Annotated in this window: 99 protein-coding genes, 3 tRNA genes, 1 other RNA gene and 1 pseudogene (2 of these 104 cut by a window edge); 55 read left to right on the top strand and 49 right to left on the bottom strand. The window is 47.7% G+C overall.

Annotation, left to right across the window (positions count from 1 at the left end; all coding sequences use genetic code 11):
* The 4 genes in view from BM293_RS08720 to coaD are tightly spaced (at most 23 nt apart) and all read left to right on the top strand, a layout consistent with a single transcriptional unit that may run on beyond the window.
* Positions 1-290 carry the final stretch of a M16 family metallopeptidase gene (locus tag BM293_RS08720; protein ID WP_093448525.1) on the top strand. 1,090 nt of this gene lie to the left of the window's left edge, so the window shows 290 of its 1,380 coding nt (coding positions 1,091-1,380); the start codon falls outside the window, past its left edge; its stop codon occupies positions 288-290.
* A complete protein-coding gene (locus tag BM293_RS08715) occupies positions 290-1,630 on the top strand; it encodes a M16 family metallopeptidase (RefSeq protein WP_093448524.1) in 1,341 nt (446 codons plus the stop codon). Before BM293_RS08720 ends, BM293_RS08715 begins: the two co-directional genes overlap by 1 nt.
* On the top strand, positions 1,617-2,237 hold the full coding sequence (rsmD, locus tag BM293_RS08710) for a 16S rRNA (guanine(966)-N(2))-methyltransferase RsmD (RefSeq protein WP_093448522.1): 621 nt from the start codon (positions 1,617-1,619) through the stop codon (positions 2,235-2,237). Before BM293_RS08715 ends, rsmD begins: the two co-directional genes overlap by 14 nt.
* Positions 2,238-2,260: 23 nt before the next feature.
* The gene (gene coaD / locus BM293_RS08705; protein WP_093448520.1) at positions 2,261-2,740 is read left to right on the top strand and encodes a pantetheine-phosphate adenylyltransferase; all 480 of its coding nucleotides are present in this window, start codon (positions 2,261-2,263) and stop codon (positions 2,738-2,740) included.
* Here the strand turns inward: coaD and BM293_RS08700 are convergent.
* The gene (locus tag BM293_RS08700) at positions 2,733-3,539 is read right to left on the bottom strand and encodes a DUF4395 domain-containing protein (RefSeq protein ID WP_093448518.1); all 807 of its coding nucleotides are present in this window, start codon (positions 3,537-3,539) and stop codon (positions 2,733-2,735) included. The genes coaD and BM293_RS08700 overlap by 8 nt on opposite strands.
* Before the next feature lie 182 nt (positions 3,540-3,721).
* Between BM293_RS08700 and BM293_RS08695 the strand changes: the two genes are divergently transcribed.
* The 3 genes from BM293_RS08695 (at position 3,722) to BM293_RS08685 (ending at position 6,084) form a co-directional block, all read left to right on the top strand.
* Complete coding sequence (locus BM293_RS08695) at positions 3,722-4,207, top strand: YajQ family cyclic di-GMP-binding protein (protein ID WP_093448516.1); 486 nt, start codon at positions 3,722-3,724, stop codon at positions 4,205-4,207.
* Between the two features lie 14 nt (positions 4,208-4,221).
* Complete coding sequence (gene argB / locus BM293_RS08690; RefSeq protein ID WP_093448514.1) at positions 4,222-5,136, top strand: acetylglutamate kinase; 915 nt, start codon at positions 4,222-4,224, stop codon at positions 5,134-5,136.
* A gap of 180 nt (positions 5,137-5,316) precedes the next feature.
* On the top strand, positions 5,317-6,084 hold the full coding sequence (locus BM293_RS08685; protein WP_093448560.1) for a sulfite exporter TauE/SafE family protein: 768 nt from the start codon (positions 5,317-5,319) through the stop codon (positions 6,082-6,084).
* A 7-nt stretch (positions 6,085-6,091) separates the two neighbouring features.
* On the opposite strand, the gene pyrE is transcribed toward BM293_RS08685, so the two are convergent.
* Positions 6,092-6,739 (bottom strand): orotate phosphoribosyltransferase, encoded by a 648-nt coding sequence (pyrE, locus tag BM293_RS08680; protein WP_093448512.1) that lies wholly within the window; start codon positions 6,737-6,739, stop codon positions 6,092-6,094.
* 171 nt (positions 6,740-6,910) lie between these two features.
* On the opposite strand from pyrE, the gene BM293_RS08675 reads away from it, so the two are divergent.
* Positions 6,911-7,438 (top strand): hypothetical protein, encoded by a 528-nt coding sequence (locus BM293_RS08675; RefSeq protein WP_093448510.1) that lies wholly within the window; start codon positions 6,911-6,913, stop codon positions 7,436-7,438.
* Between the two features lie 15 nt (positions 7,439-7,453).
* Positions 7,454-8,536, top strand: a complete 1,083-nt coding sequence (locus BM293_RS08670) for a flavodoxin domain-containing protein (protein WP_093448508.1) — start codon at positions 7,454-7,456, stop codon at positions 8,534-8,536.
* A 3-nt stretch (positions 8,537-8,539) separates the two neighbouring features.
* Here the strand turns inward: BM293_RS08670 and ppx are convergent, their stop codons facing one another.
* Positions 8,540-10,069: an exopolyphosphatase gene (gene ppx / locus BM293_RS08665; RefSeq protein ID WP_234968956.1), complete on the bottom strand. Its 1,530-nt coding sequence runs from the start codon at positions 10,067-10,069 to the stop codon at positions 8,540-8,542.
* Positions 10,070-10,153: 84 nt separating this feature from the next.
* Positions 10,154-12,304 (bottom strand): polyphosphate kinase 1, encoded by a 2,151-nt coding sequence (gene ppk1 / locus BM293_RS08660; RefSeq protein ID WP_093448506.1) that lies wholly within the window; start codon positions 12,302-12,304, stop codon positions 10,154-10,156.
* A 144-nt stretch (positions 12,305-12,448) separates the two neighbouring features.
* On the opposite strand from ppk1, the gene BM293_RS08655 reads away from it, so the two are divergent.
* Entirely contained in the window at positions 12,449-13,528 is a 1,080-nt protein-coding gene (locus tag BM293_RS08655; RefSeq protein WP_093448504.1) for an AI-2E family transporter, read from the top strand.
* Positions 13,528-14,004 (top strand): dUTP diphosphatase, encoded by a 477-nt coding sequence (gene dut, locus BM293_RS08650; protein ID WP_093448502.1) that lies wholly within the window; start codon positions 13,528-13,530, stop codon positions 14,002-14,004. The genes BM293_RS08655 and dut overlap by 1 nt, the downstream gene beginning before the upstream one ends.
* Here the strand turns inward: dut and BM293_RS08645 are convergent.
* From BM293_RS08645 to BM293_RS08635, 3 genes are read right to left on the bottom strand one after another with little or no spacing between them, the layout of a single operon-like run.
* Positions 14,001-14,495 carry a hypothetical protein gene (locus BM293_RS08645; RefSeq protein WP_093448500.1) on the bottom strand — a complete coding sequence of 165 codons (495 nt, stop codon included), beginning with the start codon at positions 14,493-14,495 and terminating at the stop codon, positions 14,001-14,003. The genes dut and BM293_RS08645 overlap by 4 nt on opposite strands.
* A gap of 12 nt (positions 14,496-14,507) precedes the next feature.
* Positions 14,508-15,338, bottom strand: a complete 831-nt coding sequence (gene mutM, locus BM293_RS08640) for a bifunctional DNA-formamidopyrimidine glycosylase/DNA-(apurinic or apyrimidinic site) lyase (protein WP_093448498.1) — start codon at positions 15,336-15,338, stop codon at positions 14,508-14,510.
* Complete coding sequence (locus BM293_RS08635; protein WP_093448496.1) at positions 15,331-16,191, bottom strand: TIGR01777 family oxidoreductase; 861 nt, start codon at positions 16,189-16,191, stop codon at positions 15,331-15,333. The genes mutM and BM293_RS08635 overlap by 8 nt, the downstream gene beginning before the upstream one ends.
* Before the next feature lie 98 nt (positions 16,192-16,289).
* On the opposite strand from BM293_RS08635, the gene folM reads away from it, so the two are divergent.
* Positions 16,290-17,015 (top strand): dihydromonapterin reductase, encoded by a 726-nt coding sequence (folM, locus tag BM293_RS08630; RefSeq protein WP_093448494.1) that lies wholly within the window; start codon positions 16,290-16,292, stop codon positions 17,013-17,015.
* Positions 17,016-17,029: 14 nt separating this feature from the next.
* Here the strand turns inward: folM and ggt are convergent, their stop codons facing one another.
* A complete protein-coding gene (gene ggt, locus BM293_RS08625; RefSeq protein WP_093448492.1) occupies positions 17,030-18,703 on the bottom strand; it encodes a gamma-glutamyltransferase in 1,674 nt (557 codons plus the stop codon).
* Between the two features lie 130 nt (positions 18,704-18,833).
* Here ggt and gcvH point away from each other — a divergent pair, with 130 nt between their 5' ends.
* Positions 18,834-19,220: a glycine cleavage system protein GcvH gene (gcvH, locus tag BM293_RS08620; RefSeq protein ID WP_093448490.1), complete on the top strand. Its 387-nt coding sequence runs from the start codon at positions 18,834-18,836 to the stop codon at positions 19,218-19,220.
* Positions 19,213-20,412, top strand: a complete 1,200-nt coding sequence (locus tag BM293_RS08615) for a class I SAM-dependent rRNA methyltransferase (protein WP_093448488.1) — start codon at positions 19,213-19,215, stop codon at positions 20,410-20,412. The genes gcvH and BM293_RS08615 overlap by 8 nt, the downstream gene beginning before the upstream one ends.
* A gap of 6 nt (positions 20,413-20,418) precedes the next feature.
* On the opposite strand, the gene BM293_RS08610 is transcribed toward BM293_RS08615, so the two are convergent.
* The 5 genes from BM293_RS08610 to BM293_RS08590 form a co-directional block, all read right to left on the bottom strand.
* Positions 20,419-21,789, bottom strand: coding sequence for an NAD-dependent succinate-semialdehyde dehydrogenase (locus BM293_RS08610; RefSeq protein ID WP_093448486.1), 1,371 nt, complete (start codon positions 21,787-21,789; stop codon positions 20,419-20,421).
* 10 nt (positions 21,790-21,799) lie between these two features.
* On the bottom strand, positions 21,800-23,131 hold the full coding sequence (locus tag BM293_RS08605; RefSeq protein ID WP_093448485.1) for a dihydroorotase: 1,332 nt from the start codon (positions 23,129-23,131) through the stop codon (positions 21,800-21,802).
* Between the two features lie 91 nt (positions 23,132-23,222).
* The gene (locus tag BM293_RS08600; protein ID WP_093448483.1) at positions 23,223-23,432 is read right to left on the bottom strand and encodes a hypothetical protein; all 210 of its coding nucleotides are present in this window, start codon (positions 23,430-23,432) and stop codon (positions 23,223-23,225) included.
* 2 nt (positions 23,433-23,434) lie between these two features.
* Positions 23,435-24,478: a Fic family protein gene (locus BM293_RS08595; protein ID WP_093448481.1), complete on the bottom strand. Its 1,044-nt coding sequence runs from the start codon at positions 24,476-24,478 to the stop codon at positions 23,435-23,437.
* 162 nt (positions 24,479-24,640) lie between these two features.
* The gene (locus tag BM293_RS08590; RefSeq protein WP_093448479.1) at positions 24,641-25,330 is read right to left on the bottom strand and encodes a YggS family pyridoxal phosphate-dependent enzyme; all 690 of its coding nucleotides are present in this window, start codon (positions 25,328-25,330) and stop codon (positions 24,641-24,643) included.
* Positions 25,331-25,458: 128 nt separating this feature from the next.
* On the opposite strand from BM293_RS08590, the gene ppk2 reads away from it, so the two are divergent.
* A complete protein-coding gene (gene ppk2 / locus BM293_RS08585; RefSeq protein WP_093448477.1) occupies positions 25,459-26,253 on the top strand; it encodes a polyphosphate kinase 2 in 795 nt (264 codons plus the stop codon).
* Positions 26,254-26,281: 28 nt separating this feature from the next.
* Complete coding sequence (locus tag BM293_RS08580) at positions 26,282-26,506, top strand: hypothetical protein (protein WP_093448475.1); 225 nt, start codon at positions 26,282-26,284, stop codon at positions 26,504-26,506.
* A 90-nt stretch (positions 26,507-26,596) separates the two neighbouring features.
* On the opposite strand, the gene BM293_RS08575 is transcribed toward BM293_RS08580, so the two are convergent.
* Positions 26,597-26,672, bottom strand: a tRNA-Asn gene (locus BM293_RS08575).
* Positions 26,673-26,970: 298 nt separating this feature from the next.
* Here BM293_RS08575 and BM293_RS08570 point away from each other — a divergent pair.
* A complete protein-coding gene (locus BM293_RS08570; RefSeq protein ID WP_093448473.1) occupies positions 26,971-28,125 on the top strand; it encodes an MBL fold metallo-hydrolase in 1,155 nt (384 codons plus the stop codon).
* Positions 28,126-28,148: 23 nt separating this feature from the next.
* Here the strand turns inward: BM293_RS08570 and BM293_RS08565 are convergent, their stop codons facing one another.
* Genes BM293_RS08565 through BM293_RS08555 form a run of 3 tightly spaced genes read right to left on the bottom strand, consistent with a single transcriptional unit; the run spans position 28,149 to position 30,241 of the window.
* Positions 28,149-28,661, bottom strand: coding sequence for a DsrE/DsrF/DrsH-like family protein (locus BM293_RS08565; RefSeq protein ID WP_093448471.1), 513 nt, complete (start codon positions 28,659-28,661; stop codon positions 28,149-28,151).
* Between the two features lie 12 nt (positions 28,662-28,673).
* Positions 28,674-29,906: a YeeE/YedE thiosulfate transporter family protein gene (locus BM293_RS08560; protein WP_093448469.1), complete on the bottom strand. Its 1,233-nt coding sequence runs from the start codon at positions 29,904-29,906 to the stop codon at positions 28,674-28,676.
* A complete protein-coding gene (locus BM293_RS08555; protein WP_093448467.1) occupies positions 29,900-30,241 on the bottom strand; it encodes an ArsR/SmtB family transcription factor in 342 nt (113 codons plus the stop codon). The genes BM293_RS08560 and BM293_RS08555 overlap by 7 nt, the downstream gene beginning before the upstream one ends.
* 180 nt (positions 30,242-30,421) lie before the next feature.
* Between BM293_RS08555 and BM293_RS08550 the strand changes: the two genes are divergently transcribed.
* Together BM293_RS08550 and arsJ are read left to right on the top strand one after the other, a co-directional pair.
* On the top strand, positions 30,422-31,444 hold the full coding sequence (locus BM293_RS08550; protein WP_093448466.1) for an ArsJ-associated glyceraldehyde-3-phosphate dehydrogenase: 1,023 nt from the start codon (positions 30,422-30,424) through the stop codon (positions 31,442-31,444).
* The gene (gene arsJ, locus BM293_RS08545) at positions 31,444-32,646 is read left to right on the top strand and encodes an organoarsenical effux MFS transporter ArsJ (RefSeq protein WP_093448464.1); all 1,203 of its coding nucleotides are present in this window, start codon (positions 31,444-31,446) and stop codon (positions 32,644-32,646) included. Before BM293_RS08550 ends, arsJ begins: the two co-directional genes overlap by 1 nt.
* On the opposite strand, the gene BM293_RS08540 is transcribed toward arsJ, so the two are convergent.
* From BM293_RS08540 to BM293_RS08525, 4 genes are read right to left on the bottom strand one after another with little or no spacing between them, the layout of a single operon-like run.
* Positions 32,647-33,786 (bottom strand): HprK-related kinase B, encoded by a 1,140-nt coding sequence (locus BM293_RS08540; RefSeq protein ID WP_093448463.1) that lies wholly within the window; start codon positions 33,784-33,786, stop codon positions 32,647-32,649.
* Between the two features lie 24 nt (positions 33,787-33,810).
* Complete coding sequence (locus BM293_RS08535) at positions 33,811-34,728, bottom strand: GAK system ATP-grasp enzyme (protein ID WP_093448461.1); 918 nt, start codon at positions 34,726-34,728, stop codon at positions 33,811-33,813.
* Positions 34,715-36,328, bottom strand: coding sequence for an aminoglycoside phosphotransferase family protein (locus BM293_RS08530; RefSeq protein ID WP_093448459.1), 1,614 nt, complete (start codon positions 36,326-36,328; stop codon positions 34,715-34,717). The genes BM293_RS08535 and BM293_RS08530 overlap by 14 nt, the downstream gene beginning before the upstream one ends.
* Positions 36,325-36,693, bottom strand: coding sequence for an amphi-Trp domain-containing protein (locus BM293_RS08525; RefSeq protein WP_093448458.1), 369 nt, complete (start codon positions 36,691-36,693; stop codon positions 36,325-36,327). Before BM293_RS08525 ends, BM293_RS08530 begins: the two co-directional genes overlap by 4 nt.
* 163 nt (positions 36,694-36,856) lie before the next feature.
* On the opposite strand from BM293_RS08525, the gene lgt reads away from it, so the two are divergent.
* From lgt to BM293_RS08510, 3 genes are read left to right on the top strand one after another with little or no spacing between them, the layout of a single operon-like run.
* Complete coding sequence (gene lgt, locus BM293_RS08520) at positions 36,857-37,672, top strand: prolipoprotein diacylglyceryl transferase (protein WP_093448456.1); 816 nt, start codon at positions 36,857-36,859, stop codon at positions 37,670-37,672.
* A complete protein-coding gene (locus tag BM293_RS08515) occupies positions 37,669-38,502 on the top strand; it encodes a thymidylate synthase (RefSeq protein WP_093448454.1) in 834 nt (277 codons plus the stop codon). The genes lgt and BM293_RS08515 overlap by 4 nt, the downstream gene beginning before the upstream one ends.
* Complete coding sequence (locus BM293_RS08510) at positions 38,499-39,005, top strand: dihydrofolate reductase (RefSeq protein WP_093448452.1); 507 nt, start codon at positions 38,499-38,501, stop codon at positions 39,003-39,005. Before BM293_RS08515 ends, BM293_RS08510 begins: the two co-directional genes overlap by 4 nt.
* A 15-nt stretch (positions 39,006-39,020) precedes the next feature.
* On the opposite strand, the gene BM293_RS08505 is transcribed toward BM293_RS08510, so the two are convergent.
* Both BM293_RS08505 and BM293_RS08500 read right to left on the bottom strand, forming a co-directional pair.
* Positions 39,021-39,335, bottom strand: a complete 315-nt coding sequence (locus BM293_RS08505) for an H-NS histone family protein (protein WP_093448450.1) — start codon at positions 39,333-39,335, stop codon at positions 39,021-39,023.
* Between the two features lie 192 nt (positions 39,336-39,527).
* Complete coding sequence (locus BM293_RS08500; protein ID WP_093448448.1) at positions 39,528-40,808, bottom strand: GGDEF domain-containing protein; 1,281 nt, start codon at positions 40,806-40,808, stop codon at positions 39,528-39,530.
* 103 nt (positions 40,809-40,911) lie between these two features.
* On the opposite strand from BM293_RS08500, the gene BM293_RS08495 reads away from it, so the two are divergent.
* Both BM293_RS08495 and BM293_RS08490 read left to right on the top strand, forming a co-directional pair.
* Complete coding sequence (locus BM293_RS08495; RefSeq protein ID WP_093448446.1) at positions 40,912-41,943, top strand: FecCD family ABC transporter permease; 1,032 nt, start codon at positions 40,912-40,914, stop codon at positions 41,941-41,943.
* Between the two features lie 22 nt (positions 41,944-41,965).
* On the top strand, positions 41,966-42,751 hold the full coding sequence (locus tag BM293_RS08490) for a heme ABC transporter ATP-binding protein (protein WP_093448444.1): 786 nt from the start codon (positions 41,966-41,968) through the stop codon (positions 42,749-42,751).
* Positions 42,752-42,933: 182 nt separating this feature from the next.
* Here the strand turns inward: BM293_RS08490 and purD are convergent, their stop codons facing one another.
* The 9 genes from purD to dsbD all read right to left on the bottom strand — a co-directional run bounded on the left by purD (position 42,934) and on the right by dsbD (position 52,779).
* Positions 42,934-44,229 carry a phosphoribosylamine--glycine ligase gene (purD, locus tag BM293_RS08485; protein ID WP_093448442.1) on the bottom strand — a complete coding sequence of 432 codons (1,296 nt, stop codon included), beginning with the start codon at positions 44,227-44,229 and terminating at the stop codon, positions 42,934-42,936.
* Positions 44,230-44,241: 12 nt separating this feature from the next.
* Positions 44,242-45,804, bottom strand: coding sequence for a bifunctional phosphoribosylaminoimidazolecarboxamide formyltransferase/IMP cyclohydrolase (gene purH / locus BM293_RS08480; protein ID WP_093448440.1), 1,563 nt, complete (start codon positions 45,802-45,804; stop codon positions 44,242-44,244).
* A gap of 36 nt (positions 45,805-45,840) precedes the next feature.
* Complete coding sequence (locus BM293_RS08475) at positions 45,841-46,089, bottom strand: helix-turn-helix domain-containing protein (protein ID WP_093448438.1); 249 nt, start codon at positions 46,087-46,089, stop codon at positions 45,841-45,843.
* Entirely contained in the window at positions 46,083-47,078 is a 996-nt protein-coding gene (gene dusB, locus BM293_RS08470) for a tRNA dihydrouridine synthase DusB (protein WP_093448436.1), read from the bottom strand. Before dusB ends, BM293_RS08475 begins: the two co-directional genes overlap by 7 nt.
* Positions 47,079-47,083: 5 nt before the next feature.
* Positions 47,084-47,971 carry a 50S ribosomal protein L11 methyltransferase gene (prmA, locus tag BM293_RS08465; protein WP_093448434.1) on the bottom strand — a complete coding sequence of 296 codons (888 nt, stop codon included), beginning with the start codon at positions 47,969-47,971 and terminating at the stop codon, positions 47,084-47,086.
* Positions 47,971-49,317, bottom strand: coding sequence for an acetyl-CoA carboxylase biotin carboxylase subunit (accC, locus tag BM293_RS08460; protein WP_093448432.1), 1,347 nt, complete (start codon positions 49,315-49,317; stop codon positions 47,971-47,973). Before accC ends, prmA begins: the two co-directional genes overlap by 1 nt.
* Positions 49,318-49,326: 9 nt before the next feature.
* A complete protein-coding gene (gene accB, locus BM293_RS08455) occupies positions 49,327-49,788 on the bottom strand; it encodes an acetyl-CoA carboxylase biotin carboxyl carrier protein (protein ID WP_093448430.1) in 462 nt (153 codons plus the stop codon).
* A gap of 40 nt (positions 49,789-49,828) precedes the next feature.
* A complete protein-coding gene (gene aroQ, locus BM293_RS08450; protein ID WP_093448428.1) occupies positions 49,829-50,266 on the bottom strand; it encodes a type II 3-dehydroquinate dehydratase in 438 nt (145 codons plus the stop codon).
* Between the two features lie 233 nt (positions 50,267-50,499).
* Entirely contained in the window at positions 50,500-52,779 is a 2,280-nt protein-coding gene (gene dsbD, locus BM293_RS08445) for a protein-disulfide reductase DsbD (RefSeq protein WP_093448426.1), read from the bottom strand.
* 189 nt (positions 52,780-52,968) lie between these two features.
* Here dsbD and BM293_RS08440 point away from each other — a divergent pair, with 189 nt between their 5' ends.
* Both BM293_RS08440 and BM293_RS10375 read left to right on the top strand, forming a co-directional pair.
* Complete coding sequence (locus BM293_RS08440; RefSeq protein ID WP_093448424.1) at positions 52,969-53,520, top strand: FxsA family protein; 552 nt, start codon at positions 52,969-52,971, stop codon at positions 53,518-53,520.
* A gap of 22 nt (positions 53,521-53,542) precedes the next feature.
* Positions 53,543-53,872, top strand: a complete 330-nt coding sequence (locus tag BM293_RS10375; protein ID WP_234968954.1) for a hypothetical protein — start codon at positions 53,543-53,545, stop codon at positions 53,870-53,872.
* A gap of 30 nt (positions 53,873-53,902) precedes the next feature.
* Here the strand turns inward: BM293_RS10375 and BM293_RS08430 are convergent, their stop codons facing one another.
* Positions 53,903-55,438 (bottom strand): class I SAM-dependent methyltransferase, encoded by a 1,536-nt coding sequence (locus tag BM293_RS08430; RefSeq protein WP_093448422.1) that lies wholly within the window; start codon positions 55,436-55,438, stop codon positions 53,903-53,905.
* A 231-nt stretch (positions 55,439-55,669) separates the two neighbouring features.
* Here BM293_RS08430 and BM293_RS08425 point away from each other — a divergent pair, with 231 nt between their 5' ends.
* Together BM293_RS08425 and BM293_RS08420 are read left to right on the top strand one after the other, a co-directional pair.
* Positions 55,670-56,575, top strand: coding sequence for an alpha/beta hydrolase (locus tag BM293_RS08425; RefSeq protein WP_093448420.1), 906 nt, complete (start codon positions 55,670-55,672; stop codon positions 56,573-56,575).
* Positions 56,576-56,624: 49 nt separating this feature from the next.
* The gene (locus tag BM293_RS08420; protein WP_234968953.1) at positions 56,625-58,802 is read left to right on the top strand and encodes a bifunctional diguanylate cyclase/phosphodiesterase; all 2,178 of its coding nucleotides are present in this window, start codon (positions 56,625-56,627) and stop codon (positions 58,800-58,802) included.
* 16 nt (positions 58,803-58,818) lie between these two features.
* On the opposite strand, the gene mgtE (BM293_RS08415) is transcribed toward BM293_RS08420, so the two are convergent.
* From mgtE (BM293_RS08415) to folB, 7 genes are all read right to left on the bottom strand, one after another.
* Positions 58,819-60,219: a magnesium transporter gene (mgtE, locus tag BM293_RS08415; RefSeq protein WP_093448416.1), complete on the bottom strand. Its 1,401-nt coding sequence runs from the start codon at positions 60,217-60,219 to the stop codon at positions 58,819-58,821.
* An 88-nt stretch (positions 60,220-60,307) separates the two neighbouring features.
* Positions 60,308-60,967, bottom strand: coding sequence for an MgtC/SapB family protein (locus BM293_RS08410; protein ID WP_200770624.1), 660 nt, complete (start codon positions 60,965-60,967; stop codon positions 60,308-60,310).
* A gap of 138 nt (positions 60,968-61,105) precedes the next feature.
* Positions 61,106-62,464, bottom strand: coding sequence for a magnesium transporter (gene mgtE / locus BM293_RS08405; RefSeq protein WP_093448414.1), 1,359 nt, complete (start codon positions 62,462-62,464; stop codon positions 61,106-61,108).
* Positions 62,465-62,580: 116 nt separating this feature from the next.
* A complete protein-coding gene (locus BM293_RS08400; protein WP_093448412.1) occupies positions 62,581-63,291 on the bottom strand; it encodes a hypothetical protein in 711 nt (236 codons plus the stop codon).
* A 460-nt stretch (positions 63,292-63,751) separates the two neighbouring features.
* Positions 63,752-64,519 (bottom strand): undecaprenyl-diphosphate phosphatase, encoded by a 768-nt coding sequence (locus tag BM293_RS08395; protein ID WP_093448410.1) that lies wholly within the window; start codon positions 64,517-64,519, stop codon positions 63,752-63,754.
* 54 nt (positions 64,520-64,573) lie between these two features.
* Positions 64,574-65,749: a class I SAM-dependent methyltransferase gene (locus BM293_RS08390; RefSeq protein WP_093448408.1), complete on the bottom strand. Its 1,176-nt coding sequence runs from the start codon at positions 65,747-65,749 to the stop codon at positions 64,574-64,576.
* An 18-nt stretch (positions 65,750-65,767) separates the two neighbouring features.
* A complete protein-coding gene (gene folB, locus BM293_RS08385; RefSeq protein ID WP_093448554.1) occupies positions 65,768-66,145 on the bottom strand; it encodes a dihydroneopterin aldolase in 378 nt (125 codons plus the stop codon).
* A 63-nt stretch (positions 66,146-66,208) separates the two neighbouring features.
* Between folB and plsY the strand changes: the two genes are divergently transcribed.
* Positions 66,209-66,811 carry a glycerol-3-phosphate 1-O-acyltransferase PlsY gene (gene plsY / locus BM293_RS08380; protein ID WP_093448406.1) on the top strand — a complete coding sequence of 201 codons (603 nt, stop codon included), beginning with the start codon at positions 66,209-66,211 and terminating at the stop codon, positions 66,809-66,811.
* Here plsY and tsaD read toward each other — a convergent pair.
* Complete coding sequence (gene tsaD, locus BM293_RS08375; RefSeq protein WP_093448365.1) at positions 66,795-67,865, bottom strand: tRNA (adenosine(37)-N6)-threonylcarbamoyltransferase complex transferase subunit TsaD; 1,071 nt, start codon at positions 67,863-67,865, stop codon at positions 66,795-66,797. The genes plsY and tsaD overlap by 17 nt on opposite strands.
* Positions 67,866-68,046: 181 nt before the next feature.
* On the opposite strand from tsaD, the gene rpsU reads away from it, so the two are divergent.
* From rpsU to BM293_RS08350, 5 genes are all read left to right on the top strand, one after another.
* On the top strand, positions 68,047-68,265 hold the full coding sequence (gene rpsU / locus BM293_RS08370) for a 30S ribosomal protein S21 (protein ID WP_006460960.1): 219 nt from the start codon (positions 68,047-68,049) through the stop codon (positions 68,263-68,265).
* Positions 68,266-68,267: 2 nt separating this feature from the next.
* Positions 68,268-68,711, top strand: a complete 444-nt coding sequence (locus BM293_RS08365; RefSeq protein ID WP_093448363.1) for a GatB/YqeY domain-containing protein — start codon at positions 68,268-68,270, stop codon at positions 68,709-68,711.
* A 77-nt stretch (positions 68,712-68,788) separates the two neighbouring features.
* Positions 68,789-70,591 carry a DNA primase gene (dnaG, locus tag BM293_RS08360; RefSeq protein WP_093448361.1) on the top strand — a complete coding sequence of 601 codons (1,803 nt, stop codon included), beginning with the start codon at positions 68,789-68,791 and terminating at the stop codon, positions 70,589-70,591.
* 162 nt (positions 70,592-70,753) lie between these two features.
* Positions 70,754-72,541 (top strand): RNA polymerase sigma factor RpoD, encoded by a 1,788-nt coding sequence (gene rpoD / locus BM293_RS08355; RefSeq protein ID WP_093448359.1) that lies wholly within the window; start codon positions 70,754-70,756, stop codon positions 72,539-72,541.
* A 114-nt stretch (positions 72,542-72,655) separates the two neighbouring features.
* A tRNA-Ile gene (locus BM293_RS08350) sits at positions 72,656-72,732 on the top strand.
* A gap of 88 nt (positions 72,733-72,820) precedes the next feature.
* Here the strand turns inward: BM293_RS08350 and BM293_RS08345 are convergent.
* A complete protein-coding gene (locus BM293_RS08345) occupies positions 72,821-73,975 on the bottom strand; it encodes a cation diffusion facilitator family transporter (RefSeq protein ID WP_093448358.1) in 1,155 nt (384 codons plus the stop codon).
* Positions 73,976-74,274: 299 nt separating this feature from the next.
* Here BM293_RS08345 and BM293_RS08340 point away from each other — a divergent pair, with 299 nt between their 5' ends.
* Both BM293_RS08340 and BM293_RS08335 read left to right on the top strand, forming a co-directional pair.
* Positions 74,275-74,652, top strand: coding sequence for a CidA/LrgA family protein (locus BM293_RS08340; protein ID WP_093448356.1), 378 nt, complete (start codon positions 74,275-74,277; stop codon positions 74,650-74,652).
* A 1-nt stretch (position 74,653) separates the two neighbouring features.
* Positions 74,654-75,367 (top strand): LrgB family protein, encoded by a 714-nt coding sequence (locus BM293_RS08335; RefSeq protein ID WP_093448354.1) that lies wholly within the window; start codon positions 74,654-74,656, stop codon positions 75,365-75,367.
* On the opposite strand, the gene BM293_RS08330 is transcribed toward BM293_RS08335, so the two are convergent.
* Genes BM293_RS08330 through BM293_RS08320 form a run of 3 tightly spaced genes read right to left on the bottom strand, consistent with a single transcriptional unit; the run spans position 75,368 to position 77,850 of the window.
* Complete coding sequence (locus tag BM293_RS08330; protein ID WP_006460967.1) at positions 75,368-75,838, bottom strand: Dps family protein; 471 nt, start codon at positions 75,836-75,838, stop codon at positions 75,368-75,370.
* Between the two features lie 52 nt (positions 75,839-75,890).
* Positions 75,891-76,271: a YraN family protein gene (locus BM293_RS08325; RefSeq protein WP_093448352.1), complete on the bottom strand. Its 381-nt coding sequence runs from the start codon at positions 76,269-76,271 to the stop codon at positions 75,891-75,893.
* Positions 76,261-77,850, bottom strand: coding sequence for a penicillin-binding protein activator (locus BM293_RS08320; protein WP_234968965.1), 1,590 nt, complete (start codon positions 77,848-77,850; stop codon positions 76,261-76,263). Before BM293_RS08320 ends, BM293_RS08325 begins: the two co-directional genes overlap by 11 nt.
* Before the next feature lie 64 nt (positions 77,851-77,914).
* Here BM293_RS08320 and rsmI point away from each other — a divergent pair, with 64 nt between their 5' ends.
* The 13 genes from rsmI to murG all read left to right on the top strand — a co-directional run bounded on the left by rsmI (position 77,915) and on the right by murG (position 91,910).
* Positions 77,915-78,769, top strand: a complete 855-nt coding sequence (gene rsmI / locus BM293_RS08315) for a 16S rRNA (cytidine(1402)-2'-O)-methyltransferase (protein WP_093448348.1) — start codon at positions 77,915-77,917, stop codon at positions 78,767-78,769.
* 32 nt (positions 78,770-78,801) lie between these two features.
* An RNA gene (rnpB, locus tag BM293_RS08310) (RNase P RNA component class A) lies at positions 78,802-79,196 on the top strand.
* Positions 79,197-79,545: 349 nt separating this feature from the next.
* The gene (gene mraZ / locus BM293_RS08305) at positions 79,546-80,004 is read left to right on the top strand and encodes a division/cell wall cluster transcriptional repressor MraZ (protein WP_093448346.1); all 459 of its coding nucleotides are present in this window, start codon (positions 79,546-79,548) and stop codon (positions 80,002-80,004) included.
* On the top strand, positions 80,001-80,930 hold the full coding sequence (rsmH, locus tag BM293_RS08300; RefSeq protein WP_093448344.1) for a 16S rRNA (cytosine(1402)-N(4))-methyltransferase RsmH: 930 nt from the start codon (positions 80,001-80,003) through the stop codon (positions 80,928-80,930). The genes mraZ and rsmH overlap by 4 nt, the downstream gene beginning before the upstream one ends.
* 47 nt (positions 80,931-80,977) lie before the next feature.
* Entirely contained in the window at positions 80,978-82,240 is a 1,263-nt protein-coding gene (gene ftsZ / locus BM293_RS08295) for a cell division protein FtsZ (protein WP_093448342.1), read from the top strand.
* Between the two features lie 64 nt (positions 82,241-82,304).
* The gene (locus BM293_RS08290) at positions 82,305-82,580 is read left to right on the top strand and encodes a cell division protein FtsL (RefSeq protein ID WP_234968952.1); all 276 of its coding nucleotides are present in this window, start codon (positions 82,305-82,307) and stop codon (positions 82,578-82,580) included.
* Positions 82,577-84,244, top strand: coding sequence for a peptidoglycan D,D-transpeptidase FtsI family protein (locus tag BM293_RS08285; RefSeq protein ID WP_093448338.1), 1,668 nt, complete (start codon positions 82,577-82,579; stop codon positions 84,242-84,244). Before BM293_RS08290 ends, BM293_RS08285 begins: the two co-directional genes overlap by 4 nt.
* Positions 84,241-85,797, top strand: a complete 1,557-nt coding sequence (locus BM293_RS08280) for a UDP-N-acetylmuramoyl-L-alanyl-D-glutamate--2,6-diaminopimelate ligase (protein ID WP_093448336.1) — start codon at positions 84,241-84,243, stop codon at positions 85,795-85,797. Before BM293_RS08285 ends, BM293_RS08280 begins: the two co-directional genes overlap by 4 nt.
* Positions 85,794-87,251, top strand: a complete 1,458-nt coding sequence (gene murF, locus BM293_RS08275; RefSeq protein ID WP_093448334.1) for a UDP-N-acetylmuramoyl-tripeptide--D-alanyl-D-alanine ligase — start codon at positions 85,794-85,796, stop codon at positions 87,249-87,251. The genes BM293_RS08280 and murF overlap by 4 nt, the downstream gene beginning before the upstream one ends.
* Complete coding sequence (gene mraY / locus BM293_RS08270) at positions 87,235-88,317, top strand: phospho-N-acetylmuramoyl-pentapeptide-transferase (protein WP_093448332.1); 1,083 nt, start codon at positions 87,235-87,237, stop codon at positions 88,315-88,317. The genes murF and mraY overlap by 17 nt, the downstream gene beginning before the upstream one ends.
* A 3-nt stretch (positions 88,318-88,320) precedes the next feature.
* A complete protein-coding gene (murD, locus tag BM293_RS08265) occupies positions 88,321-89,652 on the top strand; it encodes a UDP-N-acetylmuramoyl-L-alanine--D-glutamate ligase (RefSeq protein WP_093448330.1) in 1,332 nt (443 codons plus the stop codon).
* A 6-nt stretch (positions 89,653-89,658) separates the two neighbouring features.
* Entirely contained in the window at positions 89,659-90,831 is a 1,173-nt protein-coding gene (gene ftsW, locus BM293_RS08260) for a putative lipid II flippase FtsW (protein ID WP_234968951.1), read from the top strand.
* Positions 90,828-91,910 carry an undecaprenyldiphospho-muramoylpentapeptide beta-N-acetylglucosaminyltransferase gene (murG, locus tag BM293_RS08255; protein ID WP_093448326.1) on the top strand — a complete coding sequence of 361 codons (1,083 nt, stop codon included), beginning with the start codon at positions 90,828-90,830 and terminating at the stop codon, positions 91,908-91,910. Before ftsW ends, murG begins: the two co-directional genes overlap by 4 nt.
* 7 nt (positions 91,911-91,917) lie before the next feature.
* Here the strand turns inward: murG and BM293_RS08250 are convergent.
* Together BM293_RS08250 and BM293_RS08245 are read right to left on the bottom strand one after the other, a co-directional pair.
* A tRNA-Arg gene (locus BM293_RS08250) sits at positions 91,918-91,990 on the bottom strand.
* Between the two features lie 17 nt (positions 91,991-92,007).
* Positions 92,008-92,319, bottom strand: a complete 312-nt coding sequence (locus tag BM293_RS08245) for an ArsR/SmtB family transcription factor (RefSeq protein WP_093448324.1) — start codon at positions 92,317-92,319, stop codon at positions 92,008-92,010.
* Between the two features lie 118 nt (positions 92,320-92,437).
* On the opposite strand from BM293_RS08245, the gene BM293_RS08240 reads away from it, so the two are divergent.
* Together BM293_RS08240 and BM293_RS08235 are read left to right on the top strand one after the other, a co-directional pair.
* The gene (locus BM293_RS08240) at positions 92,438-93,742 is read left to right on the top strand and encodes a S41 family peptidase (protein ID WP_093448322.1); all 1,305 of its coding nucleotides are present in this window, start codon (positions 92,438-92,440) and stop codon (positions 93,740-93,742) included.
* Between the two features lie 8 nt (positions 93,743-93,750).
* The gene (locus BM293_RS08235; protein ID WP_234968950.1) at positions 93,751-94,590 is read left to right on the top strand and encodes a YihY family inner membrane protein; all 840 of its coding nucleotides are present in this window, start codon (positions 93,751-93,753) and stop codon (positions 94,588-94,590) included.
* A 12-nt stretch (positions 94,591-94,602) separates the two neighbouring features.
* Here BM293_RS08235 and gshA read toward each other — a convergent pair whose 3' ends face one another.
* Both gshA and BM293_RS08225 read right to left on the bottom strand, forming a co-directional pair.
* Entirely contained in the window at positions 94,603-95,901 is a 1,299-nt protein-coding gene (gene gshA / locus BM293_RS08230) for a glutamate--cysteine ligase (RefSeq protein ID WP_093448318.1), read from the bottom strand.
* A 41-nt stretch (positions 95,902-95,942) separates the two neighbouring features.
* Positions 95,943-97,835, bottom strand: coding sequence for a sensor histidine kinase (locus BM293_RS08225; RefSeq protein WP_093448316.1), 1,893 nt, complete (start codon positions 97,833-97,835; stop codon positions 95,943-95,945).
* 36 nt (positions 97,836-97,871) lie between these two features.
* On the opposite strand from BM293_RS08225, the gene BM293_RS08220 reads away from it, so the two are divergent.
* From BM293_RS08220 to BM293_RS08210, 4 genes and pseudogenes are all read left to right on the top strand, one after another.
* Entirely contained in the window at positions 97,872-98,573 is a 702-nt protein-coding gene (locus tag BM293_RS08220; protein WP_234968949.1) for a response regulator transcription factor, read from the top strand.
* A gap of 508 nt (positions 98,574-99,081) precedes the next feature.
* Positions 99,082-99,201 (top strand): annotated as a pseudogene (locus BM293_RS10465) (ESPR domain-containing protein); the annotation flags it as partial.
* 36 nt (positions 99,202-99,237) lie between these two features.
* A complete protein-coding gene (locus BM293_RS08215; protein WP_234968948.1) occupies positions 99,238-114,987 on the top strand; it encodes a YDG domain-containing protein in 15,750 nt (5,249 codons plus the stop codon).
* Positions 114,988-115,024: 37 nt separating this feature from the next.
* On the top strand, positions 115,025-115,343 hold the beginning of the coding sequence (locus BM293_RS08210) for a SapC family protein (protein WP_093448312.1). Its footprint extends 392 nt past the window's final position; 319 of the gene's 711 nt are visible here — the first part of the coding sequence; the start codon lies at positions 115,025-115,027; its stop codon lies beyond the right edge, outside the window.

Below are 115,343 nucleotides of genomic sequence, written 5' to 3'. Positions count from 1 at the left end.
AGGCAGAACTAAATCGTGTGCTGGCGCAAGCCGAAGCGGCGCATGTGTTTAGCCAAGATTCCATTCAATCTCAAGCCAATATGCTAGGTATGCTGGTCAGCGTTGGATTGCCATCCAGTACGTTTGATGATTATGTGGATAACTTGCGCCAAGTCACACCGGAACAGATTCAGCAGGTTGCGAATAGATACTTGCAACTGGATCAATCTACCGTCGCGATTTTAGAACCTAGTGGTCAAACGAATCGCCGTCCAGCGGCCAGACCTGACTTTGGGGGGAGATCACACTAATGAAAAACTTAACACTTAATCGCTTAGCCATTCTAGTTAAATCCGCGGCAGCTGGGTTAATTCTCAGCATGAGTTGGCCGGTTTTCGCCCAATTGGATATTCAAACTTGGCAAACCCAGCAAGACGTCAAAGTCATGTTTGTCGCCACCCCGGAATTGCCCATGATGGATATCGAGCTGGTATTTGATGCCGGCAGTGCCCGCGATGGTGCGCAACCGGGTCTAGCCAACTTTACGGGCAATATGATTGGGCTGGCGACCAGTCAGCGTAATGAGCAAGCGATCGCAGATGGCTTTAACGATTTAGGCGCGGTATTTGATTCAAATGTGAATCGTGACATGACTAGTTTTTCATTGCGTGCATTGACACGCGAGCCGCTGCTAACCGCTGCGCTTGATTTGTTTGCTGAAGTCATTACTGATGCAGAATTTCCAGCTGATATTATGCAGCGCGATCGAGTGCGTTTATTGCAAGCCATGCAGCAAGCCGATGAAGTGGCTGGACAATATGCGCGTAAAGTCTTTTGGGAACGTCTGTATCAAAACCATCCCTATGCGCATGATGTGGCAGGTCAGCAAGAGGTCATTGAACAGCTCACACCGTTGGATTTAGAGGCTTTTTATCGCCAGTTTTATGTCGCGCAAAATGCGCAAATTGCCATAGTCGGTGATTTAACACGCGCGCAAGCAGAAGCCATTGCGCAAAAGTTGAGTGAGCGTTTGGGAACGGGGGTTAAAGCGCCTGCCCTTGCTAAACCCGAACCGGTGACACCTGGTTTAGAAGTGGTGGAGTTTACCGCGAATCAAACGCAGTATTTTGCGGGTCAGTTAGGGGTTGAGCGTGGACACCCAGACCACTACGCTTTATTTTTAGGCAATCACCTGCTTGGTGGCAGTGGCTTTGCATCCTTACTCGTCGAAGAAGTGCGCGAAAAACGCGGTTTGGTATACAGTGTGTTTAGTTTTTTTGCGCCGCTGCGCGAAGCCGGGCCTTGGATGATTGGCTTGTCTACCGCGAATAACCAAGCGCAAGAAGCCGATCAGGTGGTTAAAGAAACCCTGCTCGGCTTTTTAGAGGACTTTGATGATCAAAAGTTTGCCGACATCAAACAAAACCTATTGGGTGGTTGGCCCATGCGTTTTGATACAAATAGTAAAATTTTAGGATATATTTCGATGATTGGCTTTTATGACTTGCCTCTTGACTACTTGGAGGCCTTTCCTGCTGCTATTGCCGAACTAGAAAAAGAAGATGTCTTGGCCGCTTGGCGTCGACATATTCATCCAGATAAATTGTTCACTCTGATGGTAGGCCAACCGGTGCTAGATGAAACGCCATAAACGAACAACTGGTGAAGCGACTGGACAAGTTCGAATTATTGGCGGGGATGCGCGCGGACGTAAACTCAACGTGCTCGAGCAGCCTGGGTTGCGGCCAACCAGTGATCGGGTTCGAGAAACGCTGTTTAACTGGTTGCAATTTGATATTGCTGGTAAACAGTGTTTAGATGCCTTTGCCGGCTCGGGTGCTTTGGGTTTTGAGGCGATGTCACGCGGGGCGGCGTCGGGCACTTTTTTAGAACAAAGTCCGAGCGTTGCCGCCTGTTTACAAGCCAACCTCGTCCAATGGCAGCAAGCAGGCCTGGCAACGGCAAATTCCCGGGTCATTTGCACCGATACGCTGCAATGGTTGCAGCAACCTACCATCAAAGACCAAGCTTTCGATATCATTTTTGTTGACCCGCCATTTATGCAGGGCTTGCTAGCGCAAACACTGGAACGCCTACATTCCTTTGGTTGGATGCACGCGCAGACATGGCTTTACTTAGAGCAAGAAAAAGGGCAAACTTGGCCAAGCATGCCGTCACATTGGTATTGCCATCGAGAAAAAACCACTTCACAAGTTAGCTATAGTTTGTGGCGACAAGATACTAAAGTCACGGATTAGACACACAAGGAAGACCATTCGATATGAGCGTAACGGCTGTTTACCCCGGAACCTTTGATCCGATTACCTGCGGACACACTGATTTAATTAAGCGTGCCAGCCCTTTTTACGACAAGCTGATTATTGCGGTGGCCGAAAATCAAAACAAACAACCCTTGTTTAGTTTAGACGAGCGTATTGCTCTGGCACAGCAGGCCTGCTTGGGCATTGATAATGTTGAAGTGCGTGGTTTTAATTGCCTTTTGGTCGAGTTTGTACAACAGGTGCAAGGGCGGGTTATTTTGCGTGGTTTAAGAGCAGTTTCGGATTTTGAATATGAGTTTCAACTGGCATCAATGAATCGTAAGTTGGCCAGTCAGGTGGAAACCATGTTTATGACCCCTGCTGAGCAATATAGCTTTATATCATCCAGTTTAGTGCGAGAGATCGCGCGTTTGCACGGCGATGTAACCGACTTTGTGCCTGATTGTGTTAACCAGGCACTGCAGCAGAGGTTTAATTAGTCGTCTTATCCGGTGCATTTTTGTCAGACGGGGTAGCGGTTATTCCAGAAGACTCCTTGGCAAGTGCAGCCTGTTTTGCTTGATGACGACGTGCAATTTCATCCCAATCAATATTATTACAGGTTTCGCATTCCTCTTTAAGGACGCGCATTTTGACCAGCAACGAATGAATCTTACAGCCGACGCAAAAGCCTAGGATGGCCTCCATCCACATAAACGCAATACAAATCCAAACGAGCGTGGTGGGAATCCAGAAAGGCATATAGTTGTAGTGTGTTGGTAGCAGGGTTTGGCCGGTTAAGCTATTGACCCAGCGTGCAAATACCTCAGGATTAAAAAAGATTAAGCAGACAATAATAAAGCTACTACCTAATGTCCAAGCAAAGCGTTTAGGGACAAGTGGCTTCCAAACGGCAGGTTTATTGGCCGCTAATAAGCTGGCGATTAAAATGGTCGGTGAAAGACGCGATAGATATTTTGACATTCCCGCAACCATTTCAAATAAGGCATACCATAATACCCAGGTTGGAATAGTCCAATCATAAGTGCGACGTACCGCCTCAACTTGATAAATAATCCGTCCTTCCCAATCAAGCTCGTAGGTATCTACCGAGGTATTGCCATCTACAATCCAGGTGGGAAAATAAATGGCATCATACAGGGTTAAGCCCATATAGAGAGGAATCGCTAATAAAATCCCTGCACGAATTCGTACAGCTAGGTCATTAATATATAACGATTGTTCACGAGGATCTCGAAACCACAAATTTTGTAGCGCATTTAGATAGGCTTGCAACATACTAGGCTCCAATCGTAGGTGAAGATATTATTTTTTATTAATATTACGCTTGCTTAGGGGGATAACACTAATAGAAAAGCTTAATAGGGCTATCTGAAGTACTTGACTCAGCTTCAAACGCGGAAGGAACTAAGGATTATGATAAAATACAACCATGATTTATTGCTAATTAAGGAATAACGATGCCTTCTTTTGATATTGTATCTGAAGTGGATAAACACGAATTAACCAACGCTGTTGACCAAGCTAATAAAGAAGTCACGACACGTTTTGACTTTAAAGGTACAGACACTCACTTCGCTCTGAATGATCTCGAAATTAAAATGCATACTGAGTCAGAGTTTCAGTTGGATCAAATGTATAGTGTGCTCACATCAAAATTAAGTAAACGTGGCATTGACCTTCGCGCGATTGAACTCAAAGACCCAGGCGTTCAATTGAAAACGGCTAAGCAAAGTGTACTTGTACACCAAGGGCTTGATACACCCATTGCCAAAAAAATTATTAAAATGATTAAAGACGCCAAACTGAAAGTGCAGGCACAAATCCAGGGTGACTCGGTACGTGTAACGGGTAAAAAACGTGATGACCTGCAACAAGCGATTGCCTTATTAAAAGGGCAAGAGGACTTAGAGCGTCCGCTTCAGTTTAACAATTTTCGCGATTAACCAGGCCTGCTACCATGAGAGTACAAAAAACCATGAACCTAAATAAAGACCAAGCTCAAAATATTGCCTCGGTATTAGCGGAGGCGTTGCCTTACATCCAGCGTTTTGCAGGAAAAACGATTGTCGTTAAATATGGTGGCAATGCGATGACTGAAGATCACCTAATGGCTAGTTTTGCGCGTGATATCGTGTTAATGAAATTGGTGGGCATGAATCCAGTAGTGGTACATGGCGGCGGCCCGCAAATTGGTGACCTGTTAAAACGGGTCGGTAAAGAGTCAGAGTTTGTGCAGGGTATGCGGGTCACCGATACCGAAACCATGGATATAGTCGAAATGGTTTTAGGTGGCTTGGTTAATAAAGAAATTGTCAACCTAATTCACCAACACGGCGGGAATTCAGTCGGCTTAACGGGTAAAGATGGTAACCTAATTATGGCCAAAAAACTTAAGGTGACCAAGCACACGCCGGAGATGAATGAGCCTGAAATTATTGATATTGGACACGTTGGCGAAGTGTCTCGGATTAACACCGGTGTTATTGACATGTTAATTCAAGGCGACTTTATTCCAGTTATTGCACCTGTGGGCGTTGATGAAGAGGGTCACTCTTATAATATTAATGCCGACTTGGTAGCGGGTAAGGTTGCCGAAGCCCTGCAAGCTGAAAAACTGATGTTACTCACCAATACACCAGGCCTGCTTAATAAGCAGGGTGAGCTGCTGACCGGCTTAAATGCTAAGATGGTCGATGAGCTGATTGCAGATGGCACCATTTATGGCGGCATGCTGCCCAAAATTCAATGTGCTCTTGATGCGGTACAAGGTGGTGTAAAGGCCTCTCATATTGTAGATGGCCGTGTAGATCATGCGGTGATGCTTGAAGTCTTTACCGATGAAGGTGTTGGCACTCTAATTACCGCACGTTAAACCGCTCTAACGGTCAGGGCTCTCACCCTCTAGCGCGGCCTCCTTCGGCTTTTTGCTGCGCAAAAAGAGGCGTCGGCAGACTAGAGGGTTACGCCCTTTATTTCTAGCTTTGAGTCTGCAACATCAACTAAAAGCGAAGTCTCTTCATTTGAGGTTTCGCTTTTTTATTTGGAAGCGTTTGTGTTAGAACAAGTTTTATTATTTTTTATTTCGCTGGTAGCGAACTTATTATCTGCGCTAGCCGGCGGCGGAGCAGGCCTGCTGCAGCTGCCGGCCTTGTTGTTTCTGGGTTTGCCGTTTGGCGTGGCCTTGGCAACGCATAAGGTCGCGAGTGTGTTTTTGGGTTTAGGCGCAACCGCACGCCATTGGCGTAGTTCAACACTCGACTGGCGATTTGCGGCATTTATCCTAGCCTGTGGTTTACCCGGTGTCGTGCTGGGCGCAAGTTTTATTTTACAGGTCGATGAGCGCTGGGCAACCTTGGCATTGGGGCTGCTAACCCTAAGTTTAGGCATTTACTCCTGGCTAAAGCCTGAACTAGGGCAAACTTCACAACCACAAAACCGCCAAGTAGCAGGCCTACTAATCGGTGGTATTGTGATTTTAATGATTGGCGTGCTCAATGGATCACTCACATCGGGTACGGGACTCTTTGTTACCCTTTGGTTAGTGCGTTGGTTTGGTCTTGATTATAAAACGGCAGTCGCCTATACCTTGGTGTTGGTAGGCATTTTTTGGAATGGTATGGGCGCGCTAACCCTCGGTATTTTAGGTGACATTATGTGGAGTTGGTTGCCTGCCTTGATTTTAGGGTCGCTGATTGGCGGTTACCTAGGCGCACATTTGTCAATAGTCAAAGGTAACAAGCTTGTTAAACATGCATTTGAAGTGATTACGATCCTGGTGGGGATTGCACTGATGTATCAAGCTTGGTCATTAAGTGCTTAATGGGTTATTATTTAACACCAAACTGGTCGCGGTAAGTTTGCATAGCGGTTAAGGTGCCAGCATCGCCCGTTTGTTTAGCGCCACCGCCCAAATAGGTAATTAAGTCATTCAAGTTCAAAATACTCATCACGGGTAAACCATATTGCTGTTCTACTTCTTGAATCGCCGATAACTCACCTTGGCCGCGTTCCATACGATCTAACGCCACCACCACGCCAGCAGGGGTCGCACCATGTTGATGAATTAAGTCAATCGACTCCCTGATCGCGGTACCTGCAGTAATCACATCGTCAATGATTAAAATTCGCCCAGTCAGCGCGTGGCCAACAATTTGGCCGCCTTCCCCATGATCTTTAATTTCCTTACGGTTAAAGGCATAGGGCTTGTTGATGCCATGGTCACGCGCTAAAGCAACACTGGTGGTGGCGGCAAGGGGAATCCCTTTGTAAGCTGGACCAAACAACACATCAAATTCTACGCCTGATGCAGCAATGGCAGCGGCATAGGCCTGCGAGAGTTGATCTAGGTGCGCACCGGTATTAAACAAACCGGCATTAAAAAAGTAGGGGCTAATTCGGCCTGATTTTAGGGTAAATTCGCCCCATTTCAATACACCGACGTCGGCAATAAAATTAATAAAGTCCGCTTTGTTCATGGTGACAACCTTTGTTAATATAGTAAAAATAATGCTTCAAATCATAGAGGGCGACGTTGCATCTGGCAAGCCTTTTTCATCATAGATTGTACCTAGCTCTGTTAAGCTGGCCTAGGACTTGCTAAACTAGCAGAATCTAACATAACTATTTAACCTGCAGCGAGGCAACAAATGGCAATCGACTTACGCAAGGTCGAACCTTTGGGTTCAAAAAGTGTATTGCTCGAACAGGCAATTAAAAAAAATCGCGGCAAACAAAAAGCCAATGGGGCCAGTTATTTAGAAGACATCGACTTGTCGGATATGCTTAATCCAGACTACGAATGGCTTAACCAAGATAAAACGGCCCTGCAAAACTTAGTTCAGCAAATGGACAAGGCGATTGGGCAGCTTTCAGAGCAAATGCGCGATATGGGGATGCAAACGCGTCATATCGAACAGTTTAGCCGTCGCTCTAAAGCGCAGCTTGAAGAAGAACAAGCGTTATTATTTAAACAAATACAAACGCTAAACAGCCTACTTAAGCGCCAAATTGCAGTATTAAATGGGGTAGAGCGCCAACTTGAACAAGTTGAAATACGCCAAATGAGTATTTTACCCCAGCTGGTATTAGGGTTAGTTGCGGGCCTTGGATCTGCAGTAACCATTTTGATCGCAGCGCCTTGGATGATGACTTTTGCCGGTTGGCTTGGCGCATAGGTCATTGATTATAGGATGCAAGCAAGGTTAATTGAAAAAACTCCGCTTACTCATGCTTCGGTATCACAGCCAGCATGGTTGGTAACCTTAGAGACCGATGAGCTGCTCGATTATCAGCCGGGTGATTGGGTCACCGTGCTGGGTACCAATCGTATTGAATGGGCAAACGCGATTCTAGCACAACTCAATCTAGCGCCCGATTCGATGGTAAGTTTGCGTCGGGTGGGCGATGTGTGTGCCCTTGACGCATTAGTTTACCATTTAGAGATTACATTCTTAGATCCTGCTTTATTGGGTAAGCTCGGGCGCCAGTTTGGCTTTAATTTATGGCCTGATCGTCATCTAATGCGCGCTTATGCAGACAGTCGTGATCTATTAGATTTATTGATTGAATACCCAAAAATAGCACAATTAGGTGAGCAGTTACTACCACTGCTTACCCCGTTATTACCCCGATACTATTCAATCGCGAGCGCGCCCAATTCAATGGCGCCTAATCGGCTGCAAATTCTATTTAAGCAGCTTGAGATTCAGCAACACGGTCGCACACGTTATGGTGTAACCTCAACCAGTTTGGCGACAAGTCAATTAGGCGAGACGTTCAGTATAGCCATAAAAGCCAATCCACAGTTTAAATTACCTGCTAATCCGCAAACACCCGTGACGATGATTGCGGCAGGTACGGGATTAGCACCGTTTCTGGGTTTTATGCAAGCGCGAGCGGCACAGGGTGCCAGTCAAAATCATCTCTATTTTGGAGAAACACATGCCGAGCAGCGCTTTTTAGCACAAAAACAATTGAGTGCATGGCAGCAGGCAGGCCTGCTGAATTTGGTGACGGCTTTTTCGCGTGACCCGCAACCGGTTGGTTATCCAACACCTTATTATGTGCAGGATGCCTTACTTAAGCAGCAGGCCTGGTTAGCCGACTGGCAAGCGGAGGGTCATATTTATGTCTGTGGTAGTAAGCAAGGGGTAGCAAAAGGTGTTGAAGCGGCGATTAAGCAGGCCTGGTCAACTCATGGCTTGTTTTCAGACGTAGACCAAGCTTGGTTGGATGCGCGCAAACTAGGGCGGATTCAACTTGATGTCTATTGAGCTTCATTCAATACTTAAGTAAAAGCCAGCAGCCTCGAGACGTTTTGCCTCTATGTTTAAATCCATTGCAGTAAGCGGATGTCGTTCTAACCAACCTTCTTCAAAGACTAGGCTAAGCCGGTGTTCTAACGCGCTGGTGTCAATGTGTAGTAATATCTCAGGCAAATCTAAATCACGGCCACGGTGAATGCGTACAGCCAAGCGCAGCAATACGGTTAGAAATACGAGTTTGTTATTATGTGGTTCAAAAAGCGTATCAAACGCCTCGTTAATAAACTTACCTCGGTGGTTGAGCATCATAGCGGCAAGCATTTGCTTTTCTTGGTTGGTAAAGCCGGCGAGATCCGTATTTTCGAGCAGATAGGCGGAATGGTGACGGTAGCGTTTGTAGCTGATGGCCATCCCGCATTCATGTAACTGCGCAGACCACTCCAACAACTTAGGATAGTTGTATTCGGTATCGTGCAGCTGCCAAGTATTGTGTGCTTGATGATACAAACGGCGAGCTGTCTGAGCAACTTGTTTTGCCTGCGCGGTATCGACCCGCATCCAGTTTTGCATCGCCTGCACACTCTGCTCGCGGCTGTCTTCGTTATGTAAACGTCCCAAGGTGTCAAATACTAAGCCTTCACGCAGGGCATTTGAGCTAACAAGCATCGTGGCTATACTGAGTTCTTCAAAGGTTGCAATTAAAATGGCTAAACCTCCGGCAATAACGGGGCGTCGGTCGTCTTTTAAGCCAGGGATAGACGCATCCATGGCGCTTCCTGCTTTAATCAATTCCCCACGAAGTTGTTGTAAGCCACTCAGTTGAATGCTGCCATCACTGCTCCATTGGTTTTCAACCAAGATTTGACTGATCGACTTGATTGTCCCCGAGGCACCATAAGCGCCATCCCAACCTTGTTTGGTTAAGCTTTTACGGTGTGGGCGTAAAATTTGGCGCGCACTGGTAATGGCTCGAGTCATGCGCTCTGGGGTAATAATGTCTTCAGCAAAAAAAGCTTGCGTGAGACTAACACAGCCCATTTCGGTACTGGTTAGGTGTTGGTTAGTAAACCCCTGACCAATAATATATTCTGTGCTGCCACCGCCAATATCCATGACTAGCCGTTGCTCATTGCTTTTAGGTAGACCATGAACCACACCGAGAAAGATTAATCGAGCTTCTTCTTGACCCGAAATAATCTCTATATGGTGACCAAGGGCATCACCCGCGGCTTGTAAAAAATGGCGCGAGTTTTGGGCGTTGCGCAAGGTGTTTGTGCCAACGGCACGAATGTTTTGAGCGGGCAAGTGTTTGATGAGTTGACCAAAACGCGTTAAACATTTCAGTGCACTTTCAATAGCTTCCTCTGATAGCCAACCTTGTGAGTCGAGACCTGAACGCAATCGCACCATTTCTTTATGCTTGTCGATTACCTGAAGCTGGTGGTCGCGTTCGCGAGCAAGAATCATGTGAAAACTGTTTGAACCCAAGTCAATGGCGGCGTACAAATCAGACTCTGGATTGTCGTTCATAGTTTTTTTCATAGTTTGAAAGCAAGTTTGCGATAAGTGTAATCGATTTTTTATCGGTAAACCATGTAATTTGTTTACCGATATGTGTGGTTGGCCTTAGCTAGTTGGGTTGTCGCCTTGGTATTGGTTGATGAGAAGCTGTTGTGAGTTAATCAACTCCTCGGTGTTTGCTGGATCGGGACTGATTAGCTGATAGTGACCATTAGGTTGTAATATCCACGCTGAGGTATTGTCCTCTAAGTACAAAGCCAACCCTTCGGTAAAGACCTGCTGAAAACATTGGGGATCAAGAATTGGAAAGCAGGTTTCAACACGAGATAACAGATTTCTGCTCATCCAGTCGGCACTGGAGCAATATAGTTCCGGCTCGCCGCCGTGATTTTCAAAATAATAAACCCGATGGTGTTCCAAAAAGCGGCCAATAATCGAGCGCACTTGAATGTTTTCAGACAAGCCGGGCACACCCGGGACTAACGAACAAATGCCACGTATAATCAAATCGACTTTTACACCCGCTTGTGAGGCCTCATAAAGCGCATCAATAATTTGCTTTTCCTGTAAACCGTTCATTTTGGCAATCACGCGCGCGGGTTTACCATTACGCGCGTTTTCAGCCTCACGCTGAATGCGTTCAATCATGCCAGAGTGCAGGGTGAAGGGTGACTGTAATAATACTTTAAGATCTTTGGTATTGCCTAAACTGGTGAGTTGCTGGAAGATTTTGGTCACATCATGACCAATATCCTTATGGCAGGTAAACAGCCCAAAATCGGTATAAAAACGCGTGGTAATGTGATGGTAGTTGCCTGTGCCAAGGTGCACATAGTGGCGTAACTTGGACTCTTCACGGCGCACCACTAAAATCATCTTAGCATGGGTTTTGTAGCCCACCACACCATATACCACATGTACACCGGCGTCCTGTAACCTAGTGGCTTGCTGAATGTTATTGTCCTCATCGAAACGAGCGCGTAGCTCGATAACCGCTGTCACCTCTTTGCCATTTTTAGCGGCACGCACCAAGGCATCAATAATGGCCGATTTTTCGCCAGTTCGGTACAGAGTCATCCGTATTGCTAATACATTGGGGTCTTTTGATGCTTGGTTTAAAAAGTCAATTACCGGGGTAAAGGCATCATAGGGGTGATGCAGCAAAATATCCTGGCGTGCGATATGTTGAAATAAATTTTCACCATCCTTTTTACGCGAGAACAACCGGAAGGGGTTTTTATTCGTGGGCTTAGGTTTAAAAGGTTTGGGCACGTGTGGTGGAAAGATCAAATCTGGGCGATTGACTAGATTAGGCACCGCATCTAAGCGATGCAAGTTGACTGGGCCATGCACCTGATATAAAGCCGTCTCGTCCAGTTTGAAACGGTCAAGCAAATAATCCATCATCGCTGGCGGGCAATTGTCGGCCACTTCTAAACGAATGGCATCGCCATATTGACGACCATATAACTCACCCTGTAACGCACTCATAATGTCATCGACTTCTTCTTCATCAATAAACAAGTTGGTGTTGCGGGTGACTCTAAACTGATAACAACCGGTCACGGTCATGCCCGGAAATAAGTTAGCCACGTTAGAGTGTAAGATAGATGATAAAAATACTAGGTCATTATCACCGTCAGTCGCTTCCGGCGGTAGCTTGACCAAGCGCGGTAATGACCGTGGTACCTGCACAATTGCTAAACCATTCGAGCGCCCAAACGCATCCTTGCCCTCTAAGGACACAATAAAATTCAAGCTTTTGTTGAGAATTTTAGGGAAAGGATGCGACGGGTCTAGGCCCATCGGGCTGAGTACCGGTTTTAATGAGTCTAAAAAGTAATTGCGAATCCATTCTTTTTGTTTGTCGTTCCAGTGATTGCGCCTTACAAAACGAATGCCTTCTTTTTCCAGCGCAGGGATCAAGATATGGTTTAGCGTATGGTATTGGTCTTTGACAATGTCATGCGCAGCCTTACTCAATTGAGCTACAGCGTCTTTGGGCACAAGGTTATCAGGGTGAGTGCGTGCTGCAGGTTCTTTGGCCAGTTCAATTAAACTGGCTAAACGTACCTCAAAAAACTCATCCATGTTTGAGCTGGAAATACATAAAAACTTTAAGCGCTCCAATAATGGCACTTGCGCATTTTTAGCTTGCGCAAGTACGCGGCGATTAAACTCCAGCAGGCTGCATTCACGGTTTATATAAATGGGTTGTACACTAGGTGTCGGTGTTGGTTGAGGCGATGTTGTCATTGGATTCCTCGTGGCAAAACGTTGTTATAGGATTTATTTTTTTATTTTAACTGAAATCGCTTTGGGCAACATGACGCTTTGATGACGTTTGCTACTTCAAAGTGCTAAACTGAGCGCAATCACTGATATTTGAGATATAAGACTATGACAGATGCAAAAGGGTTGAGTTGGCTGGTTGGCCTTGCCGCGATTATTATTATTTTGGCCGGCCTCAAAGCGGCAGAGTCCATTACTATTCCGATTATGTTGGCGTTGTTTATTGCGATTATCAGTAGCCCATTTTTAAGAATGCTTACCAAACGCGGCATTCCAGGGTATGCGGCGGTGCTGATTGTACTGTCGGTATTGATTATAGTCGGGGGCGGGTTAGCGTCGATTGTGAGTCAATCGATCAATGCCTTTATGCTTCAGCTACCTCATTATCAAATGCGCTTGCAAACCATGCTCACTGGCTTGGTACCGCTAGCTGAACAGTTTAATATCCCGTTAACTCGCGACATGATTATGCAGCACATTAATCCAGCAACGGTAATGGGCTCAATTGGTACGGCGCTATCTGCAGTCGGCTCTGTACTGACCAGCACGTTTTTGGTGATATTTATTGTTATTTTTCTAATGATGGAAGAAGCGAAGTTGCCCGCTAAATTAAAAGCGGCCAGTAAAAATGCTAACTTCACAATCGAGTTAACCAGTGGTTTTATGGATCGCGTTAATAAATATTTATTTATTAAAACGATTATTAGCTTCATCACAGGTCTGTTAGTGACATTATGGCTGATGTTTTTAGGCGTTGACTTTCCGATACTCTGGGGGTTAATTGCCATGCTAATGAACTTTATTCCCAACATTGGCTCTCTGATTGCAGCGGTGCCTGCGGTACTCTTAGCGATGGTACAACTAGGTTTTGGTGAAGCCGCCTTAGTCGCACTGGGTTTCCTTGTTATTAACGTGGTGATGGGCAGTTTAATTGAGCCGCGTTACATGGGCAAAGGCCTAGGGCTATCGCCGCTGGTGGTGTTTTTATCTTTAATCCTCTGGGGCTGGCTATTTGGCCCGGTTGGGATGTTTTTATCTATCCCGTTGACGATGATTGTCAAAATTGCCCTTGAACAAAATGAAGAGACCCGTTGGATTGGGATAATGCTATCAAATGAGGCACTGCCTACTCACGAGTCCGACAACACTACTTCATCATCAACCCAAGAATCAAAAGGAACCCCTTAATGTTAAACGCGCAAGATAGCCTAACCCTTGAATATAAAATCCTAGACCCCCGCATCGGTGACACAATCCCATTTCCAGCCTATGCAACCGAAGGTTCTGCAGGCCTTGATTTACGTGCCGCGATTGCCGAGCCCCTTACCATTGTGCCAGGGCAAACCCTGCTAATCCCGACAGGCTTAGCGGTACATTTAGCCCATCCCGGCCTAGCGGCGATGATTTTACCGCGCTCTGGCTTGGGGCATAAGCACGGTTTGGTGTTAGGGAATTTGGTCGGGTTAATTGACTCGGATTATCAAGGTGAACTAAAAGTATCTTGTTGGAATCGCGGCGATCAGCCTTATGAAATTGCGGTGGGTGAGCGGATTGCACAAATGGTAATTGTGCCGGTACTGCAACCGCAATTTCAACAGGTATCTGAATTTAGTGATGCCAGTGAACGCGGCCAGGGTGGCTTTGGTCATTCAGGGCGGCGTTAGCGATTGCGAGTTTCTAGCAGGTAAGGCACTTGACTGACTTGGCCATCGCTATGGTGAATCAGTACGGTGACCTGCCACTGCATCACTTCGTTGGTACAAAAAGCTAACATGGTTTGACCGGCAAACATAGTGTCTGGCTGCGCATGTAGATTGACGCGGTTATAGCCCATGTACATATTAATGCCAGCGATATCTAGTTCTACCTTAGTGACATCCTCAAATCCGCTAAGTTGCACGCTCGCTTCAATAGGGCGCGCAATCGGGATTGGTTGCGGCGACAGCGCCAACTCGACCTGCTGGGTTTGATCAGGGCTGGTCGCCAAGCAGGCCTGCTGATGTAAATCGCAGTCGGTTAATAACGGCCAGCTTGGTCCTTTGGTGCTGTCGCTACATCCTCCAAGCAGTATCAGGGTGGTAATTAGGCCAGTGATTGCGGCTGTCATTAAGCCAAGGGATTTGAATGAGGTGTTGTTGAGTGAGTAAGCGGGCATTTGGCTTTCCTTTTACGACGAGCTGGGTAAGGCCTGGCATCTTGGGCAGAATACACTGGCGCGTTGTTGAATAATCATTTTTTCGAGTCGTGTGCCACACACCTGGCAGGCTTCACCGGCACGGCCATAGACATAAAGATGTTGTTTAAAATAGCCCGCTTGACCATCAGCATGATAGAAGTCGCGCAGGGTGGTGCCGCCTTGGTCAATAGCCTTAGCCAATACCTGCTTAACAATCGTTACCCAGTTCTCAGCTTGTTGTTGCGACAAGTCTTTAGCGGGCATCGCGGGATGGAGGCCTGCTAAAAACAGCGATTCATTAGCATAAATATTGCCCACACCCACGACAACCTTATTATCCATAATCAGCGTTTTTAGTGGAATCTTGCGATGTTTAGCCTGTTGCAACAGCCAGTGCGCATTGAACTCAGCATCTAAGGGTTCGGGTCCTAGGTGGGCGAGCAATGGATGGGACGCGGCGGTGTCATCGGTCCAGAGCCAAGCACCAAAGCGGCGTGGGTCATGATAACGTAGGGTCTGACCTTGGGTGGTCAACAAATCAATATGGTCGTGCTTTTTGCGCGGTGTATTGGCATCTAAAATGCGTAACGAGCCAGACATGCCGAGATGAATAATTAGCGTACCGGTCGGAAACTCAAGCAAGAGGTATTTGGCGCGACGACTTAGGCGGGTGATGGTTTGTTGGGTAATCTTAGTGGCAAGATCACTTGGCACTGGCCAGCGTAGCCGTCCTTGATGTACGGTCAAACCCGCCACGGTTTGCCCATCTAAGTGCGGGGCAATGCCACGCAGTGTCGTTTCAACTTCAGGTAATTCAGGCACGGCTCACCAAGTGTTTTAAGGCCGAGGTAGCATCAGGGTAGGTGAATTTAAAACCTAATTCAGTTAAGCGGGTTGGCACTACACAACTGCTATGAGTCAGTACTTGAGCGCCTTCCCCAAACAGAATTTTTAGCGCAAACTCTGGCATGGGTAGCCAAAATGGACGGCCTAACGCATGAGCAAGGGTGCGACCAAATGCCGCTTGGGTCAGCGGCTCGGGTGCGCAGAAATTAATCGCACCACTCAGCGTCGGTTGGGTTAGCGCCCAACTGATCGCTGCGACCAAGTCATCAATATGAATCCAGCTAAAACATTGTTGCCCCCCGGCCACTGGACCGCCTCCGCCCAAACGAAACGCCGGTAACATTTTCGCTAACGCGCCACCATCCAATCCGAGTACTACGCCAAAACGCATAATCAGTGGCGCAGGCGTCAGTTGGGCATTAGCGGCTTCCCAGGTTTGTCCTAAGTGACCTAAAAAACCTGGATCGACATCGGTACACTGTTCGTCAAGGGGTTGACCACAAGGGCGTTGCGGATAAATACCAATCGCGGAGGCCGCTAAAATGCGTTGGGGTGGGGTGGTGGCTTTAGCGAGGGCTTTTTGTAGCAGCTCGCTGGTAGCAATCCGGCTGTCATAAAGTTCGCGCTTATAGGCTTCATTCCAGCGTTCGCCAATATTGGCGCCCGCTAATTGAATCACCACATCTTGGTCATCAATGAGTTGGGTGAGGTGATCTAAGTCCTTAAATGCTGAGCGCCCTTGCGCACTGATCTGATGGCCCTGCTCGGTAAGATGACGTGATAGGTGACGCCCCACAAATCCGGTACCGCCTAGAATAACAATCTTCATGATCTGTTCCTTTTTTTCGCTTTTATGCGAGAGGTCAACGCAGTAGAATTCTGTTTCACTTATTATAGTTTAAATTGTGAAGGGAATCAGGAGGCAGTGTGAAACTCGAACAGGCAATCGTGATTACCGGGGCAGGTCAGCGAATCGGGTTGGCTTTAGCGCAGCATTTAATGCAGAGGCGTTCGCATCCGATTGTATTTACCTATCGAAGCCTCAAGCCGGGCGTAGAGCAGTTGTTAGACGCCGGCGCAGTGGGCTTGCAGGTGGATTTTAATCAACCCGATGCGGTTAAGCACTTGCTGCCAAAATTGACCGAGCGGATCGGTAGTATCCGCGCCTTGATTCACAATGCCTCGCTCTGGTGGCCGGATTCGGCACCAGATGCCTTGCAAAAACAATTTGATGTGCATGTGCGTGCGCCTTATGAGCTTAACCAGGCCTGCTTACCCTTGTTACAAGCCTGCCAGTCCGAGCAAAAGGATATTATCAGTATTTCCGATGCGCGCGTTAGCCAAGGTCATCCGTCGAAAATTGCCTATTTAGCAACCAAAGCCGCACTAGAAAATATGACCTTGTCTTTTGCGCAAGCTTTTGCCCCTGATGTAAAAGTTAATGCCATTGCCCCCGCCTTATTAACTTTTCATCCGCAAGACAGTGCGGCCTATCGTCAAGCACGTTTAGACCGGTTATTGTTGCCGATGGAGCCGGGTGCGCAGGTGTTGTGCCATGCTGTCGATTATTTGCTGGATAATCCCTACACCACGGGCACGATTTTGCCCTTAGATGGCGGTAGCCGTTTGGTCGGCCAACGCCTGGATAAATAATCGAATAACTAAAGTTACTGAGGTTGTGGCCAAACGCGGCTTTCACCGCGCCCACGTTGGTCTGAAGCTGCGTCAAACGTACCATCGGCTTGTCGCTTAATCACTTGCATATCGCCAAAAAAGCGTCGTGCTTCCACTTGATAGCCCAACTCACGCAATTGTTGTTGTGTGCTGCTATCGAGTTCCGGGTGAAAACCTATCTGTTGTGATGGCCAAAGTTGATGATGTACTCGCGTAATATCTATGGCTTGTTGTAACGGCATCTTAAACCAGTAACTGTTAAGTAGGGTTTGAAACACGCTGGTAATAATCGTTGAACCACCGGGCGTGCCTAGTACTGCATCGACTTTTTGATTGGCAATCACGATGGTTGGACTCATTGATGACAGCATGCGTTTATTCGGTGCAATGGCATTCGCTTCATTGCCTATCACACCATATAAATTGGGCACGCCGGGTTTGGCTGAAAAATCATCCATTTCATTGTTCATTAAAAACCCAGCTCCAGGTACGACCCAGCCATTACCGAACGGCATATTCAGGGTGAAGGTGCTAGCCACGGCATTGCCCCAGCGATCTACAATAGAAAAATGCGAGGTTTGTTCAGACTCATTAAACGGTGCCAGGCCTGGTGCCACTGCTTCAGTAGCACTGGGTGCAGTTAAATTAATCTTCGCGGCACGCTTAGCAATATAAGCTGGATCAATCAATTTTGCGATGGGTACATCCACAAAATCACTATCGCCTAAATATTCCGCACGATCGGCATAGGCGCGTTTTTTCAGCTCCGCTAGAATATGGATATAGTGCGCCGAATTATGGGATTCAGCCTTGAGTGCCTGTTGATGTTGTTCGGCCATCAATAGCAATTGAATCAGCGCAATACCGCCTGAGCTGGGCGGTGGAGCGGACACGACGGTCATACCTTGCCAGTCAGCTTGCACAGGTTCGCGCCAAATGGCGTGATAGTTGGCCAGATCTTGATGGGTAATCAAACCGCCAATACGTTGTTGATGCGCGACAATTAAATCGGCCGTTTCACCATGATAAAACTCCCTTACACCATCGCGTGACAGGCGCTTTAACGTAGCGGCTAGTTCAGGCTGAACCAGCCGCTCACCCACCCCCAAATTACCAAAATACGTATTAAAGTTGTTACTATAGCCTTTATCGCTAGACCAACCACTGTACCAGTCAGCGACATCAGCCAATGCTTGGGACACCACAAAACCCTGTTCAGCTAATTCAATCGCGGGTGCTAAGACTTCCTGCCAACGTAAATGACCAAAGCGTTGATGCGCTTGCCACAAGCCCATCACTTGACCCGGTACGCCGCTAGATTGCGGACCTAATAGCGATGCAAAGGGTATCACTTCACCTTGTTCATCTAAAAATAAGTCACGATGGGCACGAGCGGGTGCGGTTTCACGATAGTCTAAAAACCAATTGTGATGATGCATGCGCATCAGCATAAAGCCACCCCCGCCCAAATTGCCGGCTTCAGGATAGGTCACCGCGAGACCAAATGAGGCGGCCACGGCGGCATCGACAGCATTGCCTCCACGATCAAGAATATGCTGGGCAATCGCGGCTGAATAATGGTCAGGCATCGCCACCGCATGCTGGTAAGCCTGGCTGCTAGGGACATAAAGCAAACAAGATAATAGGGCGGTTTTTAACCAACGCATAGTTGAACCTTTTGAAAAGACATTGTGTGGTTAGGTGCATTAATATACGGCGCGGCTGTATTAATAATATGCCTTGGTTATAATAGCTAAAATATTATTTCAATAACAACTTTTATATAGGATTGCCAAGATGGGCCAACTACCTGAACACTTAAAATATTGCACCACCCATGAATGGGTTTATTTAGACGAGCAGGGTTTGGCTGTGGTGGGCATCACCGATTTTGCTCAAGAATCTTTGGGTGATTTGGTCAATGCCGATTTACCTGAAGTAGGCGAGACGGTCAGTGCCGGTGATGACATTATGGTGCTGGAATCGGTGAAAACGGCTTCTGATATTCACGCGCCAATCAGTGGTGAAATTGTGGCGGTGAACAATGCGCTAGAAGATGAACCAGAATTGGTGAATGATGAACCCTATGACGCCGGTTGGTTATTTAAGATTAAGCCAGATGATATCGGCGAGCTAGAAGATTTATTTACCGCAGAAGACTATCAGGCGGAAATCGATGGCTAATTTTCCGAATTTGCGCTTAAAAAAGCACGAAGAACGCCGTATTAAGCAAGGCCATATGTGGGTGTTTAGTAATGAAGTGGACACACAGGTTACGCCGTTAAAAGCATTTGAGCCGGGTCAACAGGTCGTGGTTGAAGCGAGTAATGGCAAGGCGTTGGGCTTGGCCTATGTTAATCCAAATAACTTGATTTGTGCGCGGGTGTTTAGCCGTGACACCAAACATCAGCTTGGCATGACGTTTTTCAAAAAACGCTTACAACAAGCGCAAGCATTACGCGAGCTCAATTATGATCAGCCTTATTATCGTTTAGCTTTTGGCGAAAGCGATGGGGTACCAGGCCTGGTGATTGATCGTTTTAACGACGTGTTTGTCGCTCAAATTACCACGGCGGGAATGGAAGCCTGTAAAGATGATATTTTACAAGTGTTGATCAATCTCCATCACCCGCGTGCGGTGGTGTGGCGTAATGATACGGCTAGCCGAGATATCGAAGGCTTAGAACGCTATCAAGCGCTGGCCTATGGCGAGTTACCCGAGCAAGTAGAGCTGGTCGAAAATGGGGTGCGTTTTATTGTTCCCGGTCTAGGGGGACAAAAAACCGGCTGGTTTTATGATCATCGTTCAGGGCGGGCGCGTTGTGCCGAGTTGGTCAAGGATAAACGCGTCTTAGATGTGTTCAGCTACCTAGGGGGTTGGGGCGTGTTAGCCGCCGTGGCTGGTGCGCGCGAAGTCGCTTGTGTTGATGCCTCTGAAGCGGCGTTAGACGGCGTGCATCTTAATGCGGAGCTGAATGGTGTAGCAGATAAAGTCACCAGTTATCAGGGCAATGCGTTTGAAGTACTGACGGCGCTTGCACAACAGGCTGAAAAATTTGATGTGGTTATTGTCGATCCGCCGGCGTTTATTAAACGTAAAAAAGATTTTAAGGCGGGTTCAGAAGGTTACCGACGGGTTAATGAGTTGGCGATGCGTTTAGTCGAGCCGAATGGTGTATTGGTGTCAGCATCCTGTTCACACCACATGCCTCGCGCGACCTTAATATCGCAGGTGCAAGCTGCCGCCAGTCATTTAGACCGTACGGTTACATTGTTTGATCAAGCAGGTCAAGCCCCGGATCATCCGATTCATCCGGCGATACCTGAAACAGAGTACCTAAAGACGCTGTTTTTTAGAGTATCGCCAAAATGGTAATCGCTGTTATTTAATCCAAATCGATTTGACGTTGGTAAACTCGCGAATGCCGTGATATGACAGTTCGCGGCCATAGCCGGAGTTTTTCACGCCACCAAAGGGTAAGCGTGGATCGGATTTGGTGAAGTCATTGACAAAACATGCCCCTGATTCCATACGCAGTGCCATGGTTTCTGCGGTGGCGTGGTCGCCAGACCAGACTGAACCGCCCAAGCCAAAATCAGTTGCATTTGCCAAGCCCACGGCATGCGCCGGTTCAGTCGCTTTAAATATCAGTGCTACCGGGCCAAAAAACTCTTCACGATAGGCGGGCATCGCGCTCGAAATATCGGCCAAAATAGTCGGCGCATAATAGCTGCCGGGGCGATCCAGTTGATAACCGCCTGTGACTAAACGCGCACCATAATCGACGCAGGTTTGTACCTGTTGATGCAGTTCATCCAACAGGTCTTGGCGCGCCATTGGGCATAGGGTGGTAGCCGGGTCGAGCGGGTCGCCTGCAACAAACTTAGCCTCCACAGCTGCTCTCAGACGACTAATAAAGTCTTCATAAACAAACTGATCAATGATAAAGCGCTTGGCGGCAATGCAGCTTTGGCCCATATTTAGATAGCGACTGGTGACAGCTGCTTCAATGGCGGCTGGTATATCGGCATCGTTCATCACGATAAACGCATCCGAGCCACCCAGCTCAAGCACGGTCTTTTTCAATTCCGCTCCGGCAATGGCCGCGACTTTACGTCCGGCAGGTTCACTGCCGGTTAGGGTCACGGCACGCACATAACGATTGCGGATCACATTTTCAACCTTGTCTGAACCTATCATCAGATTGGTGAAAATATGCGGCGGGAAGCCCGCTTCTAAAAATACCTGCTCAATAGCTTGGGCGCATTGCGGTACATTCGAGGCGTGTTTTAACAAGCCAATATTTCCAGCAATCAGTGCCGGCGCGGCAAAGCGAAAGACCTGCCAAAACGGATAGTTCCAAGGCATCACTGCCAGCACCACGCCAAGCGGTTGGTAGCAAATATAGCTTTTGCTGGCATCGGTTTCAATCAGCTCGTCGGCCAAGAAGGCCGGGCCGTTTTCGGCATAAAACTCACACACCCAGGCGGACTTTTCGATTTCGGATTTGGCTTCATTAATCGACTTACCCATTTCAAGGGTAATGAGTTTAGCCAGTTCATCTTGCTTTTCACGCAAGACCTCCGCGGCGTTTTTCATCAGCTGACAGCGTATGTCCATCGGGGTGCGTTGTGACCACTCCAAGAATTCGGCTGCCGCGCGGCGAACCGCTAAATCTAAGCGTTCTTGATCCCAGGCTTCAAATTCAGCCAGCTTTTCACCGGTTGCAGGATTGATTGATTGCAATGCCATCTAGTCCTCCTTAGCGGTTAAATAATAAACGTTGGCCAGGCACAAACTCGGCAAACTGCCCTTGATCATACATGACACGGCCATTGACCAGGGTTTTAATCACGCTGGATTTAAAGGTATGGCCTTCCCAAGGTGACCATTGGCATTTGTATAAATTTGTTTCCTTGGTGTCAGTATGCGGCTTGTTTAAATCCACCAACACTAAATCTGCCCAATAGCCTTCGCGGATAAAGCCACGGTCTTGAATGTCAAACAGCCGTGCCACATTGTGTGAGGTACGATCGACAATTTGCTCTAGGGTAAAGACGCCTTGGTGATAGAGGTCAAGCAGGGCGCTTAACGACTGTTGCACCTGAGGCAGGCCAGCCGGGGCTTTAAAGTAGCTGTTTTGTTTTTCGTCCCAAGTATGCGGCGCATGGTCGGTGGCAATCACTTCAATACGGCCATCAATCACCGCCTGGCGAATCGCATCGCGGTCGGCTTGGGTTTTGACCGCCGGGTTACATTTCACCAACGATCCTTTAGTCTCATAGTCGGCATCGGTAAACCACAAATGGTGGACACAGGCCTCGGCGGTGATTTTTTTGTTGGCCAACGGGCCGGGGGTGAACAGATCCAATTCTTCTTTAGTGGTGATATGCAAAATATGCAAGCGTGCGCCGGTTTCCTGTGCCAGCTTCACCGCCATCGCTGAGGATTTATAGCAGGCTTCGCGGCTACGAATAATCGGATGCGCACTCATGGGCACATCGTCGCCATATTTTTCGCGGAAGGCCTCTTCATTGGCCTTAATCATCGGCGTATCTTCGCAGTGGGTGGTGATTATGATGGGGCTATTGCTAAAAATCGCGCGTAACGCGGTTTCTTGATCGACCAACATATTGCCGGTTGACGAGCCCATAAACACTTTGACGCCACAGACGGTTTTCGGGTTTACTTTTGCGACTTCATCCGCATTATCATTGGTACCACCCAAATAAAACGAGTAGTTCGCCCAGGATTTTTCAGCACCGATGGCATACTTGGCTTCCAAGGCCTCTAAAGTGACAGAAGGCGGATTGACATTGGGCATTTCCATATAACTGGTGGTGCCACCGGCGATTGCGGCACGTGATTCCGTGCCGATATCGCCTTTATGGGTAATGCCCGGTTCACGAAAATGCACCTGATCATCAATCATGCCGGGCAACAAATGCAAGCCTTCGGCGTTGATTTCAAGGTCGGCTTTAACATCAATCTGCGGTGCAATTTGGGCAATGCGACCGTTTTCGATCAAAACATCAGCAACCTGCTGCTGGTTTTCGTTGACAATCGTGGCGTGTTTAATCAGGGTTCGTGACATGATGAAGTCCTTTATTAAAAAGTGTGTTCTATTCTAGCAAGATTGGGTCAGGGGCGGAAATAATCGCGTTTGCTAAGCTATGTTTGCGGATTTATTGAGTTTTGCCATTTTCGGCAACTGCTTCCAAAATGGAAATAGTTGCCTCTCGCTGCAATTCATCCGATTCGTAGATGTTTTCAAGGTGCTTAGAAATCGTAAGCACACAGACACCAAACAACTCCGCCATGCGTTTTTGCGTTAGCCAAAAGGTTCCATTATTCAATACCACTTCAACATTAATCCGGCTGTTCGGCTGGTTCATGATTACTCTCCAGTGATTATTTGCCAATAGCCGCCTTTGTCGGGACCGACTCGCCGAATAATACCGGCATCACGCAGTTTGTTAATCACACCACGCACTTGGTTTTCGGTCATATCCATCGATACCGAAAGCTCTTTGCGGCTGGCGGAGGGGTTGTGTGCGAGGGCGTGAAGAATTTTCTGGTGGTTTTCTGGTGGTTTTCTGGTGACTGCTGGAGGGTTTTCTGGTGATAGGACGATCATCAGGTCACGGTTTTTAAGCGGATGTTGTTCACCAAACAACAGATTGCCAAAAAATCGATCCAGGTAAGCGGTGGTTTTCTCAATGCCGTATTCTAGGTTTTGGTAGTTCGCTCGTACCAAGGCATTGCGAAAATAGAGGGCGTTTTCTTCAAACAGGCTGTTGTCGGCCTTAAATCCGAGCTGACGCAGATACTTGATTAAAAACACGGCGGTGGTGCGGGTATTGCCTTCAGCAAAGGGATGAATTTGCCAGAGGTCAGAGATGAATTCTGCGATATGCGCGACCGCTTGTTTTTTGGTGAGATTGCGATAGGAAAATTTTTTTTCTTGGGTAAAGTCATAATCCAGCGTTTCGCGCAAATTTAATGCGCTGCCATACTGCACACTCTCGCCGTGCAAAATCGGTTCTGACTTGGTGATGTCGAAAGCGCGGAGTTGTCCGGCAACCTTGGCATCTAAAATCCCCGTAAACAGATACTTATGAATAGCGATGTATTCAGCTGGACTGAAGGTAAAAGCGTTGGTACTAAGTAGTTTATTGATGCGCGATGACACTTCATCCGCCTCGCGTTTTCTCTGTTCGCTTGCGGTGCCAGGTGGATGGTGGCGGTAATAGGTGGCAATCTCTTGCTCTGCTTCTTCGACAGAAAGTTTGCCTTCGATATTGTCTATGGCGATTTGGATTAGATATGGCGATGGCGTGAGACCGTCCACCTCTTGCAGACCAATGGCAATGCGCCAGTTTTCGGCCTTTTGTCGTTTGTCGGGGTCGCTGATTTTTTTGTATTGCCCGAATTCATTCATGCCTTACGCCCTTTCGATTTCGGCAACGATGGCATCAATAGAATCACGCACATCATTGGCTATTGCCCAGATTTGTTTATGAAAAGCGGCGCGTTGTTGTCGGTTTGTCATTGAGATGGTCATATTGGTGATTTTAAGTAATTTAATTTGTGTATTTTAGCATTAGACGCGTGCGCCAAACAAATCCGTGCCAATGCGTATTTGGGTGGCGCCTTCTAGGATTGCGGCCTCTAAATCGTTCGACATGCCCATTGAAAGCGTATCAATGGGGTGTTGCGGCAGGGTCGTTTGTAGTTGTTCAAATAGCGCGCGCACCTGTGCAAAGGCTTGGCGTTGCGCGGCAATGTCATCGGTCGCAGCGGGAATCGCCATTAAACCGCGAATCACCAGGCCTGGTAATAACGCAATCGCTTGTGCTGCGCTGATCAGCTCTGCCGGTAAAAACCCAGACTTGCTTTCCTCTTGACTAATATTAACCTGAAGCAAAATATTAAGCGGCGCGCGGTGAGTTGGTCGTTGCGCGCTAAGGCGTTGAGCAATTTTTAGACGATCGACACTTTCTACCCAGTCAAAATGCTCGGCAATCGGTTTGGTTTTATTGGATTGAATCGGTCCAATAAAATGCCAGGTTGCATCGGGATGGGCGGCTATTTTGGGCAAAGCATCTTGCAGATAGTTTTCGCCAAAGGCGCGCTGGCCGAGGGCGATAAATGCGGCTACCGCAGTGGCCGGTTGCGTTTTGCTAACCGCCAAGAGGCTCACGTCATTGGGGGCGCGGTTGGCTTGTAAGCAGGCTTGCTTAATTCGTTGTTTTACTTGTGCGAAGTTGTGAGTGTAATCCTGTGGCGTCATGGGGTATCCTCTTCATTGATTGGGTTGATTCTAGCCTATTAATTATTTTATTTGGCTATTTTAGAGCCCCCTTGCTATGCTGAGATTATGCAATAAATATGTTTTAAGCAAAATGGCAAGGAGTGTATGTGAAGCAAGTTAAATCTAGTGAGAGTAACTATCCTTACGATGATAAGTTGGGGCGCAGTGAATATGAGTCCATGAAGCGTGATTTGCAAATTGAATTACTCAAAATGCAAAAGTGGGTTAAAGATACCGATCAGCGTATTGTGATGTTGTTTGAAGGGCGTGATGCGGCGGGCAAGGGCGGCACCATTAAACGGGTGATGGAACATTTAAACCCGCGTGGCGCGAGGGTCGTCGCCTTAGATAAACCTAATGAGCGTGAAAAAGGTCAGTGGTATTTTCAGCGGTATTTAGAGCATATGCCGACCCAAGGTGAGATGGTGCTGTTTGACCGGTCTTGGTATAACCGTGCCGGTGTTGAGCGTGTCATGGGCTTTTGTACACCGCAGCAATACACCCAGTTTATGCATCAAGTGCCAGAGGTTGAACGGATGTTGGTCGCTGATGGCGTAATCTTGATGAAGTTTTGGTTCTCGGTTGGGCGTAAGGAGCAGTTGCGCCGCTTTACGAGTCGAAAAAATGATCCATTGAAGCAGTGGAAGCTCTCGCCCATGGACTTGGCCTCCTTAGACCGCTGGGATGATTACACCAAAGCCAAAGAAGATATGTTCTTTTATACCAATACCAATGAATGTCCTTGGACAGTAGTTAAGTCAAATGATAAAAAACGTGCGCGTTTAGCCTGTATGCGATTTATCTTGAATAGCCTGCCTTATGAAGGAAAAGATGAGTCGATTGTCGGCGGACCAGATCCGCTGATTCTTTCCAGTGGTGATGATATTTTTCAAGACGATTAACTGATTTTTAATTGATAGGATATGCATTATGACGATGAGAATTAACGGTCATGCCAAAGAAGTAGTAGCGCGTTTTAAGGTTATGTTGGATGAGCAGCAATTAGAAATGATGGGTGAGGAGCATTTTGAAGAGCTCGAACTTTTAATTGATGCGGCGATGGAAGTCGTGCATTCAGATGCATACCATGAATTTGCTAAAGAGCTCGAAGCCATAGCCAAGAAAATGCGTAAGAGCTCCGCTCACACGAGTTAATAGCGCAGTATGGTTAGCTGTCACCCAAAATAGGGCGATTTAAAACAAAAAACCCCTCGCAAGTTAAACAACAAGCGAGGGGTTTAAATTTGGCTCCCCAACCTGGACTCGAACCAGGGACATACGGATTAACAGTCCGGTGTTCTACCAACTGAACTATTGGGGAATAGTCGTTCAAACTTGCGTTTGATGTGGCGTATTATAGAGCCTAAAAATCACTTTGCAATAGTTTTTGTAAAAAAAGTTTCAGCAAACAATGCCCGTATTTATTGGCTTTAGTCACTGGTATATTGCTAAACATTATCTAAATGAATCGAAGACAGGTGTATGACATGGAAAAATACCAGGGCGTTTATTTTGGTAAGAATTGTGCTCAAATTGAAGAGGTTTGAGTTTTAGCTAATGACCTGTGCATAATGACTGAATAGTGTTTAATAGCTTAGATAATGACGAAGAGGATAATCATGAAATCATTAACTAAAACATCTACTGTAATGGCATTGGCAGCAGGCCTGCTGACGACGTCATTCGCTTATGGTCAGGCATCGAACAATGCCTATGAGGATGAGTGGTCGCGAGCCTTTAAGCAGTATGCTGCGCAACTTAATGATCCGGTGTTGGCGCAGTCGATCTTAAACTATACCGCTCAACATGAACGCTTGTTGCAACAACATGGCTATATAGGCCGTGTCTTGCCCATCCCGGCGATTGAGGAAGTCGCGCCGGGGGTGTTTTTTGTGAAGGGTGCCCTAATGTGGGGCACGCTGGAAAATTTCGGTTTGAATAATAACATTACGGCGGTCGAGCTTGAGTCGGGTATTTTTGTGTATAACACCGGTTCTAATCCCGCCGTTGCCTATAGTTTTCATCAAAAATTGCAGCGTCATACCGCGATGCCTATTAAATGGTTGGCGATAGAGAATTATCAATCTCATGCTAATTTAGGGGCCAGTTATTGGATGGATGTTGGGGTGCGTAATCTATATAGCGAGCAGGCGGCGGCGGATTTTTGGCAGGTTCGCGGCTTTGATCGTGCCGTGCAGCGGGTCAGCGAGTATGGGCCGTTATTAATTCAGCCGGTTCGTAATGTCGCTGATCGCTATACGCGCTTTGAAGATCGCTTGGTGATTAATGAAGGTACCGGGGATGAGGTGCATTTGGTCAACTTTGGCGGTGGGCATACCCCAACTATGACCGGTGCGTTTATTCCAAGCAAGAACATCTTGTTTACCGGTGATTTGGGGTTTGTAGAGCGTTTACCAGGCCTGCTTCATGGCTCGTCTTACAGTGAATGGTTGCAATCTTTTGAACGCATGGTGGACTATGTGACCACCCATTCGCCGGATCTAGACAATCTGTTGGTTATTCCTGGCCACGGTGGGGCCACCAATTTAACCGAGTTAACCCGTCAAACCTATGATTACTTTAAAGACTTAGAGAAGGTGGTCAAGCAAGCGATTGAGCAGGGTGTGGCGCGCCAGGATTTAGCACGGCACGTTGAGATGCCGGCCTATCGAGATCGTCCAATGTATAGTCAACTGTTTTTACGCAATGCGTTAAGCGTGTTTGATGAATTAACCACTGGTCAGGTCAGTGATCCGATGCTAGCTGACGAATAGCGCTAGCCGTGAAATAGCGTTGGTTAAATAAATAAACTTTGGTCGCGTGCCGAATCGGCGAGATAGCTGGCGGCACCGGCATATTCAATGCCCTCAATCAGATCCGCTGGGTTAAACCCTAATAGTTCCATGCTCATTTGGCAGGCGGTCATTTTAACGCCCAGTTCTAAGCACAGTTCTCGCATCTCTGCAAACGGCAGCTGGCCGTGGCTGGCTAATTGGCGTTTAAAAGCCCAGGTTGCCAAGCGCGTCATTCCCGGTAAACTCCATAGCAGGTCAGGGGTGTAACCTCGCCAATCAATCGCTTTTAAGCTGGCCGGGCCAATGGGTGAGCGAATCGGCATCGCCGGATTGCCAACGGGTGATACACGCAAGCTACGGGTGTCTTTTAGTAAACAGCGAATGCCATAATAGCTAAAAAAGATATGTGCGTCTTGGTCGAGCGTCCGCGCAGTGCTGGCAAGAATTAAGCTTGGATAAGCCCAGTCCAGTGACCCTTTCGTTTGAATAATAGTCAGTCGATCCGCTTGTTCCATAAGTCTTTCCTGTTATTTTGAGCGATTAAGCCAGGCTAGCGCCACCATATTGCCGATAACGGCGGCGATGAGCCATAGCCAGCCATGTAAGCTACCCGAGGCGATACCGCTAAAGAGCGCGCCGATATTACAGCCGTAAGATAGCATAGCACCTAAGCCCATTAACAAACCGCCAAGCGCATAATAGCCTATAGCGTGCTGGCCGACCGGTAAGGGGTTGATCGCCTTGGGTTGTAGAAGGGTAACGGCTAGCGCACCAAATATAACCCCTAAGGTGGTCATGCTGACATGGTCTAACCAAAGCGGTCGAGCGACACGGTCTTGATAGTGACCGGCAATATCCCAAAACGACCAGTCTAACAGCATCCAGCCGGTGTGTAATTCAATCCACTCGGCTAGTTTAAACGGCCAGAGGGCAAACACCGATGCCACCGACCAGGGTTGCCCCGCTAATAACAAAATAAAGGCACTAAGCAGCGCGAGTAGCAGGCCTGCTAACAGTAGCTGTTGTGCGCGACTGAGTGCTAAATCGTTGCTTGATGATGGCGCATAGGGCGTCGCGCCCCATTTTGACTCTAGGTTAAGTAACTGGGTAAGTTGCTGGGTGCGCCGTTGCTCATAGCGGGTTAATGCCCAATAGATCAGCGCCAGCAGGCCCAGACTCATCAGCAGGCCTGCTAGGCCCCAATCCAGTGTAAAAGACCAGGGGTGCAACGCTGGCCAGGCATCCCAGTAGGTAAAGCTATAAGCCGCCAGCACGCCGCCGACAAACATCATCAGCAGTGACACCATCGGCAGCGCTTGGAGTTGGCCGACGCGATTAAGCGTACCTGACGAGCAATTACTCGCCAACTGCATCCCAATCCCAAACAAAAATGCGCCCAGAATCACCGACCACCCAGCTGGGCGCACTAACCCCTGAAAAGACCAATCATCAGATTGCCCTAACCACAACAGTGGACTAAATAACAGGAGTGCTGCGGCGAGCATAATCACCTGCGCGCGTGCCCCAAGCGTGTTGCCCTCTAAAATGGATTTACGCCAGCTACTACTAAAGCCAAACACAAAATAATTCAGGGTGGCACCTAAGCCCATGCCGACCAGCAGCAGGCCTGCTGATACCCATGCCCCCTGCAGGACTAACCAGCTTAATATCAGTATTAACAAGCCGGCACTGGTTGCAAGTATGATTTGACGAACCAAAGTGTAATGGCTACGCCAGTGTGCGAGGCGAGCGGTTAGCATGTCGGCGCGCTCAAACGAGCAAAATCAGCGGCAAAATCGGGGTGAGTTTGCCAGGCCTGCAACCAAGGCTCAATGGGTAAGGGGAGAGGAGTGATGAGTTGATAGTGCATCCATGCCCCTTGGCGTTGGGCATTCACCCAGCCATGGCGTTTTAAATAGGCCAAATGCCGGGAAATAAGACTTTGTCCTAGAGCGGTCGCACTAACCAGCTCACAGACACATAGGCTCGGCTGACTAGCTAACAGGGTTAATAGTCGTAAGCGCACCGGATCACTGATGACTTTGCCATGGGCCGCAAGTTGGTCTAGCGGAAGACTGTGCCAAAGGTTTGTCATAAAAATGCAACCATCCTCGGTGCTAAATCGGTTAATATCTGCCTAGGCATATATGTATTAAAGTTAACGCGCTGGCTAACAAGCCGGTTTTAAATTTAGTATCAACAACAGTTTTAATTATAGCGAAGCCCGTTAACTTGACCAACTAATCAACCATTAAAAAGCATGAAAGGATACACGATGACAATTCGAGTGGCTATTAACGGATTTGGACGGATGGGACGTTTGGCGCTAAGAGACTTGATGGAGCTAAACAACATTGAGGTGGTGCATATTAATGAAACCGCCTGTGATGCGGCGAGTTCAGCCCATTTAATGAATTTTGATTCAGCGCATGGGCGTTGGTGGCATGAAGCTAAGGCCAGTGATGCGGGTGATGCAATTGAAGTGGGTGGTCAGCGCATAGGTTATTCGATGAATAAGGCTATTGACGACACCGCTTGGGGCGAGATGAAGCTGGATGTGGTGTTAGAAGCTACCGGTAAATTTAGAACTCAAGCCGCTTTGCAACCCTATCTTGTGCAAGACGTGCCGCAGGTGGTGGTGGCCGCGCCGATGAAAGAAGGCATTAAAAATATCGTTATGGGCATTAATGACGACATTTTTGTGCCAGGACAAGACCCGATTATTACCGGCGCCTCTTGTACCACCAACTGTATTGCACCGGTGATTAAAGTGCTCCACGAACAAATTGGTATTAAGCATGGCACGATTACCACCATGCATAACTTGACCAATACCCAGAAAGTGGTCGATCACGGTCATGCTGATTTACGTCGGGCGCGGGCGAGTTTTCAATCATTGATTCCAACCACTACGGGTTCGGCGACGGCAATTGGCACCATTTTTCCAGCACTCAATGGCAAGCTGAACGGCTTGGCGGTGCGCGTGCCGTTTATGAATGCCTCGTTAACTGATTTGGTGATGGAAATGGATCGCGAAACCAGTGTGGCGGAAGTCAACGGCTTGTTTGAAAAAGCGGCACAAACCTATTTACAAGGTATTTTAGGTTTTGAAAGTCGACCATTGGTGTCGGCGGATTATGAGGGCGAGCGTTGTTCATCGGTCATTGATGGCTTATCAACGCTGGTGGTAAATGGCACGCAGGTTAAAGTCCTCGCTTGGTACGACAACGAAGTCGGTTATGTTGCGCGTTGGGTCGAATTGGCCATTAAAGTCGCTAAGCTCAACCAGGCCTGCTAATGAGTCCGTTGCAGCAATATGGCCTGGTAACCGGTAATTATTGGGCCTTTACCATTACCGATGGCGCGTTGCGGATGCTGGTGGTGCTGTATTTTTGGCAACTGGGATACAGTCCGCTTGAAATCGCGTTGTTATTTTTGTTTTATGAGTTTTTTGGCATTGTCACCAATCTGGTGGGCGGCTGGTTAGGCGCGCGCTGGGGGTTGAATGTGACCATGAATATTGGCTTGGCCTTGCAGGTAGGGGCCTTGTTAATGCTGACTGTGCCAGCCGAATGGCTGGGCGTGGTCTATGTGATGATTGCGCAAGCCTTATCGGGTATCGCTAAAGACTTGAATAAAATGAGCGCGAAAAGTGCCATCAAAAACCTGGCGTCTGATCAATCCGGCCAGCTCTATCGTTGGGTGACCTTGTTAACGGGATCAAAAAATGCCTTGAAAGGGGTTGGGTTTTTTGTTGGCGCGTTGCTGTTAGCTTGGGTCGGGTTTGCTGCGGCTATGTGGATTATGGCTGGGGTGTTAACGGTATTTTTATTGGTGTCCATGCTGCTATTAGATGGTCGCTTAGGCAAGGCCAAACATAAACCTAAGTTTAATGAGATGTTTTCGAAGAACCCGCAGCTTAATTGGCTGTCAGGGGCGCGCTTTTTTCTATTTGGTGCCCGTGATGTCTGGTTTGTGGTCGCCTTGCCGGTGTTTTTGGTGTCCGTGTTGGAGTGGGATCATACTTATGTGGGCGCGTATTTGGCGCTCTGGGTGATTGGCTACGGTATTGTTCAGGCCTTATCGCCGAAACTAACCGGGTGGAAGTCTGGCAAAAACCCAAGCGCGGGTACCGCACGTTTTTTAGCGCTGAGTTTAGCTGGCGCTCCCTTAGTGATGGCGTTGCTGCTGGACTGGGCGCCGCAAACAGTCCTTGTGGTGGGTCTGTTGATATTTGGGGTCTTGTTTGCGCTAAATTCCGCGGTGCATTCCTATCTGATCGTGTCGATTGCCAGTCATGATGGTACGTCGAAAGATGTCGGCTTTTATTATATGGCGAATGCTGCTGGGCGCTTAGTCGGCACCCTGTTATCAGGCTATGTTTATCAAGTAGCGGGTATGGAGGCCTGTTTGGCCATTTCAGCCGTATTTGTCTTAATAGCAGGCCTGGTGGTTATTAAGATGGACGTGAATAAGCCAGGTGTTAACAAGCCAGCTTGATTAGTTATGCTGGGTTATATAGGCATCGATTGCCGTTTTGGCGGCATGAAAATCAATCTTACCTGTTAAGCGCATTATGGTGCTGCCTTGAAGTAACCGCAAATAGTCCTGCGGATTGGGGCTTTGCGGTTGCGTGGGGGTAACACCCTGCGCATTTTGATAAAACGGGCCGGCCGATTTCATAATGGCTGATAAATACTTGGGTTCGGCTTGGATATTGAGCGGCACCAACAGGGTCGGCTCGGTGGCGTTGGCCTGCCAATCCAAAATGATCAGCAAATCAAGTGGCGTGCTGGCCTGATAGGGTTGGTTGGGAAAGTGTCCAGCGACCATGACATCGTATTTTTCCTCAAGCGCACGCAATGCGGACTCGCTTAACGCGGCATAGCGTGCCGGGTCTGGCAAAATGCCGCTTAAAGCCGGGTTATTGAGCAAGGTGCCCGGGTTGACTCGGGGTTGTTTGGGAATGCCATAGCAGATAAGTTTGGGCTGATCAGCTTGATCTTGATTCACCATGCGCTGCAATACAATTCGGTCGTTGCTGATAAAGGCATCGCCTTCGCGTAACAAATGCAACATCAGTGTTGATTTCCCCCCGCCTGAAAATCCAGCGATGGCAATGCCATAATCGCGATAACGCAGCGCAGCGCAATGACCGAGTTGGTTTGTAGGTTGATTGGGCGCACTTTGATTGAGCCGCCAACTTAAGTATTGACTGAGGATAAAATTAATCACTTGGTTGGGATGGGCGAGCAGATCACCCATGGCACGCAACTGGGTCGGATGTTGCCATAGAATTAAGCCAGTGCGCACCTTGTGGACGAGCCGATCACTCGGGCTTAAGTCATATATGGCTTCTTTGCGTCCTTGTTTACCTGGCTCACGTTGCCAATCTTGAAAAGGCAGCGCATAGAGTTGCGTTAACTGCTCGGAAGCACTGAGATGTAGGGTTAAGCAAGGCGCATTATCCTGTTGCAGGTGCGCAACAATCGCTTGTTGATCATCGGTAATATGTGGGCCAAAGTAGTCGGCGAGTTGTTGGCGAAGGCGCGCATCTTGCGCACGAATTAACAGTTGCCAGCCGGCAAGGCGAATGAGTTGCGTGGCTGAGGTCTGGTCTGCGGGTTGGTCTGCAGTCATAAGCGGTACTTTTCTATTTAATAATTATTTGGCAGACTGAATCTGTTGCATAACATAGTCGGCATATTTTTCGGCCATATTCATACCAAGTGCATCGTATGCCCCTTTAAAACCGCCAAATGCAGACACTTCAAAGCACATGGGGCCATCGGCTGTTTCGGCCATATCTACCGTGGTGAAATCAAGGTTAAATACTGCTTGAGCCCGTTCAGCCATCGCTAGGGTATCGGGATGGGGCTCGGCCGGGGCATATTTGCCGCCTTCACTGGTGCTAGTCGTCCAACTGTGTTTTTGATTAACCCGCGCATAGGTGCCTTGATACTGCCCGCCTAAAAACATCAGCCCTAAATCTTGATTGGGCAGGTTAATTTTTTGTTGAATATAAAAAAAGCCTTGTTCGTGCTGAAATTCGGTCAATTGATCACGCAGTTTTTTTAACGGCGTTTTGGCTGACAACCAAATCATCCCCTTGGCTTTGGTTGAAAAGAGCGGCTTGATAATCGCTTCACCAAAATGTTGCACTGCCTCAAGGGCTTCATCCAGACTTTCGGTTGCCAGGGTGGGCGGCATAGCAATCCCGGCTTGACGTAGCGCTACAGTACAGCTTAGACGATCGACTAGACGAATAATTTTTTCCGGTGATGAAAACACCTTCACGCCACGGTATTCGGCAATGCGCAGCATTTCTAAACGGTCAATCATGCCGGGATGATAACGGGTGGCGGCTTTTTTAATCACCAAGCCATCTAGCTCAGCCAAGTCCTGACCACGATAGAGCAAACGGTTGTTAGCTAAGTCGGCTGCGACTTCACCCAAATCGATGATCAGTTTAAAGCCGGTGCGGGCAGCGAGCGCGTCGGCAAGCAACTCACTAGACCATTTGCCTGGAATGCCGATGACAGCAATTTTGAGCGAGTGATGCGTGGTCTTAGTAAGGACCATAAAAAATCTCCGTATCTATCCGAAAGTCAGCAGGGTCATGGGTTTTGGCGTAGTCTAACAATAAAGTAAGCAGTAAGCGACCACGATCAAACATTGCGCGAGCATGAGTTTCATCTAATACAAAGCGAGTTGAGGTAATAAACGAGCGTGCGAGGCCAAGTGCCAAACGCGGGTGAATCGCGGCATCTTGTTGCGATGCGGCAAAGGTTTCAGCAAACTGATAGAGCTGGGTCATGCTTTGGCCAATCAGCTGGCGATGTTCGGCATCATATACCTGTAATCGAAAGTGTGACACCATCAGCACCGCAATATCTTGCAGATAATCTTGGTAACCGGAGCGATGAAGGTCAACCAAGAAGATTTGTTGGTTGTCTGGGCGCAATAAAATATTGTCGAGATTCAGGTCGCCATGACAAAAATAATGCTGAGGCGGTTGCAGTTGCGCTTCGAGTTTATGCGCTTGTTTAATTAACTGGCGCAGCTTGATGCCTTTAAGTGAGCCGAGTTGATGCAGTTCTTTTTTGAAGTTGCCGTGCACGTGCCAAACATCATTGAGTCGATCTTGTAACTGCTGCATAAACAGTTTGGGCGGGTTGTCTTTGCTGGCTAGGGTGATGGCCTGATTGCGCCACACCTCTTCGAGCCGTTCGCATACCAAGGCAAGGCTGGCTAAATAGCCTTTCGGTTTGGCCTGAGTCAGCCAGTGATCTAAGCGAATGCCGTCTAAAAATTCAACAAATAACGCCGCTTGCTCGCCTTCACGATGATAGCCATAGACATCGGGCACCAGGCCTGGTGCATAATCTTGCCAGCGAGCAAATTGGCTCTTTTCTTGTTTAATTTTGACGCGTTGGCCTTGTTTAACCACGCCAAGGGGCGCATGGGGGTCATGTTCGGCAGCAACCTTGCTAATTACACAGCCCGATTTAGTATGGGCAAGGGTTTCAAGTTGCAGATTGCCTGCATCGCGGGCGAGATTGTCCGCTTCGGTTTGAGCCAGTGTAGCCTGTAGCGCACGCCATTGTTCGGGTTCAGCGTGAACGCCCTCAGCCAGTTGGCTAATGCGTTCGGTGAGTTGGCTAAGTTGGGCACTAAACTGCGCTAAACACAGGGTCAGCTTATAGTCGTTCAGGCTATCGGGCAGTTTCAGCGAAAAGATTTCAAGTTGTTGAAGTTGGGTTTTCGCTGAGGTGTTTTCAGTGACACCTTTGATACTGTTTGGCGAGCTAGGCTTGAGTTGTTCAATTAATTGCTGCAACACATTGTCTGCCAGTTTTAATGGCTTACTGAGAGATTTGTGTAGTTTCGCGGACTCGGTCTTCGTAGATGGTTTTTCGACCAGTTTAGCGAGGCTGGTAAGTTGTTGACTGGCTTGCTGACCATGAAAACCTAGCTGCGCCCAAGCTAGTGGTTGAGGCAATCCGGTTAATTGTGAGCCCAGTTGATTAACAAAATTATTGATATAGGCAGTACGTGTTTGACTTTTGGTGATGCTTTCTGATGCATGGTTTTGTAGGCCTTTAAGCAGCCATTGAACTTGTTTTTGCAGCTCTAATAATAAAAAAATCAGTGCATCAGGCGTGGCATCATTGGGTTTCATGCATCGTCCTGATTAGCGCGTTTTTTCTTGGTCTTTTTTGACTTCTTCGTTTTGCTGCCTGCTTTACTGCTTAATAATAAAGCATCGGCTTGATCATGCTCACCCGCTGTTTCATCAGGAATCCATGCCAGGGTAATGCGAATTTCTTGATGCTGTTTGGCTTGTTTCGCCTTGATTTTGACCCGGGTTAAGCCTTTTGGCGTTAAGGTGACTTCATCGTCCTCTTGGCTGAGCTTAAGATGACCTTGTTTAAAGCCGTCGCGGATGGTGTCAAGATAGTCCAACACAGCCTCTAAACTTTGCAGTGATTGGTGCTCAAACACATTTGAGCCAGATTTGATGGTTTTTTTAGTTGCTTTACTCATGATGGCTTACCTAATCAGTTGAGATGTATCCTAAAAGCTGAATATGACAGTAGGGTTAAAATCCAGTCATTTCACATGGTTTTATGCTTTGTTATCTAATTGTAGCTAGTGGCGCATTGGTTTACACTAGTTCTATTTTTTATTCTTGGGGGTTGAGGCCGCTATGTGGAGTTATCCTGTCATTGATCCTGTGGCCTTGGCACTTGGGCCGATTGCTATTCACTGGTATGGGCTGATGTATGTTTTAGGGTTTGGTGCCGCCTGGCTGTTGGGTTTGTATCGCGCCAAATCGTCGTCGATTTGGGATAAGGATAAGGTCGGCGACCTGCTGTTCTATTCAGCGTTGGGCGTAGTGCTGGGTGGTCGCATAGGGTATGCGTTGTTTTACGACTTTGCAGGCCTGGTGGCCAATCCGCTGTCGTTGGTGATGGTGTGGCAAGGCGGCATGTCGTTTCATGGCGGACTGTTAGGTGTCACGCTGGCGATGTGGTTGTTTGCGCGTAAACAAGGCCTGTCGATTTTTTCGGTGGCAGACTTTGTGGCGCCATTGGTCACCATTGGTTTAGGTTTGGGACGGATTGGCAATTATATCAATGGCGAACTGTGGGGTAAGCTCACCGATTCGCCGTTGGGGATGTGGGTGTATGATCCGGTGTTGAATGAGGTGGTGCAAAAGTATCCCAGCCAGCTGTTGCAGGCATTTTTGGAAGGCTTAGTGCTGTTTGTATTGCTGTGGTGTTATTCATCCAAGCCGCGTCCGGCCGGGTCGGTTGCGGGTCTGTTTTTGGCGGCCTATGGCGTGTTCCGCATCGTCGCCGAGTTCTTCCGCGCGCCGGATGCTCACATAGGTTATCTTGCGGGCGACTGGCTCACAATGGGCATGTTGCTGTCGCTGCCCATGATTGTGATCGGCGTCGGCTTAATGGTTTGGGCTTATCGTCAACAACCAGGCCTAGTTAATGGAGCGAAAAACAAATGAAACAATATTTAGATTTATTGCAACACATTATCGATCATGGGGTGCAGAAGGGTGATCGTACCGGCACGGGTACCTTGTCGGTGTTTGGTTATCAGATGCGCTTTGATTTGCAGCAGGGTTTTCCGTTGGTGACCACCAAAAAATTGCATATCCGCTCGATTATTCATGAGCTGTTATGGTTTTTATCCGGTGATACCAATATTCAATATTTAAAAGACAATCAAGTGCGGATTTGGGATGAGTGGGCGACGCCAAGCGGCGATTTAGGCCCGCTTTATGGTAAGCAATGGGTGGCATGGCAAAGTCCGAATGGTGAGGTGATTAACCAAATTCAACAAGTGGTGGACACCCTGAAAACCAATCCGAACAGTCGGCGCATGATTGTCACGGCTTGGAACCCAGCGGATTTGCCGGATGAGTCGATCAGTCCGCAAGCCAATGTCGAACAGGGCAAAATGGCGCTGGCGACCTGCCATGCTTTTTTCCAGTTTTATGTCGCGAATGGCCGTTTATCCTGCCAACTCTATCAGCGCAGTGCCGACACCTTTTTGGGGGTGCCGTTTAATATTGCCAGCTATGCTTTATTGGTACACATGATTGCACAACAAACCGGTTATGAGGTTGGCGAATTTATCTGGACAGGCGGTGATGTGCATTTGTATATCAACACCCTTGAACAGGCTAAATTGCAATTAACGCGTGAGCCTTTACCCTTACCAGGCCTGGTGATTAAGCGTAAACCCGATTCGATTTTTGATTACCAATTTGATGACTTTGAAATAGTCAACTATCAATCGCACCCACATATTAAAGCGCAGGTGTCGGTATGAGTTTTAAGCGGCCAAAATTAATGATGATCGTTGCGATGGCGAAAAACCGCATGATAGGCAAAGATAACCAAATGCCATGGCATTTGCCGGACGATTTAAAATATTTTAAAGCGCAAACTTTAAATAAACCGGTCATTATGGGGCGTAAAACGTTTCAATCAATTGGCGCGCGGCCTTTACCTAATCGGCCTAATTTAGTGATTAGCCGTAATGCAGATTTTAAGGCAGAAGGTATTCAGGTATTTAATTCTGTTGAACAGGCCATTGAGTCGGTGGCTGAGGCCGAAGAAGTGGTGATTATGGGTGGCGCACAACTTTATGCACAATGGCTGGATGAGGTTGATCGTTTATTGATTACTGAAGTGGATGCCGCGCCTGAGGGCGATGCATTTTTCCCGGTCATTGATCTGCAGGCCTGGCGTGAAGTATCACGCCAGCATCATCCCGCGGATGCGCGCCATCTTTTTGCGTTTGATTTTGTCGAATATCAAAAACGCACTTAAATATAAACGTGTAGCTTAAATTTCGAGTGATGCCAAACTACGGCCAGCGCTAACTTGTTCCTCAACCCATTTTGGTGTGCGGCCACGTCCAGTCCAAGTCAGGCTTGGATTTGATGGGTGTTGGTATTTTGGGGCGACTTTAGCGCCGGTTTTCTTAGCGGGTTTGTCATCATTAATGACTAAATCAATTGATAAACCTAAACTCGCAGCGCGCGCTTTAAACTCATCAATTAACTGCTTTTTTTCTGCGTGTTGTTTTTGCTGAATTGTTTTTTTAATATCCTGCTCTAATTGAATTAACGCCTCTAAACTCATTTGTTCTAAATCCATTTGCTTGCCTTTACCATAATTTAAATTTGGTTAATTATATTTTGTCACAAGAATAATACTCGATTCTCTTGGTGTTAATCAAATCTTAAGTCAATATATGTTTAAAAGTTAGATAAACCATGTTATAGCTTAATAAATACCTGTGGTTTTTAATTTATATATTTAGAAGTTTCAAGCAGCATGGAAAGCGAATTAGGCCTGATAAATCTTATAGGTATTGCGTCCGGCGGCTTTAGCCTGATACATGGCGGTGTCCGCTAAACGCATTAAGGTTCCTATTTCAGTGCCATCCTTTGGGTAAAACGCAATCCCAATGCTGGCGCCAATATTGATATCATGTTGATCAATCTGATAATTGGGTGTTAAGGTGTTGATAATATGCTGAGCGACTTTGGACGCTGACGCCTCGGTTTGATGGCCGTTTAGGATAACGGTAAACTCATCGCCGCCCATCCGAGCCAGAAGGTCCGCTTGACGTAACGCGTGGTTGAGGCGGGCGGCAACCAAGACTAATAGTTTGTCACCAATATCATGCCCCAGCGTGTCGTTGACTTGTTTAAAGCGGTCGAGGTCAATAAAAAGCAAGGCGAGGGTAAATTGGTTACGTTTAGCTTTTTGCAGTTCGAGGTTGAGCTGTTGATAAAACAGCGTTCGATTGGGTAGTTGAGTTAAGCTATCACGAAAGGCTAGATTTTCGAATTTATCGGCTTGATCTTTAGCCGTTTCTGCTTGTTTATAAAACCACTGGAAAAAATAGGCGAGTAAAATAGTTAGGGCGATTAGGCGCAAAAAATGCCATAGCCACCAGGTTGCATCCCAAAGCGCGGAGTATTCAAAAAGAATAGCTGATGCCGAAAATAACAGCGTTAATACCGCCAAGGCCCAGTGAGAGAGCTCTGCTTTTTTGTAAAATAGAAGGTGTAAGGTCGCAACAAGAAAGCCGACAGCGCCAAGCGTATTTAAAATAATCGCGGTTTCGCTAAAAACACCTTCTTCAACCAACATGGTTGGGAACTGTTGATCCATCATGATCATCGCTAGACTGATACCAAAACCGATCACTAGCCCTAACCAAGGTAGATGTTTTAGCAGGTTTGGTTTGTGCAGACGCGAGGGCAGTGCGATCATCGCCATAAGCAGCCCACCGATTAACACGCTAACACTATGAAGGCCAACAAAGGTGTTGCCTGGTTCACTGCTGCCATGAAAAACGGTGATTACCCCCATCGAAAGGAAGCTGGCAACCGGCCAGTAAAACCGAATGGGAAGAGATCCTGTTTTAACTAAAGTTGTGATGTAAACCCCTAAGCTAAAGTATAAAACGATACTTGCGCCTTCAATTAATGCATGAAGGATAGGATTCGGCCATAAGGTGCCAGCATAAAATGTCCCCGTAAATGCGGCTAGCAATAGTGGTAAAAATACACTTATGACAACAATCCAGAAGCTGCGTTTGTTAATTAATGTATTCAAGGAAAACTCTGAAAAATATTAAAATTAATGTATTTGTAACCAAAAATCATGCCATTTTATGGCTTAATGGTGGCTTGTAGCTATGATTAGCGAGAATCAATAAGTGAGATTAATTAAATGTGCGCCTTGCGGCTTATCGGTATTGGCGGTTGTGGTTTTGCTGATGGCCGTGGTGTCCATGACGATCGGTGCGATTCAGATTGGCTGGTTAGATGTGGTGCTGGCGTTGTTTGGGTTATCGGATAATGCGCAGTGGAATTGGGTGGTGCAGGAGATCCGTTTGCCGCGTGTGATTCTGGGGATCCTGGTCGGTGCCGGTTTAGCTGTGGCCGGTGCGGCCATGCAGGGATTATTTCGCAACCCTCTAGCCGATCCAGGCCTGGTTGGTGTGTCCACCGGTGCGGCGTTGGCGGCGGTGTCGGTGATTGTATTGGGATCAACTTATCTTGCCGGTTGGACAGCGATGACCGGCTATTATGCGGTGCCGATTGCCGCGTTTTTGGGCGGCTTAACGATTACTTGGCTGATTTATCAAATCGCCACCAAAGATGGCCGAACCGATGTCGCGCTGATGCTGTTGGCGGGGATTGCGATTAATGCCATTGCCGGTGCGGCCACAGGGGTCTTGACCTATTATTCAACCGATGAAGCCTTGCGCAGCTTGACCTTCTGGACGATGGGTTCCTTGGCAAGTGCAACCTGGACAGATGTATTGGTATCGGGTATTCCGATTTTGTTGGCTATAGGTTTATTACCCTATTTTGCTTTAACCCTGAATGCGTTTTTAATGGGAGAAAGAGTCAGCGAACATATCGGTTTTAATGTCAAGCTTGCCAAGCGCGCGATCATTGTGTTGACCGCATTGAGTGTGGGTGCAGCGGTCGCAGTCAGTGGGGTGATTGGGTTTGTCGGCTTGGTCGCGCCACATCTGGTGCGTTTGTTGTTGGGACCAGACCATCGTTGGGTATTGCCTGGTAGTGCATTAATGGGCGCGATTTTAGTAATTTTATCTGACTCGATTGCCAGAATAATTGTTGCCCCGGCGGAGTTACCTATCGGGCTGGTGATGGCTGCGATTGGTGGGCCGTTCTTCCTTGCCTTGTTACTCCAGCGTCGTAACCGAGTTGGTTTTTAAGTCGGTTTTTTTGGGGATGAGTATGATTTCAGTAGCAGACTTTAATTTAACGCTGAATGGCAAAGCGATTTTGCAACAGGTTTCAGTAGCGATTGAAGCGGGTGAAGTGTTTGTGATTTTGGGGCCCAATGGGGCGGGTAAATCCAGCTTGCTCAAGGTGTTGGCGGGTGAGTTCGAGGCTTATAAGCCCGCCGTACAATTTCATCAACGTCCGTTATCCAGTTATGCGCCGCGTGAGTTGGCGCAGTTGCGTGCGGTCATGCCGCAAGCAGTGCATTTGGATTTCCCGTTTTTGGCGGAAGAAGTGGTCAGTATGGCGATTCCTTATGTCGGCAAAGCGGAAGTAAACCGCCGAGTAGACGAGGCGTTGGCGTTGTTTGATGTTCGTCATCTTGCTCAGCGCAACTATCTCACCTTGTCCGGTGGTGAGCAACAACGGGTGCAGTTGGCACGGGTGTTGGCGCAAATATTAACGGCGGCTAAACAAGCTGAACAGACGGGCGGCTTGCCACCGTTATTGTTGCTCGATGAATGCACCTCCAGCTTGGACTTAGCCCACCAGCAGCAGGTGTTTAAGGTACTGCGCCGTTTGGCGCGCGCTGTCAAGATGGCGGTCGTGGCGGTGTTGCATGACCTAAACTTGGCATCACACTATGCCGACCGCGCGTTGTTATTGTCGGAAGGCAAAATCGTTCAACAAGGGCCGATTCATCAGGTTCTAACTCAATCGACGATTGAAGCCGTGTATCAAACACCGGTTGAGATTATCGAGCGCCCTGACCGTTATCCGGTGATCGTGCCTTTGTAAATAGTAGATAGATAGGACATGACTATGAAGCGCTTAGATGCTGATGAAATGACTTGCTTTGTAAAAATTTGGGTGGTGTTATGTTTGGTAGGCTCGGCTGCCTTAATGATTGTATCTGCAATTGGGTAGGGAAGATGTCCTGCAATATTTATTGCAGGACAGGGCTGGTTTTCTTGGGAGGTTTACTCAGATTGCTGTTCTCGCGCGACCGCACGATAGCCAATATCGGTGCGATAAAAATGATCTTGCCAGGATAGTTTGTCCACGACCGCATAAGCATGGGCTTGGGCGTCAGCGACGTTTTCACCCAGACTGGTTGCGCAAAGTACCCGCCCACCGTTGGTGGTCACTTCATTATTGGCATTGAGTTGGGTGCCAGCATGAAACACTTTCGCATTCGGGATTTGTGCGGCCGCTTCAAGGCCACTGATCACATGACCGGTTGCATAATCGTTTGGATAGCCACCGGCAGCAATGACGACGCCAAGCGCTGGACGAGAGTCCCATTCGACTTTGACGCTATCTAGCTTTTGGTCTAGCGCGGCTAAGCATAGGTCGGCAAGATTCGATTGTAGGCGCATCATAATAGGTTGGGTTTCTGGATCACCAAAGCGGCAGTTAAACTCTAATACTTTGGGATTTCCTGCCGCATCAATCATCAGGCCTGCATATAAAAAGCCAGTGTAGGGTAGACCATCCGCCGCCATGCCACGGATGGTGGGATAAATGACCTCGGCCATGACGCGGTCATGAATGGCACGGGTGACAACCGGCGCAGGGCTGTAGGCCCCCATGCCACCAGTGTTAGGGCCAAGATCGCCATTATCACGTGCTTTGTGATCTTGTGAGGTCGCCATGGCTAGGGCATTGACTCCGTCGGCCATGACAATAAAGCTGGCTTCTTCACCTGTTAGAAACTCTTCCACCACCACACGCGAGCCGGCGGCACCAAATTTATTGCCTGCCAGCATGTCTTTTATGGCAGCTTCGGCCTCTGCACTGTTTTGCGCAATAATCACGCCTTTACCCGCTGCAAGGCCATCGGCTTTAATTACAATCGGCGTGCCTTTTTGAGCAATATAGGCTAAGGCTGGGTCAACTTCGGTAAATACTTGATATTCAGCGGTTGGAATAGCGTGTTTAGCTAAAAAGTCTTTACTGAATGCTTTAGAGCCTTCAAGTTGCGCCGCACCTTTTGTTGGGCCAAAACATTTTAAGCCGGCCGCCGTGAAGGCATCGACCACGCCTAAGACTAGCGGTGCTTCTGGGCCAACGATGGCTAGATCAATCGCATTGTCCTGCGCAAACTTCACCAGGCCTGGTATGTCCGTTGCGCTAATATTGACATTAGTCAAGTTTGGCTCAAGCGCTGTGCCGGCATTACCTGGCGCAACAAAAACCTGGGTGTTTTGGGCTTGTGCCGTTTTCCATGCTAAAGCATGTTCGCGACCGCCATTACCAATAATTAATACTTTCATAAAAGAGTCCTTTTAGTGTTTGAAGTGGCGCATACCGGTAAACACCATCGCAATACCGTGTTCGTTGGCGGCGGCAATGACTTCTTCGTCACGCATTGAACCACCCGGGTGAATCACCGCTTTAATACCGGCCGCTGCCGCCGCATCAATGCCATCACGGAAGGGGAAGAAGGCGTCTGATGCCATGACTGAACCGGCGACTTCCAAACCTTCATCGGCGGCTTTAATGCCAGCGATTTTGGCACTGTACACGCGGCTCATTTGGCCTGCACCGACGCCAATGGTCATGCCATCTTTAACATAGACAATGGCATTGGATTTCACGTATTTCGCCACCTTCCAAGCAAACATCAGGTCTTGCATTTGTTCTGGGGTCGGTGCGATTTTGCTGACGACTTTTAAGTCGGGTTCGGTGATCATGCCTAAATCACGATCTTGCACTAATAAACCGCCGGTCACGCGTTTGTAGTCATAAGCGGCTTGTTGGCCGTTTAATTCACCACAGGCCAGTAGGCGCACGTTCTTCTTTGCTTCAACGATTTCTTGTGCATCGCTACTGACGCTTGGCGCAATAATGACTTCCACAAATTGACGATCCACAATCGCTTGTGCGGTTTGGGCGTCTAACTCGCGGTTAAACGCAATAATGCCGCCGAAGGCCGAAGTCGGGTCGGTCTTATAAGCGCGGTCATAAGCTTCAAACAGATTGCTGCCGATGGCAACCCCGCAAGGGTTGGCGTGTTTCACAATCACACAGGCGATGTCATCAAACGTTTTAACCAATTCTAATGCGGCATCGGTATCGGCAATGTTGTTAAAGGATAGCTCTTTGCCTTGCAATTGGGTAGCGGTTGATACCGACGCTTCTGAGGCATTGCGCTCCACATAAAATGCGGCGTTTTGATGCGGGTTTTCGCCATAACGCATCGACTGCTTTTTAACAAATTGCGTATTAAAAGTGCGCGGGAAGGTGTCGGTTTTGTCTTCAGTGAACATCGTGCCGAAATAGTTGGCAATCGCGCCGTCATAACGCGCAGTCTGTTCAAAGGTTTTGATCGCTAAATCAAAGCGGGTAGCGTGCGATAGCTGGCCAGCATTGGCTTGCATTTCTTCTAAAATACGAGCGTAGTCCTTAGGATCGGTGACAACAGCGACATCTTTATGATTTTTGGCGGCAGAGCGCAGCATGGTAGGGCCGCCAATGTCGATGTTTTCAATCGCGTCTTCTAATGAACAATCGGCTTTAGCGACCGTCGCTTCGAATGGATAGAGATTAACCACCACCATATCAATTGGCTTAATGCCATGTTCGGCCATAATGGCATCATCGATACCACGACGCCCTAATAAGCCGCCATGAACTTTAGGGTGTAGCGTTTTAACGCGGCCATCCATCATTTCTGGAAAGCCAGTGTATTCCGATACTTCTGTCACGGCCAGGCCTGCTTCACGCATAGCTTTGTAGGTACCACCGGTGGATAAAATTTCGACACCGAGTTGGCTCAAGGCTTGGGCAAACTCAATTATGCCAGTTTTGTCAGATACGCTAATAAGGGCGCGACGAACGGGTTTCATACATATCTCCAGAAGTAAAAATAGAGGGAATAACGATTATTCATTTGATGGCATCAAGTTGTAGTGCTGCATCTTTTTTCGAAGGGTGTTGCGATTGATGCCTAAGATTGCAGCCGTTTGTGTTTGGTTGCCCGAGGTCTGTGTCAGAACATATTCAATGAGGGGCTTTTCAACTTGTTGCATGACCATAGCATGTAGATTGCAAACTTGTTCACCTTCAAGGGTGCTGAAGTAATAATCTAGGTTGTCTATTAGATGATGTTCGAGTGGCAAGGGTTTTAGCATGGCTGTGGTTCTAATCTTGTGTCTAAAGCATCAAAGTAGTCATAGATGCAGGCTTGCTGCGCACACGACTCATTCAGTTGGTTAAATTTTTGGCGTAATAGGGCACCTTGAGGAAGAAACTGTGCATACCATCCTAGGTGCTTGCGCGCGATACGGACACCTTGTTTTTCACCATATAATTGATAAATACCCGCCAAATGCGCATTGATAATATTCAATTGGTCGTGCCAGTTTGGGGCTGGGCAAGGTGTTTTGTGGTTTAACCAGGTATTAATTTGGTTAAACAGCCAAGGCCGACCCAGTACTGCTCTTCCTAACATCAGTGCATCTACATGAGTATAGTTTAATACAAATTGCGCTTGTTCGGCAGAACAAATATCACCATTCGCAATGACGGGAATGGATAAGCTTTGTTTTATTTGTGCGATAGTGTCATATTCTGCGTGACCATTAAACTTATCAGCTCGCGTTCGGCCATGTATAGCAATAGCACTGAGTCCACAGTCTTCAGCGATTCGTGCAATCTCAAGCGCATTTTTATGCTGTGAATCAATCCCTGTTCGAATTTTGACGGTTACCGGTACCTTCACTGCCGCTGTCACGGCCTTAAAAATATGGGCTACCTGTTCAGGGTAAGCGAGTAATGCAGACCCTGCTGCTTGTTGACAGACTTTTTTAGCTGGACAGCCCATATTGAGATCAATAACCTGCGCACCTTGTTCGACTTGGCGCTGCGCGGCGTCAGCAAGGCTTAACGGATCTATGCCGAGTAGTTGGACTGCTCTGGGTTCAGGGTCATTTGGATTGACTTGTCGGGTGGCCGATTTTTTAGTGGCCCATAAGTGCGTTTGCGCGCTGAGCATTTCGCCAATAGCATAGCCCGCACCTTGTTGATAGCAGATGTTACGTAATGCGGTATCGGTGACTCCAGCCATGGGTGCAAGAATCAATTTATTAGGAAGCTGATAGGGGCCGAGTTGCCAGGTCATTTGTGCTAGGGTGTTTGAGTGGTTTTTACGCCTACCAATAATGCCCATTCTTCATGCTGATTAGCCAGCTGAAGATCAATGCCAACCTCGCGATAACAGGTGATAAGTTGTTCGGCCTGGCTAACAAGCAGGCCTGATAAAACCAGCTGTCCATTAGTGATGAGGTATTGGCTTAAAATGGGGGCAAGTTCGGCTAATGGCCCGGCTAAAATATTCGCAAGAATCAGCTCTGATTGAGGTAGGTTGATACCATTTACCAGGCCTGCTTGTAGGTTCACTTGATTGCGCTGGGCATTGTCGAGCGTGGCCGTAATAGCTTGTGGATCAATATCCGTTCCATAAACGCAACGAGCGCCTAGCTTAGCAGCAGCAATTGCTAAAATGCCTGAACCACAACCATAGTCAATAACGGATTTTTCAATGGGCGGATTGGCGTCTAACCAGCTTAAGCACATTGCTGTAGTGGGATGGGTTCCGGTACCAAAGGCTAAACCCGGATCAAGGAGTAAGTTAGTGGCATCCGGGTTGGGTGCGTCTAACCAACTGGGCACAATCCATAGGTTTTGGCCAAATTGCATGGGTTGAAATTGATCCATCCACTCGCGAACCCAATCTTTATCTTCGATAAGTTCAACTTTGAACTGACTCGGAGACAGCTCGGGCATAAGTTGAGTGAGTCCAAGCAGGCATTCAGTACTATTAATCTGTGCATCAAATAGTCCCATCACCCGGGTTTGTTGCCAGATGGGCGTCGTACCTATTTCAGGTTCAAATATCTCTTGTTCACCGGTTTCAGCAAAAGTGACTGATAATGCACCGAGCTCCATCAGTGCATCAGATAAAGGTTCAGCTTGGGTTTCAGCAACGGTGGTAGTAATTTGAATCCAAGCCATTAAACTAAGTGCTCAAGTCGGTGCTCTAAGTAATGAATATTCCGTCCACCCTCTTCAAAGCCTTGATCACTCATGATTTCACGTTGTAAGTCGATATTTGAATCGATGCCTTTAATAAGCATCTCTTGCAGGGCCGTACGCATCCGTGCAATAGCGGTAGCACGATCGGTTCCAGAGCAAATGACTTTAGCAATCATCGAATCATAGTGCGGTGGCACCGTGTAGCTGGTGTAAATGTGGGTGTCAATACGCACTCCAGGGCCGCCAGGTAAATGCAGACGTTCTATTTTGCCGGGTGAAGGCATAAAGTTTTTCGCTGGATTTTCTGCGTTAATCCGGCATTCAATCGCATGCCCGGTTAGCTTGATATCCGATTGTTTAATGGTTAATGGACGACCCATGGCAATTTCAATTTGTGCCTTCACCAAATCAATACCAGTGACCTGTTCAGTAACCGGGTGCTCAACCTGTAAACGTGTGTTCATTTCAATGAAATAGAACTCACCGTTTTCATATAAAAATTCGAAGGTGCCAGCGCCGCGGTAGTTAATATCAATGCAGGCTTTGGCACAAATTGCACCAATGCGGTTACGTTGTTCTTCAGTCACGCCGGGTGCCGGTGCTTCTTCGACAACCTTTTGATGGCGACGCTGCATCGAACAATCACGCTCACCGAGATGAATTGCATGGCCTTGGCCATCGGCGAGTACCTGAATTTCAATATGGCGAGGGTTTTCTAAAAACTTTTCCATGTAGACTTCATGGTTGTTGAAAGCGGCACCGGCTTCTTGTTTGGTCAGTTGAATTGATTTTAACAAGCTGCCTTCAGTATGCACCACGCGCATGCCGCGTCCACCGCCACCACCAGAGGCTTTAATGATGACCGGATAACCAATATCCTTGGCAATACGTAAGTTGGTTTCAGCATCGTCACCTAGGGGGCCGCCAGAGCCTGGAACGGTGGGGACGCCAGCCGCTTTCATAGCACGAATGGCTTGGACTTTATCACCCATCATGCGGATGGTATCGCCCTTAGGGCCGACAAAAATAAAGCCACTTTCTTCAACACGGTCTGCAAAATCAGCGTTTTCCGATAAAAAGCCATAGCCTGGGTGAATAGCTTCAGCATCGGTGACTTCTGCTGCTGAAATAATCGCGGGCACATGCAAATAACTTTGCGCAGATGCTGCAGGACCAATACAGACTGTTTCATCGGCCATTAGTACATGTTTTAGATTCGCGTCGGCAGTTGAGTGAACGGCAACCGTTTTGATGCCAAGTTGTTTACAAGTGCGCAAGATGCGTAGTGCGATTTCGCCTCGGTTGGCAATAAGAAGTTTTTCCATGCTCAGCCCTTATTCGACAATAAATAAGGTTTGACCGAACTCAACCGGTTCACCATTTTGGATCAAGATTTGCTTAACGGTTCCGGCAACTTCAGCTTCAATTGGATTCATGATTTTCATGGCCTCTATAATACAAAGTGTATCGCCAATGGCAACGCTGTCGCCCACGCTTACAAAAGGTGCAGAAGTGGGTGAGGCCGCTGCATAGAAGGTACCGACCATTGGAGAGGTTACTTTAGTTCCAGTAGATTCAGTGGCTGCAGCAGGTTCTGATGGCGCAGAGGGTGGTGCGGCTGGTGTGGGGCTTGGCGCTGGAGCTGCCTGATATTGCATCGCAGAAGGCGTTGGCATATAGACAGGTTCCTTATTGCGAGTGATGCGTACCGAATGTTCGCCCTCTTGAATCTCTATTTCGGCAATATTTGATTCTTCAACAATTTCGATGAGTTTACGGATTGAGCGAATATCCATGTTGTAGTTCCTTGTTAGTTTTGATCTTGTTTAAATGTTGTTATTCTAAGTGTTTAATGGCGGCTTCTAGGGCAAAGCGATAGCCGTCCGTACCCAGGCCTGCAATAACGCCAATAGCCTTGTCAGAAAAATAAGAGTGATGGCGGAAGGGCTCGCGCTGGTGAACATTAGAAAGATGAACTTCAATAAACGGAATGTTTACCGCGCTAAGTGCGTCTCTAATCGCTACACTGGTATGGGTAAAAGCGGCTGGATTTATGATAATGAATTCGGTGCCATCATCCATGGCTTGATGAATGCGTTCTATTAGGGCGTGTTCGGCATTGCTTTGAAAGTGCCAAAGCCTGACAGCAACTTCATCAGCGATAGTTTCTAATTCTCCAATAATGTCTGCAAGTGTTTGACGACCGTAGATATGGGGTTCGCGTCGTCCGAGCATATTCAGGTTAGGGCCATTAAGGACCAAAATGCTTGCCATAGGGGGTTTGACTCCAAAACTGTTAGGATATGCAGTGTTAATCTTGCAAAGACTAAGCATGATTATAAGTTAAATTTAACGTTAATGCTATGGATAAGGCTTACCAAGTAAGCAGTTGGAGGTTTGATTTGTTGCAAAAAGAGGCGAAATAACCGCAATTAGGTTTTTTTGGCCAATAAGAAAGCCTGCGTGTATCAAGCAATACAAGCAGGCCTGTTGAGGTGATACTAGGGCTAATTTCTTAGTGCTGCTTGAATGTTGGCTTTAAAGTCGGCGGCATTTTTAAAACCAACAACACGTTGACCGCGTTGTTCAACCCCAGCTGCATCGTAGAATAAAATAGCTGGCGGGCCAACAATGCCGAGTTCACGCATTAGCGCACGATGATCTGTCGTATTGGCGGTTACATCCGCTTTTAAAAGCACTACCCCGTCAAGCGCAGCTTGCACTTGTGGATCAGTAAAAGTAAAGCGTTCCATCTCAATACAGCTAACACACCAGTCGGCATAAAAGTCAAGCATTACAGGTTGGCCTTGACCCACGCGGGCTTGTAGTTCTTCTAGGCTGTCAATATATTCAAACTGCAGTTCGGCTTGTTGTTGTGTTGCGCTGCCTCCTCCTTGGAAAACCTTTAGCGGTTGGAGCAGGTCACGCGAGCCACCGGCTAGACCAATAATGATGACAAAACCTGTTACCAATAATGATAGGCCTAGTCCCTTCCAGAGCTTATGCCAGTTGGATTTGTCGCCAATCGGTTCGAGTGCACCCATATAGATGGCGGCAACAATAAATAGTAGCGCCCAACCAATCATACTGATCCAGCCTGGTAGTACGCGGTCTGCTAGCCATAGTGCGACTGCCAGTAATAGCACGCCAAATACGGCCTTGACGGTGTTCATCCATGCGCCTGCACGTGGGAGTAGTTTGCCTGCTGATGCACCCAATAATAGTAAAGGCACCCCCATACCAATACTCATTGCAAATAGAGCTAAACCACCAAGCATCGCATCGCCTGTTTGACCAATGTATATTAAGGCACCTGCTAGCGGTGGTGCTACGCATGGGCCAACAATTAAGGCCGATAAAAAGCCCATAATGGCGACACCGGTTAGCGAGCCCCCTTTCTGTTTATTAGATAATTGGGTGATTTTGTTTTGCAGGCTGGCGGGCAGTTGGATTTCATAGAATCCGAACATAGACAGTGCAAGTAGCACAAAAATGACTGCAAAACTGCCTAGCACCCAGGGGTTTTGTAGAGCTGCTTGAAGGTTAGCGCCAAATATCCCCGCTAGCACACCTGCAATGGTGTAAGCCGTAGCCATTGATAACACAAATACCAATGAAATAATAAAGCCTTTACGGGCGGTAATGTTTTGATTGCCCTGGCCAACAATAATGCTGGACAGAATAGGAATCATTGGGAAAACACAAGGCGTAAAGGATAGCAGTAACCCAAATATAAAGAAGGTCAGCACGACGATCCATAGGTTAGCATTCATTAAGGTGTTAGTGATACGATCCGCTTCAGACATCTGAGCAGGGTCGGACGAGGGTGCACTTGTTAAACTCAATGCACTTGATTGAGTTGGTGTCGCTGCAGCTGCAGCTGCTACTGTTTCAGCGGTTGCGGTACCAAACGTTGCGGGGTCTAAGGTCACCTGTCTGGTTTCAGGTGGGTAACAGACGCCCACGTCAGCACAACCTTGATAGCCTATTTCTACAACAACTGGCCCTTGCAAGTCTGTGATGGTAATGTCTGCAGCGCCTTGGCCATAATAAACTTCAACCTGACCGAAAATTGGATCATCTTTCATTTCACCTTGAGGTGTAATAATGCCTTCAATAGTTGCTTGGCCTGAAACAATGTTGGCAGTGATCTTGTCGCGGTATAAATAATAGCCGTCGGCCATCGTCCAATTTGCAAATAGTTGACCCTCGCCACTTTGGCTATAAGAAAATGCAAAGGCATCATCAACATCAAGTAAGCCAGTGTCAGTTAGGCCAGTTTGACTGGCTAAAAAGTCGTTTAGTGCGCTTAATGATTTCACCTCATTTGGCAAGCTTGGCATGGTATTGGCAGGCAGGTTTATCGAAACTTGTTCAGTTTGTGGTGGATAGCAGACGCCAAATTCCTCGGCACAGCCTTGATAACTGATAACGAGATTGGCTTGTTGTGCTTGGCCTTGATAGGGGATAGTTAAAGTAAAGTCTTGATCATAAATTTTAACTTGACCAAAAAAAGGATCGTTTTTGTCTTTTGCAGGTGGAAAATTAATAGCCTGCAATTGAATGTCAGCGGACTTAACACCCAACCGATCTTGGTATAAATAGTAGCCGGGCTCTATTTCCCAACTGATACTAATTTTGCCATCAACAATTTGTACGGGTTGTAATCGAAAGGCATCCTCAGGGTCAAGCAAATCACTGGCTTTCAAGGGAAGCGCGGTGACAAGAAGTGTCAACAAAAGCGTGATTATTGGCAGAGGTGTACGAAAAAATTGCCAAACCTTCATAGTGTATCCTTGCTATTTTATTATGTTTAAAATTTTGCATTTGATTTTATCAGACCAAACAAAAAAAAGTTATCGCTATGAAGAAAGGTTTGTGAAATAAAGTTTTTTGTTAGTGAAACTTTTTTTAATCCTAAAAAAGTGGGACACTGATCATTATTGGGTTTAAAAATTTTTATAAAAGTAGGTGATATGTTTCTGTATTTATTTTTAGTGTTTATTGTTACTCCGTTAATGGAGTTGTATATTCTGCTTGAAGTTGGCAGTGCAATTGGTGCGTTACCAACAATTTTGTTGATTATTGCGACGGCGGCATTGGGTGGTATTTTAATGAAGTATCAAGGCGTGCAGCTAGTACAGCAAGCGCAGCGACAAATGGCGCAAGGTCAAATGCCTCAGCAAGCGGCTCTAGAGGGTGCGTTAATTTTTATTGGTGGTATTATTTTATTTTTACCAGGCCTGGTCACCGATGTGATGGGTTTGTTATTGCTTATTCCGCCAATTAGAGCAAAAGTCGCCGAGTTTTGGTTGCTGCGCGGCGCCAAGCGCTATGCTTCCCAGCAATATCACTATACCGTCGATGCCGAGTGGCAGTCTCGCGACCCGGCTACTGGGCATATTAAGTATCATCGCGTTCATCAGGAGGGCCCTGTATCAGATCAACACAATACCTCTTCATCAGAAGTGATTGAAGGTGAATGGCAAGATGATGACTCGAAGAAGCATCAATCAAATAAATCATAAAGATACTTTGGAGGAGCATGTTATGGATAGCAAACCTGTAAATTGGGCGGGTTCTGTTACAGTGGCGGTGATTGCAGTGTCATTGTCACTATCGAGTATGGCGGGTTTTGCAAAGCAATTGGATGTTGAAATGAGCCAGCCTTTGGTGATTCAAATTGAATCTGTTGTTATGGGTACTGACGGTCAAATGCGTGTAAGAGTTAACGGGCAGTACCTTACCCGCCATAGTGAACGAGACGGTATTCGGGTTTTAGATATGGATTATGACCAAGTACAGGTTCAAGCTAAAGGGCAAACGTTTTGGTTAAAACCGCATCATACGCTTACCCTTGAGAATCACGAACCTGAATAGTAGTAGTCAAAAAGCTTGTATTTGTTTAAGTTAAGCTATGCCTAATGCTTGGTAGAGTTTTAAGGGTTCGTCCAAGAAAAATACGATTTGGTTAGTAAGTTCAGCCAAATTTTCAGCATCTGTCTCAAGCCATTGGCCATCACGATGCAGCCTTATACCGCGCTGTTTGAGCAAACCCCAAGCGAACGGAGCAATGGCCTCAGGGCTGTGGTGTCCAAAGCGCATGGCAAGTAAAAATAGCATTTCGTAGCCTTGGATATCAATGCCCCCTCCAGTTACTGGACTAGCCAGCAGGGTAATATCGTCACGTCCGCGCGCTTTTTTTAATAAGAATAAATTGAGTCTGTCCGTTTTAGGCTTTGCCTGAGCAACCTCTTCGGGCGATTGGGCCAGCTGTAGCGTTTGTTTGCCGGTTAAAATCATCATGGCTTGCATCACTTTATCCATGCCAATGCCTAGTGGTTGCATTGCTTGCAGCAGCTCACCGAGTTTTTTAGGCTGATAATCAGCAAAGAAATCTAAAATCGGGCCATAGGTTTCAGTTTTGAGTTTTACTGGCCCAAGCATACCATTGACACTCAGCTCAACTTCGTCACGCAATTCTGTCAGTACCAGCTGCAGGCCAAATAGGGCTTCCATCTGCTCAAATTTATCTAAGCGTTTCGGGCCTTTAATCCACAGGTCCTTGCGAAATTGTTGGTTCATGCAAATATCGCGCACGGTTTCACGAAATAACGGATTAGTTTGGTCCGCAATCATTGCTTCTTCAGCTTCGGTAATATTAATCGCATTGACCTGATCGAGGGTATTAGCCGAGCAGACATAGTCCAACTTAATCGGACTTAACCAACTATGCATGTCTGAAAAATGCATTGGTGTCCAATCATCACTGAAATACTCATGAGCCAAATACTGTGCATTTTGAGATTTGACCAAATCAAAGGTTTTACGCAATTGTGGGTTGGCTTGTAAGTAAGCGGGATTAGTAGCAAGGAGTTGGTCAACAAATTCGAAGGCCTGGCCAATTTTATTAACTGAGTTGTCACCGCTAACCGTCATAGTGTGGGCATATTGGTTAAGTAGATGGCGAATAGGCATCATGGTCGCCCAACCATTAGGGGTGTTATAACTGATATAGAGCACACCGCCTAGTTTGAGTTTGCGGCCAATAAAATCGACCAATATTTTGCGGTTTTCATCGGACACCCAGGCCCAAATACCATGCAAAGCTATAAAATCAAACTCGGGTAAATCATCACGTTGAGCAAACTCGGCAAAAGATTGGTCGTATAAGCAGGCCTGGTTGTCGCAGGCTAGGCTCATATCTTGTGCAAAGCCGGCTTGAGTTGGGCTAAAGTCAGTACCAAACCAACGCGTTTTGCTAGCGGCGGCGTGAATATTGATACTGACACCTTGCCCAAAGCCTAGTTCGCAGGCATTGAGCTGCTCGGGCGGCGCAACGCCAGCATCCAAAAGCGCTAAGCGAATTTGTAATGGATTGAGTTCTTTAAAATAACCGAATGTGTAGTCAACATCTGCGGCGTAGCCTGCGCTCCAATCTGCCATTGAGTATCGTCCTTTAATCGTATGTGTTTTTATTGAACTGTATTTTGAACTGAAAAGCATCATTTAACAATTAAATAGGGTGATTTTTTATGCAGCTGATTATCAGGACTGTTAATATTAATGGGTATTTTTAATTGAATTTTTTGAACATTGCGTTCTTTATGGTTGTATAAATTATTTTTGTCCATCCCTGCGGGATTTAATCTTCTGCAAGGGTGGTAGGTGGAAAAGATGTTTATTAGATCACTGCAGTTTTTTGTGCTGGTTATTGCGTTACTTATGGGTTCTAAGGTGGTAGCTAAAACAGTTACGCTAGAGTCTGAGCTAGGTTTTTTATTGCAAGCGCACTATGTGGCCGCAGAACCCGATGACAAAACCTTAGCGGTGTTAGTGCTGCACGGTTTTTTAACCAACAATGACTTTCATACCGTGCAGAGTCTGCTGAGCGGCTTAAACGATTTAGGCGTTGCAGGCCTAGCACCCAATCTTAGTTACGGTATCAATGCAAGACAAAGTTCCCGTAATTGCGATAGTTTACATACCCATACCCTTGAAGATCATCGCAATGAAATTAATTTGTGGATTGACTGGTTGACGCAGCAGGGCTATCAGAACATTATCTTACTCGGCCACTCAAGTGGCAGTCAGTATCTTACCTACAGCCATGCCACTGAACCGCATTCCGCCGTGGGCAAATTAATCTTAACCAGTATGTTTTACTTTGCAGGTGAAGATATAGGTACCCGATCAGCTGATCTTCGCGTGGCTCGGCATAGTTTAGTCAGCGGTAATCCTATTCCGTCAAAATTTAGCCTGATGTACTGTGATCAAGACTATTTTGCTACACCTGAAAGCTACCTGTCATATAAGCAGCTGACCAGAGAACAAACCTTGTCTTATTTGAAAATTGCGAGTGTGCCGGTAAGCATTGTTATGGGATCTGGTGATGAGATTTTGCACAAAATTGACCCAGGTTGGCTAGAGGCGCTCGACAATACTGGTGCCAAGGTGATAACAATAGAGGGCGCTAATCATTTTTTTTCGAGTTTACACGAGTTCGATTTGCAAGAAAACATTGCCATTATTATTCAATCTTTTCAGGATGATCTATCCCGTGGAGTAAAAGCAGATGATTAATGTCAGGCTGCCGAAAAATATAAAAGCAAAATGGCATATGTTGGTTTTTTTGTCCGTCTCATTGGGTGTCTATTTGTTGATGTTTGGCTATCTGTATTCAAGTGCCCAAAGCATTAAAACACAAACCACTGAGCAAATCGAGTTGTTGTCAGAACATGAAGTCAGGCAATATTTATCACAGTTTGTAGAGCAAGCACGAACCAACGCAGCGGCGATGGCCGAATGGGATGAAGTTCATCAGCAATTGAATCAATCTCGTTATTATTTTTTCTGGCGCAATCAGCGCGTAACGAACTCACCTTATTGGCGCAACTATTTCAATGATTTTGAGTTGTATTCAGCGAAAGGTTCATTGCTGTTTATGAAAGGCCCTAATGATCCTGTTTCGCCTTATCTTGCCGAGCAAATTGCCGACCCAATGTCTGTGTTTCAGTTTGATCGTGATGATATTCACTTGCGTATTTTTTTACCTGTTATGCAAAGAAACGGTTCTGAGGTCAGTGGTTATATTGGATTAAGTTTCAACTTTATGAAATGGCTGCAGCAGCGTCAGCAATTCCAATACATTGACAAGGCTTCATTGCATCCGGCATCAGTTGTCGAAGGTGATTTAGTCGCTTCTAATTACGTCCTAGCCAGTCCAGGCGAGTATTTAACCTATCAAACGATAACAAGTCCTGTCGATAATTTACTTTGGGCGTTAATACAAGATTTTATTTTTTATGTCTTGGTATATGCCGTTGTAGTAGCCATTCTATTTGTAGCATTTTTTAGATTTAGCCTCATTAACCCCCTTTTTCATTTAACGCAATATTTGGCGGAGTTAAAAAAACGCCCCAATGCCATGATTCGCCCCAACAGGCATTATTTGGTGGCAGAGTTTGAACAATTGCAAGAATCGTTATTTAAATATAACCAAGCTCTGCATATTACTAAGCAAGAGCTAAGAGATCAGCACAATTATTACTCGAAACAGACCCGTATTGATGCCTTATCAGGCTTGTTGAATAGGTTTGCGTTTGACGAGTTAATGCAAGAGCTGGCCGAATCGAGCCATTCAAATAACCGCACGGTGGGTTTTATACTTGTTGATTGTGATTACTTTAAAGCAATTAATGATACCTATGGTTTAGAAGTGGGCGATCGAGTGATCCAAATGGCCGCGCAAACCATGACAGATACCTTGCCTGATCATGCTACTATTTTTAGAATGGGCGGGGATGAATTTGCGGCCATTTTAAATATTGATACGGCAGAAAGTTTGAAGTCAATGGCGGCTACATTACTTGAAACCTTAAATAGGCAGCCTTTTAAAGAGCTTGGTATTCAAGAACGAGTCAGTTTTAGTGTGGGTTTGAGTATTAGCGCCCAAGTTCAAACCCTGCAGCACTTGTTAAAAAATGCTGATATTGCCCTGTACCAAGCAAAACACTCGTTACACGACAAAGTACAGCTTTTTGTGGCTGATGAGTTATCAGCTGCACATACCTTAATGTCTAATAAACAGATTGGAGTGATTGTTCATGCGTTGCAAACAGGTGAGGGTATTGAAATGCATGTGCAGCCTGTTGTTGACCTTGATGAACGCATCCACTATTTTGAGGCGTTAATTAGAATCCGCAAGGACGGTGTGCTCATATTTCCGGGTGATATTTTTAATGTTGTTAATCACCGTCATTTGGATGTTGACCTAGATAAACAGGTTATTAAAGCTGTGACTCAACTTTTTGTTGATGGTCTAGTTAACAAAGGTCTTGGGCTATCTTTCAATCTATCACCCCACTCATTGCTGCAGTTGAACTTGGAAAGAGAATTAGCTGAGTTAGCAAGCTTTACCCAAGATTACAAAATTATTGTTGAGATCACTGAAACTAGTTTGGTGCAAAACATGGAGTTGGTGACTTTAAAGCTTAATGCATTGCGTGAGATTGGCTTTTTGGTCGCGCTGGATGACTTCGGAAGTGGTTATTCTTCAATTCGGTATCTTGCTAACATGCCTGTTGACATTGTTAAGTTTGATATGACGCTCACTAGAGCGCTGGAGTTGGATGAAAAAACTAGAGGGATTGTTCAAGCAACTGCTAAGATGATTCGAGAAGCAGGTTACCAGTTAGTGATGGAGGGGATTGAAACCCCCTCCCAGTTTACGGCTGCACAACAAGCTGGCGCGACTGCTTTTCAGGGCTACTTGTTTGGTAAGCCGCTGCCGTTGCCCCGGGGTGATTAATCCGCTACTTGCCTAATTAAACAGGCGGGCTAGTGGGTAATATGGCCACCGCGATACTGAAGTAAATAAGAATTCCAACAATATCGGCCATCGACGTAATTAATGGTGCGCTGGCTGTAGCTGGGTCAATTTTGAGCTTGGAAAGTAAAAATGGCAAACTCATACCCATCAAACTGCCGACAATAACTACGGCAACCATCGATAGCGCAACGACTGCGGCTAAATCCCAGCCGCCACGCCAATAGCCAATTGAAGCTATGGCAATACCCATTGTGATACCCAGTGCCGCTGCAACACTGACTTCTTTTATAATTAAGCGTCCCCAGTCTCGCAAAGCAACATCCCCTGTGGCCAATGACCGTACCATCAAGGTGGAGGCTTGTGAGCCAGCGTTACCGGAGCTGCCGATAATCAGCGGTAAAAAGAACACGAGCGCCACGACGGCGGCAATGGTGTCTTCAAATGTGGCAATAGCCAGACCGGCAAAAACATTGACAAACACTAATAGTAATAACCAGCCAATACGTTTGCGATAGAGCAATACGGGGCTAGCTTCGCTAATATTAAAGTTTATTACGCCGACCGAGCCCATTTTATGGAAGTCTTCGGTAGTTTCGGCTTCGGCGATGTCGAGAATGTCATCAATGGTGACCACACCGACTAAAACTTGATCACCATCAACTACGGGTAAGGAGTTCAAGTCATAGTGCTGCATTGTTTCAACGGCTTTCTCTTGATCTTCTCGCGCGTGTATGTATATGACACGATTATCCATTAATTCTGCAACAGGGGTGTTCTGGTCAACTGCTAATGCCAATTCACGAATATGAATGGAGTCCGCCAGCCTGTTGTCATCATCCAACACAAATAATGTACTTAAGCGCCCATTATCCTTGCGGATGGTTCTAAGGTAGCTGAGTGCCTGCTGAACGGTCCAGTTTTGTTTAATTGCCACATAGTCAGGTCGCATTAGACGCCCGACACTTTCAGTAGGATAACCTAACAGTAGTTTAACTTCGAGCAGCTTGTCGCGAGGCAAGCGAGCAGTTAATTCTTGTACTATCTCCGCTGGTAGCTCGTCAAGGAAGGCGGCACGGTCATCCGGCTCCATGTTTTTAACAAGGTGAAGCGCGTCCTCATCACTTAAATTATTAATTAAGTCTTCTTTAAGGTCTTGGTTAAGGTAGGCAAAAACTTCAGTAGCGGTTTTACGTGGCAGGGTGCGAAAAAATAACGCTTTGGTTTGTTTAGGCATGCCCTCAAGCAGTTCTGCCGTGTCTTGAACTTCGATTTCGGTAATGCACTGGCGAACCGCATCGAATTTGCGTTCCGCCAAAAGTGTATTGAGATCGTTAAGTCGATCTATGAAAAGGGACTGTTTGTTGTAGTCCGGATCATAATCCCAAGGGTAGGTCATAGGTGCCCTTTATTAAATTAAAATTTTTGATTTATACGCAAAGTATAACAGACAAAAATTTAGGACCTTATCAAACCCAACAGATTAATTACTCAGACGTACTTGCAGACCAGAATACTTGGGTGGTAAAAGGTGAGCGCTTTAGACGATCAATGACCTTATCAAAGTCGTCGCCATCAATCGACTGAGACACCAGCTTGGCTTCAATTTCAACTTCATGTTCACCAAAGGCATTAATTTCGACATCCTGGAAGGGGTAGTTAGCTTTTTCAAGTACAATTTCCATTAGATCATAGGCTTCATTTTGGCGTTCTTTGGGCGCGATTACCACTAATGTGCTGGTTACTTCTGTGTCAAGTGTATCCAAAGGTTGGCGGTTAATGTGGTTCACTATCGGGCGCATCACCGTATTGGCTGAAAGCACAAACAGTGCACCTAAGCAGGCTTCTAAAATTAACCCGGCCCCCGCTGCTGCACCGACCGCACCCAAAAAGCCAATGCCGGACACAACATAAGCAATGACATGAACGGCTCCATGGTTACCACCATAAATGCCGTGCAACCGTGCGGCCATATCGACAAAAAGAGCTGCACCAACCGCGACGAGAATGTTGGTACGTAAGCCGGCAGTACGTTGGCGAACTTGGCGTTCATAGCCAATAATGCTGCCCAATACGAAAGCCGTGCTTAGGCTAACTAAGGTGCTAGCAAACAGCATGAGATCAAGGTATTCGTAAGCTTTAATCATGTTGGCACTCCTTATTTATTATTATCGAGCGTTTATATGACAGGTATTTGACAAAAGGGACGGCGCTGTCAAAACGCCATCCCCTTTGTTAAATACTGACCACCAGGCCTGGTGGTCAATTTGTCTTAAGGTTATAAATTAAACATCAGTTGGCATATCGAGCATCATCACTGCGATTGAGAAGAAGATGATCACACCCACGCCATCGGCAATGGTAGTAATTAAGGGTGCTGATGCCGCCGCCGGGTCGAGCTTAAAACGTGACAAAATAAACGGCAAACTCATGCCAATCACACTACCTACAATAACAATCGCTACCATTGACATGGATACCACCAAGGCAATTTCATAACCACCACGGAAAATACCTAATGTGGCTACCGCAAGTCCCATTGATAATCCCAGTAGCAGTGCAACACTAAACTCACGTCCTAGCATCGAGAACCAGTCTTTAAGTATGACATCACCGGTTGCTAGTGCGCGAACCATCAAGGTTGAAGACTGGGCGCCGGCGTTACCGCCACTGTCAATAAGTAGCGGCAAGAAGAATACCAAGGCCACATAAGCTAAAATGGCGTCTTCAAAATGAGCAATACCCGCCCCGGAAAAAATATTGCCAAATACTAATAGCACCAGCCAAAATACGCGCTTTTTGTAAAGCAAGCCGACGGTCGCTTCCTTCATGGAAATGTTTTTTAACGCCATCGTACCGCCACCTTTGTGGAAGTCCTCAGTCGCTTCTTCTTCGCTGACATCCATCGCATCGTCAACGGTCACAATGCCAATTAATTTATTGCCGCCGTTAGTCACCGGAATCGCGAGTAGGTCATAGCGGCTAATTAAATTAGCCGTTTGTTCGCATGGCCATTCTGCTTTGGCGTAGACGACCTCTGTCTTCATAATATTTTCAATCGCGGCACTCTCGTCTGCCATTATGAGATCACGCAATGAAAGGGCGCCTTCCAATTGGCGATTGGGGTTAACCACATAAATAGTGTAAATAGTCTCTTTATTAGGTGCTTGGGCACGAACGCGTTGCAACGCATCGCGGACACTAATACCAGCAGGGACTGAAACATAGTCGCTGGTGGTGATGGAGCCGGTTGTTCCTTCGGCGTAGGAGGCCATTTTTAAGATGTCCTCTCTTTCCTTTTTAGCCATGCCTTGCATCACTTGAACGCGGCGGCCGTCAGGCATCCGGTTGTAAATATCAACCCGGTCATCAGATGGCATATGGGTAAATAGTTCGGCTATTTCTTCAAGCTCCATATAGTGAAGCAATAGGTCTTGCAGACTCGGCGAAAAGTGACTAAATAATACGGCGCGAGGTGCGCTAGGTAGTTTACGTAACAAGCCAAGGTTAAACTCGGCTTTCGCATTGTCCATCATTTCAGCGAGATCAGTGCTCGGGGTATTGCGCACTAGACGGGCAAGCGCTTTATCGTCGCCAGCTTGAATAAGGTCATTAATTTGATAAAAAAGTTCTTCGCGGACCATAGTGTTCTCCAGTATCTTGTTTATTTTTGCCAAGGCACTGGATAACATTATGTTGTTGCGTGATCAGTGCCTTGGCTTGGTTTCAGGAGGAGGGGTGGACAATTCTTGTCTCCTATTTATTTCAACCAGCTTGCGGTTTCATAGACAAAACCTAAGCGGACATAATTGGTTTCATTATTAGCGTCTTTTAAGCTGTCGCCATAGCTGATATCCAGTTGCCATTTGTCGGTGACATTAAAGGCTGCACCGAACTGATAACCGCGCTCTTCAAGATCACCGCTTTCAGTATTGCCAAAAGCTTCAACATAACCGCGCACAGAATCGGTGAAATGGTATTCCGTACCTATACCCCAAAGCGCAAAGTCTTTTTCTTGAATTTGGTCACGGCTGAGTCCAACATTTAGGTGTAAATCCAACTGGTCATTTAAAAGATTGAATGTAATCGGCGCGACTAATGTATAAACGGCTTGATCCTGTTCAATTTTGTCGGCAAAGACCACGCCCAGGCTCAGTGCGACCGCCCAACCGTCTTGTTCGGTAAGCATAGTTTTGGCATTCAGGCCGTACAGGTTGAAGTCGTCTGCATCATCAAAGTTAGCGCGTCCTAGCGCAAAGCCCAGTTCCCAATGACCATTAAAGTTACAAGCCGGTGCAACCCAAATTTCATTCGCTTTAGAATAGTTATCTACCCAAGCTTCAACATGGCAAGATTTGTGGTCTAAGATGCCCGCATCATCGACGTTCATCGGTGAACCAGCAAAAGCCGTGATTGGAGCAGCAAGCAGCGTTGCTAGGGTAAGTTTTTTTAGCTTGAAACGTGTTTTCATAACACGGTCTCCATGGTTTTGGGAGACTTTAGTGGCGTATTGTCGATTAAGTGTTTTACATGGTTACATATACCCAAGCCTGCTTGCAGTAAGCAGGCTTGGGTAGGCTATGCACATACGCCATCGCACCGAATTGTAATTTAACAATAGGTGTACGAAACTCAAAAAGTCAGGCAGATTTAGGTTAAATAATTAGCCTAAAGCTACACATACCCTTTCATGGCGTTGTATTTTAATTTTGAGCAAAACAATGATTGTCGGAAGACGATGATTTGATTTGCTTGTACCGCACAGGTGACAAGCAAACTAACAGGATGCGAGACCTAAGCGGGATTATTTAAAATAGGTTGTAAGCAACAACTGTCACCAGAACTACTGTCCACTAAAGGATCTCCATTGGTTGAAAAACTGTGCAAACTATAAAAGGGATAATTTGGTTTGTCAAGCTTGTCATGACGCGCTACACAAACCAAATCAATAACGCGCTCCCAAGCAGAATACGGTAGATACCGAAGGCACGAAAGGTGAAGTGTTGTAAAAATTTTAAAAATAATTTAATCGATAGCCAAGCGACCAGAAAAGAAACAATGAACCCAACTATTAAAGGCGTGAAGCTGGTTTGTGCAAAGGCATCATAGTGTTTCAGCAGGGAATAGCCGGACGTAGCCGTTAGCACTGGCAGCGCCAGTAAGAAAGAAAACTCTGCCGAGGTTTTGCGATCTAGCCCGGTTAGCATGCCGCCAATAATGGTCGCACCGGCGCGACTGGTGCCGGGGATCAGCGCAAAAATTTGTGCAAAACCAACCCATAGGGTTTGTTTATAGGTCAGTTGATCGAGATTGCGCACGGTATGCTGGCTTTCTTTGTAAAAATGCTCGACTACTAAAAAGATCACCCCACCGATAATAAACATCCAGGCGACCGTGGCGACATTAAACAGGGCTTCAATCGAATCGGCAAATAAAAACCCTATCGAGGCGATGGGTAGAAACGCAATAAATACCTTGATCCATAGCCGATACTGGCTGGGATGAAAGCGTTCGGCATAGGTGGCAAATACCGCCAAAATCGCCGCTAATTGGATAATAATTTTAAAGGCCGTATTGTGGTCGTCTTGGTTTAAGCCCATGAGTTCGGCGGCGACAATTAGGTGGCCGGTCGATGAAATCGGTAAAAACTCGGTGAGACCTTCAATAATACCGAGAACAATAGCGTGAAAAATATCCATAGGGGGTGTCTTACTAAATTAGTGGGTTTAAATTTGCATAATCATAGCATTTGCTTAGAGCTGATGGCGTAAATCTCGCTGTTGAAAACCCATTAGTGGGGTATCAAAATGTTTGCTTAAGGCCATGACTTTAAAGCTTTCACCCATTTCATCGGGTAGAGTCAGGCGTTTGATTTGTTGCGAAAGTTGCAGTTGAGCGACGACGTCTTGATCTTGCAGCAAGCTAAACTCCAATAACCCGGTACTCATTAAAAAGTGGGCTTGAGTGGTATAGCCAGCCACTTTGAAATTAGCTGCATAAGCCGCTTCCGCCACCGCCGTAAAGTCAACATGGGCGGTGATATCTTGCAGGCCGGGGTGCCAAAACGGGTTATTGTGGGCGCGTTGTTGATAGTGACAACGAAGTGTACCCATATAGCGAGCGGACTGCCAAAGCTCTTTACGTGGATAACCATAATCTACCAATAATAGCATTCCTTGGTTAAGCAGCTTGTCAAGGCTCATTAACCAAGGCTGTATATTAAGATTAATTTCAGCATGATAGCCACGGACCGGTGGTTCACCAATCGCCTGCTGTAAACGATTAGCGATTTTTTGCAGTTTGTGATCAATGATGGGTTGATAGGCCCAGCTAAATTGTTGTTGCGCATCATCCCAGGTTACAGAGGCTTGGAGTTGCTGATCAGGTTCAAGCCGAATGCGTTCAAAAGGCATGGCATCGAGTACCTCATTTGCCAAGATAACGCCATTAAAGGGTTGTTTAGGAAGTTGGTCAAGCCAGATGACTTTATTACGCAGCTTTGCTGGCAGGCTGCTAAGTGTCTCTGTTTGCTGCGCTCTTAGTGCGGCACTGACTTCTAGTATGTAGTAGTGGTTAAATTGGTCGGCATGGTTGGCGAGGTGGAGTAGGATGTCTTTAGCCATGGTGCCTCGTCCCGCACCAAACTCTAGAATATGCCCATCGTCCATTTGATTTAAAACTTGCCAGGCCTGGTTGGCGAGGCATTTTGAGAAGAGCGGGCTTATTTCCGGTGCGGTGGTAAAGTCGCCACCGGCTCCGATTTTGGGTAAGCCGTTAGCATAGTAACCCAGTGATGGCGTATACAGAGCCATCTGCATAAAATTGGCAAAAGACGGATTGCCGTGTCGTTGAATTCGGCGACGAATGTACTGGGTCAATTCGTTGCTTAAAGCGAGCGCATCGCTATCGGGTGTGGGAAGTCCGTTCATAGTTGATTTCATTTAAATTTAATTGCGCCAACGGGTGACCTGTAAGCCAACTTGTTGACTAGCGGCCACCGCATGAGGTTTAGCAAGGGTAAGTTCGATGCCTTGGATTAACGGAAAGTCGCTCAGCAGATGGGTAAGAATATCGTGCGCCAGCGTTTCAATCAGTCGATGCGCTTTAGTTTGGCAGTGCTGTTCGATGGCGCTGGCGACGGCTGCGTAATCAATCGAATCCTCTAGTTGGGCCGAATTAAAAACCGGCGTAAAGTCACAATAGAGCTTTAAGCTGAACACCAAAGGTTGGGGTTGCACCTGTTCCCAAGCATGGATGCCTATTAGGGTGTTGATGCGAAGGTTATCGATAAAGATGTAATCTGAAGGCGGTGATGACCTGTTCATGTTTAATAAATTTTTCATTAAAAAGCTATAATAGCTCGCAGTTTATCGAATATCGGAGGCGTTGTGGAAGTAATTTTTGGCTTGCTATTGGTGGCAGCTTATTTATTAGGCTCGGTTTCAAGCGCCATTATTGTGTGTCGCATCATGGGGTTGGGTGATCCACGAGAAGCGGGGTCGGGCAATCCGGGTGCAACGAATGTATTACGTATTGGGGGTGAAAAAGGTAAGCGTGCCGCAGGAATAACGCTTGCCGGTGATATGCTAAAAGGTGTGGTGCCCGTACTGCTAGCCCATGCGTTAGGCTTTGAACCTTTGTGGGTGATCTTGGTTGGGGTGGCCGCATTTTTGGGGCATTTGTACCCGGTTTTTTTCCAGTTTAAAGGTGGCAAGGGTGTCGCCACCTTTATTGGAGTGATGCTTGCGCTGCATTTTTGGGCAGGCCTGCTGGTGGCGGCAACCTGGTTGTTTATCGCCAAGGGTTTAAAAATTTCGTCGCTGTCCGCGCTGATTGCCAGTCTGCTTGCTCCGGTTTATCTTTACTTTTTAACTGGTGAGCTGAGTTGGGTGTGGCTAACCCTTGCGATGACCTTGTTATTATTCTGGCGTCATCGCAGTAATATTGGTCGTTTAATTCGTGGTGAAGAAACCTTTAAGCGTTCGCCCTAGTTGGCATAGGTGATTCAAGCTGATCAAGCGGCCAGCGTGCTTTAGCTGAAAAATTGAGTGATGGGTTCTGTTGACCAGCTTGCAAGCGCATGGCACCGGCAAAGGCAATCATCGCTGCGTTATCGGTACAAAACTCGAGTCGGGGAAAGAAGGCTTCGCCACCACGTTGTGCCATGAGTTCGGTTAGGCTGGCACGGATAGCGCGATTTGCGCTGACGCCACCCGATACCACCAATCGATTCATGCCTGTTGCAATGAGGGCGCGTTTGCATTTTACGGTGAGGGTGTCTGCAACCGCCAGTTCAAAGGCGCGGCAGATATCTGCACGTGTTTGATCGTTATCATCCCCTTGTTTAACTGCGTTTTGCCAGGTGTTAAGGCTAAAGGTTTTTAGGCCGCTAAAGCTCATATCTAAACCTGGGCGATCTAGCATCGGACGCGGGAAATGATAGCGGTCAGGGTCGCCGCTGAGTGCCAGCTTCGATACAATCGGACCGCCCGGGTAACCTAGGCCTAGCATTTTAGCGGTTTTGTCGAAGGCTTCGCCGGCGGCATCGTCAAGCGTATCGCCAAGTAATTCGTACTGACCGATATTATCAACGCGAATAATTTGGCTGTGCCCGCCTGAAACAAGTAGCGCAATAAATGGAAAGGCGGGTGGGTTTGGTTCGAGCATGGGCGCTAATAGGTGGCCTTCCATATGGTGAACACCCAGAGCAGGAACATTCCAGGCATAGGCTAAACTGGCTGCAATGGCAGAACCGGACAATAGGGCTCCCATAAGACCTGGTCCCTGTGTGTAGGCGATAGCATCAATTTTGACAGCTTGGTTTTGTTTCTGGGTCACCTCGTTAAGTAGTTGTTTGACCAGCGGGATGATTTTACGAATATGGTCACGTGAAGCCAGTTCGGGCACAACGCCGCCGTAAACTTGATGAAGCTCAACTTGGCTAAATAAGTGATGACCTAGCAGGCCTGCTTGCGTGTCATATATCGCAACGGCAGATTCATCACAGGAGCTTTCTATGCCAAGAACAGTTAAAGAGCGCGTCATGGGTGATCCTTTCAAACCAAGGTTGTTTAATGGGTTTGTTTGCTGAGTGAATAAATTTGGCTAGATTTTAACAAAAATATTTGCAAATAGGCTTGGGCAAAATTATAATCTTGCACTTTAATATTGACCGCACTGAGTCAAGTACCCAGAATTTTCCTATTTAATTTAAAGAAGAAGCTTTATGCCAATTGTAAAAGTTAGAGATACAGAACCTTTTGACGTGGCACTACGTCGTTTTAAGCGCGCTTGTGAAAAAGCGGGTGTGTTGACTGAATCACGTAAGCGTGAATATTATGAGAAGCCGACTTGGGCTAAAAAGCGTATGAAAGCAGCCGCTGTTAAACGTCTTGCTAAGCGTTTATCTCGTGAACGTCGCCGTCTAAATGGACGTCCATTTTAAATATGGACTACAAGGCCAAGTTGACCGCAGAAATGAAGCGTTGCATGAAAGCGGGCGAGAAGTCACGCTTGTTAGTGGTTAGAACACTACTTGCAGCGATCAAACAGCAAGAAGTTGATCAGCAAACCACCTTGAATGATGAGCAAATACTTGCTGTGCTCGATAAGGCTTCGAAGCAACGTAAAGAGTCTATCGCGCAGTTTGAAGTAGCTGGACGTGCAGATTTGGTAGAAAACGAAGCATCCGAGCTAGCTGTCATTCAAGAGTTTATGCCGCAGCCGCTTTCAGATAATGAGGTTGCAGCTATGATTGAGCAGGCATTCAGTGAAGTTGAACCAAGTGGAATGCAGGACATGGGCAAGGTGATGGCTGTTCTAAAGCCCTTGATGCAAGGTCGTGCTGACATGGCAAGTGTGAGTAAGCAAATTAAAGCTAAACTCGGATAGACGTAACTTACGCTGTTTAACGCGCTAAACCTGCTTTGTGCAGGTTTTTTTGTTATTAAGAGCAAAAGAGGCTGTCAATGCAAATTCAAGGGGTTATCCCGCGTGATTTTATTGACCAGTTACTGGCCCGCGTCAATTTAGTTGATGTTGTTAACGCACGTGTGCCACTTAAAAAAGCGGGTGCGACCTACAAGGCCTGTTGTCCGTTCCATCAAGAAAAAACGCCTTCCTTTAACGTTAATCCGAATAAGCAGTTTTATCATTGTTTTGGTTGTGGGGCACACGGAGATGCAATAACCTTCCTAGTCGAGCATGACGGTTTAACATTTGTTGAAGCGGTTGAAGTGCTGGCACAGCAAGTGGGCATGACGGTACCGCGAAAAAAAATGTCCAGGGCTGAGCAAAAAGTACAGCAGCAGCGAGTTGAACGCGAACGTGATCTATATGATATTTCACATGATGTGGCTAAGTTTTATCGTCGACAGCTTCGTGATCATAGTGATTCCGCGCAAGCAAAAACCTATTTACGTCAACGTGGTTTAACACCGGAAGTTGCCAAGCGTTTTATCATTGGCTTTGCGCCTCCTGGTTGGGCGTCACTCATAAAAGGCTTGCAAGCGAACAGTCGCGTATCTAAGCAGCTTATAGAGTTAGGATTGTTAGTAGAGAAGCAGCCTGGTAATAGCTATGATCGTTTTCGGCACCGTATTATGTTTCCTATTCGTAACGGTAAAGGGCAAGTTATTGCATTTGGTGGGCGTGTGTTGCGTTCGGAGGATCAACCCAAATACCTTAACTCGCCTGAAAGCCCAATTTTTCATAAAAGTGATACCTTGTATGGGCTTTATGAGTGGCGACAAAGCCGTGATCAGTCCGACTATTTAATCGTGGTTGAGGGTTATATGGATGTGGTGGCTTTGGCACAGCATGGCGTTAATAATGCCGTGGCAACCCTTGGCACGGCTATTACGGAATCCCACTGTCAGTTATTATTTCGGCAGGTTGATGAGTTGGTGTTTTGCTTTGATGGCGATAAGGCTGGTTTAGCCGCGGCATGGAAAGCGTTGGAATTAGTATTGCCGCAAATAGGTGGGCAACGGTCAGTCAAATTTTTGTTTTTAGATGAGGGTGAGGATCCTGATTCAGCCGTACGCAAACTGGGCGAGCAGGGTTTTCGACAGCAGGTTGCCCAGGCTTTGCCACTATCTGATTTTTTTGTACAGCATTTACTTAATAAGCTGAGTGTTTCCGTGGATTATCCGGAAGGTCGCCAGCAGTTAGTGGCTTTGGCTCAGCCTTATATTTTGCGCGCAACAGCGCTTTATCAGTATTTTTTGATTGAACTCTTAGCAAGCCAGGTCGGGCTGCCGGTTTGGCGTCTGGAGCGCCAATTAGGCCTAAAACCTATGCATGCAGCTAAGCGGGACGATTCTGCTAAACAGGACCGCTTTCATGCCCAAGCTGGGCAAAAAAAACTTGTTAAACCGAAGATGTCCTTGGCAAGGTTTTTGGTGCGTATTTTGCTAGATAGGCCGGAGTGGGCAGCGCAGCTGGCGTTGTTATTAACCCCTTTGTTACCGGTGTCTAATCAACAAGACGCCAGGATGTTATTAGCCTTGTTAGCGTGCTATCAATTACCAGCCGATCAGCAAAATGATGCTTTTGAAAAGTTTAATCACGACTATGCGCAGCAACTTGATTACATTCAGAGGCAACCCTTGCCAGATGCAGAAGCAGAAGTAAAAACCATGTTTCAAGATATGGCGATTCGTTTAGCTGATGAGTTGGAGGTGGTGCTATTGCGTCAAAAGGTGCACCAAGGTGAAACAATTGAAGATTTGCAGGCTTTTCTAACGGACCGTAAAAATAGGTTTATGTAGTCGTTTATTTATGGTTAGGTTAAAAACAATGACCCTGCTTTATGTTTGCATAAGCAATGGCTAGGTCTTTTTGGTATAATTATCGGTTATTTTTTGGGCGTAAGGGAATAGCTGTGTTGATTGGCTAGGGTCGACCCCTTTTATCGTTATTTTGAGGCAAACATGACAAAATTAGAGAGAAAGCAGCAATTAATTGATCTTATCGAGAGAGCGAAGGACTTAGGCTACTTAACCTACGCCGATGTTAATGACGTTTTGCCAGACGATATTGAAGAAGATCAATTAAGCCAAGTGTTGACTATCTTGGGTGACTTTGGGATTCCGTTATTTGAAACAGCGCCAGAAGAAGATGAGTTGATCACCAAAGAGGGGGGCGCATTTGATGAGGCTGCTGCTGAAGCTGCTATCTTGGCGCTTGCCGAAGTTGACTCGGAATTTGGTCGTACTACGGATCCAGTCCGGATGTACATGCGCGAAATGGGATCTGTTGAGTTGCTCACTCGAAAAGGTGAAATTGACATCGCTAAACGCATTGAATCCAATATTCGTGACATGTTGGATTCCTTGTCAAAATACCCAATGTGTGCAGAGAAGATCCTCAAAGCCTTTCAAAGAATGGATGATGGCGAAGGTAAACTGGCTGACGTTATCCAGGGTTTTATTGACCCAAATGACCTAGAAGAGGTTGAGGTTGAAGACCTAAGTGCTGACTCGGATAATAACTCTGAACCAAAAGACGATACGATTGATCAGGCGTTGATTGATGCGTTCTTAGCTGATCTAGAAAAATTACACCGTGATGCGATTAAAGCTGAAGATACACATGGCTCTAGTGATCCAAAGGCTAAGAAAAAGCGTCAGCTGGTGGTAGATCATTTGCGCACAGTTAAGTTGGTGCCGATTTTCACCAATGGCGTTATTCGAGGGATTAAATTAAAAATCGCGCAGATTCGTGAGCAAGAGCGCATTATTGTTAATGCCGTTGTACGTAAAGTAAAAATACCGCGCAAAGCCTTTGTCGAATTGTTTGTTAATAATGAGACGAATGCTGAGTTGATGGATATGCTATTGGCAGATTATCCAGATAAAGCGGCGTTGCTTGAAGAGGTGCGTCAGGATGTGAAGCGCGCGCAAAAGCGCTTAGCCTTGATTGAGAAATCAGAAAAAATGTCCATCAGTTATTATAAAAAAGTCTATAAAGACTTGAGTAAATCTGAAAGCCAGGCACGTGCTGCCAAGCGAGAAATGATTGAAGCTAATTTGCGATTGGTTATCTCGATTGCCAAAAAATATACTAACCGCGGCTTGCAGTTCCTTGATCTGATTCAAGAAGGTAATATTGGCTTGATGAAAGCCGTTGATAAGTTCGAATACCGTCGTGGTTATAAGTTCTCGACCTATGCAACCTGGTGGATTCGTCAAGCAATTACCCGTTCAATCGCTGACCAAGCGCGGACTATTCGTATTCCAGTGCACATGATTGAAACCATTAATAAACTTAATCGTATCCAGCGTCAGTTATTGCAAAAAATGGGGCGCGAACCGACCCCGGAAGAGCTGGCTGAAGAAATGGAAATGCCAGAAGATAAAATCCGTAAGGTGATGAAAATTGCCAAAGAACCCATTTCGATGGAGACACCGATAGGTGATGATGAGGATTCTTCTTTAGGTGATTTTATTGAGGATTCTAACATCTTATCGCCCTCAGATTCGGCTGATCAAGAAGGTATGGGTGAGACTGTTCGGGAAATGTTAAGTACCTTAACCCCACGAGAGGCAAAAGTATTGCGGATGCGTTTTGGTTTGGGTATGAATACCGATCACACGCTTGAAGAAGTGGGTAAGCAGTTTGATGTAACCCGTGAACGTATCCGCCAAATAGAAGCAAAAGCACTGCGTAAGTTACGCCATCCAAGTCGTGCCGAACGGTTGCGCAGTTTCCTGGATTAATTGCGAGATCGTTGGTATTTCAACGAGATCGTTGGTATTTCAAGATAAAGCCGCTATAATACGCCTTCGTTTTTGCATCAAGCATAATGAAGGTATAATCCACACTTCCTTTCAGGGCCCCTAGCTCAGTTGGTTAGAGCACACGACTCATAATCGTTAGGTCCCCGGTTCGAGCCCGGGGGGGCCCACCATTTAAATCCCTTTAATTTCAATTACTTATGAATGTCGTTCAGATTGGCTTTGTAAGGCCGAAATTCTCAAGATAACGTATAGATAACGCTAAGATAACGGCATATCAATGCGTTTTAGTATCTCTACCGATGCGATCCATTCGATAAATCGAACAGCGTCTTGCAATGAGGTTAGGATAGTTTGATTGTCAAAAGGTGCGTGTTCATTTACATGCACAACCAGGTTGACCTGTCCTGAAAGATAATGAATGTCGAAGTCGAGGATCCAGGGCTTGATGGCAAGATTTTCCCAGTGAATCTTAAGGAGTCTTTCAATTTCGGGGCGAAGAGGCAGGCCTGGTTGTAGGCTTGGATCGCCCAAGCCCGCATCATCTTCCGGATCGATATGAAAGGTAAGGTCGGTGATTTCAGGAAACTGCTTACGTAGGCGTCGACTGGCTTCATTACCAATTTCATGGCCTTCGGAAATGCTAATTCGAGGTGAGACGACAATATGCACATCGACCATGGTTCGTCCAGCCGCTTGGCGTGTTCTAAGGTCATGCACACCTAATACACCCGGTACGTGTGCCGCAGTACGGCGCATTTTTTGTTGTGTCTTTTCGGGTAGTGCGGTATCGACCAACTCCTTGCTGGCATCCCACAATAAGCTGATACCAATTTTGCCAATCATGATGCCTACGATGATGGCGGCAAGGGTATCCAGCCAACCGTATCCGAATTGTGACCCTACCAAAGCGATTAAAACAATAGCCGTTGAAAATACATCAGTACGAGAGTGCCAAGCATTGGCTTCAAGAAGTTTAGAATTTATTCGTTTGGCAACACGCATGGTGATGTGATAAAGCCATTCCTTGGCGACGAGTGCAATGGCAGCAACAGCCATGGCCCAGTATCCCGGTGGTGGGATCTCGGTGGCACTGACCAGACGATGAATACTGGCTAGTGCGATTGCGGCTGCAACCACAATTAAGATGCTCGCTAAGAATAAGGTCGCAAGCGTTTCAATGCGGCCGTGTCCATAAGGATGGTCGTGGTCTGGGTGTTGACTGCCGTAATGCGTTGCTACATAAACAAAGCCATCGGTGAGTAAGTCGGAGAGGGAGTGAATGCCGTCAGCAATTAAGGCCGCGGAACTAACAAGTGCACCAGTGATGATTTTTGCAAAGCCAATTATGCCGTCTACAAAAGCCGCTATTAAGGTAATTCGTTTGGCTGCCTTGGCACGATGGGTTGGATTCATGAGTTTGTTCCAGCTAGACACGCATTATGATTCGTTAAATCTGATGCAAATGTTACCGTAAAAGAGTGTGAGTTTATAGCAATTGAGAACTTTTATTATTTAGCTGCATGTAGTAATAAGTTTAGGAGGGTGTTCATTTAAAAATGCTATCGGGTTATCTATCCGTTAATATTTATTTAGACATGGCTCATTTTTAAATTAATGCGATTAAGCACTTATAACGCACGCTACTATATTCTCTTGCTTAATTTTGAGTCTTTTCGCTACACTAATCAGAATTCATTGTAGCGATCGAGGTCATGGTGGGATTTTCTTTTTTAGGGTTAATAACTGTATTGTTGGTTTATCAGCTTATTGGTGAACTTATTGTATTGGCATTTGATTGGCCAGTGCCGGGCCCTGTGATTGGCATGTTTTTGTTGTTAATGACCTTATTGCTGCGCCAGGCCTGGTCGCCGTATTTAGTGGAGCCTGCACAGCAGTTTTTACGCTATTTGTCATTGTTTTTTGTGCCTGCCGGTGTAGGGGTGATGGTGCACCTCACGCGTATCGGCGAAGAGTGGTTATCGATTCTTGTGGCCTTAGTAATAAGTACTCTTGTCAGTCTAGTCGTCACCGCTTGGGTGATGTTGGGTTTAGCTAAGCTTTTGCAAAAAGCTAAGCTAGGAGTCAAATAGCATGGATGCGTTCAATGATATTTGGGTTTACCTAGCGGCTAGCCCTTTGTTTGGATTAGTGCTCACGCTGGTTGTTTTTCAAGCAGCCTATGCCCTGTATAGTCGCATCCATTATAATCCCATGCTTAATCCGGTAGCCATAAGTGTGTTGGTGATTATCACGGTGTTGTGGTTGTCGGATATGTCTTATGAGCATTATTTTGAAGGCGCGCAATTCATTCATTTCTTGTTAGGGCCGGCTACGGTCGCCCTCGCTATTCCGCTCTATCAGCATTGGGCAACGCTACGTAGTTTATGGATTCCAATTTTGTTTGCAACTAGTGTTGGATTAGTTGCGGCCGGATTGAGTGCGTTTTGGATTGCGCAGTGGCTAGGAGCGAGTATGGAAACACTCTTGTCTTTAGTTCCCAAGTCGGTTACAGCACCAGTGGCAATGGGTATTGCTGAAAAAAATGGTGGCCTTGCAACGCTTACCGCCGCTTTTGTAGTGATTACCGGTGTATTAGGCGCCATGCTTGGCCCTTGGGTTTTTAAACTGATGAGACTAAAAGACGATCGTGTAGCAGGTATTGCGATGGGGGTGACTGCGCACGGATTAGGCACAGCGAAGTCGTTTCAAATTAGTGTGCAGATGGGGGCATTCTCAGGTTTAGCCATGGCTTTGTCCGCGTTCATCGCGGCCATTATTTTGCCATGGCTGATGGCGAGTTTATAGTTATTTAGCAATTAAGCTGCGCAGCATCCAGGCTGTTTTTTCATGCACTTGCATACGTTGTGTTAGCAGATCAAGCGTAGGTTCATCATTAGCGGCATCGGCAATTTTAACAACTTCTCGAGCGGTTTTTACTACAGCTTCTTGGCCAGCAATGAGGTTGCGAATCATGGTATCCGCATCAGGCGTGTCTTGTTCCTCTTGGATTTGACTAAGTTGGTTAAAACGCTGAAACGAACCTGGTGCAAACTCGCCCAATGAGCGAATGCGTTCAGCAATTTCATCAACAGCGGTAAATAGTTCGGTATATTGTTGTTCAAACATCATGTGCAGGCTATTGAACATAGGCCCTGTAACATTCCAGTGGTAATTGTGTGTCTTTAAGAACAATACATAAGAGTCTGCAAGCAGGCGAGATAAACCGGCAGCGATATCTTTACGCGTTGTTTCATCAATACCAATATTGATTTCCATGATCCTTTCCTTTGAATTCTGTCGTTAAAAGTTTAGGGTAGCAGAGCAAAGCTTACCAAGCAACAATAGCATTTTTTAGCCAGCCTGGTTCTTCATTTCCTAAAAAATATACGACGTCAAAGCGCATGGGCTGGTTTTGTAGATGGGGATGGTGCTGCAAAAAAACGCGAGCGGCTTTAAGGAGGCGTTGCTGTTTGGTGCGTGTGATGGTTTCGAGAGGATGGCCGTGCGTTGCTTCATCTCGAAAGCGGACTTCTACAAATACCAAGTGGTCTTCTAACCAAAAAACTAAATCGAGTTCACCGCCTTTATAGGTGACGTTTTTTGCGAGTAATTGACCGCCTTGTTGGCTTAGATAATCAGCGGCAAGTTGCTCGTATTCTTGCCCTAGTGCGCGTTTAGTTTTTGCTAGCGGTGGCGCACTAGTCTTCATTGCTAGTTGGGTTGGTTGTAAAGGTAGGCTGTGTGATTAGCTCCAGTAATTCACGTTTGTTTTGCTGGCGGTCGCGAGGGTGGGTGGGTGCCGCTAGGCCAGTAAAATTTGCAAATGGCATTAAATTAACGGCATTATCAGCGATGTATATTTGGCCACGTTGATTATACGCCAGCATGGCTAGGGTGCGTTCCATTAGCCCGGTATTCTGACGACGAAGCTGACCGGTTGCCCCATTAAGCGCAAGTCCAGCTTTGAGTTCTGGCGCATACTGGGTAATTAAAAACGCATCCCAACCCAAGGCCTCAATAGGGCTGCCGATGAGTTCTGGAGCGAGTGCGCCAGGGTAGCTTAGAAAATTAATATTCTTTAGGTCAGGTTCTCGGTGGTCAGTCATAAACCTTGTTGGCATAAGCGTGTCTGTTGCATACAGAGGGATATGGGTTTGAAAGAAATCGAGCTGCGGTTGAATGTTTGCTAGATACTCGCGATCGCCTAATAGTAGGAGTACATCTAGGTCTGATCGGTGACGTGGAAAGAATGCTAGATTATGGCCAATAGTTCGTTGTAAAAAGTTTGCTCTTATTTGACTTTGGTCATTTTGAAGTGCGCGACTTAACTCATCACGAAGGTTGCGTTGGTTTTGCTCAAAGCTAAGTGGAATGACACGATTAAGAGGGGTTGTTAGCCAGATTTCGTCAATCGAGGCAAGTGAATTTTGTGCGCTGGGTTGGTTGGCATATAAAACTGCTAGATTACGGTAATTTTTCGTGCTTATTTGTTGCAGTAGCTGTTCGGTTGCATTGGGGGTTTGAAGTTGTAGTTGCCATGCATGGGGTGCATTTGGTGCGGTATTTAAAAAAATCAACCTATCGTCAGCGATAGCGCTGAGTTTATCAATATTGTTACGGTCATACGGGCCTATAACCCAGTCAACTTGGGCTTCTTGTGTCGCTTTATAGGCTTCAATCGGTGAACTGTAGTCTTCAAGGTTAAAAAATAACAGTTGATCGCGTTGCTGAGTTTGCCAATAAGCCGCTAGAATGCCAGCTCGAATTTGATTGGATAGCGTGGCTGTTCGCTCGTCAGAAGGCAATAAAATAGCAATGCGTCGAGGTTGACTCATGTTGCTGCGTAGTAATTTTATGAGATGTTGCGTGGGTGAATGCTCGGCATAAATACTAGCCGTATCTTGTAACCAGGCATTTTGCCAGGGCATGGCTAACTGATGTGTTTCTGCTAAGCTAGACCAAGCTTGATAGCGAAATACTTGAGTATCATGCCAAAATTTTGAGGGAATCGCGTTTAACTGTTGATAGGTTTCTAGTAACAAACTTTCTTGTTGTGAGGGATTAGAGATTAACAGTAAGGTCTCTGTGGTATCGAGATAGTCGGGCCAGTTCTGGGTGGCAAGAGCTTGTTGGCGCTGTTCAATGAGCGTAGGGGTTTCGATTGGGCTATCAGGAGCTGTTACAATGACCGGCGGTTCGGGAGCACTCGCTGGCTCGGGTTGCAAGGGCGTGGGTGCGCATGCGCTAAGTAGAAGCAAGGACACAGCGCTGGCTAGCAGGACAAGCATTTTCACAGGTTAATCAACTTATATATTGGTTTTGTAAATAGTAGCAATAAGGCTTCAATTATATATGGAAATATTGGAAAAAGGCACACTTTACGTGGTCGCCACGCCGCTGGGGAATTTAGCGGATATGAGTTCGCGGGCGTTAGCAGTGCTGCAGCAGGCAGATTGGATTGCGGCGGAAGATACGCGACACTCGCAAAAGTTGCTCAGTCATTTTGGCATTTCTAATCGCTTGATAAGTTTGCATAATTATAACGAACAAGCGCGTGTCGAAATGTTGCAGGCGGGTCTTGCCAGGGGTGAGGTGGGTGCGCTGATATCGGATGCGGGTACACCGCTGATTAGTGACCCGGGTTATCATCTGGTAAATCAATTGCGTCAAGCAGGCCTGCAAGTAAGACCTATTCCTGGACCTAGCGCCTTGATTGCGGCGTTATCTGTGTCCGGTATTGCAACAGATCGATTTTATTTTGAAGGGTTTTTGCCAGCCAAGTCTGCAAAGCGATTGGCGCGTTTAGTTGAGTTAAGTCTTCAGCAGGCTACCTTGGTGTTTTATGAAGCGCCGCATCGTTTGTTGGCCTGTTTGGCTGATTTGAGAGTCGCAATGGGCGATGAACGCTTGGTTTGTGTTGCACGAGAGATGACCAAGCAGTATGAAGAGTTTCCTCAGGGCTCCCTTGCGCATGTAGAGAATTATTTTATTCAGCATCCTGATAAAATTCGAGGCGAGCTCGTTATCGTCCTTGCGGGTGCACAGGTCTTGGCTATAGATGACCAGGCCTGGCAGTCATTGGTGCAGGCCATGCTTGAGCAGCAGGTCAGTGTTAAAACGGTTGCTGAGGTAGTATCTGCGCATTATCAAGTGGCTAAAAAAACGGTTTATCAATGGGCACAGGCCTGTAAAAATGAAATGCACTAGACAATTACCATAATTTAGATTAAGGTGCGCACCAAGTGAGTTGGACGATCGCGGAATGCCCAGCATTCGGAGGAAAGTCCGGGCACCATAGAGCAGAATGCCAGTTAACGACTGGGCGGTGTGAGCCGACGGAAAGTGCAGCAGAGAGTAGACCGCCGATGGCGCTTGGCGCACAGGTAAGGGTGAAAGGGTGAGGTAAGAGCTCACCGCGCAGCTGGTAACAGTGTGTGGCATGGTAAACCCCATTCGGTGCAAGACCAAATAGGAAAACAGGTTAAGTTTTAGCTTAACGCAGTGTGGCTCGCACTGGTTTTCGGGTAGGTTGCTTGAGGGAAGTAGTGATACTTCTCCTAGATGAATGATCGTCACCCTAAGCATGCTTCGGCTGTTTAGGGAACAGAACCCGGCTTATAGACTCACTTAAATTCTATTAAGGCATAAAATCTATCTTCTTAGCTTATCTTGTGTTTGTTTTTATTGATTGCAATATATATTGTGGTTTCTGATCTTCTTGTGTCCAGTAGTATTTCTAAAATAAAAACAGCCTCTTAAGACTGTATTTTAATTCTAATTTTATATTTCACATCTAACTATTTGTTTTTAATTGATATTTTGTTCTTTGTGTCGCAGGTGAAGTTAATGCACCTGTTGCGCTAAGTTGTTGTCATTGTTAACAAAATAGTCTTTTAAAAACGCCATCACGCCTTGACACTACTAGGTATAAAGCCTTATAGTGGGCTCAGGTGGTTAAAAGTGGAAGAAAGTGGGGATTTAGGGTGTTATTTTTTCGCGGCATCAATGCAATCAATCTTGACGATAAGGGACGCTTTGCTATGCCAAAGCGCTACCGAGATTCGATTGCCGATGCCTGTGACAATCACTTAATCGCCACAATCGATTTAAACAGCCCTTGCTTGTTAATTTATACCCAAGATGAGTGGGAAGTTATTGAGCGAAAACTTATGTCACTCCCTAATATGGATCCACAAGCAAGAATGGTGCAACGTTTGTTGTTAGGTCATGCTTCTGAAATTGATTTAGATGCGCAAGGTCGCATGCTACTGCCTAGTTTGTTGCGTGAACATGCCAAGTTAGATAAGCAGGCAATTTTATTAGGGCAGGGGAATAAGTTTGAACTTTGGAGCCATGAATCTTGGGAGTCAAGCCGTCCAGATATGCTAACCAGTGTGCAGCAGCTTGACGGCCAGGGTGCACTTGCGAATCTAAGCTTATGAGTGATAAGTCTGGTCATTATTCCGTGCTGTTGGCAGAAAGCTTGCATGGTTTAGCGATTAAGCCAGATGGCTTTTATATTGATGGTACTTTTGGACGTGGCGGCCATAGTCGTGCCCTACTTGAGCAACTTGGTGAGGATGGTCGGCTTGTTGCTTTTGACCAAGATCCTGAAGCCGTTGCACACGCGCGAGCCACGATTGAAGATCCACGTTTTGAAATAGTCTATGCCAGTTTTGCCGATCTGCTTTCGGTTGCCGAACAAGGGGGCTGGGTTGGAAAAGTAGATGGTATTTTGCTTGATTTAGGCGTATCTTCACCGCAGCTTGATGAAGCCGAACGTGGATTTAGTTTTATGCGTGAGGGGCCACTCGATATGCGAATGAACCCAGCGGTGGGTCTCAGCGCTAAAGACTGGTTGATCGCAGTTGAAGAGGATCAATTGGCGCGGGTATTAAAGCATTTTGGCGAAGAACGTTTTGCGTACAAAATCGCACGAGCAGTGAGCCATGATGCAAAAGCAGGCTTGCTAAACACCACTAAAGACCTAGCAGAGTTGGTTGCAAGAGTGGTGCCCAAAAAAGACAAGCATAAACACCCTGCGACGCGGACTTTTCAGGCGATTCGCATCGCGGTAAATGGTGAGCTAGATGCTTTAAAGCAGGTGTTAGATGCTAGCTTAGCGGTACTGGCACCGCAGGGTCGATTGAGTGTGATTAGTTTCCACTCTCTCGAAGACCGAATAGTCAAACAGTTTATGCGTGATCAGTCACAGGTTAAGGACTTATTTCCCGATTTGCCTGTATTGATTGCGACTACCGAAGCGCATTTAAAGCGTATTGGTAAAGCCATTTTTCCAAGTGAAGAAGAGTGCTTAAAAAATGTTCGATCGCGCAGTGCAGTTCTGCGCGTGGCAGAAAAGATTTAACTTAATAATTATCTAATCAGGTTTTGGCGTGACAAGGGGATGGAGTTATGAGCGGCATGAAGTTTGATCTAAAAGAGTCCAAAGTGGTAAGACAGCCAGGTTTACCTATCATTAAAGTGATTGGCATGGGCGGCGGCGGCAGTAACGCTGTTGACTATATGGTGCGTAGCAAAGTTGAAGGCGTTGATTTTTTGTGTGCTAATACTGACGCACAAGCGTTGGCGCACTCAAATGTACCGGTGAGAATTCAAATTGGTTCAAATGGATTGGGGGCAGGTGCTGATCCTGAAAAAGGTCGTGAAGCCGCTGAGCAAGATATTGATGCAATCAAAGAGCAGCTTAAAGACGCCGACATGTTGTTTATAACGGCAGGCATGGGCGGTGGAACGGGTACCGGTGCGGCACCTGTAGTCGCTAAAGTGGCTCGTGATATGGGCATTCTCACCGTAGGGGTAGTGAGTCGTCCATTTAGCTTTGAGCGTCGCACAAATGTAGCTGATCAAGGTATTGAGCAGTTATCGAGCGCAGTTGATTCATTGATCACCATCCCGAATGACAAGCTAGTCGAAGTGTTAGGTAAGGATTTCATGTTTGCTAAGGCTTTTGACCATGCAAATGAAATTTTGCACGGCGCGGTGCAGGGCATTTCTGAGATGGTAACACGTCCAGGCTTGATCAACGTCGACTTTGAAGACTTACGCACAGTCATGTCTGAGCGTGGTTTAGGTATGATGGGCGTGGGATCGGCCAAGGGCGAAGATCGTGCCCGAAAAGCAATTGATAAAGCCATTGCCAATCCATTGCTAGATGATGTGGCTGTAGCTGGCGCACGCGGTTTCTTGGTCAATATTACCGGTGGGCTAGATTTTAGTATTGGTGAGTACAATGTAATTGGTGATGTGGTTAATCAATTTGCAGATAATGATGCACGTGTTATTATTGGTACTTCAATTGATGAAACGCTTGAGGATGAAATTCGAGTCACTGTCGTTGCTACAGGTTTAGTGGGTTCGCAGCCAAAACCAGAAATGGTGCGCCCAAATACTCAAGGTGTGCAGGCAGTGCAAGCCTCTGAACGAGCGAAAGAGACAGCTACTACAGCTACTCAGTCTGTTGAGGAACCTAAGGTAGCCATGATTAAGCCGACCTTGGTCGAGCCTAAATCAGCAGCACCTAAACCCTCTCAGCCGAAACATACCCCCTTTGAGTCTGACACAGCTCACGTTGCAATAGCCGCCAATGGTAACACGGTGCCGCGTTCAAATAATTACCTCGACATTCCCGCATTCTTAAGACGCCAAGTCGACTAAGTAGCTTGGTATTGTAAGCATGCAAAGGCAGCATTTAGAGCCTACTCCTATCAAACGTGTTGGTATGAGTGGGCTTTTTACATTTGGACTGATCTTGGTTTTAGGCATGGCTTTAGTGGCTAAGGTGCTATTGCAGCACCAAATACGTGACTTAGAGGCGGCCTATTACGAGCAATTGGAATATCAAAGTCAGTTACGAGAAGAATGGGGGCAAATGCTGCTTGAGTCTGCACACTTAACCGCCCCATTGCTCGTTGAGCAGCAGGCGCGTAGTCACTTGAATATGCAAAAACCTTTGCAACGGCAGTTTCTAGTCTTGACTGAGGAGGGTGCTCAGTGAGCTTTAAGCTGCGTGCTCAACTCATTCTATTTGTGTTAATGGTCGGGTTAGCTTTACTGGCCGGTCGTGCCTTTTATTTGCAAGCCTTGCACGCTGAGTTTTTGAATGCTGAAGCGGATAAACGCCAATTGCGCGTGATCGATTTACCGGCGCCTCGTGGCAAAGTGTTGGATCGAAATGCTGAAGTATTGGCACTTAGCACGCCCATTACATCGATTTGGGTCGATGCCAATCGACTAAATAGCCATCCGAATAAACAAGAAATTATCAGTCAGCTTGCTCAAGCACTAGATATTGCACTTGATGACATTATGGCCAGAGTAAGTGAGCAATCTAACCGGCGCTATTTATATATAAGGCGTGGTCTGATGCCACAGGTGGGTACGCAAGTCCAGTCGCTCAATTTGCCATTTGTGTATGTGAAGCCTGAGTATCGGCGCTACTATCCGCATGCGCACACCACTGCGCATTTAGTTGGCTATAACAATATCGATGATATTGGACAGGATGGTATTGAGGCAATTTATAACCCCTGGCTAACAGGGCAGACGGGTCGTTTTCGTGTCGTCAAAGACTTGCATGGACGGGTGGTATCGTCAGTTGCAACCTTACAAGATTTGCAAGCGGGGCAAGATTTAACACTTACCCTTGATAGTCACATCCAATATTTTGCGCACAGAGCTTTGCATGACACTATTGTGAAGCATGATGCGCTTGGTGGTTCAGTCGTGGTCATTGATTTGGCTACATCAGACATTCTTGCATTAGCAAACCAACCTAGCTTTAACCCAAATGATCGCAGTCAAATTAGTGGTGAAGCGATTAGAAATCGTGCAATTTCTACCCTCATTGAACCAGGTTCTACAATTAAACCGCTTGTTATAGCAAAATTGCTAGATGCAGGGCTGGTTGAAGAAGATGAAGTTGTTTCAACGCACCCAGGGCATATCAGAGTTCATGGTCATTTGATAAGTGATGCAATTAACTACCGAGAACTTGATCTTACTGGGGTGGTGCAAAAGTCTAGTAATGTTGCGATGGCTAAGCTGGTGCCTAGATTAAGCCGAGAAGCGCATTGGGAATTTATGACTGCGCTAGGATTTGGTCGTGACTCCGGTCTATTTTTACCTGGTGAGCAGTCAGGGCGATTGCGTCACTATGCCAATTGGTCAGCCATGGATCAAATATCGAGTTCTTTTGGTTATGGATTTAATGCTACCCTTTTGCAACTAGCTCAAGCCTATCAATTATTTGGTCAGCAAGGACAGGTCACACCATTGCGTTTAATTGCTGATCAGACGAGTGGTGAAGCACAACAAGTTGTATCACCGCAAGCGGCTCAAGCGGTACTAGAGATGATGGAGAGTGTGACTGAGCCAGGAGGAACGGGAACGGAAGCCAGGATCGATGGCTATCGTGTAGCGGGTAAAACAGGTACGGTTCACAAAACAGCTGGCGGTGTTTATCAGCTTGATAAATATCAAGCCATGTTTGTTGGGTTAGCCCCCGTGTCAAGTCCTCGGCTTTTGGTTGCTGTTATGATTGATGAGCCCAGTCGTGGTGTTTATGGCGGTGGCTCTGTTGCGGCGCCTGTGTTTAGGGAGGTAATGAGCCATGCGCTGCGATTGCAAAATATCGACCCTGACCGGGTGAGTGTGCCATGATTAAAGTAGCGCGTAAAACGATGGCCGAGTTGGCCGCATTTTTGTCGCCAAACATTGCAGCGGAACAAGGTGTTTGGCAAGGTAATACGTCTGTTTTTCACTTAGTTCGTCATGCCAATGAAGCGAGTGAAGGGTCTGTATTTATTGCTTTACCCGGTTTAAAAACCCATGCCAATCAATACCTACAGCAGGCTAGACAAGCGGGTGCACATTGGGTAATAAGTGATCGAATGCCAAAACAGCGACCCACAGACATGGGTATTTGGGTTGTGCCAAATCTGTCGAATAGGTTGGCTGATCTTGCTAATTGGTTTTATGACTATCCCAGCAGCCAGCTTAGTTTAATTGGCGTTACAGGCACAAATGGCAAAACGACAACAAGTTTTTTAGTGGCTCAATTACTGAATCTGTTAGGACAAAAAGTAGCCTTATTGGGTACATTGGGTGCGGGTGTTTATCCTAATTTGCGATATACAGGCCATACCACACCCGATATTTTAACAACCCAGGCCTGGCTGGCCGAAGCGGTAAGTGAGGGCTGTAAGTTTGCTGTTATGGAGGTTTCATCCCATGCGATAGTGCAGCAGCGTATTGCCGGCCTGGCCTTTGCTATAAAAGCGTTAACTCAAGTGACTGAAGATCATATAGATTTTCATGGCAGTGTGGCGGCATACCATCAGGCTAAGCAAGATTTCTTTATTAAGGGTTCGCAGCCTAAAAACCACCCAGCTGAAACGTGGGTGGTAAATATAGCAGATGGCGTTGGGCAGCAACTTGATTTCGCTTTAAAACAACACAGTGCGGAGCCGAGTATCAGCTGTGTTCGTTATCAAGCAGATTTATCGGTTGTTACGCATGCGGATGCCAGTTTAGTTGCATTAGCGCAATCCCCAAGAGCTCACGGCTTTCAGCTTAGCCTGCGCTGGCAGCAGCAGGCCTGGTCATGTCATACAAATTTGCTGGGTGACTACAATATTGAAAACTTACTTTGCAGTTTAAGCTGCGTGTTAAGTCTAGGATTCGATTTAAAACAGGTGCAAGATACAGTGCCAAGTTTAGTTGCACCACCGGGTCGTTTAGAGCGTGTAGCCTGTTTGAAACCTCTAAATGTTGTGGTCGACTTTGCCCATACGACCGACGCGTTGCGCCGGGTATTACAGACGCTAAATGAGTTGCGGCAAGCAATAAAACCTAGCTGTTCAATTTGGGTGATATTTGGTTGTGGGGGTGATCGCGACAAAACCAAGCGTCCAGCGATGACAGCGCAAGCCTACCAGTTAGCAGACTATTTAGTGTTAACCAGTGATAACCCACGCTCTGAGCCAATAGAAACGATTTTGGCGGATATGTTAGCAGGCCTGCCAAGCGGCTTTGATAACAAAAAAATGATCATTGAAACAGATCGTAAACGAGCGATTGAAACAGCTTTGTATCGTGCCAAAGAGGGTGATTGGGTTTTAGTAGCAGGTAAAGGTCATGAAAGCACACAACAAATAAACGGGCAGTGCTATGTTTTTTCAGATCAACAAGTGATAAAGGAATGGACGCCATGAACGCTGAACAAGCGCGGACTGATAGCCTTAAGAGTCGTTGGACTTTAGCGCAGCTCGCTGATTGGTTAAATGTACTCTTACCATCAACTTGGCAAGATCAAGGCGATTTAGCAATAGCACAGCTGGTCACGGACTCGCGGACAGTCAAAGCCGGTGATGTATATATTGCAATTGAAGGTCCGCGCTTTGATGGGCACCATTTTATTGCTCAAGCCATTAAGCAAGGGGCCGTTGCTTGTATTATTAGCAATAGAGCTTTTAGTGAGCAAGCTGTGCCATGCCTAGTTGTAGCGGATACCACTCGAGCGCTAGGGCGACTCGGTCAAGCGCATCGTCGCGCGGCAAAATTGGATTGTTTGGTTGCGGTAACGGGCTCGAATGGCAAAACCACGGTAAAAGAACTCTTGGCTGCCCTGTTTGCAACCAAAGGTGCAACCTTGGCAACACAGGGCAATTTAAATAATCAGTTTGGTGTGCCACGAACCTTACTCTCGATTAATGACGATCATCGCTATGCGGTTATTGAAATGGGCGCAAATCATCAGGGTGAAATCGATTGCCTAACGCGTCTGGCTGAACCTGATATTGCGGTGATTACCCTAGCCGCCCCCGCACACCTAGAGGGCTTCGGCAGTCTAGATGGTATTATTGCGGCTAAAGGTGAAATCATGCATGGCATAAAACCCGATGGGGTTGGGATTATTAATACTGATTCGCCTGGTTTTAATCAATGGCAAGAAAAATTAAATCGCAGTCATTCCAAGACTATGAGTTTTGGCCAGTCTGCTCAAGCGGATGTCCAAATTCGTAATGTGATAGCGGATCAGCAGGGCGTTCATTTTGAGTTGTACTATCAGCAGGTCTGGCGCAAAGTGACCAGTCCGTTATTAGGGGCTCATAATGCCTATAATCTCGCTGCTGGTGCGGCTGTAGCGCAGGCATTAGGCTGGGATTGGGAGGACATTGCACCAGTGTTTGCTCAGTTTACCGGCACCGATGGTCGGTTACAAACCTATCAATTGGGCGCACTCACTTTAATTGATGATAGTTACAACGCTAATCCAAGCTCGATGGCGGCAGGGTTAGATAGTCTTCATGCCCTTGCCAGTCCTGATAACAAGCCGATGCTGGCCTGTTTAGGAACCATGGCTGAGTTAGGGGGTACGGCAGTAGAAGCGCATTTTCAGATTGGTCAGCAGGCCGCACGGCTAGGCGTAAATCAGCTGTGGGCGCAAGGATCCCATGCAAACGATTATATAGCGGGCTTTAAATCCATAAAAAATGAACAAGCCTTGTCAAAAAATGCCGATCATGCTGCCATGATAGCGCAATTATTTACACTTTATAAAACCGGTGAACCTTGGGTCGTTTTAATTAAAGGCTCGCGCAGTGCTGCGATGGATCAGTTGCGCCCTGGTTTAACTCAAAGGATTGCCCATGCTCATTTACCTTAGTCAGTATTTAAGTCAGTTTCATAGCGGTTTCACCGTATTTAACTACATCACCGTGCGCGCCATTATGAGTGTGCTGACAGCACTGATCATTTCTTTTTTAATTGGTCCTGCGGTCATCCGCTGGCTCACGCGCTTAAAAGTGGGACAGAGTATTCGTCTGGATGGTCCACAAAGCCATTTAGTCAAAGCAGGCACACCCACAATGGGCGGGACGCTGATTTTGTTTGCGATTGCCATTGCGCTCTTGTTATGGGGTGATCTAACCAATTTTTATCTGTTGTTGGTCAGTTTTACTATGTTTGGCTTTGGTGTGATCGGCTTTATCGATGACTATAAAAAAGTCGTCTATCGCGATCCAGAGGGGATGCGCTCGCGGACCAAGTTTTTTTGGCAGTCCGTCATTGGTTTAATTGCCGCCTTTGGCTTTTATCATTTTGCGCAGGTGCCAGCCGAAACCCAGCTGCTCATTCCCTATATGAAGGACAACTATATCTATTTAGGTGCCTGGGTGATTGTCTTAAGTTACTTTGTGATAGTTGGTACCTCCAATGCGGTGAATTTAACGGACGGTTTAGATGGCTTGGCGATTATGCCTACCGTAATGGTGGCCGCCGCATTAGGCGTATTTGCCTATGCTTCCGGCCATGCCGTTTTTGCAGCCTATTTAGATATTCCGCATATTCCAGGCGTGGGCGAGCTTACGATTTTAATGGCCGCGATGGTCGGAGCCGGTTTAGGCTTTTTGTGGTTTAACACCCATCCAGCGCAAGTCTTTATGGGCGATGTCGGCTCGCTTGCGTTAGGCGCGGCGTTAGGGGCGACCGCGGTGGCGGTTCGCCAAGAAATCGTGTTATTTATTATGGGAGGCATTTTTGTTATTGAAACCCTATCCGTTATTTTACAAGTCGGCTCCTATAAATTGCGAGGGAAACGGGTGTTTCTAATGGCGCCATTGCATCATCATTTTGAACATAAAAATTGGCATGAGTCGCAAATAATTGTGCGTTTTTGGATTATCACCATTATTTTAGTGCTGATTGGCTTGGCGAGCTTAAAGTTGAGATAAACCATGTATTTAGTGATTGGATTAGGCATAACAGGTCAATCGGTATTACGCTATTTAACGCATAACAATGAAGCCATTCTGGCCTATGATACGCGCGAGGAACTTGACCTTGCGCCACTTGAGCAAGCCTATCCAAATGTAAAGTTTGCCAAGAGTCGGCTGCCATCAACATGGGTGGCTAAAACGACTGTGGTCGTGATCAGTCCTGGAATAGATTTACGCCAGCCTTGGCTGCAGCCATTTAGGCAAAAAGGCGTTGATATTATTGGTGATATTGAGTTATTTGCACGAGCCACCCGTGCGCCCGTGCTTGGCATTACCGGTTCTAATGGTAAAAGTAGCGTGACAAGTTTAACTGCGCAGCTCCTGAAGCAAGCGGGTTATGTCGTGGGTTTAGGTGGCAACATAGGTCAACCGGTATTGGATTTATTGCTTGATGATAATACTTATGATGTATTTGTATTAGAGTTATCAAGTTTTCAACTAGATACGACTTACTCTTTGCAAACCTGCGCGGCAACCGTACTCAATATCTGTGAAGATCATTTAGACCGTTATGAGGGTATGAGTGCCTACATTGAGTCTAAAAACCGCGTTTACCAAGATACCGAGCTCGCCATCATCCCGCTTGAGGAGCCCACCCAATTTTGGGTGCCCAAGCAAACACCTAAACAGTTTTTTGGTTTGGGTGCGCCTCAAAGTGAGGATGAGTGGGGCTTGCTTGATCTGCAGGGTCAAGACTGGTTGGCACGTGGTAATCAAATGATTATGCCAGTTCAAGACTTAACGTTGCGCGCTCCCCACAATCTTCTTAATGCACTTGCGTCCTTGGCACTTATTCAATCTTTTGATGTATCGTTACCAGTGATTCGTCAAGTGTTGGCAGAGTTTACCGGCTTGCCGCATCGTACCGAATGGGTGGCAGAACGTAATCAGGTTACATGGATTAATGACTCTAAAGGTACCAATGTGGGGGCAACCTTGACAGCCATAAACAGTATCGGTGCAAGTATTAAGCCCAGTAAGTTGGTTGTGTTAGCGGGTGGTGATGCAAAAGGAGCCGATATGCTGCCATTGGCTCAACCATTAGCTGAATTTGCGCGTACGGCCATTGTCTTTGGGCGAGATGCCGCGCAACTTTACCAGGCCTGGTCAGCGCACTTACCTTGCCATCATGTAGAAACATTGGAGCAAGCTGTACAGTTAGCAGCAAAGTTGGCGCAAGCGGGTGATCGGGTATTGTTATCGCCTGCTTGCGCGAGTCTTGATCAATTTGACAATTATCAACATCGTGGGCGCCATTTTGCGGCCTGCGTGGCAGCCTTGGAGAACTAACGCGTGATGAATACATATCGTCTTGATTTGCGGGCTTTAGATACGGGGCTGATTTTTATCGTGACCAGTTTAATTGTGGTCGGTTTAGTGATGGTCTTGTCTAGCTCTGTTGCCGTCAGTGAGTTGCGTTTTGGCCATCAGTGGCATTATTTTCAGCGTCAAGTGTTTGCCCTGGGTCTCGGTGGTATGTTGGCCGCCTTAATGTTATGGGTGCCGAGTGAAACCTGGTTGCGTCATCGTGGTAAGTGGTTTTTATTTGGTTTGGTGTTATTGCTTTTGGTGCTGATTTTTGGCCGAGAAATTGGCGGGGCAAAGCGTTGGTTACCATTGGTCATTATGAACTTTCAACCTGCTGAGTGGGTTAAAATTGCCACCATTGTATTTTTAGCCGGGTATTTGCAGCGCCATCAAGATGCAGTAAGACAGGACGCGGCAGCGGTGATGCGATTATTTTTACCATTTGGTTTGATGGCTGCTCTACTTTTACTTCAACCTGATTATGGCACAACGGTTCTCATTGCAGGCGTTTTGGTGGGGATGTTGTTTATCGCGGGTGCGCCGTTTCGCTACTTTGTGATCACGGTGTTGCCAATTAGTTTGCTGTTAATTGCGCTAGTGATTAATTCGCCCTATCGAATGGCGAGGGTAATGAATTTTATGGATCCTTGGCAAGACCCTTTTGGCGTGGGTTATCAGTTATCGCAAGCCTTAATGGCCATAGGAACGGGGGGCATAACAGGCAGTGGTTTGGGCTCAAGTGTGCAAAAGTTACTCTATTTGCCCGATGCACATACTGACTTTATGTTTGCCATTTTTGCCGAGGAAACAGGTTGGCTCGGTGTAGTATTGTTGTTATCACTTTATGGACTATTATTATGGCGAATGTTTGCTATCGCGCAAGCAGCATGGACCCCAACAGCGCCCTTTAAAGCGCTTGTTGTGTATGGGATTGCTATTATGTTTGCCGGTCAAATTCTTATTAATGTTGGCGTGAATGTTGGCGTATTTCCAACGAAGGGGCTTACCCTGCCATTTGTGAGTTACGGCGGGAGTAGTTTAATGATGGCGCTTTTGGCTATAGGTATCGTGTTGCGGATTGATTACGAAACACGGCTTGCTCAAATAACACAGCGGCAGCAGTCTATTCAGTCAGGCACGAATCCGCAAGGAGTAGGATGAACAAACCAAACCGTATTATGATTATGGCTGCTGGCACTGGGGGGCATGTATTTCCGGGGTTAGCACTGGCGGAGGCTTGGCAAGCGCAAGGGGTGGAAGTGGTTTGGCTCGGCACACCGAATGGCATGGAAAAGCAGTGGGTGAGTGACAAGCATATTCCATTTTATGCTATTGATGTTAAAGGACTAAGAGGTAATGGATTGCGTGGTTGGGTCAGCGCCCCTTGGCGTTTAAGTCAGGCCTGCTGGCGGGCTTATCGGTTAATTAGGCAGCTGCAGCCAGATGCCGTACTCGGTATGGGTGGGTTTGTTTGTGGGCCGGGTGGACTGGCAGCTAAGTTAGCAGGCCTGCCACTTTATTTGCATGAACAAAATGCCATAGTTGGCTTAACTAATCGCTTGTTGGCACCACTAGCAAAAACCGTATTTTGTGGTTTTCAGGTAAGGGGTTGGCATGCTAAAAATCAATATCTTGTCGGTAATCCGGTAAGAGAGGCAATTCAAAAAGTGCCTGCTTTAACGGCGGAGCAAACTCACTCAACCGTCAGAAAAATATTGGTTATCGGTGGCAGTCGTGGCGCCCGTGCCTTAAATGAGACCTTGCCTCAAGCGCTCGGCTTAATGGCCGTGGAGCAGCGACCAGAGGTGTTACATCAAACGGGGCAAGCTGAGCAGGCCAAGACGTGTGCTGCTTATGAGGCGTGTGGGGTTTCCAACGTTAAGGTCGTGTCCTTTATCGATAATATGGCACAGGCCTATGCGGAGTGTGATCTGGTGATCGCACGCGCGGGTGCATTAACGGTCAGCGAAGTGCAGGCGGCAAAGCGTCCTGCTATTTTCATTCCTTTTCCTTATGCGGTTGACGACCATCAAAGTGCCAATGCCGATGTGTTAGTACAACAAGGTGTGGCCCAAACGATTGTTCAGACAGCATTAACGCCTGACGGCTTAGCGAAAGAAATTCAACATTGGCTGGATACGCAGCAGCGATTTGACGTGTCTAATCAGTTTGCAAACATGCCACAGCAGCATGCAACTGAACAAGTTTTAATAGCAATAAAACAAGATTTTACCCGTTAGAAGAGTGTCCGCCCACCAGGACTCGAACCTGGAGTTGCCGCTTAGGAGGCAGCCGTTTTATCCTGTTAAACTATAGGCGGATAATGGAAATTGTAACTTAGTCAGTTGGGCAAAAAGTAGCTTGCATGGCATGGAGTAGATTGATGATTTCATCATCTGCCACACTGCAAAGAATTTTACTACCTTCACGACGCGATGACACAATACCTTTTTCGCGAAGAATATCGATGTGTTGAGAAACATTACTTTGGGTGGTTCCCACCTTTGACACTATGTCCATTACAGGCATTTCACCATCGCTGAGAACACACAATATTTTTAAGCGTAATGGATGCCCCATGGCCTTCAAAGCTTTGGAAGCTTTAAGGATATTGTCCTCTTTCATTTCGAAAAGGTTGTGTTCAGTCATGTTTATTCGTATCCTACTTATAATTTATATTTCAGCAAATTCTAATGCAAAATGGCGATCTTGTGTTATAAAAAGATCAGATATACTGCACTTTAAAGCGTATTACGAGGATAAGTCTGTGGTGAAAACAACTGGATTAAAAAAAATAAGTTGGATGGTAATGGGTGGGGTGCTTGGTGCCAGTTTAGTTGTAGGCACCAGCGTCATGGCCGACCGACAAGCAAACAGCGCCTCAAGTTTGCCATTAGAAGAACTTCGTGCATTTGTAGAGGTATATGACCGTATTTCGACAGGTTATTATGAACCCATTGAAAATGAAAAAATGCTCGAAAACGCGATTCGTGGCATGTTGACTAACTTAGACCCCCATTCTGATTTTTTGCCGAAAGAGAGCTTTGAGCGGGTTGAGGAGAGCACCCGTGGTGAGTTTGGTGGGCTGGGAATGGAAGTCGGGATGGAGGACGGCGCGGTGCGCGTTGTGGCGCCAATCGACGACACGCCTGCGCAGCGAGCAGGGGTACGCTCAGGCGATATCATTATTAAACTAGACGATACGTCGCTGCAAGGCATGAGTTTAACTGAAGCCGTCAAAATGATGCGTGGTGAACCTGGCAGCAAGATTACCCTCACGGTGATTCGTAGCGGTGAAGCAGAACCAATAGAGTTTGAACTTACCCGTGCTATTATCAAGGTCCGCAGTGTTAGAGAGCGTTTACTTGAATCTGATTTGGGTTATGTGCGCATTAGTCAATTTCAAACACGGACTGGTGAAGACCTCAATCGAGCCGTTCGCGAACTCGAAAAAGAAAATAACGGCCCGCTAGCAGGCCTTGTGCTAGATTTGCGTAATAATCCTGGTGGCGTATTAAGCGCGTCTGTTGATGTGTCAAATGCCTTCCTTAATGAGGGGCTTATTGTATATACCGAGGGACGCTTGCAGAATTCTAAAATGCGCTTTGAAGCCAAACGAGGCGATTTAATGAACGGCAAGCCGATTGTGGTGTTGGTCAATGAAGGTTCCGCATCGGCGTCTGAAATCGTGGCCGGTGCCTTGCAAGACCACGAGCGAGCCCTCATTGTTGGCCGAGATACCTTTGGTAAAGGCTCGGTGCAATCCATTTTGCCACTTAATAATGGCTCAGCTATTAAGTTAACCACGGCGCTTTATTTCACACCAGATGGTCGCTCTATTCAGGCTTCAGGTATTAAGCCCGACATTGAAATCGATTTGGTTAAAGTTGAGCGCGTTAATGAAGAGCGACGCCGTGAAAAGGATTTAGACGGGCATATTAACCAAGATGGCGCTGATGCATCTGAACAAGAGCGTTTAGATGAAATTGCGGATCTGTTGTCTGAAGATTATGAACTCTATGAAGGTTTAAACCTTTTGAAGAGCATGGTATTTGCTAACCGCCGTAATTGATTAAATCAATGATGACTAAGCTGGCTAGACTTCCGGGACTAGGACTGTTATTTGCTAGCAGCAAACGATTTGTGTCTTGCAAGGGTGGCGACTTGGTGTCGTCACTCGCTTATGTGTCGCTGGTCAGTTTGGTGCCAATGTTGGCCATTATGATCAGCATTTTTTCGATGTCGCCATTATTCGAGCCATTACAAAATCTGGTGTTGGATATGGTGTTTACCCACTTTATTCCCGACTCTCAGCCGGTTGTTGCCCAGTCTCTAAATAACTTTGCGCAACAAGCTAGTCGCCTTGCTTTACCAGGCCTACTAGCTATGTGGATGACGACGCTGTTATTGCTTTGGCATATTGATCAAAAAGTAAATAGCTTTTGGCAGGTGCGACGCCAACGATCCTGGTGGTGGGTTATCAGTAAATATCTCGCTATTAGCCTATTAGGCCCTATTTTGCTTGGGGCAGGTTTGTTTGCGAGCAGTAGTTTAATGGCTTATCCCATTTGGCAAGAGTTGAACGATTACGAACCCATTCAAATGCTGGAGTGGTTAAAACTGGTACCGCTGATTGTCGGGTTTGTGGTGTTCTTTATGGTATTCAAATGGGTACCAACCGCTTTTATTTCCTGGCAGCAAGCAGGCCTAGTCGCGATTATGGCCAGTATCCAGTTTGAGTTGCTGAAGCGGGGGTTTGCTTGGTTTATCCAGTCTTTTCCAACCTACGATTTGGTCTACGGTGCGCTCGCCGCCTTACCATTATTTTTGTTGTGGCTTTATTTGCTATGGTGGATTGTACTCTGGAATACCGCCTTACTGGCTGAACTGAATTGCCAGCAAGACGAACAGGCTCGTTGATTTGATTAACAGCTAGCCTGGTTTAGTGGATTTGGAATACTTTATTTCATACGCGGCAGCTAGCAAGGCTAGACGCGCGACGACACCGTAGGCATAAAAGCGATTAGGTTCGGCATCCGGTTCTTGGTTTTGATCGGGTAGCACGCCAGACTGTTGAAACGACATAGGTTCAAAATGCATCCCCGGTGAGTTCAGGTTATCTGTTGCGGTTTTGCCGGTATGAATGCGGTAAAAGCCCCCGATGACATGGTTATGAATCATATAGACTACCGGCTCAGCAACCGCTTTATCTAGGGTTTCAAAAGTATAAACACCCTCTTGTACCAGCATTTTATCTACCGATAACCCTTCTTTCGCAAAACTCATCTTATTGCGCTGTTTTCGATTGAGTTTGAGAATATCATCCGCTGATTGCACTGACATGATGGCCATGCCATAGGTACCGCTATCGGATTTAACAATCACAAACGGCTTACAGTCAATATCGTGCTCGTGGTAATAATCACCGGTTTTGGCTAAGACCTCGTTCACTTTTGTGGCTAAGCGTTCCAAGCTGGCCGGATTTTTAAAATCCACTTCGCCGCATTGCACGGATTCGGGCGTTATTAACCAAGGGTCAATATCAACTAATTCAGCTAGGCGTTTAGCTACCGTGGCATAGTGCTGAAAATGGTGCGTTTTGTAACGGCTCGACCAGCCCAAATCAAGTGGCGGCATGAGTACCTGCTCAATGCCTTCTAAAATAGCGGGGCGGCCCGCAGATAAGTCATTATTCAACAACACCGCGCAAGGAAAAAATCCCGCCACACCAACGCGATTACCTTCACGCGCTAAGGGTTCTAACACTAAGCGATTACCCGAAGGCAGGTCTATGGTCTGTTCTTCAGTGATTTCAGGGTTAATCGAGCCAATGCGCACCTCATAGCCAGCGCTTTCAATGATTTCTTTCAGCGTAAAAAGGTTTTCAAGATAGAATGTATTTCGAGTGTGGTTTTCTGGGATAATCAGCACGCCATCAGTGACAGGGCAGGCCTGGGTAATCGCGTGTTGTGCCGCTTGTACCGCCAAAGGGCGTAAGTCTGGATGCAGATTATTAAAGCCTGCCGGGAATAGGTTGGTATCGACCGGCGCCAACTTATAACCGGCATTGCGCAAATCTACCGATGCGTAAAAAGGCGCCGGCGTATCGCGAAACTCTTGCCTAAACCAAGCTTCTATCGCATGAGAGTGATTAAGCAAGTGGGCTTCTAATTCAAGTAACGGGCCGGTCAGTGCCGTGGTCAGATGCGGTACACGATAGTCTTGTGGCATAGTTAGGAGTCTTTAAAAATCGAATAGTATATCAAATCTACCTACTTGCTATCTAATGGAATGCTCAGACTCACTAAACTGCCAGGCTGTTGCGGTTCGATCGTGAGCTTGCCATGATAGCGTTGCAAAATTTCCTGGCTAATAAATAAACCTAGTCCTAATCCCGACGTACTCTGAGTATTACGCCCGCGTTTGAAAGCTTGAGTGATCTCATTATCTTGATCAAAACCAATACCAAAGTCGCGCACCGCTATGATCAGTTGCGCCTTATCAAGTGAAACAGTGATGATAACGTTTTGATCCGGTTTGGAATATTTTAAGGCGTTGTTGACCACCATATTCAGCGCCATCACCAGCGGTTCGGCATCGCCTTTAATCTTTAGTGTGCTATGTTGTTCTGAAAGCGACTCCGGTTCAAAATCCCATTCCACAATAATACGTGGCCGTTGGTCAATTTTATTAAGACTCTGATAAAAGATTCGGCTAAATTGAGCCAGTGTTGTGTAACCTTCTTCAAAACGATTCACCTCATAGTCAGCCTCTAAGCATTGATTGACCAAGTCCTGTAGGCGTTGACGAGCACGTTGCTGAGTGTGTAAGTCTTGTTGCATTTGACGAACGATATGAGGTGCCACATTTTGTTTAGCTAAGTCATCAAGATCGTCTGCTAAATTGCGACCGGCTGCGCTACCAATGGCTAAAGGGGTCATAAACTCATGAGAAAGCAGGCGCAAAAACAATTTGCGTTGGCTCACCAGCTCTTGTTCAAGTTGTAATTGTTGTAATTCAGTTTGAAGCTTAATAAAGTTTCGGTAGTAATAACCCAGCATGATAAAAAACAAGACTATCAATTGAAATGCTATTGCAAAAGCAAATAGGTTAGCCATCACAAAATTGGCGGGAACGAGGCCATAAATCGCTAAAATTCGTATCACAATCGCGATGACCATAATGCCAAACATCGCAAAATAAAAGCGTGCGATTAAATTTTGTCGAACCATTAATAGACTTAAAACGAGAATAGTCAGCAGCGAGACAATAGCTAAGCTATGTACAAATCTGAGTGGCGTTTGCAAGTCATCAAATATTGCGCCGGTTACAGTTAGAAAAATTAAGCCTAAACCGATAACCAGCAATGCTAGATAGATGCGGGGGTAGTTGGGTTGGATATTAAGCAGGGCATTTGACAGTAATATAAAACTCAAGATGATAATGGGCTGGACAATAACGACCCAAGGATCACTTGGCAAATTAATATAGTGCATCCAACCATAAATGGTTGCCAATACAAAGCTGTAGCTACTTACCAAAATAATAAAATACAGCGCTGCAATATGCCGAGTGACAAAAAATAAGATGACACTGAACAGAATGATTAATAGCAAAGACGCTGCTATGAATGCCGATACGATGATAATCGGTGCATCTTTTGCCTGTATCTGAGCCTGAGTGATAAAAACCATATCGGTCGAGATCGAGTTTTGCGACGCTAGGCGAGCAAAAATGACGAGCTCATCTGCGGTGTCTGTATCCAAATAAGGGCTTAAGGGAACGGCAGGTAATCGTTGCGGGGACAGGTCAGCAGGTCGGCTACGTCGGTCACCCAGTTCATAATGCGCTAGTAATCTATTATTTTGTAAAATATACACATCAATGTAATCCAAGTACGGATTCCCAAATTGCAAATTCCAGCTTGGTGTTAAGCAGGCCTGCTTGGGATTAAAGACGGTTTTTATCCAGACGGCATCCCGGGTTAAACCCAGCGCCTCAGCTTGATAAGGTTCGGTAAATTGAATGGTTAGAATGTCGTCAAAGTCTAGCGCAGCTGAAGTATCAAAAAATATCGTGCTATCATGAGGCAGGCTCTGGTAAGGATGACACTGGAAGCCATCAGCTCGCAGCAAAGTGGCTAGGCTAAATAACACTAACCCCATGCTTATTGCAAACAGACGCGAAAACGTTAGGAGAGAATGAAGTTGCAAGATTCGCCCGCCTCAAAATTAACACTATTGCTTATTGAAGATGAAGAAGATTTGGCTTACCAGCTGCAACGGTTTTTAATTAAACGCGGCTATGCTGTGCAAATTTCGTTCGAAATTAAAGATAGTTTAGCATTGATTAAGGAGCAATCCTTCGATGCGGTGTTATTTGACCGTTTATTGCCCGATGGCGACGCACTTGAGGTGGTCAATGAAATTAAAGATCATCATGCAGGCCTGCTGCTCATTATGAGTGCGTTGGGTCGTGTTAAGGATCGGGTTGCTGGGTTTAAAAAGGATGTCGATTACTACCTGCCTAAGCCAGTTGATCTAGATGAATTGTTAGCGATTTTAGAGCACTATGAACGCACTAAGCAAAGTCATGCCACAGATGAAAACCTGTCAGCACAGATGAAGTGGTCTTTGGTAAGTAGTCAACTGATTTGTCCTGCGGGCATTCAGATCACCTTGACAGCACGAGAAGCAATTATGGTCGCGCTGTTAATTGACCATGCTGGTAGCCTAGTATCGAAAGAGATGTTAATCAATGCATTAAATAAAAATTACGATGCTTATGATCCCAAAGCCCTTGACTCGGCAATCTATCGTATTCGGAGCAAAGTCGATGCAGCGGCTCAACATGCCTTACCATTAGAAACCGTTCATGGCTTAGGTTATGTTTGGCAGGTATAGCATAATTGGCATTGTGTTAAGGTATTAGAGTAATCTTCGCTTTATAGGGACACTTGCAATGGAAGATTTTTTAAAAATCTTTTAATTAATTTTAATCTTCAGTGCGATTTGTGAAGGAAAATGGAACTTTTCAAAAGCCCATAAGTTGATTCATCCTAACTTCGCCAAAAGCGTTATTTAATATTATGCCGACTGTTCCTCGATTCAATACACAACCTGGTGCAAATCGACCACCATACCCTTTAGTTTAATCTAACCTTCCCAGGTACGAAGTAAATGTATTTTTTGTAAGCATTGTTTCTTTAATGCTTTTACAGTAATAGAGATTCAGGCGAGAATAAAGTTTATTTTTGTCAGAAATTATCAGAAATGAATAAAACATCTTTTGTTAATCTTGAATATATACAACTGTGTGTACTGAAAGGTCGCTTCAAGCTAATAAAGAATTAAGTTTGTTGTCTTACACGCAAACATTATATTTAGACTCGCATCTATAAGAGATACTACTATGAATAAAATATACCGTACCGTTTGGAATGCAGTGAAAGGCGTTTGGCAAGTTGCTAGTGAGATTGGTCCGAATCGAAGCAAGCAAAAAACGAAACGCTTAGCACGCCCAGCTTCAGTGGTAGTTGGTAGTCTTATTCTGGTGAGTTCGCAGTTAATGGCATCTGAATTGCCCACGGGTGGTCAAGTTGTGGGTGGTGCGGCATCGATCTCTTCATCAGGTCAAAATATGACCATTCATCAAACTTCTGACAAAGCGGCAATCGATTGGCAGAGCTTCTCAATTGGTAAAGGTAACCGTGTTGAATTTGTTCAACCTAGTGCTTCATCTGCTGCTCTAAATCGCGTCACAGGTGATCAAGTTTCCAATATTCGCGGTGCGCTGACCTCTAATGGTCAAGTCTTTCTAGTGAACCCCAACGGTGTGTTGTTCAGCTCCACCGCACAAGTAGATGTGGGTGCATTGGTCGCATCTACTTTGGATATTTCTACCGACGACTTTATGAATGGAAATTTCACCTTTAGTGGTGAAAGCACCAATGCCGTTATCAATAAGGGTAATATTAAAGCGGCTGATGGTGGCTATGTTGCCATGATTGCCGCTGAAATTATCAATACTGGCTCGATCACAGCCAACGAGGGCTCAGTCCTGATGGGTGCGGGTAGTCGTGTCATGCTGGATCTTGGTGGCCCAGTTAAGATAGAAGTAGAAGAGTCGACGTTAGAAACCTATATCGAACAAGGTGGTGCTATACGCGCTGACGGTGGGTTGATCTTGTTAACCGCGAAAGCGGCAGGTGATCTAACCAGTAGTGTAATTAACCACACCGGTGTGACTGAAGCGCAAACGCTTGCCAGTGGCAAAAACGGTGAAATTTGGCTTATCGGCGATGCCGATGCTGGCGAAATGAATATTAGTGGCACGATGAATGTAAGTGCCCCGGAGCAGGGTGAGGGCGGCAAGATCATAGCCACGGCAGATACTGTCATGGTTGATGGCGATGCACACTTGAATGCTAGCGGCGCCCATGGCGGTGGTGCGGTATTAGTCGGCGGCGACTGGCAGGGCGGGGAGAATGTTGAGCGCCGGGTGTTCGATGACCCCGACGCTGTGTCCGAAGCGCGCCGTGCCTATGTCGGTCCCGATGCGGTACTTGATGCGAGTGCGACCGAGAATGGCGACGGCGGCACGGTGGTGGTTTGGAGTGATATTGATCACCCCGAATCTCAAACCATTGTGGACGGTACGCTATATGCCAAAGGTGGCCCTGAAAGCGGCCACGGTGGTCAGATCGAGACTTCCGGCAAATACCTAGATATCAACTATGCCGCAGTGTCCACTTATGCTCCAAATGGCGATGTGGGTGTCTGGTTACTCGATCCACCGGATCTTAATATTGTCTCGGACGACTTTGGAGATAATCAGTCTTCAAGAGTTGACCGAAGCGGAAGTTTTTGGAGTGCGAATTCGCAAGACTCTTCTTGGACTCCATATATCAGAAAGTCCTTTATCAATACTTCGCTCCAAAATAACGACTTGATCATTCTTACCGATAATTCTTCCTATATGGATAATCCAGGGAATGGGCACATTTATATCAGCAATCAGGAGGCTATTAACGTTCCGAGCCACAGAACACTGGAATTTCGAGCTGCACACACTATTTATCTGGGTGGCACATTCAATGTCGCTGGGGAACTGATTTTGAATGCGGGCACCAAAAACGAAGGTGGTGTTATTCTGGATAGCGGTGTTTCCTTTTCTACTATAGCGGGTGATCAGTCTTGGTCAGGCAATACCGGGAATGCAGAAGTCATTCTGGAAAACGCTGATTCAGTCGTTGATTTTCGTTTGAGCAATGAAAAAGAATCCTACAGCTCAAATGGTTCCCCTATTTTAGCGGATTTAGGAGAGCTAAGTAATCTTTTGGTTAATGGACCAGGCACGGTACGTAAGTCGGGTGATGGCGCTATTCGCTTAGGTAACTCAAATAACTCGGTAGGCGGGCTAGAATCTGTCAGTGGTGTGCTGGCCTACGAAGGAGGGACCTTACTGGACCTCGAGGATAACGGAAATAGAGTCCAATTACGTGCAGTTAGATCTGAAGGTGCTAGCAAGGCCACGGTCTGGTGGCGGCGCAATCAAAATACTTCCTTTTATGGCAGTATTAACGTAGGGCAAGGTGACGAAGTTCGATTTTCGGGACTTAGTAACGCCCAATTTACTTTGCCCGAACAAGGAGGAATCAGGCGACTTTTCGGCCAAGGTGATATCTATTTGACTACAGGGAGTATGCGGGTGGTAGGGCAACTTACAGCGGGTCTCATCGACCCTACATTGAGGATGTCATCCGGCGCAACCCTGTATATGGACTCAAACGGGGAACTTCCGTCTCTATTTCGCGACATGCAAATCCGGGGGCCGGATTCCGGCACTTCACCTGCGAATGTCATTGTAAATCAGAATGGTTTCGGCTCGGTTCTTTTTATGGAAGATCAAAGTGGACTTGCAAGCGGAACCCAGGGAAGGGTCAATATCGAAGTTCGACAAGGTACCTTCGAGGTTAGAAATTGGAACCTCTCGGGTGCAAACGTTTCGCTCTGGAGCGACGCTGAGCTATTGGCTAACGACCGCGCGCGTATTGGTTCATTAGAAGGCAGTGGCACTGTCACTATGGCCAATGATACCGATCTGTGGCTAGGTGATATATGGCACTCAACGGGGGAGCGCGTTTTTAGCGGTACCTTTAATGGCGGTGCACAAATCATCCGGCAGGGCACGGGCACCCAAGTCTTCGATGGTTCGGGCGTGCAACTGTATGGCACGAGTAATAATTCACAGTTAGAAATGACAAGCAGCGTCGCGGGCACCATTGAGTTACGCAATGGTGCACTTAGCAACCCCCAAACTGAAATGAGTCTGGCCAGTCTAACCGACGGCAATACCCTGATAATAAATCCGGGTAATTCAAACTACACTTATCGTGGCAGAATTACCACCTGGGATAATACAGACGCTGTTTTAGAAATTTCCGGTGGTACAGGAACGATTACACTTGATAATTGGTCGAACCTTGGTTTCGGTCCGCTCCAAGGTAGCAATAGACAGGGTCGAATCCGCATCAGAGATGGTGCCACATTATCTGTTGTTGGCGAAATCGCAGAATCCGGAAGAATGGCCAATATCGATCTCGGGGATGCCACAACAAGCGGTACCTTGAGGCTCGAAGATGGTGCAAGTGTTTGGGCCAATATCAATGTATCAAATTCAGGGACACTGGATACCCCGTCTGGAACAGTGGATATTCAGGGCGCAATCTCAAACGGCGGAACCCTCAATAAAACAGGTAGCGGCACGCTTGTGCTCCGAGGTACGAATACCCATTCGGGTACATTGAATATCAATTCCGGTAAGCTGTCACTGGCTCCGGGAGCTGATTTGCACAATCAGCTTAGCGTGAATGTTGATTCTGGTGCCTTGTGGAACATTGAGAGTGACGCGGTTCAGGTTGATTCGATTACGGGTGCTGGCACGATTACTACGGAGATAAATGGACTCAAAACCCTGACAGTGGGTGGTAGCAATACGGCCACATTCTCTGGTGTGATTCAGGATGGCGATGGCCAACTCGCATTCACTCGTGAAGGCACGGGCACGACGATCTTGACCGGAAACAACACCTACACGGGTACGACCACGATCGCCAGCGGTGCCACGCTGCAATTGGGTAGTGGAGGTAATAGTGGTTCGCTGTCTTCGTCGAGCGCGATCACGAATAACGGCAACCTCATCGTCAATCGCTCAAACAATCTGGCTTTGGGTCAGGTCATCTCCGGCTCTGGCAACCTGACCAAGCAAGGCGGTGGAACGCTCACCCTGACGGGCGACAACACCTATACGGGCACCACGACCATCAACGCAGGGACGCTGCAGGTCGGGGATGACGGCACGTCGGGCTCGCTTGGGTCAGGCGCCGTGACCAATAGCGCCACACTTCGCTTCAATGTTTCAGACAATCGATCGATTGCCAATCAGATCATTGCCAACAATAACAGCACCTTGACCAATGCGGGCAGTGGTGTTCTGACCTTGGGTAACCTGCGCTTATCCAGCGGTGCGCGTGCCACGCTCGGAGCAGAGCCCAGCCGCACCCTGGCGGTGACTGGAACGACTATTCAAGGTGCAGGTTTTAACCTGGCGGGCGGTGGTCAATTCCTGTTAGGCAGCGACACATCACGCATTGGCATGGGTGAAGTGCGTGTGCAGAATAACAGCGATGTCACCTGGTGGGCTTCCGGTAATACCGTGCTGGGTGCGTCTTCTGCGGGCAATTTGTGGGTGGATTCCGCGGGCAGTTTGACGGTCAACAGCGCGATCAGCGCAACCGGTCCGGTGCGTCTCGCCTCTGGTGCAACCGGGCTGGGTGACCTGAATGTGAATGCCAACTTGAGCACCAGCAGTACCCTTGCTGGTGAGGGCAATCCGGCAGAAAACAGTGCCTTGGTGTTGATCGCAGGCAGACAAGCGGCTGCCGGTACCAGCGCCGGCGGTGATATCAAGCTTGGAAGCAGCGTGAACATCAGCGTCGGTTCGGGCGGCCGCGGTGTGCTGTACACCGGTTCCATTGATGGCAGTACGCGTGTTGCCGACTCAGCACAGGATGCCAATGACGGTCTGTTGCGCTGGGGTGAGCGGCGCTTCCGCTACAACAGCGATGAGACAACCAGTAATTTCGACACCACGACGGCTGCACTGGAGACAGGTCTCTACGCGGTGTACCGCGAGGAAATTCTCATCAACACGCCGCCAGAGCCAAGCAAAGAGTACGACGGCGAGGCCTACGATGGGGGGCAGTCGCTTCTGGATAGTCTGGCGGAGCTGCTGGAGCATGGTGATGAGTTTTCCGGCACGCCAACCTTTCAGTTGACCAACGGTGTTGAGGGTGTACTGACGGGTGGCGAGGCGATCAACGCGGGCGACTATGTCATCACGGTGAACGATCTGGAGTCTGATCTCGGCTACACCATGCCTGCTGGGGGGACCCTGACCGGAAAATTGAATATCGACCCGCGCGTGCTCGGCCTGAGCGGCTCGCGCCTATACGATGGCACCACAGAGGTGAGTCATGAGGTGCTGAAGCTGACTCGGCTAGTCGGAGACCAGGCGCTGAACTTCACCGGCTCTGGAACAGTTGCGGATAAGAATGTTGGAGAAGCCAAGGTTCTCACGGCGACTGGCCTGAGCCTGGCAGATGGCGAGAATGGTGGTCTGGCGAGTAACTATACCTTCGAGGGTGGCGAGTACCGGGTCGATATCCTCCGTCTGCCCAGCGCGACCTGGGTCGGTGGTAGTAGCAATCAGTGGTTCGATCCCGAGAACTGGGCGGTCACCGGCGACTTGAGCCAGACTGGTGTGGTGCCCGATCTGGCAAACGTAGCGAATGCAGTGATTCCAACAGGTGCAGAAGTAAGCTTTGACCCAAACCAGACATCGGGAAATGCCGAGGATGGTATTGTTCAAATCGACACCCTGCAGGCCAGCGGTGTTGGCTTGGATATCAGCAATAACGGCCACCTCCAGATCGCGAATAGCAGTGTCCTCGGCTGGCTTGGCGGCATTGATGGTACCTTGGAGCAAAAGGATGGTTGGCTGACACTGGATACAAACAACCCGGGCATTTTCTCCGGGGTGATCGCGGGATCGGGCGGCATTCGCATCGAGGCCGATCAGCATTTCGCTGGCAACAACACCTTCACTGGCGGAGTGCAGTTGGTCGATGGTGTGCTCACGCTGGGTTCGACCGGCGCACTGAGCACCACTGGTACGATCGATTTTGCCGGTGGCACGCTGCAGCATACTGAGAACAATACAATGGATTACTCTGACCGTTTCAGCACCGCAGCCAATCAGCAGTACCGCATCGACACCAATGGTGAAAACGTCACCTGGGCTACGGCCCTGACCAGTACGGGCGGTACGCTGACCACGTTGGGTGGTGGCGACCTGTACCTGACAGGAGCCAACACCTTTGGTGGTGCTACTGTAGTCGAGTCAGGCCGCCTGATTGTAAGCGGTGCCGGCGCACTGGCGACGGAGAGCATCGAGCTTAAATCGGGCACCACCCTCCGCTATGAAACCGGCGGGGAACTCGCGTCCAGCATCACCGGCAGCGGCGCTTTTGAGATGGAGGGGGCTCCGGAGGCAAGCCTGCGCTTGTCAGGTAGCAACAGCTACAGCGGTGGAACGACGGTAGATGGCGGTAGCCTGGTGGCTGCGCATAGCAATGCGCTCGGCACAGGGGCGGTGGACGTAGCATCCGGCGCGACCCTGGGGCTCTCCGGCGGTATTGATATTGCCAATTCGATCAACCTGAATGGCGGCGGCGTGACGGGCACGGCTGCGCTGTGGAACGTCGATGGTGAAAACAGCGTGGGAGGTGTTGTCTCACTGGAAACGGATGCGAGTATCGGCTCTGCCGACGGGCGGCTGGTATTGACGGGTGAAATGGATACTCGTCCAGATGGAGACAGGCGAGGGCTCGCCATCACTGGTTCAGGTACGGTTCGTTTGGGCCCTGATCCACTGACTCTTCTCAATCTGTCCAGTTCGCCAGAAAGCACCCTTGAATTGCTGGCGGACATTTTCACAGACAATAGTGGCAATCAAGGACAGATTAATCTAGTGGGTCATCTTGTGACACTAAATGACCTGTCGTTGTTTATTACTGGCTTACTTGGGAATGCGCGTATCACGCTAGGATCGGTTAAGGCTCACGGTGATCTTGACCTAGTCGCGACTGAGTTTGTACTAGATGGTGAACTAGATGTGACCGGACATCGTCTATCTATTGAGGAAAGAGGGACGAATCCTAACTTCGGTTGGGATTTGAATATCTCCGATGCCGTGTTGGCGGATGAGCTGGTGCTTCGTCTACTGGGAGATGTGGAGCTGACCAACTCGGAAAACCGCATCGGTGTACTGGCGGGCACGATGAGAAGTTTGGATCTGGTAAATGCTGAAGCGCTAAGTGTAGGGGTTGCTCCTGGTACGCAAGGCATAGGGGTGCGGGCTTCTGGTGGGACCATTCGCATCGAAACGCTGGAGGGGGATCTCACGGTTGCGAATCCTATCCAGATTTTGGGCAATCCGAGTGCTGATGGTGACGATGTTACCTTGATTGCCGGTGGTGGCTATTTGGCAGGCGATGCGACCGGTGGTAACGTCATCATTTCGGGAAATGGTAGCTTTAACCTTGATCCGAATGGTCGTGTGACGATTTACACCGGCAGTATCAACGACAGCATCGGTGTGGCTGAGACCGCCGACAATGCCGGCGACGGTCTGATCCCCTGGGCGAGCAGGCGTTTCCGCTATAACAGTACCATCGATGAACATAACTTTGACCTGACGCTAAGTGAAGGCGAAGGAGCGGGCACGGGTCTTTATGCCATCTATCGCGAAGCACCCGTAGTCACCGTCACGGGCCAAGATGTGACCAAGACCTACGACAATAATCCTTTCGATGCCAGCGACAGTGGTGCCTACAGCATTGATTGGTCGGATCTGCGCAACGGGGATATGCCCAGTGACTTTAATGAGGAGGTGGCGGTCAAAGAGGGTGGTGAAGCGTTTGGTGCCGTGGATGTTGGCGATTACGCCATTGAACTGGAAGGGTTGACCAACGGCCTTGGCTATTTGGTGGCGTACGATGATGGCACGCTCAGTATTGAACAGTTGCAAAGCGCGACTTGGGAGGGTGGCGATTCAGGCGACTGGTTCGACCCGGAAAATTGGGGCCCAACAGGCGGTACGACCACGGGCACTGTACCGACCGGCGCAAATGTCGGAGAAGTTGTGATACCTGAGGGCGTCACGATTACCTTTAACGGCGATGATGATGGCACTCCACGTGACACGGTATTCCTTGACCGCATATTGGGTAGCGGTGGTACGGTAACGATGACCAACAATGCCCATCTCGAATTAGGGGGTGACAGTGTTCTGGGAACCTTGAATGGTGAGTCGGACACTCAGCTTGGCTTGATGGGAGATCCCATGTGGTTGTCCTTGGAGGAGGGTGGCAACTTCGCTGGTGATATCTACGGTACCGGCGGCATCATCAACTACGGCGATTTGACGCTGAGTGGTACCAACACATTCACCGGCGGTACGCAGTTGAACGACGGTGTGCTGACCCTGGGTTCTGAGGGTGCTCTGGGTTCCAAAGGCACGCTGGATATGAACGGCGGCTGGCTCAAGCACACCGAGCACAACAGTGAGGATTATTCCGACCGCTTCAGCACTGGCCCGAATCAGCAGTACAACCTGGACCTGAATGGTCAGGAGATCACCTGGGCGAGCCCGCTGTCGAGTGAGGGTGGCACCCTGACGATCAGCGGCGATAACAACAGCACGCTGATCCTCACGGCTGACAACGACTACGACGGCGGCACCACCATCCAGTCCGGCACCCTGCAGGTGGGCGATGGCACCAATACCACCGGTAGCCTGGGCAGTGGCCCGATCGTCAATGACGGCGCACTGGTGTTCAACTTGGGCGAGGGGGGCAGCACGAGTGTGCCGGGTTCGATCAGCGGCTCTGGCGAGTTCACCCAAGCGGGTCCTGGCACCGTGGTGCTGAGCGGCAACAACACCTTTACTGGCCCGCTCAATCTGAATGGTGGAATGCTGGTGGCAGGCCACGCCAATGCGCTGGGCGATAGTGAGGATGAGGTAGAGGTTCAGGAGGGTGCATCTCTCGGCCTGCAGGGCGGAATCAATCTGTCCCGAGACCTGAAGCTGAATGGTACCGGTGCCGATGGGCAGGGTGCGTTGAACAACCTAGAGGGGAACAACACGCTCAGTGGCAACATCGCCCTGGGTGATGGCGAGGTGCTGATCAGCCAGAGCAGTGGCGAATTGCTGCTGGCGGGCACGATCGACCCGAATCCAGAGACCGACCTGCAGTTCCAGAGCAGCGGCCGGATCAGCGTGACCGATGCCCTGGATGTGAAGAGCCTGAGCTTTGATGGCGCGGGTGGGCAATTGCGCCTCTCCGACGATGCCACCGTCGAAACTGATATGAGCTTCGGTTCGGGTACCACTCTGGTGACAGTGGGTGACCGAACGCTGACCTCGAACGGGCAGGGCAAGCTGGATCTGCGCTCCGTAATCGCCAGCGGAGATTTGACCCTGGACGGGTTTGGCGATGTGAACCTGCAAGGCCACCTCAACGCCGGTACCCATAGCGTGACCATCGCTGCGCACAACAGCGTATCTGACGATGACGGCGAAGGTTTGATCACCGCCCAGACGCTGGTGCTGGATTCGCAGGCGGCGGATGTGGATTACGATCTGGGTCGGGGCTCCACGGGTACTGGTCATAACGTCGGCATCCTGGATGCCACCAGTCCGACTCATGCGCTGGGGGACTTCACGTTTGTCAATAACGGTCCGCTCACCCTGGCGGGTCTGAACATCGCCGGCGATGGCGATATTGCTACCCTTGACGGTAATCTGACTCTGAGCGGCACGATTGACGCGGTCGATGCCGAGGACAAGGATCTGGTCTTCTCCGCGGGTCGCAATGCCGAGGCGGGAGATACTGCCGGTGGCAACATCGTGATTGCTGAAGGCACGGAGATCACCCTCGCGAATGAGGCGAGAATGATCTTCTACACCGGCTCGATTGCGGGTAGCACAGGCCTGGTCGAGACCGGTGAAGGTGCGGCTGATGGCCTGGTGGTGTGGGGTAGTGGCCGCTTCCGTTACAACAGCACCGAAACCGATACCAATTTCACGGCGGTTCTGCCTAGCAGCGGCTATGCTGTGGTATACCGCGAGCAACCGGTGATTACGGGCGGTGGCGACGATATCGTCAAAACCTATGACGGTAAGGGCTTCGATTCGGCCGAGTATGCAAGCAGCTTCGATGGTCTGGTCCTGGGGGACGACGTTGAACACCTGACTGGGCTGGATGCCAAGGATGACGTCAAGAACGTTCGCCGCGACGCTGACGGCAACGTGATCGCCTATCAGCTGCTAGATGAGGTGGGCTCAGATCTTGGCTATGCGATTGAGGTTAACGGTAGCACCCTGACCATCAACCCGGCAGAACTCACGCTGTCGGTTACCGCGGATGACAAGACCTACGACGGCACCACCACCGCCATCTTCAGTGACGAAAGCCTGGCCGGACTGGTGGGCGACGAGGCCCTGCAGATCGATGCCATCGAAGGTGACTTTGCCAGCCGCAATGTGGCGCGGGATGCCGAGGGCAACGTGATCGCCCAGGACGTCACTATCAGCGAAGTCGCGTTGAGCGACGATGCGACCTCCGGTGGTCTGGTCGGCAACTACAACTTGACCCTGCCGGAAGGCCTCACCGCTACCATCAGCCCGCTGGATATCGAACTGGGTGATCTGGGGGTCGCCAGCCGTCAGTACGACGGGACCCACGATGCCCAGTTGAGCTTCACCGACAACCTGATCGAAGGGGATGACGTCAGCTTTACCTACAGTGCCGAGTTTACAGACAAGAACGTCGGCACTCACGGTGTCACGGTGAACGGATTCGAGATATCGGGCGAAGATGCGGGTAACTACAGCTTCAGCCCGGATACCGACTCGATTAGCGGAAACATCACCCAGCGCGTGCTGACCCTGAGCGGCAGTCGCGTTTACGATGGCACAGATAATGCCTATTTTGAAGAGCTTGTGTTTGCCAATCTGGTCGAAGGCGAGGGCCTGACGCTGAATGGCGTCGGCACGTTGGCCGATCGCCATGTGGCACGGGAGAACGGTGAAATCGTGGCCAAAGCGCTGACCGGCCTTGGTGACTCAGAAAACGGTGGTTTATCGTTGGTTGATGGTGAAAATGGTCTCGCCAGCAACTATATGCTGGCAATTGACGCCTCTGAGCACAGCCTGACGGTGACTCCGGCCACCATCACCGCCGTGACCGGCATTGCGGCTGATGATCGCCAGTATGACGGTACGACTGCAGCGACGCTGGATGCGAGCGGGGCCGAGTTTGTCGGACGGTTTGAGGTCGATAGCCTTGATGTGGGTGCCGCCGAGCTGAGCGGTGTGTTCGCGGATGCCAATGTGCAGCGTGATGGCGTCGGCGAAGTAGCTGCTCAGGAAGTGGGCATTACCGGCATTGCGTTGTCGGGCGATGATGCCGGCAACTATGTGCTGGCGGAAGGCGCTAACACTGCGACCACGACGGCGACGATCACTCCGCGCGAGCTGGATATAACCGGCACCCGTGTCTACGACGCGACCCTGGAAGTCGATGCCGGCGTGCTTGATCTTGGCAATCTGGTCGATGGGGAAGCGTTGGACCTTGAGGGCTCGGCGCAGATGGCCGATCGTCATGTGGCGCGTGATGCTGAAGGCAACATCATCGCCAAGGACTTGGTTGACGTGGACGGCCTGATGTTGGCCGATGTGGTCAATGGCCTGGCGGGCAACTACACCCTAAGTGGTGGCAGTCATCAGGTCACCATCACGCCGTATACGCTCGAAGTCACCGGTCTGACGGCTGAGAACCGGGTTTATGACGGCACCACCGATGCGACGCTGTCGGGGACAGGCAGTGTGGCTGAGTTTGACGGGGATAATGTTAGTCTGGTGGATGGTACGGCCCGTTTTGCCGATCGCCATGTGGCCCGTGATGAAGACGGCAATGTCATTTCCCAGGCCGTTACGCTGGATGGTTTCACTCTGGACGGCGACCATGCCGGCAACTACAACCTGGTAGCCCCGGGTGATCTGACAGCGATGATCACTCCGCGTGCGCTGGCGACAGTGACCGGGATCGCTGCAGCGGATCGGGAGTACGACGCGACCACTGCGGCCACGCTGTTGTTCGATGCCGCGGACTTCAGTGCGGTCAGTGGTGATGAGGCGAATACCGGCCTGGTCGATGGGGATGCGCTCACTGTCGCCGCAGCGGAGGGTGTGTTTGACAGCGCCGATGTCGCACGCGACGGCAATAATGATGTAATCGCGCAAGGTGTCAGCATTACCGCAATCCAGCTGGGTGGCGCTGATGCCGGTAACTACGTGTTGCTCGACGATACCGCGAGCACCAGTGCCACGATTACCCCACGTACCGTCACGCTGAACTTCGAACGGATTTATGACGCGGGAACCACCGTCGATGCCAGTGCACTGGTCGGTATCGACAACCTGATCGCTGGGGAATCGCTCGGCCTCAGTGGTGCCGGCAGCCTGGCCGACCGCCATGTGGCACGAGACGGTGAGGGTAATGTGGTCGCCAGAGTGCTGGATGATCTGGGCACTCTCGCCCTTGGCGACGCTACTGAGGGACTGGCGGGCAACTACCAGCTTGACGCCGGGGTTGCGAACCACCATGTCACTGTTACTCCAGCCAGCATCACTTCGGTTGGCGGGATCACGGCCGAGGACCGTCAGTACGACGGTACCACCGGCAATGTGACACTCGATTTCGGAAGCGTCAGTTTTGATGGGCGTCTCGGTGAAGATGATGTGTCCGTGGCATCCGCGAATGGTGTGTTTGACAATCCCAATGCCGGGATACGCGACATTGCCATTAGCGAGATTACGCTGGGTGGCGACGATGCCGGCAACTACACCCTGCTCGACACCTCGGCTACCACACAGGCCGAGATCCTGCAGCGGGTGATCAACCTGATCGGTAGCCGTACCTACGATGCCACTACTGATGTGGCGGCCGATATCTTCAGCCTGGATAACCTGGTCGACGGCGAGGCGCTGACCCTGAGCGGTAGCGGTACGGTTGACAGCAAGGACGTCAGTGCGGGCACGCAAACGGTGGCGCGGGGCGATCTGGCCCTGGGTGACGGTGCCAACGGTCTGGCCAGCAACTACACCCTGAGCGATGGCACCCACGAGGCCAGCTTTACTCCGTTTGCAGTGGAAGTCAGCGGCATCGAAGCCGAGAGCCGAGCCTACGATGGCACCACCGAGGCCGGTCTGACCGGCACGGCGGGTGTGACCGCGCTTGGCAGTGACGCATTGACGGTGGAGGGCACAGGCGTCGGCCAATTCGCCGACCGAAACGTGGGCGACGACAAGCCCGTCACGGTCACCGGCTTTACACTGGGCGGTGCAGACGCTGACAACTATGTGCTGATACAGCCTCAGGGGCTGACGGCTAACATTACGCCGCTGACCATCACCGCAGTGGACGGCATCACGGCTGATAACCGCCAGTATGACGGCAGTACGCTGGCGACCCTGAACTTCGGCGGTGCCACGTTCACCGGGAAAGTCGAGGGCGACAACCTCACGGTGAGCGACGCTCAGGGCGAGTTCGAGGACGCCAACGTGGGAACCAACATCACTGTGAATATCACCGGCATCGTGATCGGTGGTGAGGATGCCGGCAACTACCTACTGACCGAGGATCTGACGAGTGAGACCACGGCGGACATCAATGCCCGTGTAGTGGCACTGATCGGCGAACGCGTGTACGACCAGACCACCGGTGCAGCGGCAGAGATCTTCACCATCAGTAACCTGGTGGAAGGTGAAGCGCTGGGGCTGAGCGGCGCGGGCGTGCTGGATAGCAAGAATGCGGGTGACCGCACGCTGGTGTCCTTGGGTGATCTGGAACTACAGGATGGTGACAGCGGCCTTGCCAGCAACTACCGCCTGACCGGCGGCCCGAACAATCAGGTCACCATCACGCCCAAGGAGCTGACCGGCATTACGGGCATCACTGCAAACAACAAAAGCTACGATGGCACCACGAACGCCAGCTTGAATCTCGGTGATGCGAGTATCGAAGGCATGCTGGATGGCGACAACCTGACCCTGACCGGAGCGAACGGGCAGTTTGAAGATACCAATGTCGGCACCGATAAGACGGTAACCATCGACGGCTTCACCTTCGGTGGGTTCGATGCGTCCAATTACACCTTGCCGGAGGGCTACATTGCGACCACTACGGCGGATATCCTCGCCGCAGCCCTACAACTAATCTACACCGGCGTTGATCGCCAATACGACGGTACTACGGCCGCACAGGTCGACGTTACGGTGCAAGGTTTGGCGGAAGGGGAAACCGTCGATGTGTTGCGCACTGCAGCGTTCAATCAGGCCAATGTGGGTGACAACCTGACCGTGGATATCACAGATGTAAGCTTGTCTGGCCAGTTTGCGGGTAATTATGTGCTAAGTTCTGATACGGGCACCACTACGGCCAGCATTACGCCAAGGATATTGACCATTAGCGGCATGACGGCTGAGAACCGGGAGTACGACGGCACGACTGACGCTACGCTGAATGGAGGTAGTCTGGTCGGACTGGTCGGCAATGAAACACTGACTTTCGATGGTCATACCGGCCAATTCGCCGATCCGAATGCCGGTGTCGACAAGCCGGTGAGCATTACCGACCTGACGCTGGAGGATGGCGAGAACGGTGGCTTGGCGTCGAACTACGCGGTCGATCTGCCAGAGCTTACCGCCACCATCAATCCGCGCCAGATCTCGCTGGTGACCGATGCAAGTGGCAAGGTGCAAGGCCTGATCGCCTACAATAAGGTGTATGACGGCACGACCGTTGCGTTCGTGGAAGCCAACTTCGATAATTTGATCGGCACCGAGACACTCAACCTGGAGGCCAACTTCAGTGACCGCAATGCTGGTATTGGCAAGACCGTGACGCTAACAGGTGATCTAGCAGATGGCAGTGGTTTAGCAAGTAACTATGTGCTGGATGGTAGTTATAATCTGTCATCCTTAACGGCTGATATTACGCCCCGTGATCTAGTGCTGTCCGGTTTTGAGGCTGATGACAAAGTGTATGATCGTTCGACCACGGCCACGGGTCGTTTTGATGACGACAGGATTGGTGGTGACGATCTGACGATCGATTTTGTCGCCAATTTCTACAACTGGAATGCAGGCACTGGTAAGACCGTAACCTTCAATGGCTTTACGCTCGATGGCGATGATGCTGGCAACTATTCATTGATAACATCGACGGGCACTGCCCAAGCTGACATTTTGCAGAAGATGCTAATGCTTGAGCTGAGTGCGGATGGACAGTCTATTACCAAGGTGTACGACGGAACGGAACAATTCCTTGTTGAGCCAAAACTTGTCAGCTTGGGTGGCGTTATTATTGGTGACACGGTTACTCTTGGCTCCGGTTCCGTTACCGGATACGCCGACCCGAACGCCGGCACTAACAAGCTGGTTACGGTTAACGGTTATGCGTTAGAAGATGATGATGCGGGTAACTATATGCTGGTTAGCGAGGGCGTCACGATCTCCGATGCTATGATCATGCCGCGGCCGGTGACAGTCACAGCTGATGCCCAAGAGAAACTCCAGGGTGAACACGATCCGACACTGACCTACACCACGGGTTGTGGCGATTTATCAGATGACTGTGGTTTAGTTAATGGAGAGTCTTTGTCTGGCAATTTGATACGTGATCTTGGTGAATCTGCTGGATCATATGCTATTCGTCAAGGTACTGTTGATGAGGAGAATAACCCTAATTATAACATTACCTATGAAGGTGCAGATTTAACGATCACAGCAGTAGTAACTGGCGGTGGTTCAGAAACAGTTCCTGGATTACCTGATCCAGGATTACCAAGCATTGAAGATCAGCAATTAAATCGAGCGATCAATGATGCCATCAATAACAATAACGTGGGAACAATGACGCCACTTAACCAGAATCCATTGACTATTTCATTAGGTCTCTCAGTAGTCAGTTCGGGTGGTGCGACAGCCTCTTTAACCTCGGGTGGAGTTGAGTTGGTTGATGCATCTGAAGAAACTATTGATGAGTTAACAGAGGGTTCAGCTGCATCTCAGCAAGATGTAAATACGAGAGTGCTTGTTATTGATGGTGGCATACGTTTGCCTGAGTAAGCATTTATTAGAAATTAAATATTAAAAGAGGTTATCAATGTTCAGGAATTTAACCGCATTAAATTCAGAAGTTCACCAAAACTTTTGTTTACAGCCCAGTCAATCTTTTCACTTTGCTGCTGACACCCATCTTATTAAAGTGATGTTGCCTGAATTTGTTCAGGTTTCACCTCAAGCTCCAATTTTGTTTATTGAGCAATCAAACGATGAAGGCTTTATTCCTGTTATGTTAATGGGGTTAAATCATGGTGAAAATATATTTGTGAATAACCATGGTGATTGGATTGGTGGTTATATTCCCGCTTTAATTCGTCGATATCCTTTTTCACTAGTAAAGTCTGGTGACGATAATAAGT

The organism is Thiomicrospira sp. ALE5, from assembly GCF_900112445.1.
In the GTDB taxonomy this organism is placed as follows: domain Bacteria; phylum Pseudomonadota; class Gammaproteobacteria; order Thiomicrospirales; family Thiomicrospiraceae; genus Thiomicrospira.
Note: the sequence above shows the minus strand (reverse complement) of the source record. Positions and strands in the feature narration are given on the sequence as shown.

Bases quoted from the DNA above. Each gene is read 5' to 3' on its own strand.
- BM293_RS08335 (WP_093448354.1), top strand. From the start codon at position 74,654: ATGGATGCGTTCAATGATATTTGGGTTTACCTAGCGGCTAGCCCTTTG.
- BM293_RS08395 (WP_093448410.1), bottom strand. From the start codon at position 64,519: ATGGATATTTTTCACGCTATTGTTCTCGGTATTATTGAAGGTCTCACC.
- BM293_RS08430 (WP_093448422.1), bottom strand. From the start codon at position 55,438: ATGGCAGATTGGAGCGCAGGCTACGCCGCAGATGTTGACTACACATTC.
- dnaG (WP_093448361.1), top strand. From the start codon at position 68,789: ATGCAAATTCAAGGGGTTATCCCGCGTGATTTTATTGACCAGTTACTG.
- BM293_RS08225 (WP_093448316.1), bottom strand. From the start codon at position 97,835: ATGGGGTTAGTGTTATTTAGCCTAGCCACTTTGCTGCGAGCTGATGGC.
- BM293_RS08675 (WP_093448510.1), top strand. From the start codon at position 6,911: ATGGCAATCGACTTACGCAAGGTCGAACCTTTGGGTTCAAAAAGTGTA.
- BM293_RS08235 (WP_234968950.1), top strand. From the start codon at position 93,751: ATGATGACTAAGCTGGCTAGACTTCCGGGACTAGGACTGTTATTTGCT.
- BM293_RS08715 (WP_093448524.1), top strand. From the start codon at position 290: ATGAAAAACTTAACACTTAATCGCTTAGCCATTCTAGTTAAATCCGCG.
- BM293_RS08555 (WP_093448467.1), bottom strand. From the start codon at position 30,241: ATGACAAACCTTTGGCACAGTCTTCCGCTAGACCAACTTGCGGCCCAT.
- prmA (WP_093448434.1), bottom strand. From the start codon at position 47,971: ATGGCTTGGATTCAAATTACTACCACCGTTGCTGAAACCCAAGCTGAA.
- BM293_RS08595 (WP_093448481.1), bottom strand. From the start codon at position 24,478: ATGAATGAATTCGGGCAATACAAAAAAATCAGCGACCCCGACAAACGA.
- dsbD (WP_093448426.1), bottom strand. From the start codon at position 52,779: ATGAAGGTTTGGCAATTTTTTCGTACACCTCTGCCAATAATCACGCTT.
- BM293_RS08530 (WP_093448459.1), bottom strand. From the start codon at position 36,328: ATGAAACCCAATGATGCCACGCCTGATGCACTGATTTTTTTATTATTA.
- mraY (WP_093448332.1), top strand. From the start codon at position 87,235: ATGCTCATTTACCTTAGTCAGTATTTAAGTCAGTTTCATAGCGGTTTC.
- BM293_RS08390 (WP_093448408.1), bottom strand. From the start codon at position 65,749: ATGAACGGACTTCCCACACCCGATAGCGATGCGCTCGCTTTAAGCAAC.
- BM293_RS08320 (WP_234968965.1), bottom strand. From the start codon at position 77,850: ATGCTTGTCCTGCTAGCCAGCGCTGTGTCCTTGCTTCTACTTAGCGCA.
- BM293_RS08490 (WP_093448444.1), top strand. From the start codon at position 41,966: ATGATTTCAGTAGCAGACTTTAATTTAACGCTGAATGGCAAAGCGATT.
- BM293_RS08700 (WP_093448518.1), bottom strand. From the start codon at position 3,539: ATGTTGCAAGCCTATCTAAATGCGCTACAAAATTTGTGGTTTCGAGAT.
- BM293_RS08245 (WP_093448324.1), bottom strand. From the start codon at position 92,319: ATGACTGAACACAACCTTTTCGAAATGAAAGAGGACAATATCCTTAAA.
- ftsZ (WP_093448342.1), top strand. From the start codon at position 80,978: ATGAGCGGCATGAAGTTTGATCTAAAAGAGTCCAAAGTGGTAAGACAG.
- murG (WP_093448326.1), top strand. From the start codon at position 90,828: ATGAACAAACCAAACCGTATTATGATTATGGCTGCTGGCACTGGGGGG.
- BM293_RS08410 (WP_200770624.1), bottom strand. From the start codon at position 60,967: ATGATTAAAGCTTACGAATACCTTGATCTCATGCTGTTTGCTAGCACC.
- pyrE (WP_093448512.1), bottom strand. From the start codon at position 6,739: ATGAACAAAGCGGACTTTATTAATTTTATTGCCGACGTCGGTGTATTG.
- BM293_RS08615 (WP_093448488.1), top strand. From the start codon at position 19,213: ATGGCTAATTTTCCGAATTTGCGCTTAAAAAAGCACGAAGAACGCCGT.
- mgtE (WP_093448414.1), bottom strand. From the start codon at position 62,464: ATGGTCCGCGAAGAACTTTTTTATCAAATTAATGACCTTATTCAAGCT.
- rsmD (WP_093448522.1), top strand. From the start codon at position 1,617: ATGAAACGCCATAAACGAACAACTGGTGAAGCGACTGGACAAGTTCGA.
- ppx (WP_234968956.1), bottom strand. From the start codon at position 10,069: ATGAAAAAAACTATGAACGACAATCCAGAGTCTGATTTGTACGCCGCC.
- BM293_RS08340 (WP_093448356.1), top strand. From the start codon at position 74,275: ATGGTGGGATTTTCTTTTTTAGGGTTAATAACTGTATTGTTGGTTTAT.
- BM293_RS08400 (WP_093448412.1), bottom strand. From the start codon at position 63,291: ATGAAAACACGTTTCAAGCTAAAAAAACTTACCCTAGCAACGCTGCTT.
- BM293_RS08580 (WP_093448475.1), top strand. From the start codon at position 26,282: ATGACGATGAGAATTAACGGTCATGCCAAAGAAGTAGTAGCGCGTTTT.
- ftsW (WP_234968951.1), top strand. From the start codon at position 89,659: ATGAATACATATCGTCTTGATTTGCGGGCTTTAGATACGGGGCTGATT.
- aroQ (WP_093448428.1), bottom strand. From the start codon at position 50,266: ATGGCAAGCATTTTGGTCCTTAATGGCCCTAACCTGAATATGCTCGGA.
- tsaD (WP_093448365.1), bottom strand. From the start codon at position 67,865: ATGACGCGCTCTTTAACTGTTCTTGGCATAGAAAGCTCCTGTGATGAA.
- BM293_RS08600 (WP_093448483.1), bottom strand. From the start codon at position 23,432: ATGAACCAGCCGAACAGCCGGATTAATGTTGAAGTGGTATTGAATAAT.
- arsJ (WP_093448464.1), top strand. From the start codon at position 31,444: ATGAGTCCGTTGCAGCAATATGGCCTGGTAACCGGTAATTATTGGGCC.
- rpoD (WP_093448359.1), top strand. From the start codon at position 70,754: ATGACAAAATTAGAGAGAAAGCAGCAATTAATTGATCTTATCGAGAGA.
- BM293_RS08655 (WP_093448504.1), top strand. From the start codon at position 12,449: ATGACAGATGCAAAAGGGTTGAGTTGGCTGGTTGGCCTTGCCGCGATT.
- BM293_RS10375 (WP_234968954.1), top strand. From the start codon at position 53,543: ATGGATAGCAAACCTGTAAATTGGGCGGGTTCTGTTACAGTGGCGGTG.
- BM293_RS08505 (WP_093448450.1), bottom strand. From the start codon at position 39,335: ATGGATTTAGAACAAATGAGTTTAGAGGCGTTAATTCAATTAGAGCAG.
- ppk1 (WP_093448506.1), bottom strand. From the start codon at position 12,304: ATGACAACATCGCCTCAACCAACACCGACACCTAGTGTACAACCCATT.
- dut (WP_093448502.1), top strand. From the start codon at position 13,528: ATGTTAAACGCGCAAGATAGCCTAACCCTTGAATATAAAATCCTAGAC.
- BM293_RS08605 (WP_093448485.1), bottom strand. From the start codon at position 23,131: ATGTCACGAACCCTGATTAAACACGCCACGATTGTCAACGAAAACCAG.
- BM293_RS08215 (WP_234968948.1), top strand. From the start codon at position 99,238: ATGGCATCTGAATTGCCCACGGGTGGTCAAGTTGTGGGTGGTGCGGCA.
- dusB (WP_093448436.1), bottom strand. From the start codon at position 47,078: ATGACCTGGCAACTCGGCCCCTATCAGCTTCCTAATAAATTGATTCTT.
- BM293_RS08510 (WP_093448452.1), top strand. From the start codon at position 38,499: ATGAGTTTTAAGCGGCCAAAATTAATGATGATCGTTGCGATGGCGAAA.
- murF (WP_093448334.1), top strand. From the start codon at position 85,794: ATGAACGCTGAACAAGCGCGGACTGATAGCCTTAAGAGTCGTTGGACT.
- BM293_RS08330 (WP_006460967.1), bottom strand. From the start codon at position 75,838: ATGGAAATCAATATTGGTATTGATGAAACAACGCGTAAAGATATCGCT.
- BM293_RS08635 (WP_093448496.1), bottom strand. From the start codon at position 16,191: ATGAAGATTGTTATTCTAGGCGGTACCGGATTTGTGGGGCGTCACCTA.
- BM293_RS08570 (WP_093448473.1), top strand. From the start codon at position 26,971: ATGAAATCATTAACTAAAACATCTACTGTAATGGCATTGGCAGCAGGC.
- lgt (WP_093448456.1), top strand. From the start codon at position 36,857: ATGTGGAGTTATCCTGTCATTGATCCTGTGGCCTTGGCACTTGGGCCG.
- gshA (WP_093448318.1), bottom strand. From the start codon at position 95,901: ATGCCACAAGACTATCGTGTACCGCATCTGACCACGGCACTGACCGGC.
- coaD (WP_093448520.1), top strand. From the start codon at position 2,261: ATGAGCGTAACGGCTGTTTACCCCGGAACCTTTGATCCGATTACCTGC.
- BM293_RS08365 (WP_093448363.1), top strand. From the start codon at position 68,268: ATGGACTACAAGGCCAAGTTGACCGCAGAAATGAAGCGTTGCATGAAA.
- rsmH (WP_093448344.1), top strand. From the start codon at position 80,001: ATGAGTGATAAGTCTGGTCATTATTCCGTGCTGTTGGCAGAAAGCTTG.
- BM293_RS08550 (WP_093448466.1), top strand. From the start codon at position 30,422: ATGACAATTCGAGTGGCTATTAACGGATTTGGACGGATGGGACGTTTG.
- BM293_RS08220 (WP_234968949.1), top strand. From the start codon at position 97,872: ATGAAGTTGCAAGATTCGCCCGCCTCAAAATTAACACTATTGCTTATT.
- accB (WP_093448430.1), bottom strand. From the start codon at position 49,788: ATGGATATTCGCTCAATCCGTAAACTCATCGAAATTGTTGAAGAATCA.
- BM293_RS08560 (WP_093448469.1), bottom strand. From the start codon at position 29,906: ATGCTAACCGCTCGCCTCGCACACTGGCGTAGCCATTACACTTTGGTT.
- argB (WP_093448514.1), top strand. From the start codon at position 4,222: ATGAGAGTACAAAAAACCATGAACCTAAATAAAGACCAAGCTCAAAAT.
- BM293_RS08590 (WP_093448479.1), bottom strand. From the start codon at position 25,330: ATGACGCCACAGGATTACACTCACAACTTCGCACAAGTAAAACAACGA.
- BM293_RS08515 (WP_093448454.1), top strand. From the start codon at position 37,669: ATGAAACAATATTTAGATTTATTGCAACACATTATCGATCATGGGGTG.
- BM293_RS08290 (WP_234968952.1), top strand. From the start codon at position 82,305: ATGAGTGGGCTTTTTACATTTGGACTGATCTTGGTTTTAGGCATGGCT.
- rsmI (WP_093448348.1), top strand. From the start codon at position 77,915: ATGGAAATATTGGAAAAAGGCACACTTTACGTGGTCGCCACGCCGCTG.
- ggt (WP_093448492.1), bottom strand. From the start codon at position 18,703: ATGCGTTGGTTAAAAACCGCCCTATTATCTTGTTTGCTTTATGTCCCT.
- BM293_RS08280 (WP_093448336.1), top strand. From the start codon at position 84,241: ATGATTAAAGTAGCGCGTAAAACGATGGCCGAGTTGGCCGCATTTTTG.
- murD (WP_093448330.1), top strand. From the start codon at position 88,321: ATGTATTTAGTGATTGGATTAGGCATAACAGGTCAATCGGTATTACGC.
- BM293_RS08440 (WP_093448424.1), top strand. From the start codon at position 52,969: ATGTTTCTGTATTTATTTTTAGTGTTTATTGTTACTCCGTTAATGGAG.
- folB (WP_093448554.1), bottom strand. From the start codon at position 66,145: ATGAACAGGTCATCACCGCCTTCAGATTACATCTTTATCGATAACCTT.
- BM293_RS08645 (WP_093448500.1), bottom strand. From the start codon at position 14,495: ATGCCCGCTTACTCACTCAACAACACCTCATTCAAATCCCTTGGCTTA.
- BM293_RS08565 (WP_093448471.1), bottom strand. From the start codon at position 28,661: ATGGAACAAGCGGATCGACTGACTATTATTCAAACGAAAGGGTCACTG.
- BM293_RS08540 (WP_093448463.1), bottom strand. From the start codon at position 33,786: ATGACTGCAGACCAACCCGCAGACCAGACCTCAGCCACGCAACTCATT.
- BM293_RS08475 (WP_093448438.1), bottom strand. From the start codon at position 46,089: ATGCTAAAACCCTTGCCACTCGAACATCATCTAATAGACAACCTAGAT.
- BM293_RS08695 (WP_093448516.1), top strand. From the start codon at position 3,722: ATGCCTTCTTTTGATATTGTATCTGAAGTGGATAAACACGAATTAACC.
- BM293_RS08325 (WP_093448352.1), bottom strand. From the start codon at position 76,271: ATGAAGACTAGTGCGCCACCGCTAGCAAAAACTAAACGCGCACTAGGG.
- BM293_RS08610 (WP_093448486.1), bottom strand. From the start codon at position 21,789: ATGGCATTGCAATCAATCAATCCTGCAACCGGTGAAAAGCTGGCTGAA.
- accC (WP_093448432.1), bottom strand. From the start codon at position 49,317: ATGGAAAAACTTCTTATTGCCAACCGAGGCGAAATCGCACTACGCATC.
- BM293_RS08425 (WP_093448420.1), top strand. From the start codon at position 55,670: ATGTTTATTAGATCACTGCAGTTTTTTGTGCTGGTTATTGCGTTACTT.
- gcvH (WP_093448490.1), top strand. From the start codon at position 18,834: ATGGGCCAACTACCTGAACACTTAAAATATTGCACCACCCATGAATGG.
- purH (WP_093448440.1), bottom strand. From the start codon at position 45,804: ATGAAACCCGTTCGTCGCGCCCTTATTAGCGTATCTGACAAAACTGGC.
- BM293_RS08535 (WP_093448461.1), bottom strand. From the start codon at position 34,728: ATGGTCCTTACTAAGACCACGCATCACTCGCTCAAAATTGCTGTCATC.
- BM293_RS08525 (WP_093448458.1), bottom strand. From the start codon at position 36,693: ATGAGTAAAGCAACTAAAAAAACCATCAAATCTGGCTCAAATGTGTTT.
- mgtE (WP_093448416.1), bottom strand. From the start codon at position 60,219: ATGACCTACCCTTGGGATTATGATCCGGACTACAACAAACAGTCCCTT.
- BM293_RS08345 (WP_093448358.1), bottom strand. From the start codon at position 73,975: ATGAATCCAACCCATCGTGCCAAGGCAGCCAAACGAATTACCTTAATA.
- purD (WP_093448442.1), bottom strand. From the start codon at position 44,229: ATGAAAGTATTAATTATTGGTAATGGCGGTCGCGAACATGCTTTAGCA.
- rpsU (WP_006460960.1), top strand. From the start codon at position 68,047: ATGCCAATTGTAAAAGTTAGAGATACAGAACCTTTTGACGTGGCACTA.
- BM293_RS08670 (WP_093448508.1), top strand. From the start codon at position 7,454: ATGCAAGCAAGGTTAATTGAAAAAACTCCGCTTACTCATGCTTCGGTA.